This is a genomic window from Pseudomonas kilonensis (assembly GCF_001269885.1).
GTDB lineage: Bacteria > Pseudomonadota > Gammaproteobacteria > Pseudomonadales > Pseudomonadaceae > Aquipseudomonas > Aquipseudomonas kilonensis.
In genome coordinates this window covers 624,202-709,160 of record NZ_LHVH01000024.1, presented here as the reverse complement: position 1 = coordinate 709,160, position 84,959 = coordinate 624,202, and the positions used below count along the sequence as shown (strand labels likewise).

Sequence of the window (84,959 nt, the reverse complement as noted above, 5' to 3'; positions counted from 1 at the left end):
CTCGGTCCCCCTGAAACCGCGTCGCCTGCATCGCGGGCAAGCCTTGCTCCCACAGGAGATAACCCTGGCCACATTGTATTACTTGGTTTTGAAGGTGTGTTTGAGGCTTACATCACCCGCCAACCCCCACCCAACGCCCTGTACAGCGCCACACTCGCCTGCACCCGCGCCAATCGCAGTTGCACGTTCATGTCCTGTGCGGCGTACAGCGTGCGTTGGGTTTCCAGCACGGTGAGCAGGTCTTCGGCGCCGGCCTGGTAGCGGCGTTGGGCGATGTCGAAGGCGGTCTGGGCCTGGTGCAGTTCTTCGCTTTGCCATTGCCGTTGGCGGTCCAGGCCGTTGATGCCGTTCAGGGCTTTTTCGACGTCGGCGAAGCCGTTGATGATGGCTGCGCGGTAGAGCTCCAGCAGTTCCTCCTGGCGCGCGGTGGCTCGGTCGCGTTCGGCGCTCAGGCGGCCGTTGTTGAAGATCGGCGCGGCCAGGCCGGCGGTGAGGTTGTAGACGTTGTTGCGCAGCAACTGGTTGGCGATGTCGGCGCCGCTGGCGAGGCTCAGGCCCAGGGTCACGCTGGGCAGCATGGCGGCGCGGGCCACGGTGATGTCGGCCTGGGCGGCGGCGAGGCGGGCTTCGGCGGCGGCGATGTCCGGGCGGCGGCTCAGCAATTGGCTGGGCACGCCAGCGTCGATGGCGGGCCAGTGCAGGCGGTCGAAACTGTCGTCGTCGAGCCTGACCGACTGCACCGGTTGCCCCAGCAGCGTCGCCAGGGTAATCAAGGCTTCGCGGGCCTGTTGCTGCACTTGGGGCAGCCGGCGTTGCTGGGCTGCCACCAGGCTTTTTTGCTGGGACAGTTCCAGGGCTGTGGCACTGCCGGCGTCGTAGCGGGTCTGCACCAGGTCGAGCACGCGTTGGGCGTTGCCCAGGTTCTGTTCGGCGATGCGCTGTTGCTCGCGCAGGGACAAGGCCTGGGTGTAGCTGTTGGCGACGCCGCTGAGCAGGGTCAACTCCACCGTCGCGCGGTCGAACTGGCTGGCCGACAACGTCTTCAACGCACTGTCCCGGGCCGCCCGTTTGCCGCCCCAGAAATCCAGCTCATAAGTGGCACTGAGGTTGGCGTCGTAGTAATCGATGGTGCGGTTGTTCCGATCCACATCCAGCTGGCTGTAGCCCTTGCCCCGTAGCAATTCCTGGCGATTGCCGTTGAGCCCGGCCGTGACCGCTGGCAGCAACGGCGCGCCGGCGATCACGGCGCTGGCCTCGGCCTGGCGCACCCGGGCCATGGCGGCGGCCAGGTCGTGGCTGTCCAGGCGCGCTTGCTCGATCAAGCGGTTCAATTGCGGGCTGCCAAAGTGTGTCCACCACTGCTGGTTATCCGCCCGGGCGTTGGGTGTATCGAGGTTCTGCCAGGCCGGTGGCGGTTGGAGGCCGCTGTCCGGGGCCGACGCAGGGGTGGCGCAGGCCGCCAGCAACAGGCTGGCGGCCAGGAGGGTCAGGTGGACTTTCATAGCGTGGGGTTCATTCACTGGTAAGGGCCGCGACCGGGTCGAGGCGGGCGGCCTTGCGGGCCGGCATGAAACCGAAGACAACGCCGGTGACCAGCGCGCAGCCGAAGGCACCGAACACCGCCAGCCATTCGAAGGCCACGGCGATCTTGCCCAGCAGCAAGGCACCGCCCACCAGCAGGGCCAGGCCGATACCGGTGACCCCACCGACCACCGAGAGCATCACCGCTTCGGTGAGGAATTGGCGCAGGATGTCGCGCTGGCGGGCGCCGGTGGCCATGCGGATACCGATCTCGCGGGTCCGTTCACGCACGGTCATGAGCATGATGTTCATCACGCCGATGCCGCCCACCAACAGCGAAATCGCCGCAATGGCCCCGAGCATCAGCGACAGCGTGCCCTGGGTGCGGGCCTCGGCCTGGATCATCGCGGCGTTGTTGGTCAGCTCGAAATCCTGCTTGCCGTCGTGCAGGCGCAACAGCGTCCGCGAGACGGCTTGCTCGGCCTGCTGGACTTTGCCTGCGTCCTTGGCGGCAATCACCACGTACTCGGGATGACGCGTGCCGAACAGCCGCACACTGGCGGCGGAGTAGGGCACCGCGACACGGTTGTCGGCGTCGGAGTCCCCGGAGCTGGCGCCTTTTTCGGCCAGTACGCCGACCACTTGGAACGGCACGTTCTCGATCAGGATGTAGCGACCGATGGGGTCGGCGACATCCTTGAGCAGTTTCTGTCGGACCCTGTGGCCGATCACCGCCACCGCCGCCGCGCTGCGCTCGTCGGCCTCGCTGAAGTAGCTGCCCTGGGCCACCGGCCAATTGAAGATGATCGGGAAATTAGTGTCGTTGCCGCCGACGTAGCTGGTGTGGTCGAGGTTGCCGAAACGCACGCTGGCCTCGGCACCGTTGACCGGCATGATCCGCTGCACCTCGGGCAACGCGGCGAGGGCGGCCAGGTCGTACTCGCTGATGATGCCCTTGGTGGCGCGCGGGGTGGGCGCGATGCCGTTGAGGTAAATGATGTTCGAGCCGAAGGCGCCCATCTGGGCCATGACCTGGCGCTTGCTGCCTTCGCCCACGGCCAGCATGACCACCACCGAGGCCACGCCGATGACGATGCCCAGTAGCGTCAGTGCCGTGCGGAAACGGTTGATCCACATCACCCGCCACGCCGCCTGTACCGCGTCCACCAGCTCACCTTTCCAGGCGCCGTTGTGTTCGCTGCCGGCACTCAGGCGCTGGCGCAGATCCACGGCTTGCAGTGCCTTTGGATTGGCTTGCACGTCAGTTGGCAAAGAAGTGGCGCTGTCGCTGATGATCAGCCCGTCGCGGATCTCGATGATGCGCTTGGCCCGGGCCGCCACTTCGCGGTCGTGGGTGATCAGGATCACCACGTGGCCCTGGCTCGCCAGTTCGTCGAGCAAGGCCATGACCTCGATGCCGCTCTGGCTGTCGAGGGCGCCGGTGGGCTCGTCGGCGAGGATGATGTGGCCGCCGTTCATCAAGGCCCGGGCTATCGACACTCGTTGCTGCTGGCCGCCGGACAATTGATGGGGGCGGTTGCCGGTGCGGCTGGCCAGGCCCAGGCGGTCGAGCAGGGCGCTGGCCCGGGCGTGGCGTTCGGCGGCCGAGGTGCCGGCGTAGATGGCTGGCATCTCGACGTTTTCCTGGGCGGTGCCGGAGGGGATCAGGTGATAGCCCTGGAACACGAAGCCGAACGCTTCGCGCCGCAGCCAGGCCAATTCATCGCTGCCCAGATTGGCGACGTCTTCGCCGGCGAAACGGTACTCGCCGCTGGTGGGGCGGTCGAGGCAGCCGAGGATGTTCATCAAGGTGGATTTGCCGGAGCCGGACGCGCCGACAATCGCCAGGAATTCCCCGGCGTGAATGGCCAAGTCGATGCCGCGCAGCACCTCCACCCGAGGACTGTCGCCACCGCCGTAGGCCTTGCGAATGTCCCGCAGTTCGATCAGGGGCGTGTTCATTCAGCCTCCGCTGCCGGTGGCCGGGCCGATCAGCACCCGGTCGCCTTCGCTCAGGCCGTCGACAATCTCGGTGCGCAGCCGATCGCTGACGCCGGTGCGAACGCTGCGCGGCTGGACATCGCCATTGTCGGCCAGCACCCGCACCTGGCTGGCGTCCTGCAAGGCGGCGATGGGCACGGTCAACACGTTCTTGGCCTGGGCGGCGACGAAAAACACCTGGGCGGTCATGTCGGTCATCAGCGCGCGGTCGGCGTTGTCGACGTCGAGTAATACGGTGTAGAGCACCACCCGCTCGCTGCCGCTGCGACCGCCCGTGGGGCTGCCGCCCTGGCTGGCTTCCAGCGGGCGTGGCGGCACCGGGAGGATCTGGCGAACGGTGCTGCTCCAGCGCCGGTTGCCGCCGGCCAGGGTGGTGAAGTAAGCGGTCATGCCCGGTTTGACGTGGCCGATGTCGGCTTCCGAGACTTCGGCCCAGACGGTCATTGGCGACAGGCGCGCGATGCGCAGGATCAACGGGGTTTGCTGCTGGGCGTTGAGGGTCTGGCCTTCCCGCGCACCGACGGCGACCACGGTGCCGCTCATCGGCGCATAGATGCGCGTGTAGCCCAGCTCGGCCTCGTCGCTGCGCAGGCTGGCCTGGGCCTGGCGGATCTGGGCCTGGAACATGTCGATGCGCGCCTGGGTCGCCCGCACTTCGGCCTGGGCAGTCTGCACGTCTTCCTCGCGGGTGGCACCGCCGGCCTTGAGTTGCTGCTGGCGGCGGGATTTCTGCTGCGCCAGGTCATGCTGGGCGCGCTGTTCCTGGAGCTGGGCCTTGAGGTTTTCGATGGAAAAGCGTCCGGCGTCGAGCTTGGCTTTTTGCGTGGACGGGTCGATTTCCACCAGCAACTGGCCTTCACGCACCTCGTCGCCGGCTTCCACATGAATCTTCTGGATCTGCCCGGACGCCTGGGCGCCGACGTCGACATAACGCCGCGGTTGCAGGGTGCCCAGGGCGGTGACGCTGTTTTCGATATCGCCCCGGATGACGGGTGCGGTGACCAGGGGCGCACGGCTTGGCGCCACCGCTTGCCACGCGGCGAAGGCCACGGCCGGAAGCAGGGCGAAGGTGAGAAGCCAGGCGCGTCGGGTAGGGCGGGGACGTTTCATGCAGGGTTCCGGCCGGTGATATCGGGCCCGTCCGAGGAAGGGCAGGGATGGGAGGCTGTTCTGGTAAACGAGCGTTCCGGGCGGGAATTTACTGGTGTGAAACACTTGGTAGCAGTTGGCGGAAGGGCAACGCAATAACCAAGTCAGGTGATGTGGTGGCGAGGGGATTTATCTGTGGCGAGGGGATTTATCCCCGCTGGGCTGCGCAGCAGCCCCCCATCGCCAAGCACTCGGTGTGCCAGATGGTTCGAGTAACAGGTTTTGGGGCCGCTTCGCAGCCCAGCGGGGATAAATCCCCTCGCCACAACAGCGGTTCTCGGCACCACTGGAAATGAACGAATCAGCCCGGATACAAACCAAAGCTTTAAATCTATATGAGAATTACTATAAATTACGCGATTGAATCTGCCACTATCGTGCCATTGCCTGTCCCGGGCATGCCGAGTGGGCACAGGGATAGCGGTCGCAGTCATTGCGCACGGGAGTCATGTTGGAAAACTACTATCGCGAGCTGGTGTGTTTCCTGAACGCCAGGCTAGGCAACCGCCAGGCGGCCGAGGATGTGGTGCATGACGCCTATGTGCGGGTGCTGGAGCGTGCCAGCGACGTCCCCATCGAGCAACCGCGGGCGTTTCTCTACCGCACGGCGCTGAACCTGGTGATCGACGGGCATCGGCGCAATACCCTGCGCCAGGTTGAATCCCTGGAGGTGCTGGACAACGAAGAACGCTTCTTCACGCCGTCGCCCCACACCAGTCTCGACCATGGCCAGCGCCTGGACATGCTCCAGCGCGCCCTGGCCGAGCTGCCGCCGCTGTGCCGCGAGAGTTTCCTGCTGCGCAAGCTCGAAGGCCTGTCCCATCCGCAAATCGCCGAGCGCCTGGGCATTTCCCGGGCGCTGGTGGAAAAACACATCGTCAACGCCATGAAGCACTGCCGCGTTCGCGTGCGACAGTGGGACGCGCCCTGATTCGGTCGTCACCGGTCACCCGGCGGTAAATTTTTTTTCATTGTCCTCGTTCCTCTCAACAGACGACTTGCCGGCGCCTCGAACGCCGGTCAGGTTCCCCAGGCTTTTCGTGCCCTGTTGAGGGGCTTTTCCAGAGGACACTGGACATGACACAGGCAATTGCATCGCCCATCGTTCACGACTTGATCGGCATTGGCTTCGGCCCTTCGAACCTGGCGTTGGCCATCGCGCTGCAGGAGCGGGGGCCGGTCCAGGGTGAACTGGACGTGCTGTTCCTCGACAAGCAGGCCGACTACCGCTGGCACGGCAACACCCTGGTGACCCAGAGCGAATTGCAGATTTCCTTCCTCAAGGACCTGGTGACCCTGCGCAACCCCACCAGCCCGTATTCGTTCGTCAATTACCTCAAGCACCACGGTCGCCTGGTGGATTTCATCAACCTCGGCACCTTCTACCCGTGCCGCATGGAGTACAACGACTACCTGCGCTGGGTGGCCGCACAGTTCGCCGAACAGAGTCGCTACGGTGAAGAAGTGCTGCGCATCGAGCCGGTGCTGCACAACCAGCAGGTCGAAGCGCTGCGGGTGATTTCCCGTGATGCCCAGGGCGAAGAGTTCGTCCGCACCACCCGTGCGCTGGTGGTCAGTGCTGGCGGTACGGCGCGCATCCCCGAGGCGTTCAAGGCGTTCAAGGATGACGCGCGGGTATTCCACCATTCCCAGTACCTGGAACGCATGGCCGGCCAACCATGCGTGAAGGGCCAACCGATGAACATCGCCATCATCGGCGGTGGGCAGAGCGCGGCGGAGGCCTTCATCGACCTCAACGACAGCTTCCCTTCGGTACAGGTCGACATGATCCTGCGCGGCTCGGCCCTCAAGCCGGCGGATGACAGCCCGTTCGTCAACGAAGTGTTCTCGCCGGAATTCACCGACCTGGTGTTCCAGCAACCCCACAGCGAGCGCGAGCGCCTGGTCAACGAATACCACAACACCAACTATTCGGTGGTGGACATCGACCTGATCGAACGCATCTACGGGATTTTCTATCGCCAGAAAGTCTCTGGCGTCGCCCGCCATGCGTTCCGCACCCTCACGACGGTGGAGAAAGCCACGGCCAGCGACGCCGGCGTGGAGTTGGCAGTGCGCAACAACGCCACGGGAGAGCTGACCGTGCGCCGTTATGACGCCGTGGTGCTGGCCACCGGTTATGAGCGGCAGATGCACCGCACTTTGCTGGAACCCCTGGCGCAATACCTGGGGGATTTCGAGGTGGATCGCAACTACAAGCTGATCACCGACGAGCGCTGCAAGGCGGCGATCTACATGCAGGGCTTCTGCCAGGCCAGCCATGGCCTGAGCGACACCCTGCTGTCGATCCTGCCGGTGCGCGCCGATGAAATCGCCGGCTCGCTGTATGAACACGGGAACCATCGCGGGCAGGCGCGTCCGGTGCCTGATTTGCGGTTGGCCGCTGTGTAGGAGCTGTGTAGGAGCTGTCGAGCGAAGCGAGGCTGCGATCTTTCCCCAAACACTTGAGTCCCAAGTGAAAGATCAAAAGATCAAAAGATCGCAGCCTCGCTTCGCTCGACAGCTCCTACAAAACAACCGCAAGCCAATCAGGAAATTCTTCAGAAATTTCCTACACTCACTTCACAGCCTCCTGCTGTTTGAAAGGCTTGGTTCGCTGTTCCCTCGTATTGGCAGTCTGAACCCCTCAGCCGGTCCACCCTGACTGAACGTGCAGTCGACGGTGCGCCGGGCCGACTACGCCAAACGAAACACCCTGATCAGATGATGCTGCTTCTACGCACAGGCCTGGTGGCGCTGTTGTTGGGCTCATTGAGTGTGGCGCCACCGGTGGGCGCGGCGCCCGAGGCGCTGCAGGTGCTCGGGCGCTCCAATGTGAGCGATTATTCGGTGTCCCTGGACGATGCCGACTGGACCTGGCTGCGCCAAAAGGGCACGTTGCAGCTGGGCGCCTCGGCGCCGGACTACGCGCCGTTCAGCATCACCGGCAATGGTCGCGACTATGAAGGCCTGACCGCCGACTACGCACAATTGCTCGGGCAACTCTTGCACATCCAGGTGCAGGTCCAGCGCTATCCGTCCCGTGCCGAATCGCTCCAGGCCCTGCGTGGCGGCGAGATCGATATGCTCGGCACCGCCAACGGCTTCGAAGCCGCCGATCCGGACCTGGCGATGTCCCAGGCCTATGCCGATGACCTGCCCACCCTCGTGGCCCGCATCGACGACAGCCAGGATTTGCCCAGCGACCTGGCGGGCAAGCGCGTGGCGATGCTGTATCACTACTTGCCGCCGGAGACGGTCGAGGCGTTTTATCCCGAAGCCTCCTTGCAGCTGTTCCCCTCGACCTTGAGCGCCATCGGCGCCGTGGCATTTGGTCAGGCCGACGTTTATCTGGGGGATTCGATCAGTTCCAACTACCTGATCAGCAAGAATTACCTGAACAATATTCAACTGGCCGATTTCTCGCGCATGGAAGTGCAGCCGTTCGCCTTTGCGGTCAGCCGCGATAACGCGCGGCTGTTGCGCATCGTCAATGCCGCGCTGCAAGCCATTCCCGCCAGCGAACACATGAGCATCCTGAGGCGCTGGAGTGCCGGCGGCGCGAGCATGCCGGGTCAGCAGGCGCTGCATTTCAGCGTCAAGGAGCAGCGCTGGCTGGATGCCCACCCACGGATCAAAGTCGCCGCCAACGAAAACTTCCTGCCGCTGACGTTCTTCGATGAACAAGGCCATTTGCGCGGCATCGGCGCCGATGTGCTGGCGAGGATCAGTTTGCGCACCGGTTTGAAATTCGATGTGCAGCGTGGCGGTTCGGTTGACGATTTGATCGGGCAGATCAAGAGCGGCAAGGCCGATGTCCTGGCGACCGCCATACCCAGCACCGAACTTGAAGACGAGTTGCGCTTTACCCGACCGTACCTGACGAACCCGTTCGTGCTGGTGGTGCCCGCTCGGGCCAAGGGCCCGCTAACCCTGGACCAGATGGCCGGCAAGCGCCTGGCGCTGGTGCGCGGCAACGTGTTGCGCGAGTTCCTGCTGGAGCAATTCCCCCGCGTGCAGTTGGTGACGGCACAAACCACCGCCGACGCCATGGCCATGGTCGCCGCCGGCACGGCGGACGCTGCGATCAATCCGCTGATCAGCGCCCGCTACATGATCTCCCGCCAGTACCGCGACACGTTGCAGGTCACCAGTACCGTCGGCACCTTGCCCGCGCGCGTTGCGTTGGCGACGAACCGGGGCGCATTGGAGCTTTATTCGATTCTCGACAAGGCGCTGTTGAGCATTTCTCCCGAAGAGATGGACGAGCTGACCAACCGCTGGCGCAGTGAGGTGGTGATCGACGACAGTTATTGGCTGCGCAACCGCACCACGATTCTGCAAGGGTTCACCGTCGCTGCGCTGCTGTTGCTGGTGACCTTGGGCTGGGTCATTTACTTGCGGCGCCTGCTGGAGCAATTGCGCGTCGCCAAGGAAAGCGCCGACGACGCCAATCGGGCCAAGACCACTTTCGTGGCGACCATGAGCCATGAGATCCGTACGCCGATGAATGCGGTGATCGGCCTGCTGGAACTGGCCCTGAAAAAAGCCGACCAAGGCATCGTGGACCGCTTCGCCATCGAGGTCGCGTCGGGGGCCGCCCATGGCATGCTGGACTTGATCGGCGACATCCTCGACATCGCCCGCATCGAGTCGGGCAAGTTGTCGCTGGCGCCGCAGCGGGCCAATCTGCACGAATTGACCGAGTCGGTGGTGCGGATTTTCGAGGGCCTGGCCCGGCAGAAACACCTGCGCCTGCAACGGGTATTGGATGCCGGGGTCAACCGTGACGTGTTGATCGACCCGTTGCGCTTCAAGCAGATCGTCTCGAACCTGTTGAGCAACGCCATCAAGTTCACCGAACAGGGTGAGGTGCGCCTGAGTGTGCGCGGCGAGCTGGACGTTGAACACGGACGCCTGGGCGTTTGCCTGCGCGTCGAGGACACCGGCTGCGGTATTTCGCCTGAGGACCAACGCCGCCTGTTCAGCCCCTTTACCCAGGCCAGCCACACGACCCAGTCGGCCCGCAGCGGTTCCGGGCTGGGGCTGGTCATCAGCCGCACCTTGTGCGAAATGATGGGCGGCACCCTGACGTTGCGCAGCGTGGCGGGGGCGGGCACGCAGGTCGAGATCCTGCTGGACCTGCCCCTGCTCGACGCTTTGCCGACCGCGCCACCTGTCGAGGCCGAGGCGCCGGTGCCGGACCGGGCGCTGAGTATCCTGGTGGTCGACGACTACCCGGCCAACCGCTTGCTGCTGTCCCAGCAACTGGGCTACCTGGGCCATCGTGTCCAGGAGGCGCAGAACGGTGTCGAGGGTCTGCAGGCCTGGCGCAGCGAATACTTCGATGTGGTCATCACCGACTGCAACATGCCCTTGATGAGCGGCTACGAACTCGCACGGGCCATTCGCGACGAAGAGCGTGCGCAAAACCTGTCGCCCGGGGTGATCCTGGGCTTCACGGCCAACGCCCAGCCTGAGGAAAAGGACCGCTGCGCCGAGGCCGGGATGGACGATTGCCTGTTCAAACCCATCGGCCTTCGGGAGCTCAATGCGTGCCTGGCTTCGGTCACGCCGCACGCGGCGGCGCCTCAGCCCAGCGATGGCTTTGATTTGACCAGCCTGGAACAACTGACCGGCGGCGACACGACCGCCATCAGGGCGCTGCTGGAGGAACTGGTCAGCAGCAATGCCGACGATCTAGCGCGACTGTTGCACCTGTCCGGCCGACACGACTTGCCGGGCTTGGCGGACCTGGCGCACCGGATCAAGGGTGGGGCGCGGATCGTCCAGGCGCAACGCCTGATCGCCGCCTGCGAGGCGCTGGAAAGCGCTTGTCGGGGCGGCGACACGTTGCTGCTCGCCCAAACCGTGGAAGATATTCGCCAAGCCATCGAGCACCTGGCGGAGCAACTGAAGACCTAACAAGGGCTTCGTCTGGCTTCATTTTAGGAATAGTCCTACATCGTCTTTCAAACGCTTCCTCTAGCCTGACGGCCCTTAATGTTCTGAGCCGGTTTCTACCTGGCGCGTTGCTATTGGAAAGCTTGCCATGCCGAACAAAGCACTCCGTATCCTGATTGCCGACCCACACCACGCTCATCGAATCGTGCTGGAGCGCCTGTTCAATCAACAGGGCTATTTCCGGATTGTCCCCGTGAGCCATGTGCAAGAGTTGCTGACGCTGGTGGAGTACGGCAGCGAGCCCTTCGACCTGATTGTCGTCAATGCCGGGCTGGCAAGCGGGGCGTTGGACTTGCACGATTTTGTTATCTATAACCCACAGGTTCGTCACGGAATGATTTACAACGCGCCACCGGCCAGTCGGTCGCCGGTGCCCGTTGCGCGTCGATCGAGCCTGCACCTGAGCCAGGCGCCACTGCCTGACCTTGCCTCCCTGCGACGCCTGATGGAGCGGGTCGACCCTCATGCCAGTGAGTCGCTGCAACCGTGGACCCACCCTCTCAGGCAGGGCCATGGACGCTGAGGAAGACCGCTGGTCTGCACTGTCGGATCTGACAGGTGGCAGGGCTTGGGGCTTGTGCAAGAGTCCGGTGCAGTCATGGCGCCGGTGCCGTTTGTAATGACCTGGGGAATTGCCTTGAAAGACGTGTTGATCGTGGATGACCACCCTGTCATACGAGGGGCGCTGCGGCTTATTTGCCAGAATGAGGCATTCACCCATATCCGGGACGCCAGCGGTGTGGCCGATGCCAGGGCCCTCATCAAGGAGTGTGCGCCAGACCTGGTGATCCTGGACCTGGTGATGAACGGTTTCGATGGCCTGGACCTGCTGGTCTGGATCATGGCCCAGTTCCCTGAGTGCAGCGTGCTGGTGTTCACGGCCCAGGATGCGCAGCATTTCTGCAACCGCTGCATCTCGGCCGGTGCGCGGGGCTTTGTGACCAAGAAAAGCGACCTCAAGGAGCTGACCAAGGCCATCCAGGCCTTGAAGTCCGGTTATGCCTATTTTCCGCAGATGTCCGTCAGGCTGGATTTTCAGCAGCGCAGCGAACAACAGGCGCTGGAAAGCCTCTCCACCCGCGAGTTGTCCATCCTGCGCATGCTGGCCATGGGCATGCGCGGCAAGGACATCGCCGAAAGCCTGTTCCTGAGTCCAAAAACCGTCAGCACCTACAAGACTCGGCTGCTGGAAAAGCTTGGCCTGCAATCCTTGGTGGGGCTGTCGGAATTTGCCAAGCGCAATCATATTTGAATGAGTTACACCCAAACCTGTGGGAGCGGGCTTGCTCGCGAATGCGGTGTGTCAGCCAGCATTTACTTCACTGACACTCCGCATTCGCGAGCAAGCCCGCTCCCACAGGGGAACTGTGGTGACATTGAAGTTTTTCTAAATGCTCAATCGTTCTCTGGATAGAACGCTAAAGCCGATTTTTGCAGTCTAGTGCTGCAAAGGTGTCGGTTCTAAGCTGTCTCCATTAAATCGCAGCACCTGATTTTTGGAGACGCAGCATGAAAAACATCATCGGCCTCTACACCAGTCCACGGCCCCATTGGGTCGGCGATGGCTTCCAGGTTCGCACGCTGTTTTCCTATGACAACCTGGGCAAGCACGTCAGCCCGTTCCTGCTGCTGGACCACGCCGCCCCGACTGAATTTACGCCCACCACCGAACGTCGTGGTGTCGGCCAGCACCCGCATCGCGGTTTCGAAACCGTGACCATCGTCTACCAGGGCGAACTGGAGCACCGTGACTCCACCGGCAGCGGCGGCAAGATCGGTCCCGGCGACGTGCAATGGATGACCGCTGCTTCCGGCATCATCCATGAAGAATTCCACTCCGAAGCTTTCGCCCGGCAGGGCGGGTTCATGGAGATGGTCCAGTTGTGGGTCAACCTGCCCGCCAAGGACAAGATGGCCCCGGCCGGCTACCAGACGATCCTCAAGGGCGACATTCCGAACATCGCCTTGAAGGACAACGCCGGCAGCCTGCGCCTGATTGCCGGGCGCTTCGAAGGGCAGCAAGGCCCCGCCAGGACCTTCACGCCCATCGACGTCTGGGACATCCGCTTGAATGCCGGGAAAAACCTCATCCTTGACCTGCACGAGGGCCACAACACCGCATTGGTGGTGCTGCGAGGCTCGGTCCAGGCCAATGGCCGCGAACGGGTCGAGGCCGGGCAAATGGCCCTGTTCGACCGGGCTGGCGACCAATTGAGCCTGCAAGCCAATAACGATGCCGTGGTGCTGCTGCTCAGTGGCGAGCCGATCGACGAACCCATCGTCGGCCATGGTCCGTTCGTGATGAACAGCGAGCAGGAAATCCACCAGGCCTTCGAAGACTTCCACTCCGGGCGCTTTGGCCGGATGGACGACTGAACGCGAAAACAACAGCCACTCCGATCCAAATGTGGGAGCGGGCTTGCTCGCGAAGGCGTTGTGTCAGCAGACATTTACTTCACTGACACTCCGCCTTCGCGAGCAAGCCCGCTCCCACAGGAGTTTTGTGGGGATCTCTACAGCCTGGTCAATCTGTGCCAATCTTCGCCAATCGCCTTCCTGGAGCTGTCCCGATGCTGTCTCTGATCTCCGAGCACCCGCTGCTCTGTGCCCTGGCGCTGCTGGTGCTCGACCTACTGATGTGGCATTTGGTCAGTGCGGCTCGGATCTATTGGAAAGTCGGCGCAAGGCTGGTGATTTTTTCGTTGTTCAGCGTGCTGCTGTTCAACGAGGGTCTCAACCCCATGGTCCCGGCGCAGTGGGTTGACGATGTGCCGCGGCACCTGGCGGCTACCGGTTTGCAGATCACCTGGTGGCTGTTTGCCGCGCGAACCCTGACGGTGCTGATCGGCGCGGCGATGATGCAACGGGTCGGCCATACCGGGCGGTTGCTGCAGGATTTGCTCGGCGCGGTGATTTTCCTGATCGCCGTCATCGCCGCAATGGCCTACGTGCTGGATTTGCCGGTCAAAGGCGTGCTGGCGACGTCCGGCGCGATGGCGATCATCGTCGGCCTGGCCTTGCAGAGCACCCTCAGCGACGTGTTCTCCGGGATCGTGCTCAACACCACCAAGCCTTATCAGCTCGATGACTGGATTTCCATCGACGGCACCGAAGGCCGGGTCACTGACATCGATTGGCGGGCCACGCGCTTGCAGACCGCCCAGGGCAGCATGGCGGTGATTCCCAACTCGTTGGCGGCGAAGGCCAAGGTCATCAACTTCAGTCGACCCAGCGATGTCCATGGCTTGTCCATCAGCATCCAGGTCAGCCCTCATGCGCGGCCACAAACCGTGATCGACGCGTTGGAGCGGGCGATGATCGGCTGTCGTTCCTTGCTCGCCAGCCCGGCCCCCTGCGTGACGCTCAAAAGCAGCGGCAGTGGCGGCGCGGAGTACGAGATCAGCGGGTTCGTTGCCTCCATGGCCCAGAAACGCACGGTGCGCAACCAGCTGTTCGACCTGGCGTTCCGGCATTTGCAGGCGTCGGGCGTGAGCCTGTTGTCCACCAGTGAAAGCGCGGCTCCCCAGGCGGTGTCGCGGCCCCGGGCGTTGCTGGAAAGCTCGAACATTTTCTCTACCCTGCGCCAGGACGAGAAAGACACCTTCAGCCAGAACATGACCCTGCAGACCTTCCGTGCGGGTGACGTGATCCTGGCGGCCGGGGAGGTCAGCGATCATCTGTTCATCATCGAGTCCGGGGTGGTCAGCGTGACCCTCATGCGCAACGGCCAGCCACTCGAGGGCGGGCGCATGGGGCCGGGGGAGGTGATCGGCGAAGCCGGGATCGTCGCCGAGCAGGCGGCGCTGGCGAATTTTTCCGCCAAGACTTTCTGCACCCTGTACCGCATCGAGAACAGCTACCTCAAGCCATGCCTCGAGGCCCGTCGCGACATCAACGACGCGATGAAAAACCTGCTGGACGTACGCATGCACCTGGCCCAGAACCTGACCCGCGAAGCCCCCAAGCCCATCGCCAAGAAACGCTTTTTGCAATGGTTGCGCAGCCGGGCTTGAACCGCGCTCCCTCGCTGTGTGGGAGCAAAGCTTGCTCGCGAAACAGGCGCCTCGATCTCTGAAGGACTGCATCGCACCCATCGCGGGCAAGCCTTGCTCCCACAATTCCCTCGCCACGATAGATTCGTGTTCTTCCCAAAGGATTAGCATCGGTCTGCCATTGGCCACCCGAACTTCCCAACAATTGGCTATTTGTACCGCGCCACCGCACGGCTAACGTAGCGCTACACCCAATTGTCCTGGAGTTCACCATGCAACCGCGTATCGATTTCTACACCGCTTCCCCTGACGCTTTCAAAGCCATGCTGGCCCTGGAAACCGCCGTCTCGAAGCTGGGCCTGGAGAAGTCCCTGCTGGAGCTGGTCAAGCTGCGCTCCTCGCAAATCAATGGCTGCGCTTTCTGCATCGACATGCACACCGCCGATGCCCGCAAGGACGGCGAGACCGAACGTCGGCTGTACGCCGTGACCGCTTGGCGCGAAGCACCGTTCTTCACCGGTCGTGAGCGCGCGGCACTGGCCTGGACCGAAGCCCTGACCCGTCTGAGCGACACCCACGCGCCGGACGCCGACTATGCCTTGCTGAGCGAGCATTTCAGCCCCAAGGAAATGGTCGACCTGACCGTGGCGATCAACGCCATCAACGGCTGGAACCGCTTGGCAGTGGGCTTTCGCAAGATGCCTGAAGCGTAGTCAGCAGAAAAATACCTGTGGGGGTGAGCCTGTGGGAGCACACCTGTGGGAGCAAAGCTTGCTCGCGATAGCGGTCCAATAGTCCATGCCCCATTGACTGACACACCGCCATCGCGAGCAAGCTTTGCTCCCACACGGATTTAATCGGTTTGCTTCACATTAATAGGAAGCATTACTATTCGCGCCTCGTTCCCACAGCGCGCCGTGATGACCCCAAAGCTGCCCCGCAGACCCGGCTTTTTCGAGCATTACGAAGAGTTGATCGGCACCTGGACCCGTCGCCTGCGCAATCGCCAGCAGGCCGAGGACCTGGCCCACGACACCTTCGTGCGGGTGCTTGAGTCCGATTCGAGCGCGGTCGAGCAGCCGCGGGCCTACCTGCATCAGACGGCGCGCAACATTGCAGTGGATGGCTATCGGCGCGAAGATCGACGGGGGGCCATGGAAGAGGCTGTCATCGACCCTGGTCAGTCGTTTTCGGGCGACCCGGAGCACTTCATGCACGCGATCCAACTGGCCGACGCCATCGAGCAGGCGCTTGCCGAGCTGCCGGCCAACTGCCGCACGGTGTTCGTCTGGCAGAAGATCGAAGGCCTGACCCAGGCGGAAATCGCCGAGCGCCTGGGCCTGTCAAAGAACATGGTGGAAAAGTATATGATCCGCACCCTGCGGCATCTGCGCGATCGTCTGGACGGGCCTGGCCAATGATCCGTCGCCTTCTTTCACCTGAACCACAGGACCTTCCATGATGGATAGCCGTGAATGCCCGTGCGGGCAGGACAAGGTTCGCGACGCGGCGGCGCAATGGTTCGTGCGTTTGCAAGCGCACGCCATGAGTATCGAGGAGCGCCGGCGTTTCGAAGCCTGGCTGGACGAACATCCCAATCACCGCGACGAAGTCCAATTGCTGCAGGGCATCTGGAGCGCCACCGACCTGTTGCCCAAGGAACGCCTGCAAGCGCTGTGCGAACCGCCAGCCGAACGTCCCAAGCACCGACCGCTGTTGCGCTATGCCGTCGCCGCGGGGCTGTTCGCGGTGGCACTGGGATTGGGGCTGTTCAGCGGTTTGAGTTCTTCCACCGACTACCGCGGCGAATACGCCACCGCCCTCGGTGAGCGTCGGCATATCGCCTTGCCGGACGGCTCGGTGATCGACCTCAACAGCCGCAGCCGCCTGCGTATTGAGTTCGCACACCATCAACGCCGGGTGGAACTGGCCGAAGGCGAGGCCTTGTTCACGGTCGAGCATGATGCCGGTCGGCCATTCACCGTCGATGCGGGCAACGGCCAGGTGACGGTGACCGGGACGCGCTTCGACGTGCGTCGCGATGCCGACCAGACCCGGGTGGTGGTGGAGCAGGGCAGCGTCAAGGTCCAGGGCCGCGCCGCGCCCTTGGCTCAATTCGTCAGCCTGACGGCGGGCCTCGGCACCCAGATCGATGCCCAGGGCAAAGTTGCCACACCTTACGCGGTCAACGCCGAGGCGCTCACCGCCTGGCGCAACGGCAAACTGGTGTTCGACAACGCACCGCTCAAGGAAGTGGCTGAAGAAGTCTCCCGCTATCGCGCCCATCCCCTGCGGGTCGGCAGCGCGGCGGTGGGCAACCTGCGCCTGACCAGTGTGTTCCGCGCCGATGATCCGGAGGCATTGCTCAAGGCGCTGCCGAACATTCTTCCGGTGGCAGTGCGGAACCTGGATGACGGCAGCCAGGAAATAATCGCACGATAGATTCAGGTTTTTTCCGAGCTCATCGTCTTCTTGTCCAACTGCAACTGGTTTGCATTAACAGACGCGTATTCTTGCGATCAACAGGACAAGGTTCGACGTGAAAACCCTCGCCAAAAACAACAACCGTACCCCGGCACGCTGGCTGCCACTGGCGCTGACCCTGGCGCTCAGCACCGCACTGCCCCAGGCGTTCGCCGACCAGGCCGCCACCGCTATTCACATCCAGGCGCAGCCGTTGGGCCAAGCCTTGAGCCAGCTCGGTCAGCAGACCGCGTTGCAGGTGTTCTTCAGCCCCGAGCTGGTGGCCGGCAAGCAAGCGCCGGCGGTGGACGGCAACCTCTCCCCGGAAGCGGCCTTGCGCCAATTGCTGCAGGGCAGCGGCCTGCAATACCAGATCGATGACGGTTCAGCGACCGTGTTGCCGGCGCCCTCGGCCCCCAACGCCGGCCCGCTGGAGCTGGGCGCCACTGAAATCCAGGTGGTTGGCGACTGGCTCGGCGATGCCAACGCCGAGGTGGTGCAGAACCACCCCGGCGCGCGTACGGTGATCCGTCGCGAAGCCATGGTGGAGCAAGGCGCGATGAACGTCGGCGACGTGCTGCGGCGCGTGCCAGGTGTGCAAGTGCAAGAGGCCAACGGCACCGGCGGCAGCGACATTTCCCTGAACGTCGGCGTGCGCGGCCTCACCTCGCGCTTGTCGCCACGCTCCACGGTGTTGATCGACGGCGTGCCGGCAGCGTTCGCGCCCTACGGCCAGCCGCAACTGTCCATGGCACCGATTTCCTCGGGCAACCTGGACAGCATCGACGTGGTGCGCGGTGCCGGGTCCGTACGCTATGGGCCGCAGAACGTCGGCGGGGTGATCAACTTCGTGACCCGCGCGATCCCGGAAAAAGCCACCGGTGAAATCGGCAGCACCCTGGAAACTTCCCAGCGCGGCGGTTGGAAGCACATCGACACGGCGTTCCTTGGCGGCACCGCCGACAACGGCCTGGGCGTGGCGCTGCTGTATTCGGGTGTCAACGGCGACGGGTATCGCCGGAGCAACCAGGGCAACGACATCGACGACGTGATTCTCAAGACCCATTGGGCGCCGACCGATGTCGATGACTTCTCGCTGAATTTCCACTACTACGACGCCAAGGCCGACATGCCCGGCGGCCTGACCCAGGCCCAATACGACGCGGACCCTTACCAGTCCGACCGCGACTGGGACAACTTCAGCGGCCGGCGCAAGGACGTGTCGTTCAAGTGGATCCGTGAAATCAACGAGCGCACCCAGGCCGAGGTGCTGACTTATTACTCCGACAGCTACCGTGGCAGCACCATCGCTTCCCGGGACCAGCGCAACCTGGTGTCCTACCCGCGCACCTATTACACCTTCGGCATCGAGCCTCGGGTGTCTCACGTGTTCGACCTGGGCGCCACCACCCAGGAGGCCAGCGTCGGTTATCGCTACCTCAAGGAAGGCATGCACGAAGAGGCCAGCCGCCTGGCGTTGCGTAATAACGAGCCGGTGGTGCGTCCGGGTTCCGACGGTCACGTCTACCAGGATCGCACCGGTGGCACTGAAGCCCACGCGGTGTATATCGATGACAAGATCGATGTCGGCCAGTGGACCATCACCCCGGGCATCCGCTTCGAAAGCATCAGCACCGAATGGCACGACCGCCCGGTGCTCGATACCGCCGGCCGCCCGGTGCAGGAAAAACGCCGCAGCATCGACAGCAACGAACCGCTGCCGGCCCTGAGCGTGATGTATCACCTGTCCGATGCCTGGAAGTTGTTCGCCAACTACGAGACCTCGTTCGGTAGCCTGCAGTATTTCCAGCTCGGCCAGGGCGGCGACGGCAACAACACCGCCAACGGCCTGAGCCCGGAAAAGGCCAAGACCTATGAGATCGGCACGCGCTACAACGATGACGTGTGGGGCGGGGAAGTGACGCTGTTCTACATCGACTTCGACGACGAGTTGCAGTACATCAGCAATGACGTGGGCTGGACCAACATGGGCGCGACCAAGCATCAGGGGCTGGAGGCTTCGGTGCATTACGACATGGCCGCGCTCGACCCACGCCTCGAAGGCCTCACCGCCAACGCCGGTTTCACCTACACCCGGGCGACTTACGAAGGCCAGATCCCGAGCTTCAAGGGCCGTGACCTGCCGTTCTATTCCCGCCAGGTGGCCAACGTGGGACTGCGTTATGACGTCAACCGCTGGACCTACAACCTCGACGCCTTCGCCCAGTCCAAGCAGCGCTCACCGGGCAACAGCGTGAACGCCGATGGCAGCTTCAGCGGCGACTACATCACCGATGGCACCGCCGATGGGCAGTACGGCGACATGCCGGGCTACGTGCTCTGGAACGTGCGCGCCGGCTATGACTTCGGTGCGCAGCTGTCGAACCTGAAAGTCGGTGCCGGGGTGAAGAACCTGTTCGATCATCAGTACTACACCCGCTCGAGCGACAACAACTCAGGCATTTATGTCGGCGCACCGCGCACGTTCTTTGTGCAGGCGAGTGTGGGGTTCTGATCGGGTCAAGGGTTGAGTGAGCTTTACGCTGTGGGAGCAAAGCTTGCTCGCGATGCAGACGCCTCGGTCTCAAAAAGGACCGCGTCATCTTCATCGCGGGCAAGCCTTGCTCCCACAAGGTCTGTAGAGAACTCAGACCTTCAACACCTTGCCACTGGCCGCCACCGCCACCAGCGATAGCGCAATCAGCCCGAAGGCAATGCTCAAGCTGCTGCCATGGGCGACGAAGCCGATCAGCGCCGGGCCGGCAAGGATGCCGGCATAGCCGATGGTGGTGATGGCCGGTACGGCGATCGCTTCCGGCATCAGGGTCTGTTTGCCGACGGCGGTGTACAGCACCGGCACGATGTTCGAACACCCGGCGCCCACCAACGCATAACCCAGTAGTGCGGCTTGCCACATCGGTGCGAGGGTTGCCAACAGGAACCCGGCGGCCGCGATCGATCCGCCATAGATGATCACGCGTTTGGCCCCCAGGCGATGCACCACTGAATCGCCGGTCAGCCGGCCGACGGTCATGGTCAGCGCGAAGGCGGCATAACCCAGCCCGGCATAGGCGGTATCCACCGCGCGCTCGGTGGTCAGGAACACCGCGCTCCAGTCCAGCACCGCGCCCTCGGCCAGGAACACGATGAAACACAGGATGCCGATAAACAGCACCACGCCGTGGGGAATGGCGAACGCCGGTCCCGAGCTTTCGCTGCCGTAGGGCAGCAGGTGCGGCGCAGCCTTGAACAGCGCCACCAGCAGCACCCCATTGACCACCAGCGTCGCTCCCAGCGGCGAAAGCCCCAGGCCAAGCAGGGCGCTCACACCCGCCGCGCCAATGATCCCGCCGAGACTGAACATGCCGTGGAAACCCGACATCATGGTCTTGCCACTGGCCCGCTCGACGATCACCGCTTGCAGGTTCACGGTCGAGTCCACGGTGCCGAGCCCGGCGCCAAACAGGAACAAGGCGGCCACCAGCCAGGGCAGGGAGGTCATCGTCGCCAGCAACGGCAACGCCAGGCAGATCAGAATCGTGCCACCGCTGAGCACCCGTCGGCAGCCGAACCGCGCCGCCAGCGCACCGGAAATCGGCATCGCCAGGATCGACCCGACGCCAAGGCATAACAGCAGCAAGCCGAGGGTGCCTTCATCCAGGTTCGCCCGCGCCTTGGCATACGGCACCAGCGGCGCCCAGGCGGCGATGCCGATGCCGGCGATGAGGTAGGCGATGCGGGTGGACATCTGTTCCAGGCGTCCGGGGATAAAGGTGGGCGGGGGCGTAATGGCAGTCATGAAACGTCCTTGGCTGTCGTGCGGTGCGGTGCGGCGGGTAGGGGCCTATGCTTGCATATCCACTGACCGCACCGCGACCCCAAGGTGCTGGCTAAAGCGTGGGCTTTGCTCCCTCAGCCTTCGCCAGCATAAAGTACCGGCCCTAGCTGGCTGATTTCGGGTCTGGTCCATGACGCAGTTTTATGATGCACGCGGCAATATCTATGGCGTCGTTTCGCCGAAACAGGTGCGTGACTACGGCATTGATTTGCCGCCGTCAGCCGCCCTGGCTGCACAGCGGCGCGAGTCCTGGGCCTCGGCTGCCGTGCTTGCTTTCTGCAGTTGGGCGCCGGGCGAAGCAGCACCGGACGCCAAGGCTCATCGCAGTGACGGTCTGTTGATTGGCCCGTTCCAGAGCGAACCGCCCTTTGATCTGTTGATCGTCAACACCGACGGGACACTGGCCGAGCGCAGCGGCAATGGCCTGACGATTTTCTCCCAGGCGTTGCAAGCTCAGGGCTTGATGGCGGGGGCTGGTGATTGCGTGCTGCAGGTCCATCACGATAGACCCGACGGCTTGTCACCGCTGCAAACCTCGGTTCGCGCCGCTGGATTCGAAGGGGTGCAAGGCTTCTGGCTGGACCTGGGCAAACCGCTGTTCGGGCCCCAGGTTGTTGGCGCCCAGGAGGTCGAGAGTGTGCTGTTCAACCAGTGCGACGTTAGCCGTGTGGCGGCGCTTGAACGGTTGAACCCGGCATGGGGCAACAGCCAGTTCGTGAACATTGGCAATCCTCATTGCGTGACGCTGGTGGCCGGTGCCGAAGGGTTGCCGAGCAATTCGCAGATGCGTGCTACGGCGCTGTCGCAAAGCTTGACTCGCATCGCTTATGCGACGCCCGTTGGGGCCGGTGTTCCGTGCCCGAGGGGGGTGAATCTGCAATGGGCCAGTCTGGAAGCCGAAGGGCGAATCGCGGCGCGGGTGTTTGAGCGGGGCGAGGGGCCCACCGCGTCCTCGGGCACCAGCGCCAGCGCGGTGGCCAGTGCTGCGTGGCGGGTAGGTTGGGTGAAGGCGGGGGCGGTGAGTGTGGTGATGCCGGGGGGGACTGCGCCGATTTTGCTGGAAGAGGAGGCGGGTGAGTTGCTGCGGGTCAGGTTGTTTGGGACGGCGCGGTCTGTGCCCTAGAGCTTTCTGGAAGTTTTGCGGTGTGGCCGATGCCGTCTTCGCGAGCAAGCCCGCTCCCACAGTGGATCGGTGTTGGACACAACATTCATGTCCACTGAGGATCCCCTTGTGGGAGCGGGCTTGCTCGCGAAGGCGGTAGCACATCCAACATCAATGCAACTGACCCGCCGCCATCGCGAGCAAGGGGTTGTGGAAATCAGCCTGGCTGCTGCGCAAACTCCACCACCGGCATCTGCCGTTTCATCAGCACTTCGCCGTTGCGAATCGAGTAGAGCGGCAAGCCCTGGCTGCGGATCACTTCGTAGTCACTGTCCGCCGACAGGATCAGCAGGTTTGCCGGGCGCCCGGGTTCCAGGCCGTAGCGCTCGCCCAGGGCCATGGCCTTGGCGCTGTTGTCGGTGACCAGGTCCAGGGCGCTTTGCAGGTTGCGGTAGCCGAGCATGTGGCAGATATGCAGCCCGGCTTCCAGCACCCGCAGGATATTGCCGTTGCCCAGCGGGTACCACGGGTCGACGATGGAGTCCTGGCCGAAGCACACGTTCATCCCGGCCTCGAGCAGTTCATTGACCCGGGTGACGCCGCGGCGTTTGGGGAAGTTATCGAAGCGCCCTTGCAGGTGAATGCTTTCGGTGGGGCAAGAGACAAAGCTGATGCCCGAGTGCCCGAGCAGGCGGAACAGCTTGGCGCAGTAGGCGTTGTCGTAGGAGCCCATGGCCGTGGTGTGGCTGGCCGTGACGCGCGCGCCCATGTCGCGGCTGCGGGCTTCTTCGGCGAGCACTTCGAGGAACCGTGAGTGCGGGTCATCGGTTTCGTCGCAATGCACATCCACCAGGCAGCCGGTGCGTTCGGCCAGGTCCATGAGGAACTTCACCGAGCTGACGCCCTGGTCGCGGGTGTACTCGAAGTGGGGAATGCCGCCCACCACGTCGGCGCCCATGCGGATGGCTTCTTCCATCAGCTCGCGGCCGTTGCGGTAGGACTCGATGCCTTCTTGGGGGAACGCGACGATTTGCATGTCGATCAGGTGGCGACTTTCCTCGCGTATCTCCAGTAGCGCCTTGAGCGCCGTGAGCTCGGGGTCGGTCACGTCGACGTGGGTACGCACATGCTGGATGCCATGGGCGGCGAGGGTCTGGATGGTTTTCTTGGCGCGGGTCTTGGTGTCTTCTTCGGTGATGGTGGCCTTGCGTTCGCCCCAGCACTCGATGCCTTCGAACAGCGTGCCGCTCATGTTCCAGCGCGGTTCGCCGGCGGTGAGGGTGGCGTCCAGGTGGATGTGCGGTTCGACGAAGGGTGGGACCACCAGGTTACCGCCGGCATCGAGGTCTTCCGGGCCGAGGCTGGGGGCTTCGGTCTGGCGGGCGATGTTGGTGATCAGGCCGTTTTCCAGGTGCAGTTCATGCAAGCCTTCGCGGTTGCGCAGGCGGGCGTTGATGATGTGCATCGGGCGAATCCTTTAGAGGTCTTGTAGGGGCGCGTCAGCGGTGCGAGCACCCATTACGCCGATCAATAGCACATACGTTAGCGCGCCGGCAGCGATTCCTACCAGTGGCGCGACCCATGGCGAATTGAACGCCGCGACGGTGCCAACCCCATAGGCCAACAGCCCGGGCCAGTTGAACGCCGGCAGTTGCGCCTCGGCCAGGCGCGGGTAACGACCACGCCAGCGGAAGAAGAAATCGGCCATGATCACCCCACCAATGGGTGGGATCACCGTGCCCAGCAGGATCAGGTACGGCACCAGCAAATCGTACATGCCCAGCAGCGCCAGCAGCGTGCCGATCACCGCGCCGCCCAGGGTCACGGTTTTGCGCCGACGGGTGCGCAGCAGGTTGCAACCGGCCACGGCGAAATTGTAGATGGTGTTGTCCTGGGTGCTCCAGATGTTGAGCAGCAACATGGCCATCGCCGCCATGGCGAAGCCCTGCAGCAGCAACACTTCGACCACGTCCGGCTGTTGATAGACGATGGCTCCGTAGGCGCCGATCAGCACCATCAGGCCGTTGCCGAGGAAGAAGCCGATCAGGCTCGCCAGCACCGCGACCTTCGCCGAGCGGGAGAACCGCGTCCAGTTGGTCGCCTGTGTCGCGCCGCTGACGAAGGTGCCGAACACCAGCGTGATGGCGGTGGACCAGTCGAGGCTGCCCGTCGGCACGATCGCCAGCAAGCCATCGAGACCGCCGACCTTCACCGTCGCGACCCACATCGACAACATCAGCAGCAGCATCATCGCCGGCACGGCGATGTAGGAGAGAATTTCCAAGCCGCGATAGCCGATGTAGGCCGTGGCGCAGAATCCCAGGCCGAACAGCACCATCAACCCCAGCACGGTGCCTTCGCTCAATTCGAAATATTTGCCCAGCACCACCGCGGCCGTCGCCGTGCCCCAGGCGTACCAGCCGATCTGGGTGAACCCGAGGATCAAGTCACTGAGCTTGCTGCCCACCTCGCCGAAACAGAAACGGCCCATGAGCACCGAATTGAGCCCGCTCTTGAAGGCGATGTAACCCAAGCCAGCGGCATACAGGCCCAGCAGCAGATTACCGATGATGATGACCGTGAGCATCTCGGCAAAACCGAACGCCACCCCCAGCTTGCCGCCGGCAAACATCGTGGCGGTGAAAAAGGTGAAACCCAGCAGCACCATGGCTGTGGAGGCCAGGCCTTTGCGAGCGTGCATCGGGACTTCGCTCAAGGGGTAGTCATTGCCCGGATCGTTCTGAGTCATGTGGCGGTCCTTGCGGATGAGGGATGTCGCAAGCGTGCAGCGGCCGTGCCAAGCGAGTGATCGCGAGGTTATTTATAGACAATCCTGGGGATTGGGTGGGTGCAGGGATCGAAAGCGGTGCGGCGGTGATTCAAGTTGGAACACAGATCCCACTGCCCTATGCGGTTTCCTTGTGGGAGCGGGCTTGCTCGCGAAGGCGGAGTGTCAGCCAATGTATTCATAACTGATACACCGCCTTCGCGAGCAAGCCCGCTCCCACAGGGGGATGCGGTTTCTTCAGGAGGAGGGGGGCAACGCCAGGAATCGCAACACCGCCGCGACGACGGCTTCCGGCGCATCTTCCTGGACCAGGTGTCCGGCGTTCGGAACGGGGTGAAATTGCGCCCCCGGGATCAGCTTATGCAGGGCCCGCCCGCGCTCGATGGGGATCCACTGGTCATCCTCGCCCCAGAGGATCTGGGTTGGGCAACGCACGCTCGGGTACAAGCCCTCGACCTCGCGGGTGTAGCGTTCGTCCATCTGCGCAATCTGCCGGTAGAACGCCGCCTGGCCCGGTTCGCCAAGCCACGGCTGCACGTAGGGCGCCAGTTCGGCGTCCGGGATGTCCCGTTTGATCGCGCCGCGGATATAGGTCGGCACGATGGCTCGCTGAATGTAGTCGGGCAGGCCGCTGAAGGCGGCTTCATGCTGGCGTACATGCTGCACAAAGGATGAACCCCAAGGCGACAGCGCCACGGGGTCGATCAGGGTCAGGCTGCGGTAGTCCTTGCCATTGAGCAGGTGCGTGCGCAGGGCCGTGGCGCCGCCAAAGTCATGGGCCACCACGTCCGGGCAGTCCAGGTGCCAATGCTCCAGCAGTTGCGCGAGTAGCTGGTTTTGCACGCCCAGGGACACATCGGCATCGGGTTGCGCGGACTGGCCATACCCCAGCAGGTCGAAGTAATGCACTGTGTGGGTGGCGAAGAACAGCGGGGCGATGCGGTGCCACACGTAGGAAGAGAAGGGTGTGCCATGGACAAACACCAGCGGCGGGCCATCGCCGTGGATGGCGTAGCGGATGGAGTGTCCGTTGAAGTCGTATGTTTGATCCAGCGGCCAGTGGGTCATGCTCGATACTCCCCTGAAAATGGCTCAGGGGACCAAGCATAGGCCAATGCTGACGGGGTAGGGTAACCCCAATGGTGGTGCTAGATTTTGTGGGAGCAAGGCTTGCCCGCGATGCAGGCGCCGCGGTTCCAGAGAGACTGTGTCAACTTCATCGCGAGCAAGCTTTGCTCCCACAGGCAAACCCCACAGGTGGGACCCTACAGGCGGATCCCACAGGTTTTATTCGCCGTGGTAGATGCAACCGCTGGTGCAGGTCTCGTGGATGCGGATGGCGCTGAGTTCCGGCAGCAACGGCTTCAATTCATTCCAGATCCACTTGGCCAACACTTCGCTGGTGGGGTTTTCCAGGCCAGGAATGTCGTTGAGGTAGTTGTGGTCCAGGCGCTCGTAGAGCGGCTTGAAGATCGCCTTGATCTCCGAGAAGTCGCGAATCCAGCCGGTGTGCGGATCGATATCGCCGCTCAGGTGGATCGCCACCTTGAACGAGTGGCCGTGAAGGCGGCCGCACTTGTGGCCGTCTGGCACGTGGGGCAGGCGGTGGGCGGATTCGAAGGTAAACTCTTTGAAAATTTCCACAGGTTCGGGCTCTTTAGATAGCGGTCGCGAGGCAGGCGGCGCAGTTTATCAGTTTGATAACGGCGGTGCGCGACCGTGCTGACTAAAGGGTCAGCAAACGCTCGCCCAAGCCGCCGTTGGCCGTCAGCTCCAGGAACTCATCACCGAGCCGGCGGCTCTCGTCCATCGCCGTGCGCCAATACTGGCGGCGGCTCGGGTCATCGCCCATGAAACGCTTGAAGTCGTTGCGGTCCGGCAGTTTGCCGTAGGGCAGGCGCGCCAGGTATTCGCGGGACGGTGCCAGCAGCAACACGTCCTGCAGGCGGTCGACGTTGCCTCGGCGCCACGGCAGGCCCTTGTCGAACCAGCCGGGAATGACCCGGTCGGTGAAGTGCGGATAGAGTACGATGTCCTCGCCGCTGTAGGGCAGGTCGAGGTGATAGTCCAGCAAGCCGCCGTCGCGGTAGGTGCCAGCCCCGGCGCCCGGCAGGTCGCGCACGCCTTCCATGACCATCGGGATCGAGCCCGAGGCCAGCAGGGCCTGGCGCAGGTTGCCGGCCGCCAAGGGAACGAAGCGCGACGGAAAGTCATTCAACGGATGCAGCGGCGGGGCCAGGCGCGGGTCATGGATGATCAACCGTTCGAAATGCCGCGACAGCCGCGCGCGGCCTCGCAGGTTGTCGGCGATCACCGACGACAACCCCAGCCCCAGCCGGCCGCGATGATCCTGGGCCAGCAGGCCGTGGCTCTTGACCACCATGATGTTGAGCCGGTATCGCGGGTTATCGAGGATCGAAGCGTCGCGGCCGTCGAGCAAGTCTTCGAGCATGCGTTGCGAGCTCTGGCTGACCCCGGCCATGGTCACGCCTTTGGCGAAGCTTTGTTCGTTGTACAAACTGCCCAGGCGCCGGATGCCCTCGGCGGCGTCCGGCAGGCAGGCGCTGGCGAAGCGCCAGGCACCCACCGAGGCCCCGATCAGCGAGCGTTCCCGGGGCGCGGCGGGCAGCCACTCGCCGAACAGCGCCAGGTCCAGCCCCTGGATGCCCAAGGCCTTGGGGCCACCGGCGGCACCCGGCAGGATGCCGACGTCGGCGGCGTTCAAGCCGGCTTGGCGAATCCTCTCGAATGCACGCGGGCCGGCCTTGAGGGTGAGGGCGGGAAACTTGATGTGGATGGCGGTCATACCGGCCTCGAATACGGCTAAGCGGCTGATTATAGCGACACAAAACCCTGTGGGAGCGAGCTTGCTCGCGATGGCGTCAGTTCTGTCACATCGATATCAACGGATAGACCGCTATCGCGAGCAAGCTCGCTCCCACATTGATGTAGCTTCCATGATGGCCATTCAGTTTCAGTTAAGTTCACCCCGATACAGTCCCCCCCCCGATGAAGATTATAAAAAGGAGATAACCCATGAACCGCCTGACTGCCTTTATCATCGCGACCCTCATGGTACTCGGTACGAGCCTGGCTCATGCACGAGACCTGAACGCGGACGAAGCCCGCAAACTGCAAGACGCTGGTACCATCCTGTCCTTCGAAAAACTCAACGCCGCCGCCCTGGCCGAGCACCCTGGTGCCACCTTGACCGATACCGAGCTGGACGAAGAGTACGGCAAGTACATTTACCAGGTGGATCTGCGCGATACGAAGGGCATTGAGTGGGATCTGGAATTGGACGCCACCAACGGTAAGGTGCTCAAGAATCATCAGGATACGTAATGAAGCTTAATCTACGCGCCCATAGTCGATGGACGCTGGCGCTGCTGGCGTTTTGTTCGCTGGCCGTGGCCCGGGACCTGGATCAGGACGAGGCCCTGCAACTGCGCCAGCAGGGTGTGATCCTGCCGCTCGAACAACTGCTGCAACAGGCGCTGGACCTGCACCCCGGCGCCAAACTGCTGGAAGCCGAGTTGGAGGAGAAACACGGCGTCTATATTTATGAGGTCGAGCTGCTGGACACCGACGGCGTCGTGCGCGAATTGGACCTGGAGGCCGCGACCGGCCGCCTACTCAAAGATAAGGAAGACTGATGCGCCTGCTTCTGGTGGAAGATCACGTGCCCCTGGCCGACGAACTGATGGCCGGGCTTGCGCGCCAAGGTTACGCCGTCGACTGGCTCGCCGACGGTCGCGACGCGGTGTATCAGGGCAGCAGTGAACCCTACGACCTGATCATCCTCGATCTCGGCCTGCCGGGTGTGCCGGGGCTCGAGGTGCTGGCCCAATGGCGTGCCGGTGGCCTGAGCACGCCGGTGCTGATCCTTACCGCACGCGGGTCTTGGGCCGAGCGCATCGAAGGCCTCAAGGCCGGGGCCGACGATTACCTGACCAAGCCTTTTCATCCTGAAGAGCTGCAGTTGCGGATCCAGGCGTTGCTGCGCCGCTCCCACGGCCAGGTCAACCAGCCGACGCTGAAATCGGCCGGGTTGCACCTGGATGAAGGGCGGCAATGCGTGGTTCGCGACGGCACCGACATCCAGCTCACGGCGGCTGAATTTCGCCTGTTGCGCTATTTCATGCTGCATCCCGAGCAGATCCTCTCCAAAAGTCATCTCGCCGAACACCTGTACGACGGTGAAACCGAGCGCGATTCCAACGTGCTGGAAGTCCACGTCAATCACCTGCGGCGCAAGCTGGGACGCAGCGTGATCGAAACCCGTCGCGGCCAGGGTTACCTGTTCGGCGGGCAGGCGCAGTGAGATCCATCCAGCGGCGCCTGAGCCTGGGCCTGATCGGTGTGATGGTGGTGGTCGGCCTGGTCCTGGCACAGACCAGCCTGTGGTTGTTCGAGCTGGGCTTGCAGCGTTACCTGGAAGCCGGGCTGCGTAACGACAGCGAGAACCTGCTGGTGGCCCTGGTGCGCGGTCCACAGGGCTTGCAACTGGATGAGCGACGCCTGTCGCCGGCCTATCAGCGACCGTTTTCCGGGCATTATTTCCGCATCGATTTTGCCGACGTGCACTGGCGCTCCCGTTCCCTGTGGGACCAGGAATTGCCCCGGCTCGACCACCCGGGCCTGCACAGCAACCTGCAACTGGGGCCCGAAGGTCAGAAGCTGCTGGTGCTGCGTACCGACTATCGGCGGTTGGGTCAGGCGATTTCCATCAGCGTGGCCCAGGACTACACGCCGGTGCGCGACAGCTTTCGCCGAATGCAGCAGATCGGCCTCGGGCTGGGGGTGGCGGGGCTGCTGCTGATTCTGTTGCTGCAACGCATCACCGTGCGCCGTGCCTTGCGTCCGCTGGACCGGGCGCGGGAGCAGATTGCCCAGCTGCAGCGCGGGCAACGTTCGCAACTCGACGAACAGGTGCCACGGGAGCTGGAACCGCTGGTGACGCAAATCAACCATCTGCTGGCCCACACCGAAGACAGCCTCAAGCGTTCACGCAACGCCCTGGGCAACCTTGGCCATGCCTTGAAAACCCCCCTGGCGGTGCTGCAAAGCCTGGCGTCGAACGAGAAGCTCGCCCCGTATCCCGAGCTGCGCAAACTGTTGCTCGATCAACTGGAGCAGGTCCGCCAGCGCCTGAACCGCGAACTCAACCGCGCCCGCTTGTCCGGCGATGCCTTGCCTGGCGCGCACCTGGACTGCGACGCCGAGCTGCCGGGGTTGCTGGCCACGCTGAACATGATTCACGGCGAACACCTGCACCTGAGCTACGTCGCCCCGCCAGGCCTGCACCTGCCCTGGGATCGTGAAGACCTGCTGGAACTGTTGGGCAACCTGCTGGACAACGCCTGCAAATGGGCCGACGCCGAGGTCCGCCTGACCATGACCGAGACGGCCGAAGGGTTCAGCCTGGTTGTGGAGGACGACGGCCCGGGCATCCCCAAGGATCGCCGCGACCAGGTGTTCAGCCGCGGCACGCGACTGGATGAACAGACCGATGGACACGGTCTGGGCCTGGGCATCGTGCGGGACATCGTCGACACCTGGGGTGGCCTGCTGGCGTTGGACGACAGTGAGTGGGGTGGGTTGAAGGTGGTGATCGAACTGCCCAAACGCTGAAATCTATTTCATGGCACCCCTCTCTGTAGGGCGAGCCTCTGTGGGTGGGGCGGGCCTGTGGGAGCAAAGCTTGCTCGCGATAGCATTTTTAAAGCCGGCACAGATGTTGTAGGTGACGATGTCATCGCGAGCAAGCTTTGCTCCCACAGGCTCGCTCCCACAGGGGGAGTGATGGCTGCAAATATTACGAGACTTGAAAACCCGCCCCACGGCCCTTGCAGCTTGCCGCCGCTTGCTGCAAAGTCGCGACCTTTTTGTCCGGTGGCTTTCCATCGCTGTGCTTTGAGGTAATGATGATAAATGCAGTAATTGCCGCGGTTGGCGTCATGCTGGTGCTCAGCCTGGCCCGCGTGCATGTGGTGATCGCGCTGATTATCGGCGCGTTGGTGGGTGGCCTCACGGGCGGCCTGGGGATCGAAGCGACGCTCAAGGCGTTCAACGCCGGCCTGGGTGGCGGTGCGACGGTGGCGTTGTCCTACGCCTTGCTCGGTGCCTTTGCCGTGGCGATTGCCAAGTCTGGCATGGCCCACGCGCTGGCGGATAAAGCCCTGGCCCTGGTGGATCGCCAGGATGCCGCGGGTGGTTCGGGCGTCAAATGGGTGCTGATCGGTTTGCTGGGGACGGTCGCGGTCGCTTCCCAGAACATTCTTCCGATCCACATCGCCTTCATTCCGTTGCTGGTGCCACCGCTTTTGTATGTGCTGACCAAGTTGCAGTTGGATCGCCGGTTGATCGCCTGCGTCATGACCTTCGGCCTGATCACGCCCTACATGTTCCTGCCAGTGGGTTTCGGCAATATCTTCCTCAACGAAATCCTCCTGGCCAACATCGCCCGCAGCGGTGTGGACGTCAGCGGCATCAACGTCACCCACGCCATGGGCATTCCGGCGTTGGGCATGGTGTTTGGTCTGCTGTTGTCGTTGTTCTCCTACCGCAAGAAGCGCGTCTACGACCTGAAGAAAATTGCCCGGGTCGAGCAAGTGGCCGTGCGCTACAACCCGCTGAGCCTGATGGTGGCCGGGTTTGCGGTGGCGGCGGCGTTTGCGGTGCAACTGTTGGTGGACTCGATGATCATCGGCGCTCTGGTCGGGTTCCTGATTTTCTCGCTGTCGGGGGTGGTGCGCTGGCGCGAGACTGACGACCTGTTCACCGAAGGCATGAAGATGATGGCGATGATCGGCTTCATCATGATCGCTGCCTCAGGGTTCGCCGAAGTGATGAAGGCCACCGGTGAAGTCCAGAGCCTGGTGGAGTCTTCGGCGGCCTGGATTGGCCACAACAAGGGCATTGGCGCGCTGATGATGTTGCTGGTGGGGCTGCTGGTGACCATGGGCATCGGCTCGTCGTTTTCCACGGTGCCGATCCTGGCGACGATTTTCGTGCCGCTGTGCTTGCAACTGGGCTTCAGCCCGCTGGCGATCGTCTGCATTGTCGGCACCGCCGGCGCCTTGGGCGATGCCGGTTCACCTGCCTCGGACTCGACACTGGGCCCGACCTCCGGCCTGAACATCGACGGCCAGCACCATCACATCTGGGACACCGTGGTCCCGACCTTCATCCACTACAACCTGCCGCTGCTGGCGTTTGGTTGGGTGGCGGCGATGGTGTTGTAAGGCTGATTCAACAAGGCTCAAGGACCGAGTCGCACCCTTCGCGAGCAAGCCCGCTCCCACACTGGATCTGCTGTGAACACAGAATATGTGTACACCAGCGATCCCTTGTGGGAGCGGGCTTGCTCGCGAAGAGGCCTTTGAATCCAGCGAAGAAGTTGCTGATCGTTCGCGATAGCCGGTTAAACCTGTCCTACAGTTTTGCCGTGCGGTGCCGTTAATACAGCTAACCACGCCAATAACACCTACAAGAGTGAACAGCATGCGCCTGAGCCTGAAGGCTAAAGTCCTGTCCCTTGCGATACTGCCGGTATTGCTGTCCGCCGTGATCATCAGCCTGACCACGGCTTTCATCTTGAAGGAGCAAGCGAGTAAAGAGGTCCAGCAGACCCGCGAACGCTTGCTCAGCGAGGCCAAGGCCACGCTGCAGAACTATGTGGCGGTGGGCCTGACCGCCATCAAGCCGCTCTACGATGCCGCCGCGCCTGGCGATAACGAAGCGCGCGCCCAGGCGATCAAGCTGTTGTCGAATATCAGCTACGGCAAGGACGGCTATTTCTTCGGCTACGACTCCGAGACCATTCGTCTGTTCAAGGCCAACAGTCCCGATGGCGTGGGCAAGAGTTTCAAGGACAACCGCGACCCGAACGGGGTCTACGTCAACCGCGACCTGGTGAAAGTCGCCAAGGACGGGACTCACTACCTCGAATACAGCTCGCCACTGCCCAACAGCAAAGACCTGGTGCCCAAGCTCGGCTACACCGAATACTTGTCCAAGTGGGACCTGGCAGTCGGCAGCTCGGTCAACCTGGACGGCATCGAAGGCCAGGTGGCGTTGGTGGAAGCCAAGGTTCATGAACGTCTGCAAGGCGTGATCTTGAGCATCGTCGGGATCGCCGCGGTGGTGTTGCTGGTGATCGCGGTGGTGGGCCTGGTGCTCGCCAACACGATCCTGCGTCCCTTGAACCTGATGAAGGACAACCTCGATGACATCGCCGCGGGTGAGGGCGACCTGACCCGTCGCCTGGCCATCACCAGCCAGGACGAGCTTGGCCAGTTGGCCGGTTCGTTCAACCGCTTCGTCGACAAGATCCACGGCCTGGTGCGGCAGATCACCGACATGACCTCGCAACTGACCGGCCTGGTGACGCAAGTTTCCGAGCAGGCCCAGCGCTCCGAGCAGGCCATGGAGCGCCAGCGCCACGAAACCGATCAGGTCGCCACGGCGATCAACGAGATGTCCTCGGCGGCCCAGGAAGTCGCCCGCAGCGCCCAGGGCGCCGCCGTCGCGGCCCAGCAGACCGACGAGGAAGGGCAATCGGCCAAGCGCGTGGTGGCCGGCAGCATCCAGCAGATTCATGCGTTGGTGAACGATATTCGCAGCAGTGGTGTGTCCCTGGACAGCCTGCAGCAGGACGTGGCTTCGATTGTCAGTGTGCTCGGGGTGATTCGTTCGATTGCCGAGCAGACCAACCTGCTGGCCCTCAACGCCGCTATCGAGGCTGCGCGTGCCGGCGAGGCGGGGCGTGGGTTTGCGGTGGTGGCCGATGAAGTGCGGGCCCTGGCCAGCCGGACCCAGCAGAGCACCCAGGAAATCCAGGGCATGATCGACCGCCTGCAATCAGGCACCCACGCGGCGGTGGAGGCGATGCGCCGTTCCAGTGAGGCCGGTGACGGCACCTCGGAACGGGCCAATGAGGCGGGTGCCTCCCTGGACACCATGGCGCAACTGATCGGCACCATCAACTCGATGAACGCCCAGATCGCCAGCGCTGCCGAAGAACAGACCGCAGTGGCCGAGGAAATCAACCGCAGCGTGCATCAGATCGCCGTGGCCGTGGACAGCGTCGCCGACGAAACCCAACTCGGCGCCCAGACCTCCCGCAGCCTGGCCGACCTGGGCCAGCGCCTGGGCAAGCTGGTGGGGCAGTTCCGGATCTGATCCCACCGCGGCAGGAGCTGCCGAAGGCTGCGATCTTTCGCTCTCGATCCAGATGTTTTTACCTGGGCAACCGGGTCTTATCGAGAAAGAAGGATCGCAGCCTTCGGCAGTTCCTGCCGGGAGCTAAAGATTTTTGGCATGCTGTATCTTGTGTCCACCACAAGTCCCCTGTGGGAGCGGGCTTGCTCGCGAATGCAGTGTGTCAGCCAATATATTCACTTCTGACACACCGCCTTCGCGAGCAAGCCCGCTCCCACATTTGTTCGGTGGCGACTATGGCTCGCGCACATCGCGCATCAACAACCCAAACCGCAGATCCACCGCATCCGGGATCGGCACGTACACCACATGTCCATCCCCCGGTGCCACCTCGATGCCCTGGCCTTTGACGTTCTGCAACTGATGCAGGTCGAAGTGGAAGTTGCCTTTTGGGGTCATCAGTTCCATATGGTCCCCCAGGTCAAAGCGGTTTTTCACCCGCACTTCGGCCAGGCGTTCGCGCCGTTCGCCGGTCAGTTCGCCGACGAACTGCTGGCGCTCTGATACCGAACTGCCGTTCTGGTAGTTCTGATACTCATCATGCACGTGGCGCCTTAGAAAACCTTCGGTGTAGCCGCGCTGGGCCAGGGACTCCAGGTCGGTCATCAGGCCACGATCAAATTCCCGGCCGGCCACCGCGTCATCGATGGCCTGGCGATACACCTGGGTGGTGCGCGCGCAATAGAAGTGCGACTTGGTCCGGCCTTCGATCTTCAACGAATGCACACCCATGCGCGCCAGGCGCTCGACGTGCTGCACGGCCCGCAGGTCCTTGGCATTCATGATGTAGGTGCCGTGCTCGTCCTCGAAGGTCGGCATGGATTCTTCCGGGCGGTTGGCTTCCTGGAGCAAAAACACCTGGTCGGTGGGCGCGCCGAGGCCCAGGGTCGGCCCGGGCTGATAGCTCTGCACAATGTCGCCCACGACGTTTTCCACCGCCGGCTGCGCCGAGTACTTCCAGCGGCAGGCATTGGTGCAACTGCCCTGGTTGGCGTCGCGCTTGTTCAAATAGCCGGACAACAGGCAGCGCCCGGAATAGGCCATGCACAGCGCGCCGTGGACGAACACTTCCAGCTCCATGGCCGGCACCTGCTCGCGGATCTCGGCGATTTCCTCCAGGGACAGTTCCCGGGACAGGATGATCCGGCTCAAGCCCTGCTGCTGCCAGAACTCGACGCTCGCCCAGTTCACCGTGTTGGCCTGCACCGACAGGTGAATCGGCATCTGGGGGAAATGCCGGCGCACCAGCATGATCAGCCCCGGGTCGGACATGATCAGCGCGTCTGGCGCCATGGCGATCACCGGCTCGAGGTCCTTGAGGAAGGTGCGCAGCTTGGCGTTGTGCGGGGCAATGTTGACCACCACGTAGAAGCGCTTGCCCATGGCCTGGGCCTCGGCAATGCCCAAGGCCAGGTTCGCATGGTCGAATTCGTTGTTGCGCACCCGCAGGCTGTAGCGCGGCTGGCCGGCATACACCGCATCGGCACCGTAGGCGAAGGCATAGCGCATGTTTTTCAGGGTGCCGGCGGGCGCCAGCAGTTCGGGGGCGGCGAGGGTCATGATGGCGTCGGATCGCAAAAGGCGGCGAGGGTAGCCTATGGTCGGCCAGGCCTCATTGATCTGAATCAATGCACGGCGCAAACGAGAAGGCACTCCCACGAGTCCTGGCTGACTAATGTTTATCCCGCCTTTGGACATGGAAAGCTGATGAATCGAAAGATGCTGCAAAACAAAGCCCAGATGTTGCTCCTGGTGCTGGTCACCATCGCGTTCATCTGGATTCTGCTGCCGTTCTACGGTGCGGTGTTCTGGGCGGTGATCCTGGGCATCGTCTTTGCACCGATGCAGCGGCGCCTGCAATTGAAGTTCGGTTGGCACCGCAACGTCACCTCGCTGGTCACGTTGAGCATCTGCGTGGTCAGTGCGATTTTACCGGTGATCATCATCAGCACCTTGCTGGTCCAGGAAGGTGCTGCGTTGTACAAGAGCCTGGAAAGCGGCGAACTGGACATTGCCGATTACCTGGCCCGCTTCAAGGATGCCTTGCCACTGTACTTCCAGAATCTGCTCGACCGCTTTGGCCTGGGCAACCTGAACGGCTTGCGCGACACGATCGTCAAGAGCGCGATGCAGGGCAGTGAGTTTTTCGCCACCCAGGCCTTCAGTTTCGGCCAGGGTACCTTTCAGTTCCTGGTCAGCTTCTTTGTGATGATCTATCTGCTGTTCTTCTTTCTGCGCGACGGTGCGGAACTGGTGCGCAAAGTGCGCACGGCCATTCCCTTGGCGGAACACCAAAAGCGTCGGTTGCAGTTGAAGTTCAATCGGGTGGTGCGCGCCACGGTAAAAGGCAACCTGCTGGTCGCCATCAGCCAAGGTGCGCTGGGTGGGTTGATCTTCTGGATCCTGGGGATTCCGACGGTGTTGCCCTGGGCGGTGCTGATGGCGTTCCTGTCGTTGCTGCCAGCGGTGGGGGCGGGCCTCGTCTGGGCACCGGTGGCGGTGTATTTCCTGCTCTCGGGGGCGATCTGGCAAGGCGTGGTGCTGACGCTGTTCGGGGTGTTCGTGATCGGCCTGGTGGATAATTTCCTGCGGCCGATCCTGGTCGGCAAGGACACCAAGATGCCCGACTACATGGTGCTGGTCTCGACACTGGGCGGGCTGGCGGTATTCGGGCTGAACGGTTTCGTGATCGGGCCGCTGATCGCCGCGCTGTTCATGTCATGTTGGGCCTTGTTTGTCGAAAGCACACCGCGGGTGCAGCTGCCTTAGGCGCTCAGCAGATAGGGGCCGATACGTTGCGACAGGGCCTGGGCGGCGGGCAATGAAGTCAGCGGGCCGCTGATGGTCACGCCGTCCTGCACCAGATACCAGCAGGCCAGCAACCCGAGCTCCCGGAGTGGGGCGGGGACGGCGCTGCCAATGACAGACATGATTTGAACCTTGGGCATGGGACACCTCCATCAATCGATGGGGTTACCTTACGACTCAGTGGGGGTAACGAAAAATCAACCGGCTCAATAGTAGGAATCGATGTCGCTCAATCGACGACCAGATCGAGCATGTGCACCACTTCCTGTTCACTGAGCAGGCCCTTGCGCACCAGGTTTTCCGCCAGCAGGGAAAGGAACTTGGCGTTGCGGTGGCCTTCCAGTTGCTTGAGTTCGGTCAGCACGTTGTACACCTTGCTGGAGGTGCACAGGCCGACGATGCGATGGGGATTTTGCGTGGGCATACCTTCGTCCTTGTTTTTATGAAGCTGTTGTTGGCGGACAGAGCCAGTTTGCGGCCCGGTCATGACGCTGACGTGACAGCTTGGGTTGTTGGAAAAAAGAAAGCAGGATCCGGACCATAATGCCTTTTTGGCGCCGGATTATTGTTCCGGCAGCGACCTCGGGCAGGCTTATACGGCCATCCAACGGTTTAGTTACCCACAAAAGAAGGCATGCGTTTGAGCGTCGAGCTTCATGTGTTGCCCTATTTTTTGCTCAGCACATTGGCCAGCCGCCCCATGGCCGCTTCGATTTCATGGGCGGTCAAGGACGAGTACCCCAATAGCCAGCCTTGTTTCTTTTCTTCGCCGGCGTACAGCCGGCTGAGGCCGGGCAGCTGCACCCCCGCGCTGGCCGCTTGGCGGAGGGTCTTCTCTTCCGACCAACCATCGCTCAGCAGGCAGGGAATCTGTAGCCCACCTTGGGGACGCAAGGCGGTAACGATTCCGTCCAGGTGCCTGCCAATGGCATCGAGCAGGGTGGTACGGCGTCCGGCGTAGAGTTTGCGCATGGCCCGGACATGAGCGTTGTAGTGACCGTCTTCCATGAAGCGTGCCAGGGTCAACTGGAGGATCTGCGGTGTGTGGCCGTCCATGATGCTGCGCGCGTAGGTGAAGGCTTTGACCAGTTCGAAAGGCAGCACCATGTAACCCATCCGCAACCCCGGATAGAGCGTTTTGCTGAAGGTGCCGAGGTAGATCGTGCGCTGGTATTTGTCCAGGCCTTGCACGCATGCGGTCGGCAGCCCGTCGTAGTGGAACTCGCTGTCGTAGTCGTCCTCGATGATCCACTTGCCATGCTCGGTCGCCCAGTTGATCAGTTCGAGTCGGCGTTCCAACGGTAAGGTTGCCCCGGTGGGGTATTGATGCGAAGGCGTCACATAGACGCAAGGGGCGCCGCTGCGGTCTGCCCGCAGCAGGTCCGTGCGTATGCCCAGTGCATCGACGTCAATGGGCACGACCTTGGTCTCTGCCGTTTCAAAGGCCTTCCTGGCACCGTAGTAGCCCGGGTTTTCCAGCAGGATCGGTTTGCCGGCATCCACGAGCAACTGCGCGCACAGAAACAGCGATTGGCGAGTGCTGCTCAACACCAGGATCTGCTCGGGGGAGCATTTGGCCCCGCGTTCGAGGTTCAAGTAGGTGGCGATCGCCTTGCGCAGAGGCTCGGCGCCTTGCGGGTCGCCGTGCAGCAGGATGGTGCCCCGGTAGTCCTTCATGACCTGGCGTTGCAGGCGTTCCCACAGATCGGTGGGGAAGGTGCGGGTTTCCGGCAGCCCTGTGGCGAAGGCCTTGATGACCTGTTGATCGGCCACGCCACCACTGTCGAAAATCATCCGGCCGCGCTGGCTCAAGCCCGATCCTGGCGTCGCCTCGCTGCGCTGGGTGTCTTGCGATTTCATGCGCCGACGCGCAGCCCCGCGCAATTGGGTGCCAACCGTCTCGGATACATAGCTGCCCGAGCCTTCGCGCCGCACGATGAAGCCATCCCGGTGCAATTGCACATAGGCGTTCTCCACCGTGTCACGGGCAACGCCCAGCGTCTTGGCCAGGACCCTGGTTGCCGGCAGCTTCAGGCCAGCGTCAAGGGCGCCATCGAGGATCAGTGCGCGCAGGGCGCGCTGAATCCGCTGATGCAGATCCAGCATCTGAAATTCGGCATCGTTGAGTCGCATCTTCAGCGTTTCGAGCTCGAAGGTTTTTGCCATGCGGTCTGCTCTATATGAAAAAACTGGCCTTATTTGGCAGGCCAGTTTATCCGTAGACTTTGTCCGTCGCTATTACCCGCGAAGGAGCCGCCAACTGATGCAAGTCTCTATTGAAGAGGTCACCTATTACTGGCCTACGGCTGATGCCCGGCCGGGCAGTCACGACCAGTCCGAGCCGAAAGAGCCGCTCGGGGCCGACTGCTGCCGTCGCTGATCGTCAGGCAGTGCGGCCGTCTCATTTTCCCAATCCACAGGACCCCATCATCATGTACGACTCATCCCTGACCCTTGAAGCGTTCGACGCCGAGCTATGTGAGGCGATTCACAACGAAGAATGCCGCCAGGAAGACCACGTCGAGCTGATCGCTTCCGAGAACTACGCCAGCCCATTGGTGATGGCGATACAGAACTCGGTATTCACCAACAAGTACGCCGAAGGTTACCCGGGCAAGCGCTACTACAGCGGTTGCGAGTATGTCGATGTGGCTGAGCGCCTGGCCATCGAGCGGGTCAAGGCGCTGTTCGATTGCGATTACGCCAACGTCCAGCCTCATGCTGGTGCCCAGGCCAACGCCGCCGTGTTCCTGGCACTGCTCAATCCTGGCGACACCGTGATGGGCATGAACCTGGCCCAGGGTGGTCACCTGACCCACGGCAACCCATCCAATTTCTCCGGCCGCCATTACAAGATCGTTCCCTACGGTCTCGACCCGCAGACGGGGTTGATCGACTATGACGAGATGGAGCGCATCGCCCTTCAAGCCAGACCGAAGATGCTGATCGGTGGTTTTTCCGCTTACTCGCGTTACAAGGACTGGGCGCGGATGCGGGTCATTGCCGACAAGGTCGGGGCGATTTTCTGGGTCGACATGGCCCACGTCGCCGGTCTGGTGGCAGCGGGCGAGTATCCGAACCCGTTGCCCCACGCCCATGTGGTCACCAGTACGACCCACAAGACCCTGCGTGGCCCACGGGGCGGGGTGATCCTGTCCAAGGGGCAGGACGATACGTTTTACAAGAAGCTCGACTCGGCGGTATTTCCTGGTGTCCAGGGCGGTCCGTTGATGCACCAGATCGCCGCCAAGGCCGTTGCCTTCAAGGAAGCGCTGGCGCCCGGGTTCAAGACCTATCAGCAGCAGATCGTCATCAATGCCCGGGCCATGGCTGCCGTGCTGCAGCAGCGTGGTTACAGGATTGTCTCCGGGGGGACCGATAACCACATGATGTTGATCGACCTGTCCGACAAGCCTTACACCGGCAAGGACGCCGATGCCGCCCTGAGTAATGCCTACATCACGGCCAACAAAAACTCGGTACCCAACGATCCTCGTTCGCCGTTCGTGACCTCAGGGCTGCGCATCGGCACGCCGGCCGTGACCACTCGCGGGTTTGGAGTGCCAGAGTGCGAGCAACTGGCAGGTTGGCTGTGTGACGTGCTGGACGCGCTGGAATCCGGCGGCAGCGAGCAGGTTGCGCATCATGTACGCGAACAGTTGGTGGCGCTGTGTCGTCGCCATCCTGTATATCGGCAGCGCTAAAACGAAAAAACCCGCCTGGAGGCGGGTTTTTCGGGGGGGGCAGAGATTTTGAAAGCTTTCTCTGGACCCTTTGTCTGGCTCCACGACCTGGACTCGAACCAGGGACCCAGTGATTAACAGTCACTTGCTCTACCAACTGAGCTATCGCGGAATGGCGCGTATGTTACTGATTGGAAAAGAGAAGTCAAGCGTCCATTGCCGGACGGCGCATTCCTGGTGCCCTTTGACGGTCAATCAACGATTGGCAGTTACCGCCAGGGCAGGAGAGGACTACCATGGTCATCCGGAAGTGGCAGGACGCGCTGCCGGCCATTCGCCGACATTAAGGTACGCGCCATGAACCACCTGTTACCCCTTCACACAGCCCGCCGCGCCGAGGTGCTCTTGTGAGTACCGCCCAGATCAGCTTGCCCAAGGGCGTGGGGCCTCATGCCGAGAAACTGTACGACGCCATCACCCAGGCCAGCACCGCCGAAGCGTTGAACCGTGCCGGCGGCAAGGCCGAGGGCTTTGTCCTGGGGCTGGAAAGCACCAAGGCGATCAAGAGCCAGGTGGCCGAGTCGTTGTATGTCATTTATGACGATGCGGCTAGCCAGCGGGCGACGGAGTTGTAGCCTCGACGAAAAGTGTTGTGTCTGGTGCTTTTGTGGCCTTGCTTTTGTGGCGAGGGGATTTATCCCCGTTGGGCTGCGTAGCAGCCCCAAGTGGTCGAAGTTAATGAGCCTGTCAAACCGGGTTGCTGATTTCAGGGCTGCTTCGCAGCCCAGCGGGGATAAATCCCCTCGCCACAGGTTGGGGGTCTACCCGACCTGATCGACACACTCAAAAAAAACGGGAAGCCAATGGCTTCCCGTTTTTCATCCGGCGCCGAGGCGTCAGATCACCTGAACGATGGCCTTGGTCACCGCATCGATGTTGTTCTGGTTCAGCGCGGCCACGCAGATGCGGCCGGTGTCCAGGGCATAGATGCCGAACTCGGTGCGCAGGCGCGTCACTTGTTCAACGGTCAGGCCGGAGTAGGAGAACATCCCGCTCTGGCGTGCAACGAAGCTGAAGTCGTGGTGCGGGGCGGCCTTGGCCAGCATGTCCACCATCTGGACGCGCATGCCGCGAATGCGCAGGCGCATTTCGGCCAGTTCGGCTTCCCACTGGGCCCGCAGCTCCGTGCTGTTGAGCACGGCGGCGACGATGCTGGCGCCGTGGGTCGGCGGGTTGGAGTAGTTGGTGCGGATCACGCGCTTGACCTGGGACAGCACGCGGGCACTTTCTTCTTTCGATTCGCTGACGATCGACAGGGCGCCGACGCGCTCGCCGTACAGCGAGAACGACTTGGAGAACGAGCTGGAGGCAAAGAAGGTCAAGCCCGACTCGGCGAACAGGCGCACGGCCGCCGCGTCTTCGTCGATACCGGTGCCGAAGCCCTGGTAAGCCATGTCCAGGAACGGAACGTGGTTCTTGGCCTTGACCACGGCCAGCACGTTTTTCCAATCTTCCGGGCTCAGGTCCACGCCGGTCGGGTTGTGGCAGCAGGCGTGCAGCACAACGATCGAGCGGTCGGGCAGGGCGTTGAGGTCTTCCAGCAGGCCGCTGCGGTTCACGTCGTGGGTGGCGGCGTCGTAGTAGCGGTAGTTCTGCACCGGGAAGCCGGCGGTTTCGAACAGGGCGCGGTGGTTTTCCCAGCTTGGGTCGCTGATGGCGACGACGGCGTCAGGCAGCAGTTGCTTGAGGAAGTCGGCACCGATCTTCAGTGCACCGGTGCCGCCCACGGCCTGGGTGGTGATGACGCGACCGGAAGCGATCAGCGGTGAATCCTTGCCGAACAGCAAGGTCTGCACGGCCTGGTCGTAGGCGGCAATGCCGTCGATTGGCAGGTAACCACGGGAAACGTGCTGAGCCACGCGAGCCGTCTCGGCCTCGACAACGGCACGCAGGAGTGGAATACGCCCCTCTTCATTGCAGTAAACACCTACACCCAGGTTGACCTTATTGGTACGGGTGTCGGCGTTGAAAGCTTCGTTGAGGCCCAGGATGGGGTCGCGGGGTGCCAATTCGACAGCGGAAAACAGGCTCATTAGTGCGCGGCTCTGAATGGAGAATGAGGGGACGTGTGGCGCTCCAGCCGAATGCACTAGAGCGGTGCACAAACGGGGAGCTAGTATAGAGGCCATCACCCGGCACGGCGACAGGCGATTCGGTTTTTACGCTAAGTTTTTACGATTTTTTTCGACCGTTAGTCCTCTCGGCGCGTCAAAGTCTTCAAGGCGTGTAGGACGTTCGTCTTGAAAGCGAAGGCATTCACCTCCACATTGTGTGCATTCCAGTTTTTTCCTCGGGCGACATCAGTCGTTTCGGTCTTTCTCGTTCCTGTCGGCTGGCCGACAGGGGTGAATCCAGAGGTTATGTCATGTCTGAATTCCAGCTAGTCACCCGCTTCCAGCCCGCCGGCGATCAGCCGGAAGCCATCCGCCTGATGGTCGAGGGTATCGAGGCCGGGCTGGCGCACCAGACGCTGCTCGGTGTGACCGGCTCGGGCAAGACCTTCAGCATTGCCAACGTGATCGCCCAGATTCAGCGCCCGACCCTGGTACTGGCGCCGAACAAGACCCTGGCGGCGCAGCTGTACGGTGAGTTCAAGGCGTTTTTCCCGAATAACGCCGTGGAGTACTTCGTTTCCTACTACGACTACTACCAGCCCGAGGCCTACGTGCCGTCGTCGGACACCTTCATCGAGAAGGATGCCTCGATCAACGACCACATCGAACAGATGCGACTGTCGGCGACCAAGGCCTTGCTCGAGCGCAAGGACGCGATCATCGTCACCACGGTGTCGTGCATCTACGGCCTGGGCAGCCCGGAAACCTACCTGAAGATGGTGTTGCACGTGGACCGCGGCGACAAACTCGACCAGCGCGCCTTGCTGCGGCGCCTGGCGGACTTGCAGTACACCCGCAACGACATGGATTTCGCCCGGTCGACGTTCCGGGTGCGTGGCGATGTGATCGACATCTACCCGGCGGAATCGGACCTGGAAGCGATCCGCATCGAGCTGTTCGACGATGAAGTGGAGAGTCTCTCGGCGTTCGACCCGCTGACCGGTGAAGTGATCCGCAAGTTGCCACGCTTCACGTTCTATCCCAAGAGCCACTATGTGACGCCCCGGGAAACCCTGCTGGACGCCATGGAGGGGATCAAGGTCGAGTTGCAGGAGCGCCTGGAATACCTGCGTTCGAACAACAAACTGGTGGAAGCCCAGCGCCTGGAGCAGCGGACCCGGTTCGACCTGGAGATGATCCTGGAGCTGGGCTACTGCAACGGCATCGAAAACTACTCCCGCTACCTGTCGGGCCGTCCGGCGGGTGCGCCGCCGCCCACGTTGTATGACTACCTGCCGGCCGATGCCTTGCTGGTCATCGACGAATCCCACGTCAGCGTGCCCCAGGTCGGCGCCATGTACAAAGGCGACCGTTCGCGCAAGGAAACCCTGGTGGAGTACGGCTTCCGCCTGCCCTCGGCGCTGGACAACCGACCGATGCGCTTCGACGAATGGGAAAGCGTGAGCCCGCAGACGATTTTTGTCTCGGCCACCCCTGGTAACTACGAGGCCGAGCATGCCGGGCGGGTCATCGAGCAATTGGTGCGGCCGACCGGGCTGGTCGACCCGCAGATTGAAGTGCGTCCGGCGCTGACCCAGGTGGATGACTTGCTCTCGGAAATCACCAAGCGTGTGGCACTGGAAGAGCGGGTGCTGGTCACCACGCTGACCAAGCGCATGGCCGAAGACCTTACCGACTACCTGGCCGACCATGGCGTGCGGGTGCGTTACCTGCACTCGGACATCGACACGGTGGAGCGGGTCGAGATCATCCGCGACCTGCGCCTGGGTACCTTCGACGTGCTGGTGGGCATCAACCTGCTGCGCGAAGGCCTGGACATGCCGGAAGTGTCGCTGGTGGCGATTCTCGACGCCGACAAGGAAGGCTTCCTGCGTTCCGAGCGTTCGTTGATCCAGACCATCGGCCGCGCGGCGCGTAACCTCAATGGCCGGGCGATTCTGTATGCCGACCGCATCACCGGCTCCATGGAGCGGGCCATCGGCGAGACCGAGCGCCGTCGCGACAAGCAGATTGCCTTCAACCTGGCCAACGGCATTACCCCCAAGGGCGTGTTCAAGGACGTCGCCGACATCATGGAAGGCGCCACCGTGCCCGGCTCGCGCAGCAAGAAGCGCAAGGGCATGGCCAAGGCGGCCGAAGAGAGCGCCCGTTACGAGGCCGAACTGCGCTCGCCGAGCGAAATCACCAAGCGCATCCGGCAGTTGGAAGAAAAAATGTACCAGCTGGCCCGGGACCTGGAGTTCGAGGCGGCGGCGCAGTTGCGTGATGAGATTGGCAAGTTGCGTGAGCGGTTGCTGGCTGTCTGAGTATTGCTGTGGCTTCGATGGCCTCTTCGCGAGCAAGCCCGCTCCCACAGTTGACCGCGTCGTCCAGGCTGGATGCGTTCCACTGTGGGAGCGGGCTTGCTCGCGAATGAGGCGACTCGGTCTGACGTCTGGCGACACAAATCCCGCTCTCACTGGAGCCCGCCCGCCATCGCCTGTTACCATTCGCCCCCTGTTCGATCTTCGCTTTTATATTCTTTCCGAGACATGCCATGACCACCGTCCGCACCCGCATCGCGCCTTCGCCCACTGGCGATCCCCATGTCGGCACCGCCTACATCGCTTTGTTCAACTATTGCTTTGCCAAGCAGCATGGCGGCGAGTTCATCCTGCGGATCGAGGACACCGACCAGTTGCGTTCGACCCGCGAGTCCGAACAGCAGATCTTCGACGCCCTGCGCTGGTTGGGGATCGACTGGAGCGAAGGCCCGGACGTCGGCGGCCCGCACGGTCCGTACCGCCAGAGCGAGCGTGGTGACATCTACCAGCAGTATTGCCAGCAACTGGTGGACATGGGCCATGCGTTCCCGTGTTTCTGCACCGCCGAAGAGCTGGACCAGATGCGCGCCGAGCAAATGGCCCGTGGCGAAACCCCGCGCTACGACGGCCGGGCGCTGCTGCTGTCCAAGGAAGAAGTCGCCCGTCGCCTGGCGGCCGGCGAGCCCCATGTGATCCGCATGAAGGTGCCGACCGAAGGCGTCTGCGTGGTACCGGACATGCTGCGTGGCGATGTCGAGATCCCGTGGGATCGCATGGACATGCAAGTGCTGATGAAGACCGACGGCCTGCCGACGTACTTCCTGGCGAACGTGGTGGACGATCACCTGATGGGCATCACTCACGTGCTGCGCGGTGAAGAATGGCTGCCATCGGCGCCAAAACTGATCCTGCTCTACGAATACTTCGGCTGGGAACAACCACAGTTGTGCTACATGCCGCTGCTGCGTAACCCGGACAAGAGCAAGCTGTCCAAGCGCAAGAACCCGACCTCGGTGACGTTCTACGAGCGCATGGGCTTCATGCCCGAGGCCATGCTCAACTACCTGGGACGCATGGGTTGGTCGATGCCGGACGAGCGCGAGAAGTTCTCGCTGCAGGAAATGGTCGAGCATTTCGATTTGTCGCGGGTGTCCCTGGGTGGGCCGATCTTCGACGTCGAGAAGCTGTCGTGGCTCAACGGCCAGTGGCTGCGGGACCTGCCGGTGGAAGAATTCGCCGCACGTGTGCAGAAGTGGGCATTGAACCCTGAGTACATGATGAAGATCGCTCCCCATGTGCAGGGCAGGGTAGAGACCTTCAGCCAGATCGCCCCGCTGGCCGGCTTCTTCTTCGCCGGTGGCGTGACGCCGGATGCGAAGTTGTTCGAATCCAAGAAGCTTTCGGGCGACCAGGTGCGCCAGTTGATGCAACTGATTCTGTGGAAGCTCGAAAGCCTGCGCCAGTGGGAGAAGGACAGCATCACCGCGACCATCCAGGCCGTGGTCGAGTCGCTGGAGTTGAAACTGCGCGATGCCATGCCGCTGATGTTCGCCGCCATTACCGGCCAGGCCAGCTCGGTGTCGGTGCTCGATGCGATGGAAATCCTCGGGCCGGACCTGACCCGTTTCCGCCTGCGCCAGGCCATCGATCTGCTCGGTGGTGTGTCGAAGAAGGAAAACAAGGAGTGGGAAAAACTGCTGGGCGCGATCGCGTAAGCGTTCAATGAGGCAGGACATACCCCGGTTTTCCGGGGTTTGTCGGTAAGTGATTGTTATCCCGGCAAAAAATTTTCAAATTTGTTGAAAATAAATTTGACAGCCCTCCGATACGCCCTTAAGATTCGCCCCGTCCTCAGCGATGAGGGGCTATAGCTCAGCTGGGAGAGCGCTTGCATGGCATGCAAGAGGTCGACGGTTCGATCCCGTCTAGCTCCACCAATTTACACTTCAAGGCCTGGCCACACCGGTCTTGAAGCGATCAACACTCAGCGTTGATCAGTTGTACAGAAGGGTTTGCGTCCCCTTCGTCTAGTGGCCTAGGACACCGCCCTTTCACGGCGGTAACAGGGGTTCGAGTCCCCTAGGGGACGCCAGTTTTACAGAAGCGATGTTGCAAGATGTCGCTCCGCCGCGAGGCGAAAAACCTGGGGCTATAGCTCAGCTGGGAGAGCGCTTGCATGGCATGCAAGAGGTCGACGGTTCGATCCCGTCTAGCTCCACCAATTACAGGTTCAAGGTCTGGCCACACCGTCCTTGAATCGATCAGTTCTCAGCGCTGATCAAGTCAGAAGGTTTGTGTCCCCTTCGTCTAGTGGCCTAGGACACCGCCCTTTCACGGCGGTAACAGGGGTTCGAGTCCCCTAGGGGACGCCACGATTACCCGCTCTGCGGGATTTTATAAGGGTCATTCAATTCTTGAATGACCCTTTTGTTTGTCTGGCGTTCGGCCAATTCCCTATCCTTGAAAAAGTCTTCTGACCAGCGGTCAAAATTTCCGCTTGCGGAAAATTATTATAGGAATAATATTTCAATCGTAATATTCGGAGGCGACGATGAGCGATAAAAAGGCACAAACCCGTGAACGCATTCTCAAGGCCGCCAGCGATGCGCTGATCCAGCGTGGGCCGGCTGAGCCGAGCGTGGGCGAGGTGATGGGCGCGGCCGGGCTGACGGTGGGCGGTTTTTATGCCCATTTCGAAAGCAAGGATGCCTTGATGCTGGAGGCATTCAAGCAATTGCTCAATCGGCGCCGCGGCCTGATCGCCGACATGGATGGCGAGCTGACAGGCGAAGAGCGGCGCGCTCTGGTGGCGGCGTTCTATCTGTCCCGCAAGCACCGTGACTCCACCGAACACGCCTGCCCGATCCCTGCGTCGGTCGGCGAGCTCGGCCGGCTGCCGGATGCGTTTCGTGAAGTGCTCAATGAGCATATCGAGTTGATGGTCGCGCAATTGGCGGCCAGCCCGGAGGACGCCGACAAGGCCCTGGCCGATATCGCCTTGATGGTGGGCGGCTTGGCCCTGGCACGAGCCTTGGGCCCTGGAGAGTTATCGGATCGTTTGCTGCGCGCCGCCAAGTCGGCGGTGCGATGAGCTAAGGCGCAAGCCCTGGAGATGAGCGATGAACAGGTTGAGCTGGATTCGTAGCGTCAATGGCACGCTGGGTTGGGTGGCTCCGCGCCTGGTGGCCAAACAGATGCGTTCGCTGTTCATGCGCCCGCGCAACTTGCCACCGCGGGATTGGGAACTGCCGCTGCTGGCCTCGTCCGAACGTATCACCTTGCGCTTCGGTCTCTCGGCCTTGCGCTGGGGCAAAGGCCCGGCAGTCTTGCTGATGCATGGCTGGGAAGGGCGGCCGACGCAGTTCGCGGCGCTGATCACGGCCCTGGTGGACGCCGGTTACACGGTGGTGGCGCTGGACGGTCCAGCCCATGGTCGCTCACCGGGTCGCGAGGCGAATGTCCTGTTGTTTGCCAGGGCCATGCTCGAAGCCGCCGCTGAGCTGCCGCCGTTGCAGGCCGTGATCGGGCATTCCATGGGCGGCGCCAGTGCCCTGTTGGCCGTCCAGTTGGGGTTGCGTACCGAGACGCTGGTCAGCATCGCCGCACCCGCCCGCATTCTGGGGGTGCTGCGCGGTTTCTCCCGGATGATGGGCCTGCCGCCCAAGGCGCGTTCGGCGTTCATTCGCCAGGTGGAAAGCGATGTGGGCATGCCCGCTTCGAAGATGGACGTCGCGCATTACCAACTGGACGTGCCGGGGTTGATCGTCCATGCCGAGGACGACGCGTCGGTTTCAGTCAAGGAGTCGCAGTTGATCCATGAAGCCTGGTTCGACAGTCGTTTGCTGCGACTGCCACAGGGCGGGCATCAGCGGGTGCTGGCCGATCCTCGTGTCATTGATGGGGTGTTATCACTGCTGGCCGGTCGCAGCCTGCAGGCGCGGCAATCGGCTTGAACTGTGGGAGCAAGGCTTGCCCGCGATGGCGGTCGAGCTAGGATCCGTTACACTGCCCCGATCCAAATTCGACCAGGAGAGGGGCATGGGCTGGGATCGCGCAACACCGTTCATTATTGATCTTCAGGTCAATGCCGAAGACATCGACGGGCTGGGGCACGCCAACAACGCGGTGTACGTTACCTGGCTCGAGCGCTGCGCCTGGCGCCATTCCCAGCGCCTGGGCCTGGATCTGGTGGAATACCGGCGCCTCGACCGGGCCATGGCAGTGGTACGGCATGAAATCGATTACCTGGCGGCCGCCTATGAAGGCGATGAGCTGCAATTGGCGACCTGGATCGTCGACTGGGACCAGCGCCTGAAAATGACCCGGCATTTCCAACTGGTCCGTCCCAGCGACAACACCACGCTGCTGCGGGCCCAGACCACCTTCGTCTGCATCGAATTGTCCACCGGCAGGCCCAAGCGCATGCCGCCGGAATTCATCGAAGGTTATGGTCCCGCGCTGAAGCCATCCGGCATCCTCATCGACTGATCCACCGTAATCGCGAGCAAGCTCGCTCCCACAGGGATTGCTGGTGAATTCCGATGTTGTGGGCAAAATCCGGTAAACTGCCGCACGTTTTTTCGTTTGAGTGTGTGTTTCCATGCAAATTGCCCTGGCGCCCATGGAGGGGTTGGTCGACAACATCCTGCGGGATGTCCTGACCCGTGTTGGCGGGATCGACTGGTGTGTCACCGAGTTCATCCGTGTCAACGACCGTCTGCTCACGCCGGCCTATTTCCATAAGCTCGCCCCTGAACTGCTGACCGGTGCCCAGACGGCTGCCGGTGTGCCGTTGCGGGTGCAGTTGCTCGGTTCCGATCCGGTGTGCCTGGCGGAAAACGCGGCGTTGGCGTGCGAGTTGGGCTCGGAGGTTGTCGACTTGAACTTCGGTTGCCCGGCCAAGACCGTGAACAAATCCCGGGGCGGGGCGGTGTTGCTCAAGGAGCCGGAACTGCTCAACGAAATCGTCGAGCACGTGCGTCGTGCGGTGCCAAAGCACATTCCGGTCACCGCCAAGATGCGCCTGGGTTTCGATAGCCCGGACGGTGCGCTGGTGTGTGCCACGGCACTGGCCGAAGGCGGTGCGGCGCACATCGTGGTGCATGCGCGGACCAAGGTCGATGGCTACAAGCCTCCTGCCCACTGGGAGTGGATTCCCCGGGTGCAGGAAGTGGTCAAGGTGCCGGTGTTCGCCAATGGCGATATCTGGAGCGTTGAGGATTGGCGCCGTTGCCGCGAAATCAGCGGTGTCGAAGACATCATGCTCGGTCGCGGTCTCGTTTCCCGCCCTGATCTGGCCCGGCAGATCGCCGCCGCCCGGGCCGGTGAGGAGGTGGTCGAGATGTCCTGGGCCGAGCTGCAGCCGATGCTCCAGGACTTCTGGGTGCAGGTGGTCGAGCAACTGACACCACGCCAGGCTCCAGGCCGGTTGAAGCAATGGCTGGCGATGCTGACCCGCAATTACCCCGAAGCGGTGGCGCTGTTTACCGCTTTGCGCCGGGAAACCGACCTGGACGCGGTGGGCCATTTGCTGGGTGTGCAGCGCACCGAAGCGGCCTGAAAAAATTTCAGAAAAAGCTCTTGAAAAGTTTTTGGCGGTCCCTAGATAGGGATTACGCGATGCCGAATTCGGGTCGCGGAGACAAAAAAACTTGCTGATTTTTTCAGGAGATTTGAATCATGAGTACTGCATTTTCGCTGGCCCCGCTGTTCCGTTCCTCGGTAGGTTTCGATCGTTTCAACGACTTGTTCGAAACCGCCCTGCGCAACGAACCGGGTAGCAGCTATCCACCCTACAACGTGGAAAAACATGGTGATGACGAGTACCGCATTGTGGTCGCCACCGCCGGGTTCCAGGAAGAAGACCTGGACCTGCAAGTGGAAAAAGGTGTGCTGACCATCAGTGGCGGCAAACGTGAAGCCAGTAACGACAGCGTCACTTACCTGCACCAGGGCATCGCCCAGCGTGCGTTCAAGCTGTCCTTCCGGTTGGCCGATCATATCGAGATCAAATCCGCCGGCCTGAGCAACGGTCTGTTGAGCATCGACCTGCTGCGGGTGATCCCGGAAGAGGCCAAGGCCAAGCGCATCCCGATCAACGGAGCGCAGCAACAACCCGCGCTGCAAAACTGATGCAGCGCAAATGAAGAAGGGCGCCAAATGGCGCCCTTTTTCATTTTTTGGATATCAGTGGAAGATTTATGTGGCGAGGGGACTGTGGGAGCAAGGCTTGCCCGCGATAAAAGCGATGCGGTCCTTCAGAAACCGAGTCACCTGCAGTCGCGAGCAAGCTTTGCTCCCACATAAACCCCCCTCGCCACAAAAGCCTCGTGCCTAGCTGCACAGGCTAGGGCAACAACCGCTCAAACGCCTCCAGCGGCAACGGCCGGCTATGCAAATAACCCTGGTACAGATGGCAATCAAGCCCTTGCAGGAACTGCAATTGCTCCAGGGTCTCCACGCCTTCGGCAATCATGATCAGGTTGAGGCTACGAGCCATGGCGACGATGGCGCGGATGATTTCGGCGTCGTTGGGGTCGCTGGTGGCGTCGCGCACGAATGACTGGTCGATTTTCAGCGTGTCCACCGGCAGGCGCTTGAGGTAGGTCAGCGACGAATAACCGGTGCCGAAATCATCCATGGCAAAGCTCACCCCCAGCTTCTTGAGCCGGCGCATCTTGGCGATGGTGTCGTCCAGGTTCTGGATCACGATGCCTTCGGTGATCTCCAGTTTCAGCAGGGAGAAGGGCAGGCCGTGAGAGAGGAGACTGTTTTCGATGCGTTCGACAAAGTCGCTCTGGCGAAATTGCCGTGGGCTGATGTTCACGCACAGGCTGAATCGCTGGGGGTCGATCTTGCCCTTGGCGATCAGTTGCTTGAAGCCGTCGCAAGCTTCATCGAGGATCCAGGTCCCGACTTCCAGGATCAGGCCACTGTCCTCCAGCACTTTGATGAATTCGTTGGGCGATTGGGCGCCCAGGTCCGGGTGATGCCAGCGCACCAGGGCTTCGGCGCCGATGATGCGGTTGTCCCGGGCATCGACCTGAGGCTGGAAATGCACGCTGAACTCGCCACGGGCCAGGGCCAGGCGCAGGTCGGTCTCCATGCGCAGCCGTTCGCTGGCGGCTTTTTGCATGGTGGTGTGAAACATCTGCGAGGTGTTGCGCCCTGAGTCCTTGGCGCGGTACAGCGCAATGTCGGCGCGCTTGAGCAAATCGGTGGGCGTGGAACCGTGGTCGGGAATCAGCGCGATACCGATGCTCGGCGTGACCTGCAGGCGCTGGCCATCGAGAAACATCGGCTCCGAAAGCAGTTCGCGCAGGGTGTCGGCCAGGGTCCGCACTTGCTCGCTGACTTCGTTGCGCGAGCCTTCCAGGCCGCTGAGCAGCACCACGAATTCGTCGCCACCCAGCCGCGCTACGGTGTCTTCCAGGCGCACGCTGGCTTCGAGGCGCGCGGTGATGATCTTCAGCACGGTGTCGCCCACCGGGTGACCGAGGGAGTCGTTGATGTGCTTGAAGTGGTCCAGGTCGAGAAACAGCAGGGCGCCGCGCAAGTTGTGGCGCTTGAGCAGGGCGATCTGCTGGCTCAGCCGGTCCATCAGCAAGGCGCGGTTGGGCAGGTTGGTCAGCGAGTCGTGGTAGGCCAGGTGGCGGATCTGGGCTTCGGCATTGCGCAACAGGCTTACGTCCCGGGCGGTCAGCAGCAGGCACGCCGTTTCATTGAGGGTGATGGGCTCGACCGAGACCTCCACCGTCAGGATTTCCCCCTGTTTATTGCGCCCGAGCATCTCCTGGTGGACTACGCGGCCCTTGAGTTTCAGCTCGGCCAGCAAGGCGGCTCGCTGTTTTTCTTCGGCCCAGATCCCCACTTCGTAGACCGTGTGCCCGATCACTTCGTCGGCGCGGTAGCCGGTCAGCCGGCAGAAGCCGTCGTTGACCTCAAGGTAGCGACCGCTTTCGAGTTCGGTGATGGTGATGGCGTCGGGGCTGGAATGAAACGCCTTGGCGAATTTCTCTTCGCTGGCCTTGAGGGCGGCTTCGGAGCGTTGTTGCTGGGTGATGTCGCGCAAGGTCGTGACGATGCAGGGCTGGTTGCCGACGTTGATTTGCCGGCTGGAAATCACACAGGTCAGCGGCTGGCCGTTCTTATGGTGAACGACGATGGCGACATTGTTCAGTGATTGTTCGCGGATCACCCGTTCGATGCGTTGCAGGCTGCTGCCCGAGGCGTCCCAGAGGCCGATTTCGTCAGCGTCGAGGCCGATTACGTCGCTGGTGGTCCAGCCGAAGGTCTGAGTGAAACTGGAGTTGATCTCCAGGAACCGGCCGCTGTCCAGGTGGGTGACGCAGATCGGGTCGGGGCTGACCTGGAACAGCGTGGCGAATTTTTCTTCCGAGGCGGCCAGGCTCTGTTCGCGCTCCACTTGGTCGGTGATGTCGAGCAAGGTGCCGGCCATGCGCAAGGGGCTGCCGTCGTCGTTGCGGTAGAGGCGGGCGCGGCTTTCCAGGTAGCGCGAGCTGCCGTCCGGCAGTTGCACGCGGTAGGTCAACTGATAATTACCCGCCGGACCTTCGCGCAGGCTGCGATAGGCGTTGCGCATGTTGTTGCGCTCTTCCATGGGGACGCCTTCGAAAAACGCATCGAACGATTCGTGGAACGGCTTGGGCTCCAGGCCATGGAGCTGCGCGGCCCGGGCCGAGCCGTAGAGCATGCCGCTGGGAATGTGCCAGTCCCAGGTGCCCAGTTGCGCCGAGTCGAGGGCCAGGTCCAGGCGTTCCTGGCTGTCCTTGAGGGCCTGTTCGGCGAGTTTGCGCTCGGTGGTGTCGAGAAAGGCGCTCAACAGGTAGGGTTGGCCCTCCAGCTCGACTTTCTGCGCGCTGAGTAGGCCGGTGTGGATCTGGCCATTGCTCGCCCGCAGTTCCACCTCCATGCTCGCCAGTTCGCCCTTGGCCTTGATGGCTTCCAGCAGTTTTGCCCGTTGTCCGGGGTCAACCCACAAGCCCAGTTCCAGGGTGGTGCGGCCGATCACATCGTGCAGCGGCCAGCCGAACAGGCTTCCGAAATACTGGTTGGCCTCGCTGATCAGCCCGTCCTCCTGGCGGGTCAGCAAAACCATGTTCGGGCACAGGTGAAAGAGCGTGGCGAAGCGTTTTTCCGAGCTGCGCAGCGCCTGTTCCCGCTCGCGCTGATGGGTGATCTCGCGGATCACCCCGATCATGCGTGGGCGACCGTGCTTGTCGGGTAGCACGCTGCCGCTGATCTCCAGCCAATGCAGGCTGCCATCGGGCCAGACGATGCGGTGGTGCATGGCCTGTTCCAGCGGCGCCCCGGCCACTGCCGCGTGAAAGGCGCGCATGGCCCGGTCCCGGTCTTCGGGCAGCAACAGGTCCAGATAATCCACATCCGCAGGCAATGGCTGGCGCGGATCGAAGCCGAACAGTGCCTGGGTGCCCCGGGACCAACTGATCTTCCCAGTCTCGATGTCCCACGACCAGGCCCCCAGTCGCGCACCGTTCAGGGCGGCCAACAACTGCGGCGCGCTGTCCCAGCTTTGCTCGGACCGTTTCGGGTCGAGCGCCTGGATGCGTGGCAAGGGCGGGAGGTGGTCAGCGGGTTTGGGCATTATCTAGCGAGCCTTGAGCGGGTTAGGGCATAAAGCACAGGCGTCAGGCCCTACAGGCGCGGCACAACCTATGCCCTTGTCCCTGGCAAATCGATTTGTGCGTCCAGTAAGGCCATGAAAGCCCGTGCGGCGTTCGACAGCGTCCGTTCGGTGTGCAAGATATAGCCTAGCTGGCGACTGAGTTGTATGCCCGGCAAAGGAATGCGCGCCACCTGTTCGTCGAGCATGGTGCGCGGCAAAACGCTCCAGGCCAGGCCGATGGAGACCATCATTTTTATGGTTTCCAGGTAATTCGTGCTCATGGCGATGTTCGGCGTCAGGCCCTGGGCTTCGAACAGCCGTCGCACGATGTGATGGGTAAACGTGTTGCCCCCCGGGAAAACCGCCGGATGCAAGGCAATGTCCGCCAGGCTGACCGCGCCGTTTTCCAGCAGCGCATGCTCCGGGGCGACCACGAAATCCAGGGGGTCGTCCCACACCGGCGTGGCCCGTACCAACGTGTGGGGTTCGGGGGCGAGGGTGATGACGGCCAGTTCCGCCCGGCCATGGAGGATTTCTTCGTAGGCCACTTCCGAATCCAGGAACTGGATATCCAGCGCCACCTGGGGGTAGCGTCGGGTGAACTCCCGTAATAACGGTGGCAGGCGGTGCAGGCCGATGTGGTGGCTGGTGGCGAGCGTCAGGCGCCCGGTCACTTCGCCGCTCAGGTTGGTCAGGGCGCGACGGGTGTCGTCCAGCACGTTGAGGATCTGATAGGCCCGTGGCAACAGGGCTCGACCGGCCTCGGTCAGGCCCACTTCACGGCCCAGGCGATCGAACAGGCGCACCTTGAGCTGTTGCTCGAGGCCGGCAATGCGCTTGCTGATGGCTGGCTGGGTCAGGTGCAGGCGTTCGCCGGCGCCGGAGAAACTGCCCGTCTCGGCGATGGCTATAAAGGCATTGAGGTTGGCGAGGTCCATGGCGGTTCCGGTCGAATTCCAATTGGTTATGCAAAGTATGAAAAATATGAATTTGAGTTATTTAATGTAACCCCATAGGATCAGCCTCACAAGCCAAGGGGTTATTGATTCGGTCAAGGCCCGGGGCATAGAAACAAGCTGATGAGGAACCGTCTGATGGCCGGCAAAACGCTCTACGACAAGCTCTGGGATTCGCATTTGGTCAAGCAGCGCGACGATGGCTCGGCGCTGATCTACATCGATCGTCACATCATCCACGAAGTGACTTCGCCGCAAGCCTTCGAAGGCCTGCGCCTGGCCGGGCGCAAGCCGTGGCGTATCGATGCCAACATCGCGACCCCGGACCACAACGTACCGACCACCCCGGAGCGCAAGGGCGGCATCGAAGCCATTGCCGACCAGGTCTCGCGCTTGCAGGTCCAGACCCTCGACGATAACTGTGACGAATACGGCATCGTCGAATTCAAGATGAACGATGTGCGCCAAGGCATCGTCCACGTCATCGGCCCGGAGCAGGGCGCGACCTTGCCGGGCATGACCGTGGTCTGCGGCGACTCGCACACCTCGACCCACGGTGCTTTCGGGGCCCTGGCCCATGGCATCGGCACCTCCGAGGTGGAGCATGTGCTCGCCACCCAGTGCCTGGTCGCCAAGAAAATGAAAAACATGCTGGTGCGCGTCGAGGGCAAGTTGCCGTTCGGCGTGACGGCCAAGGACATCGTCCTGGCGGTGATCGGCAAGATCGGCACCGCCGGCGGTAACGGCCATGCCATCGAGTTCGCCGGCAGCGCGATCCGCGACTTGTCCGTCGAAGGCCGCATGACCATCTGCAACATGTCCATCGAGGCCGGTGCCCGCGTTGGCCTGGTGGCCGCCGATGAAAAAACCGTGGAATACGTCAAGGGCCGTCCGTTCTCGCCAAAAGGCGTGGAATGGGACATGGCGGTCGAGGCCTGGAAAGACCTGGTCTCCGATGCCGATGCCAAGTTCGACACCGTGGTCGAGCTCGACGCAACGCAGATCAAGCCGCAAGTCAGCTGGGGCACTTCGCCTGAGATGGTGTTGGCGGTGGACCAGAACGTACCGGATCCGGCCAAGGAAATGGACCTGGTCAAGCGCGACTCCATCGTCCGCGCCTTGAAGTACATGGGCTTGAGCGCCAACCAGGCGATCACTGACATTCAGCTTGACCGTGTGTTCATCGGCTCTTGCACCAACTCGCGGATCGAAGACCTGCGCGCCGCGGCGGTGATCGCCAAGGGTCGCAAGGTTGCTTCGACCATCAAACAGGCCATCGTGGTGCCGGGCTCGGGCCTGGTGAAGGCCCAGGCGGAAGCGGAAGGGCTGGACAAGATTTTCCTCGAGGCCGGTTTCGAATGGCGTGAGCCGGGGTGCTCGATGTGCCTGGCGATGAACCCGGACCGTTTGGAGTCGGGCGAGCATTGCGCCTCCACCTCCAACCGTAACTTCGAAGGCCGTCAGGGCGCCGGTGGCCGTACGCACCTGGTGAGCCCAGCCATGGCCGCGGCGGCGGCTGTCAACGGCCGTTTCGTCGATGTCCGCGAATTGATCTGAAGGAGCGCAGCATGAAAGCTTTTACCCAGCACACCGGTCTTGTCGCGCCTTTGGATCGTGCCAACGTCGACACCGACCAGATCATTCCCAAGCAGTTCTTGAAGTCCATCAAGCGCACCGGTTTCGGCCCGAACCTGTTTGACGAATGGCGTTACCTGGATGTCGGCCAGCCGTACCAGGACAACTCCAAGCGGCCGTTGAACAAGGACTTCGTGCTCAACGCCGAGCGTTACCAAGGCGCCAGCGTGTTGCTGGCCCGTGAGAACTTCGGCTGCGGCTCGAGCCGCGAGCACGCGCCATGGGCCCTGGAAGAGTACGGTTTCCGCAGCATCATTGCGCCGAGCTATGCCGACATCTTCTTCAACAACAGCTTCAAGAACGGCTTGCTGCCGATCATCCTCAGCGATGCTGACGTGGATGAGCTGTTCCAGCAGGTCGAGGCCAACCCCGGCTATCAACTGCAGGTCGACCTGGCCGCCCAGACCGTGACCCGTCCCGACGGCAAGGTGCTGGGTTTCGAGATCGACGCGTTCCGCAAGCATTGCCTGCTCAATGGCCTGGATGACATCGGCCTGACCTTGCAGGACGGCGAGGCGATTGCCGCGTTCGAGGCCAAGCACCGGGCGAGCCAGCCTTGGTTGTTTCGCGATGCTTGATTGATCTGAAATTGATGTAGTCAGTGCTGGCCCCTTCGCGAGCAAGCCCGCTCCCACACTGGATTTGCGGCGTTCACAAAACCCCTTGTGGGAGCGGGCTTGCTCGCGAAGACGGCGGCACTGGCAATACAAAGCGAGACCTAAAAAGGAAGTCCCCATGACCAGCACCGCCCACAGTCAGGTTGTACAAAAGCAATTCGGTGAACAGGCCTCGGCCTATCTGAGCAGTGCCGTGCACGCCCAGGGCGCTGAATTCGCGCTGCTACAGGCTGCATTGGCCGGTCGTGGCGATGCCCGGGTGCTGGACCTGGGGTGTGGCGCCGGCCATGTGAGTTTCCACGTGGCGCCGCTGGCCGGTGAAGTGGTGGCCTATGATTTGTCCCAGCAAATGCTCGACGTGGTCGCCACGGCGGCTGCCGAGCGTGGCCTGGGCAATATCAGCACGGTATGCGGCGCCGCTGAGCGCTTGCCGTTCGCCGACGCTGAGTTCGACTTCGTGTTCAGCCGCTATTCGGCGCATCATTGGAGCGACCTGGGCCTGGCGTTGCGGGAAGTGCGCCGGGTGCTCAAGCCGGGCGGGGTGATGGCGTTCATCGATATCCTGTCGCCAGGCACGCCATTGCTGGACACCTACCTGCAAAGCATCGAAGTGCTGCGCGACACCAGCCACGTGCGCGATTATTCTGCCGGCGAGTGGTTGCGCCAGGTCAGCGAAGCGGGGTTGCACACCCGCAGCACCTCGCGCCAGCGCCTGCGCCTGGAATATCGCTCCTGGGTCGAGCGCATGCGCACCCCCGAGGTGATGCGGGCGGCGATTCTCCAGCTGCAGCGTTCGATGGGCGATGAAGTGCGTGAATATTTTGAGATTGAGGCCGATGGTTCGTTCAGTACAGATGTACTGGTGCTGTGGGCCGAGCGATAGCATTTTTCCCGGCCAGGCGTTGGGTACGAAGCCCAGGCATGTGCCGACAGAGCAAACGAGGAAAGCATGAGCAAGCAGATTCTGATTCTCCCAGGTGATGGCATTGGCCCGGAAATCATGGCCGAAGCGGTCAAGGTCCTGGAGCTGGCGAACGACAAGTACGGCCTGGGCTTCGAACTCAGCCACGACGTGATCGGCGGCGCGGCCATCGACAAGCACGGCGTGCCCCTGGCCGATGAAACCCTGGACCGTGCCCGTGCAGCCGATGCCGTGCTGCTGGGCGCCGTGGGCGGCCCGAAATGGGACAAGATCGAACGCGACATCCGTCCTGAGCGCGGCCTGCTGAAGATTCGTGCGCAACTGGGCCTGTTCGGCAACCTGCGTCCGGCGATTCTCTACCCGCAATTGGCCGATGCATCGAGCCTGAAGCCGGAAATCGTCGCGGGCCTGGACATCCTCATCGTCCGCGAGCTGACCGGCGGCATCTACTTCGGCGCCCCGCGTGGCACCCGTGAGCTGGATAATGGCGAACGCCAGGCCTACGACACCCTGCCGTACAGCGAAAGCGAAATCCGCCGTATCGCCCGGGTTGGCTTCGACATGGCCCGCGTGCGTGGCAAGAAGCTGTGCTCGGTGGACAAGGCCAACGTACTGGCTTCCAGTCAACTGTGGCGTGAAGTGGTCGAGCAGGTGGCCAAGGATTACCCGGACATCGAGCTGAGCCACATGTACGTCGACAACGCCGCCATGCAACTGGTGCGTGCGCCGAAGCAGTTCGACGTGATCGTCACCGACAACCTGTTCGGCGACATCCTGTCCGACGAAGCGTCGATGCTCACCGGTTCCATCGGCATGCTGCCGTCGGCCTCCCTGGACGCCAACAACAAGGGCATGTACGAGCCGTGCCACGGTTCGGCGCCGGACATCGCCGGGCAGGGCATTGCCAACCCGTTGGCGACCATCCTGTCGGTGTCGATGATGCTGCGTTACAGCTTCAACTTGAACGATGCCGCCGACGCGATCGAAAAAGCCGTCAGTGTGGTCTTGGACCAAGGCTTGCGCACCGGTGATATCTGGTCGCAAGGTTGTACCAAAGTCGGTACGCAGCAAATGGGCGATGCAGTAGTCGCCGCGCTGCGGAATCTGTAATCTTTCGGGCCCACCGCTCCGACGGTGGCCCACTTTTGTATAGGTGTAGTTGCGATGAAACGTGTAGGTCTGATCGGTTGGCGCGGCATGGTCGGTTCCGTGCTCATGCAGCGAATGCTGGAAGAGCAGGATTTCGATCTCATTGAGCCGGTGTTTTTCACCACTTCCAATGTCGGTGGCCAGGGCCCGTCCGTGGGCAAGGACACCGGTGCGCTCAAGGATGCCTACAGCATCGAAGAGCTCAAGACCCTCGACGTGATCCTGACCTGCCAGGGTGGCGACTACACCAGCGAAGTCTTCCCCAAGCTGCGTGAAGCCGGCTGGCAGGGTTACTGGATCGACGCCGCTTCCAGCCTGCGCATGCAGGACGACGCGGTGATCGTCCTCGACCCGGTGAACCGCAAGGTCATCGACCAGCAGCTGGACGCGGGCACCAAGAACTACATCGGCGGCAACTGCACCGTCAGCCTGATGCTGATGGGCCTGGGCGGCCTGTTCGAAGCCGGTCTGGTGGAGTGGATGAGCGCCATGACCTACCAGGCGGCGTCCGGTGCCGGCGCGCAGAACATGCGTGAGCTGATCAAGCAGATGGGCGCCACCCACGCCGCCGTCGCCGATGACCTGGCCAACCCGGCCAGCGCCATCCTCGACATCGACCGCAAGGTCGCCGAGGCGATGCGCAGCGATGCCTACCCGACCGAGAACTTCGGCGTACCACTGGCCGGCAGCCTGATCCCCTGGATCGACAAGGAACTGCCCAACGGCCAGAGCCGCGAAGAGTGGAAGGCCCAGGCCGAAACCAACAAGATCCTGGGTCGCTTCAAGAGCCCGATCCCGGTGGACGGCATCTGCGTGCGCATCGGCGCCATGCGCTGCCACAGCCAGGCGCTGACCATCAAGCTGAACAAAGACGTGCCGATCGCCGACATCGAAGGGTTGATCAGTCAGCACAACCCTTGGGTCAAGCTGGTGCCGAACAACCGCGAAATCAGCATGCAGGAGCTGAGCCCGACCAAGGTCACCGGCACCCTGAACGTACCGGTGGGCCGTCTGCGCAAACTGAACATGGGGTCGCAATTCGTCGGTGCCTTCACCGTCGGCGACCAACTGCTGTGGGGCGCGGCTGAACCGCTGCGTCGCATGCTGCGGATCCTGCTCGAGCGTTGATCGATTGCTGCGGTGAAAGAACCCGTGCCTTGTGAGAGGTGCGGGTTTTTTTATGGAGCTGGATGCATGGGATCAATTGTGGGAGCGGGCTTGCTCGCGAAAGCAGAGTGTCAGTCACTAGTTTTTAGCTGGCACACCGCATTCGCGAGCAAGCCCGCTCCCACATTGGATGTTCAGTGGTCACAAAACCTGTGGGAGCGAGCTTGCTCGCGATGAGGTCGGCCCAGGCACTGCAAACCCTCCGGCCAATTGCCTGCATACCCACCACCCGGTAAAGTGCCGCTCCCCACGTTTTACCTGAGGTAGACCCATGAGCCAGTCCTTTGATATTGCCGTGATCGGCGCCACCGGTACTGTCGGCGAAACCCTCGTCCAGATTCTCGAAGAACGGGACTTCCCGGTCGGTAACCTGCACCTGCTGGCCAGCAGCGAATCGGCAGGCAGCTCGGTGATGTTCCGCGGCAAAAACGTGCGGGTGCGCGAAGTCGACGAATTCGATTTCAGCAAAGTCCAACTGGTGTTCTTCGCCGCCGGCCCGGCGGTGACCCTGAGTTTCGCCCCGCGGGCCACGGCGGCTGGCTGTGCGTTGATTGACCTGTCCGGCGCCTTGCCGCCCGAACAGGCGCCGCAGATCGTGCCGGAAGCCAATGCCCAGGTGCTCGCCGGTTTGAGCAAGCCGTTGCAGGTCAGCAGCCCCAGCGCGTCGGCCACGGCCTTGGCGGTCGTGCTGGCGCCGCTGCGCGAATGCCTGGACTTGCAGCGCATCAGCCTGACCGCCAGCCTCGCCGTGTCGGCCCAGGGCCGCGTGGCCGTGAGCGAATTGGCGCGCCAGACCGCCGAGCTGCTCAACGCCCGTCCGCTGGAGCCGAAATTCTTTGATCGGCAGATGGCGTTCAACCTGCTGGCCCAGGTCGGCACCCCGGACGAGCAGGGTCATACGCAGCTGGAAAAGCGCCTGGTCCGCGAGTTGCGCCAGGTGCTGAATCAACCTTTGTTAAAGATTTCCGTAACTTGCATTCAAGCCCCGGTGTTTTTTGGCGATAGCTTTAGCGTGACTGTGCAGTCTGCGAGCCCCATCGACCTGGCCAAGGTCAACGCGGCGTTGGAAGCGGCACCCGGTATCGAGCTGGTGGACGCGGGTGATTACCCGACGGCGGTGGGCGATGCGGTGGGGCAGGATGTGGTCTACGTTGGTCGTGTGCGCGGTGGGATCGACGATCCGGCGGAACTAAATATGTGGCTGACGTCAGATAACGTGCGCAAGGGCGCGGCCCTCAATGCCGTGCAGGTGGCTGAGTTGTTGATAAAAGACTTGCTGTAAAAGATACTTGGCATCAATTTGTCGAATGATTCTAGCTGGGCGCTATGCTTGGCCGGAGTGCTGAAGGCGAACATCCCTCTGGGGGACTTTCCCGGGGCATGAGTGAAATGATCGCGCGCACCGTCACATCGGGGCTGCGCGCAATGCCTTACGGCAGCGGCATCAATACCTTCTCGCTGGCCGAGGAATGTTCAAACAAAGGAAGAGGCTATGGTTCAAGTTCGCAAACTGGTGTTAGCAATAGCGGCCGCCTCGGCGCTGTCCTCCGGTATGGCGCAAGCGCTCGGGCTCGGGGAATTGACCCTGAAGTCGACGCCGAACCAGCCTCTGGTCGCCGAGATCGAGTTGCTCGACGTCCAGCAGCTGACCGCCGCCGAAGTCGTGCCGAGCCTGGCCTCGCCCGATGACTTCGCCAAGGCCGGTGTCGACCGCCAGGCCTTTCTCAATGACCTGAGCTTCACCCCGGTGATCAACGCCAATGGCAAGAGCGTCCTGCGGGTAACGTCCAGCCGGCCGCTGTCCGAGCCGATGGTCAAGTTCCTGGTGCAGGTGATGTGGCCCAACGGCCGTCTGCTGCGCGACTACAGCGTATTGCTCGATCCCTCCAAATTCTCGCCACAGGCCGCCGACGCCGCCCGGGCGAAACCGCCTCAGGTCGTGTCCACGCCGGTCACCGGTGCCACCAAGCCTTCGCAATACACCACCACGCCGCGCGATACCCTGTGGGAAATCGCCGCCAAGGCGCGCAACGGTGGGTCGGTCCAGCAAACCATGCTGGCGATCCAGGCGTTGAACCCTGACGCGTTCATCAACGGCAACATCAACCTGCTCAAGACCGGTCAGGTGTTGCGCCTGCCGGACCCGGTGCAAAGCACTGCATTGCCGCAACCCCAGGCCATCGCTGAAGTGGCCGCGCAGAACGCCGCCTGGCGCTCGGGTCGTCGTGGCGTGGCGGGTGCTGGCAAGCAGCAGTTGGATGCCACCAAGCGTGGCCGTGGTGAAGGTGTGCCGGCACAGGCTGCCGGTCGCGACAACTTGAGCCTGGTGTCGGCTGACTCGGCGAAGGCGGGCGGCAAGGGCAAGGGGGCTGCTGGCGATGCCCAGGCGCTCTCCAACAAGCTTGCGGTCACCCAGGAAAGCCTCGATTCGGCTCGCCGGGATAACGAAGAACTGAAAAGCCGCATGGCGGATCTGCAGAGCCAGTTGGACAAACTGCAGCGCCTGATCGAGCTGAAGAACAATCAACTGGCCAAGATGCAGGCCGAAGGTGTCGCCGTTCCGCCTGCTGGCGAGGCGCCTCCTGCAATGTCCGCCGAGCTGACCCCTGCGCCAGCGGCTCAAGCTCCGACGGCTGCACCTGCGCCAGAAGCGACCCCAGAGGCGACGCCGCCTGCCACTGCGGTCGAGCCGGCGCCTGCCGCGTCCAACGCGCAAAAATACAACGACCTGCTGACCAATCCGATCCTGCTGGGGTTGGTGGGTGGCGGCGCGCTGCTCCTGCTGTTGCTGCTGTTGTTGCTTGCCCGTCGCCGCAAGGCCCAACAGGAAGCGGAAAAGCACTTGCGCATGGCGCGGGCCCTCGAGGAGGAGGCTGACTTCTCCCCGGAGCTCGATCTGCCCCCGAGCAGCTTCGAGGGCATTGACGTTCCATCGCCTAGTGTAAAACTCGAGCCAAAACCTGCACCAGCTCCTGCGCCAGTACCCAAGCCGGCTCCGGTGGTCGCGCCTGTGGTGGTCACACCGCCTATCGCGGCGCCATTGGTGGCTCCGGCTGCCGAGCGCTCCGACGACGTGCTGCCCCAGGCCCAGTCCCATATCGATCGCGGCCGCTTGAACCAGGCCGCCGACCTGCTCGAACAAGGCATCAAGGCCGAGCCCCAGCGCAGCGACCTGCGCCTGAAGCTGATGGAAGTCTACGGTCAGCAGGGCGACCGCGACGCCTTTGTCGCCCAGGAACGCCAATTGGTGGCCAATGGCGACAACTTCGCCCAGGTCGAACAGCTGAAAAGCCGTTTCCCGGCCATGGTGGTCGCCACCGCCGCAGGCTTGGCCGCCGCGACAGTGGCAGCAGAGCTGGACGCGCAGTACGTCAAGGACCTGCTGGAAGACAAGTCGCCGACCGACGAGGAGCTGGACAGCGCCTTTGACTTGAGCCTGGATGACCTGGAGGCGGCCCCGGTCGCGCCGACGCCAGAGCCTGTCGCGGAGTTGGATGCGTTCCCGGAAGACGACGACCTGAGTTTCGAGTCGGTGCTCAAACAACAGACTGAAGCCAACGAAAGCCTGGACGACCTGTCGGAATTCGACCTGGACCTGGGCGCCGATGCGCCGACCCCGATCCCGGCGCTCGACGATGAAGACTTCCTGCTGGACCTCGATGACGACCTCAAGGGCCTGGACTTGCCTGCGGCTGAAACGCCAGCCGTGGCCGACATCCCGGCCGACGATCTTGAGCTGCCGGCGGATTTCGATCTGTCCCTGTCTGACGAAATGGACGCGCACGATGCGCCCAAGGATGCCTTCGAGTCCGAGCTGGACGATGTAAACGCCGAGCTGGATCGCCTGTCCGACACGCTGGGCCAGCCGACGTTTACTGCCGAAGATGCCTTGGTTGGTGCTGAAGACGAGCCGGACTTCGACTTCCTTAGCGGTACCGACGAAGTGGCGACCAAGCTCGATCTGGCCCAGGCCTACATCGACATGGGTGACAACGACGGCGCCCGCGACATCCTCGGTGAAGTCCTCAGCGAAGGCGACGCCACCCAGAAGAGCGAAGCGCAGGAGATGTTGTCGCGCCTGGCGTGAGTCAGCGATTAAACAAAAACGGCAGCCGGTGAGGCTGCCGTTTTTTTTTGCGGCGGGATTTGCGGGTGTTTGGGCTGGAGAATCCCTGTGGGAGCAAAGCTTGCTCGCGATGACCGAGGTACATTCAACATCAATGCAAGCTGACCCACCGCTATCGCGAGCAAGCTCGGCTCCCACAGGGGATTTGCGGTAGGCGTGGAACTCGTGAGCACTGGAGAATCGCTGTGGGAGCAAAGCTTGCTCGCGATGACCGAGGTACATTCAACATCAATGCAAGCTGACCCACCGCTATCGCGAGCAAGCTCGGCTCCCACAGGGGATTTGCGGTAGGCGTGGAACTCGTGAGCACTGGAGAATCGCTGTGGGAGCAAAGCTTGCTCGCGATGACCGAGGTACATTCAACATCAATGCAAGCTGACCCACCGCTATCGCGAGCAAGCTCGGCTCCCACAGAGGATTTGCGGTAGGCGTGGAACTCGTGAGCACTGGAGAATCGCTGTGGGAGCAAAGCTTGCTCGCGATGACCGAGGTGCATTCAACATCAATGCAAGCTGACCCACCGCTATCGCGAGCAAGCTCGGCTCCCACAGAGGATTTGCGGTGGGCGTGGAACTCGTGAGCACTGGAGAATCGCTGTGGGAGCAAAGCTTGCTCGCGATGGCGCCAGCCCATTCAACACAGGATCACCCGTCGGACTGGCATCCCAAGCCATCGGCCTTATAATGCCCGCCTTTGCGTACCTCAGCAGGCTGTAATTCCTTGGCAAACATAGACAACCCGGCCGCCGAAATGGCGGCCGACGGCTTTTTCCGGATCGCCTTGGGCGTTGAATACAAAGGCTCGCGCTACCGTGGCTGGCAGCGCCAGGCGTCCGGCGTATTGACGGTGCAGGAAACCCTTGAAAACGCCCTGTCCAAAGTCGCCGACTCACCGGTGTCGCTGCATTGCGCCGGTCGTACCGATGCCGGCGTGCATGCCTGCGGCCAGGTGGTGCATTTCGACACCCAGGTCGAGCGTTCGATGAAGGCCTGGGTGATGGGTGCCAACATCAACTTGCCCCACGACGTCAGCGTCAGTTGGGCCAAGGTGATGCCGGCGCATTTTCACGCGCGCTTCAAGGCCATTGCCCGGCGTTATCGCTACGTGATCTACAACGATCAGATCCGTCCGGCGCACCTGAACGAAGAGATCACCTGGAATCACCGCCCGCTGGATGTCGAGCGCATGGCCGAGGCCGCGCAATACCTGGTTGGCGTCCATGATTTCAGCGCCTTCCGTGCCGGCCAGTGCCAGGCCAAGTCGCCGATCAAAGAGTTGCATCACCTGCGCGTGACTCGTCACGGCAAGATGATCGTGCTCGACATCCGCGCCAGCGCGTTCCTGCATCACATGGTGCGCAACATTGCCGGCGTGCTGATGACCATTGGTGCTGGCGAACGGCCGGTGGAGTGGATCAAGGAAGTGCTCGACAGTCGTGTCCGCCGCTCCGGTGGCGTCACGGCGCACCCGTTTGGCTTGTACCTGGTGCAGGTCGAGTATCGGGATGAGTTCGAACTGCCGGAGCGTTACATCGGGCCACATTTCCTCACCGGCTTCTCGGAACTCGACGGCTGACGCCCTCCGCAGCATTTGCTACCATCCGGGACTTTCACGGATTTGCCTGAGGTTTTACCCATCATGCCGGTCGTTCGCAGCAAGATTTGCGGGATCACCCGCGTCGAGGACGCGTTGGCGGCGGTCGAGGCCGGGGCCGATGCCATCGGGCTGGTGTTCTACGCCAAGAGCCCGCGCGCGGTGACGGTGCAGCAGGCGAGGGCGATCGTCCAGGCCTTGCCGCCGTTCGTGACGTCCGTGGGCCTGTTCGTCAATGCCAGTCGTTGCGAGCTGGGCGAAATACTCGATGCGGTGCCGCTGGGCTTGTTGCAGTTCCATGGCGACGAGACCCCAGCCGATTGCGAAGGCTGGCATCGTCCGTACATCAAGGCGTTGCGGGTCAAGGCCGGGGATGACATTGCCGCCAGTTGCGCAGCGTTCGCCAGTGCCAGCGGCATTTTGCTGGACACCTATGTGGAAGGCGTTCCCGGAGGGACCGGCGAAGCGTTCGATTGGTCGCTGGTGCCTCAGGGCTTGGACAAACCGATTATCCTGGCCGGTGGCCTGACCGTGGACAACGTGGCTCAGGCCATTCGCCAGGTTCGCCCTTACGCGGTGGACGTGAGCGGCGGGGTGGAGCAGAGCAAGGGCATCAAGGACCCGGCAAAGATTCGTGCATTCATGGCCGCTGTGCGCAGTAGCCAGTCGTCAATGTGACGGCTGGCAGACTGCCGCCGTCCATACCAGCACTGTACAAAACAGGCAGGCGCCGCCTCCGGGTGGGCCGATAGCGAAGTGGTAGCCGCCGTGCGGTTGCCGGGATGGCTGAGGAAGGTTGGGTTGCACGCAGGTCATGTCTTGCACTGACCGTGGCGGCCCCTCGACTCGCCGCACAATGAATTTAGCTCAAGGGCATACGCGGGGCCGCGAACCAGAGCGTTCGGGCCGCCGGTACTGGAGAAAGAAAGCATGAGCAACTGGTTAGTAGACAAACTGATCCCTTCGATCATGCGTTCCGAGGTGAAGAAAAGCTCGGTGCCTGAAGGTCTGTGGCACAAGTGTCCGTCCTGCGAGGCGGTGCTGTACCGTCCCGAGCTGGAAAAGACCCTGGACGTTTGCCCCAAGTGCAACCACCACATGCGCATCGGCGCGCGTGCCCGTATCGATATTTTCCTGGACGCTGAAGGCCGTGTGGAGCTGGGTGCCGACCTGGAACCAGTGGACCGCCTGAAATTCCGTGACGGCAAGAAATACAAGGATCGCCTCACCGCTGCCCAGAAGCAGACCGGCGAAAAAGACGCGCTGATATCCATGACTGGCACCCTGCTGGGCATGCCGGTGGTGGTCTCGGCCTTTGAGTTCTCCTTCATGGGTGGCTCCATGGGCGCCATCGTCGGTGAGCGCTTCGTTCGTGCTGCCAACTACGCTTTGGAAAACCGTTGCCCGATGATCTGCTTTGCCGCTTCCGGCGGTGCGCGGATGCAGGAAGCGCTGATCTCCCTGATGCAAATGGCCAAGACCTCCGCGGTGCTGGCGCGTCTGCGCGAAGAAGGCATTCCGTTCATTTCGGTGCTGACCGACCCGGTCTACGGCGGTGTTTCCGCCAGTCTGGCGATGCTGGGCGACGTGATCGTCGGCGAGCCAAAAGCCCTGATCGGTTTTGCCGGCCCGCGCGTGATCGAGCAGACCGTGCGTGAGAAACTGCCGGAAGGCTTCCAGCGCAGTGAGTTCCTGCTGGAGCACGGCGCCATCGACATGATCATTCATCGCCAGGAGCTGCGTCCGCGCCTGGGCAACCTGCTGGCGCAACTGATGGGTCTGCCGACGCCGAAATTCGTCGCCGCACCGATCGAGCCGATCGTGGTTCCGCCAGTGCCTGCCGGGCTATGACCCAACGCACCCTGGGCGACTGGCTTGCCTACCTCGAGCAGTTGCATCCATCGGCCATCGACATGGGGTTGGAGCGCTCGCAAACGGTAGCGTCCCGCATGGGACTGGCCAAGCCGGCGCCCCGGGTCATCACCGTCACCGGCACCAACGGCAAGGGTTCGACCTGCGCCTTCGTGGCTTCGCTGCTGCGGGCCCAGGGGCTGAGTGTCGGTGTCTACAGCTCGCCGCACCTGCTGCGCTACAACGAGCGGGTGCAAGTGAACGGCGTCGAAGCCACTGACGCCCAGCTGTGCGAAGCCTTTGCCGCGGTGGAAGCCGGGCGAGGCGATACAACCCTCACTTATTTCGAGATGGGCACCCTGGCGGCGTTCTGGTTGTTTGCCCGTGCCGGTCTCGATGCGGTCGTGCTGGAAGTTGGCCTGGGCGGACGGCTGGATACGGTCAACCTGGTGGACGCAGACATTGCACTGGTCACCAGCATTGGCGTGGACCATGCCGATTACCTGGGTGATACCCGCGAATCCGTGGCCTTCGAGAAGGCCGGCATCTTTCGCCAGGGCGCGCCTGCGCTTTGCGGCGATCTCAATCCTCCCCAGCCGTTGCTGGACAAAGTTCGCGAATTGAACTGCCCGTTCTTTCTGCGCGGGCGGGATTTCGACCTGGCGATGACCGAGCAGCACTGGCAATGGCGCGGCAGCGACCTGCAGGGCAATCCGCTGGAGTTGCACGATCTGCCCTTGCTGGACCTGCCGATGGAAAACGCCGCGCTGGCGCTTCAGGCCTACCTGTTGCTGGGTTTGCCATGGGATGCCGGGCAAATCGTCCAGGCGCTGCAGGCGACCCGCGTGGTCGGGCGCCTCGATCGTCGTCAGTTCGATTGGCAAGGCAAGCGCCTGAACCTGTTGCTGGATGTCGGCCATAACCCCCACGCGGCGCAGTACCTGGCCGAGCGTCTGGCACGGCGGCCGGTGGTGGGGCGGCGCCTGGCGGTATTCGGGCTACTGTCCGACAAGGATCTGGATGGCGTTGTCGAGGCGTTGGGTGCTAGTGTCCAGCATTGGGCGGTGACGCCACTGGATTCGCCGCGCTCGCGTACCGCGGCGCAGTTGCAGGAAGCCTTGCAGCGCCGCGGTGCTTCCGTGCAAGCCTACGCTAGCGTGGCTGACGCGCTGGAAGGGCAGTGCGCCCTGGCGACGGCCGATGATGAAATCCTGCTGTTCGGATCATTTTTTTGTGTTGCCGAGGCCCTTCAATGGTTGGCCCGGCGCTCCACGGAGGAGGCTGCAGATGGCATTGCTGGATAAGGCGTACAAGCAGCGCATGGTCGGGGCCCTGGTGTTGGTGGCCCTGGCGGTGATTTTCCTGCCGATGCTGTTTTCCCGTCAGGACGAGCAGCGTCAGGTCACGGTCGACGTGCCGGCCGCGCCCCAGGCGCCTTCGGTGCCGCCTGTGCAGGTTGAGCCAGTGGTCGTGCCCGAGCCCCAGGCGTTGCCTCAGGAACCTGTGCCAAGCGACGAGGAATTGGCTGAGCAACCTGCGGTGCCTTCTACGCCGATTGCACCTGCACCTGCCACGCCTGCCCCCGCCGCGCCAAGCAAACCGACTGTCGCGCCGGTGCCTGTTCCAGCAACACCGGCTATCAAGCCGGCCCCGAGCCAGCCGATCACTGCGGCGCCCACCAGGCCGGACACGACCCAGAGTCGTGTGGATGCCAATGGCCTGTCCGTCAGTTGGTCGGTGCAATTGGCCAGCCTGACCAGTCGCGAAAGTGCCGAGAACTTGCAGAAAACCCTGCGTAGCCAGGGCTACAACGCCTACATTCGTTCCGCCGATGGCAAGAATCGAGTGTTTGTCGGGCCGCTGATCGAGCGTGCCGAGGCTGACCGCCTGCGTGACCTGCTCAGCCGCCAGCAGAACCTCAAGGGTTTCGTGGTGCGCTTCCAGCCAGAGCGCGGCTGACAGCGATTTAGCTGATTTGAATCACGCAGCTTACCGACAGCCCTGCGCTCTGCTAAAATGCGCCGCCTTATCCGTCTGTAGGCTGCACCGTGCCATTTACCTGGGTTGACTGGGCGATCGTTGCGATCGTCGCCATCTCCGCATTGATCAGTCTGAGCCGCGGCTTCGTCAAGGAAGCCCTCTCGCTGCTGACCTGGATCATCGCGGGAGTCGTAGCCTGGATGTTTGGTGGTTCGCTGTCCCAGTACCTCGCCGGATACATCGAAACTCCGTCGGCTCGCGTGATCGCGGGCTGTGCCATCTTGTTTATCGCCACCTTGCTGGTTGGCGCAATGATCAATTATCTGATCGGCGAACTGATTCGCGTCACCGGGCTTTCCGGGACGGACCGGTTCCTGGGCATGGCCTTTGGCGCGGCGCGTGGCGCGTTGCTGGTGGTCGTGGCCGTCGGGCTCTTGAGCCTGGGGCCGGTACAGCAGGATACGTGGTGGCAGGAGTCCCGGCTCGTGCCACAATTTCTATTGGTCGCAGACTGGTCCAAAAACCTGATCCTGGGTTGGAGTAGTCAGTGGCTTGCCAGCGGTATCAGCGTACCCGCTGAAATACCGTTCAAGGAACACCTCTTGCCGATGGCCAAAACGCCGCAGTAAGTGTTGTTCAGTTCAGATCCATTAAGTAGGGGTTGCGTCGCATGTGTGGCATCGTCGGTATCGTCGGTAAGTCGAACGTCAATCAGGCGCTGTATGACGCGCTAACCGTGCTCCAGCACCGCGGCCAGGACGCTGCCGGTATCGTGACCAGCCATGACGGCCGGTTATTCCTGCGCAAGGACAACGGCCTGGTGCGTGATGTGTTCCACCAGCGCCATATGCAGCGCCTGGTCGGTCACATGGGTATCGGCCACGTGCGCTACCCGACCGCGGGCAGCTCGACGTCGGCTGAAGCCCAGCCGTTCTACGTCAACTCGCCGTACGGCATCACCTTGGCGCACAACGGCAACCTGACCAACGTCGAACAACTGGCCAAGGAGATCTACGAATCTGACTTGCGCCACGTCAACACCAATTCCGATTCGGAAGTGATGCTCAACGTCTTCGCTCATGAGCTGGCCCAGCGCGGCAAGCTGCAGCCTACCGAAGAAGACGTGTTCGCCGCCGTGACCGACGTGCACAACCGTTGCGTCGGCGGTTATGCGGTGGTGGCGATGATCACCGGCTACGGCATCGTCGGTTTCCGCGATCCCCACGGTATCCGCCCGATCGTGTTCGGCCAGCGCCACACCGACGAAGGCGTCGAATACATGATCGCCTCCGAAAGCGTGTCCCTGGACGTGCTGGGCTTCACCCTGATTCGCGACCTGGCCCCGGGCGAAGCGGTCTACATCACTGAAGACGGCAAGCTGCACACCCGTCAGTGCGCGACCAACCCGTCCTTGACCCCATGCATCTTCGAACACGTCTACCTGGCGCGTCCGGACTCGATCATCGACGGCGTCTCGGTCTACAAGGCCCGCCTGCGCATGGGTGAAAAACTGGCCGACAAGATCCTGCGCGAGCGTCCGGACCATGACATCGACGTGGTCATCCCGATCCCGGACACCAGCCGCACCGCGGCCCTGGAGCTGGCGAACCACCTGGGCGTCAAGTTTCGCGAAGGCTTCGTGAAGAACCGCTACATTGGCCGGACCTTCATCATGCCGGGCCAGGCTGCACGGAAAAAATCCGTACGCCAGAAGCTCAACGCCATCGAACTGGAGTTCCGCGGCAAGAACGTGATGCTGGTGGACGACTCCATCGTGCGTGGCACCACGTGCAAGCAGATCATCCAGATGGCCCGTGAAGCCGGCGCCAAGAACGTGTATTTCTGCTCTGCGGCCCCGGCCGTGCGCTACCCTAACGTCTACGGCATCGACATGCCGAGTGCCCATGAGCTGATCGCTCATAACCGTACCACCCAGGATGTGGCCGACCTGATCGGCGCCGACTGGTTGATCTACCAGGACCTGCCGGACTTGATCGAAGCGGTCGGGGGCGGCAAGATCAAGATCGAGCACTTCGATTGCGCGGTATTCGACGGCAAGTACGTCACCGGCGACATCGACGAGGCCTACCTGAACAAGATCGAGAACGCACGTAACGATGCGTCCAAGGCCAAGACTCAGGCGGTCAGCGCGATCATCGATCTGTACAACAATTGATTAACCAACCGGCCCTGAGGGGCCGGTTTGCGTTTTAACCGATTTCAGGAGTGACAGCATGAGTCAGGATTGGGATGCCGGTCGGCTGGACAGCGACCTTGAAGGCGTAGCGTTCGATACCCTGGCGGTTCGCGCGGGTCAGCACCGTACACCGGAAGCCGAACATGGCGAGCCGATGTTTTTCACCTCCAGCTATGTGTTCCGCACCGCTGCCGATGCAGCCGCACGGTTTGCCGGCGAGGTGCCGGGCAACGTTTACTCGCGCTACACCAACCCGACCGTGCGGGCCTTCGAGGAGCGCATCGCCGCCCTGGAAGGCGCCGAGCAAGCCGTGGCCACTGCCACCGGCATGGCCGCGATCATGGCCGTGGTGATGAGCCTGTGCAGCGCTGGCGACCACGTGCTGGTGTCGCGCAGCGTCTTCGGCTCGACCATCAGCCTGTTCGAAAAGTACTTCAAGCGCTTTGGCGTCGAAGTCGATTACGTGCCCCTGGCGGACCTGTCCGCTTGGGATGCGGCAATCAAGGCCAATACCAAGCTGCTGTTCGTCGAATCGCCTTCCAACCCCCTGGCCGAACTGGTGGACATCGCCGCGCTGGCGGAAATCGCCCACGCCAAGGGCGCCATGCTGGTGGTCGATAACTGCTTCTGTACCCCGGCGCTGCAACAACCGCTGAAGCTGGGTGCGGACGTGGTGGTGCATTCGGCGACCAAGTTCATCGATGGCCAGGGCCGTTGCATGGGTGGCGTGGTGGCCGGTCGTAGCGAGCAGATGAAGGAAGTGGTGGGCTTTTTGCGCACCGCAGGCCCCACCCTCAGCCCGTTCAACGCCTGGATCTTCCTCAAGGGCCTGGAAACCCTCGGCCTGCGCATGAAGGCCCATTGCGCCAATGCCCAGGCCTTGGCCGAGTGGCTGGAGCAACAGGACGGCATCGAGAAAGTGCATTACGCCGGCCTCAAGAGCCATCCGCAACATGATCTGGCCTTGCGTCAGCAACGCGGTTTCGGCGCGGTGGTGAGCTTTGAGGTCAAGGGGGGCAAGGAGGGCGCCTGGCGCTTCATCGACGCGACCCGGTTGATTTCCATCACCGCCAACCTGGGTGACAGCAAGACCACCATCACCCACCCGAGCACCACGTCCCACGGTCGCCTGTCGCCCCAGGAACGTGAATCGGCGGGTATTCGTGACAGCCTGATCCGCGTTGCGGTCGGGCTGGAAGACGTGGCCGATCTGCAAGCCGACCTGGCCCGCGGGTTGGCGGCCTTGTGATCGAGCTGGCTACGCCGCCGAGCGGCACTCATGGCCGGGTTGCACTGGTTACGGGTGCCGCACGGGGCATCGGCCTGGGCATCGCTGCCTGGTTGATCTGTGAAGGCTGGCAGGTGGTGCTGACCGACCTGGACCGCGAACGCGGTTCCAAGGTGGCGAAGACCCTGGGCGACAATGCCTGGTTCATCGCCATGGACGTGGCGGACGAGGCGCAGGTTGCCACCGGTATCGCCGAGGTGCTCGGGCAGTTCGGGCGGCTCGACGCGCTGGTGTGCAACGCAGCCATCGCCGATCCGCACAACATCACCCTGGAAAGCCTGGACCTGGCTTACTGGAATCGGGTCCTGGCGGTGAACCTGGGTGGGCCGATGCTGCTGGCCAAGCACTGCGCGCCGTATCTGCGCGCTCACAACGGCGCCATCGTCAACCTGGCCTCGACCCGCGCTGCGCAATCGGAACCCGACACCGAAGCCTATGCGGCGAGCAAGGGCGGCTTGCTGGCCCTGACCCATGCCCTGGCCATCAGCCTCGGGCCGGAGATCCGGGTCAACGCCGTCAGCCCTGGCTGGATCGACGCGCGCGATCCCTCCCAGCGTCGTGCACAGCCGCTGACCGACGCCGATCACGCCCAGCATCCAGCGGGCAGGGTAGGCACGGTAGAGGACGTGGCGGCGATGGTGGCGTGGCTGTTGTCGCGCAATGCCGGTTTTGTCACGGGGCAGGAGTTCGTCGTGGACGGCGGCATGACCAAGAAAATGATTTATACGTAAGTGCGGTTGCGGGTGCCGTTTGAAACTGTTTTGAAAAAACTTCAACCCTGCTATTGACTTAGCTTCGGTACCTGCGTAAATTTCGCGGCCTCAACGAAGCAAAGGGTGATTAGCTCAGCTGGGAGAGCGTCTGCCTTACAAGCAGAATGTCGGCGGTTCGATCCCGTCATCACCCACCATGTTTTACGAGAGTTTTGCGAAAGCAAGACGGAAGCTGTCAAAAGCCTCCACCGACGCGCAGCGGTAGTTCAGTCGGTTAGAATACCGGCCTGTCACGCCGGGGGTCGCGGGTTCGAGTCCCGTCCGCTGCGCCATATTTTCCGAAGCAGGTTCGCCTGGTTCGAGATTCAAGCCCAAGGGTTTGGATCAGACGAGTTAACTGGACGCAAGTCCATAGCGATACGCAGCGGTAGTTCAGTCGGTTAGAATACCGGCCTGTCACGCCGGGGGTCGCGGGTTCGAGTCCCGTCCGCTGCGCCATATCTGCTTCGAGGCCCACTGAACGCCTTGAAGCTAAGAAGCAAGCTGCAAAGCTACTTCTAGTCGATAGCAAAGACCCTGGTCGAAAGACCGGGGTTTTTTGTTTTTGTGGTTTGGGTTTTTCTATCCCCTCTCACGCGCCCTTTGCCAATCTGACGGCACGTTTGACGATGCATTCTTATTCAGTATGATTGACTTTAAATCGAATCGCCGAGAGCTGCGTAGAATCAGGCGACCTGAACTCAAAAAGCAGTAACGATTTGGAGCAATCCCGACATGGCTACCACCACGAAAACCCGATCTGTCACCGCTCACGTTCCTGAACAGTTGGCCCAAAAAGTCGATTTGATGGCGGAGCGTCTGGAGCGCTCCAAAAATTGGATCGTTAAACAGGCGCTGTCGGCTTGGATTGATCAGGAAGAAGAGCGTAGTCGCTTGACTCATGAGGCCCTGGCTGATGTTGACGCCGGTCGGGTGATTGACCACCAAGCTGTCCAAGCCTGGGCTGATAGCCTTAGTACTGACACTCCGTTGCCGGTGCCGCGCTGATGGAGTTGAAGTGGACGAGCAAGGCGCTCTCTGATATCTCCCGGCTTTACGAGTTTCTGGCGGCAGTGAATCAGCCTGCTGCAGCACGAACGGTGCAGCAGCTCACCGCGGCACCGATCACGTTGCTGACTAACCCGCGTATAGGCGAACGCCTTGAAGAGTTCGAGCCACGGGATGTGCGCCGAATTCAGATCGGCCATTATGAGATGCGTTACGAAATAATAGATTCCACCGTTTACCTGCTGCGCCTGTGGCATACCCGCAAGGATCGATAACAGGGTTAACCGGCAGCGGGTGACGAATCGCGAATCTCAGAACCCAAGCTTATCCCGCAACCCGTAATACCAAGCCCCCATCGCCGCAAACGGCGTACGCATCAACTGACCGCCTGGGAAAGGGTAGTGGGGCAGGTCCGCAAACGCATCAAAACGCTCAGCCTGACCCCGCAGCGCCTCAGCCAGGACCTTGCCCGCCAGGTGCGTATACGTCACGCCATGGCCGCTGCAGCCCTGGGAATAATAAATGTTATCCCCCAGCCGCCCGACCTGCGGAAGACGCGACAGCGTCAGCAGGAAATTTCCGGTCCAGGCGTAATCGATCTTCACATCCTTGAGCTGCGGGAATGCCTTGAGCATCTTCGGACGAATGATCGCCTCAATGTTCGCCGGATCCCTCGCGCCATACACCACGCCGCCGCCGAAGATCAGCCGCTTGTCGCCCGTCAGTCGGTAGTAATCGAGCAGGTAGTTGCAGTCTTCGACGCAATAATCCTGAGGCAGCAGGCTATGCGCCAACTCATCACTCAACGGCTCGGTGGCGATCACTTGTGTACCGCAAGGCATCGACTTGGCCGCCAGCTCCGGCACCAGATTGCCCAGGTAAGCATTGCCCGCCACGATAATGAACTTGGCCCTGACCTTACCCTGTGGCGTATGCACAACCGGGCTGGCACCACGCTCGATGCGCACCGCTGGCGATTGCTCATAAATCACCCCGCCCAGCGACTCCACAGCCGCCGCTTCGCCCAAGGCCAGGTTGAGCGGATGAATATGCCCGCCGCTCATGTCCAGCATGCCGCCCACATACTCATCGCAAGCCACCACCTCGCGAATACGCCGCTGGTCCAGCAACTCCAACTGGGTATGCCCGAAACGCTCCCATAAACGCTTCTGCGACTCCAGGTGGCCCATCTGTTTAGCGGTGAGGGCGGCGAATACACCACCGTCCTTCAAATCACACTGAATCTGATACTTCGCCACTCGCTCACGAATGATCCGCCCGCCCTCGAACGCCATGTTGCCCAGCAATTGCGCCTGCTGAGGACCGACGCTGCGTTCGATCACATCAATATCGCGGCTATAACTGTTAACGATCTGCCCGCCGTTGCGACCCGAAGCCCCAAAGCCGACCTTTGCCGCCTCAAGCACGGTGACCTTGAAACCGTTCTCCAGCAAAAACAGCGCAGAGGACAGGCCGGTGTAACCTGCGCCGATCACGCACACATCCGTCTCGACGTCATCCTGCAGGGCAGGGCGCGGAGGAACCGGGTTGGCCGACGCGGCGTAATAGGACGCTGGATAGGATGTGTTCGCCATTCTGCAACCTCTGTTTTATATTTTTTACGAATGCAGCGATCCTACCCGAGATAAAAATCGGCCGCCAGCCACCGCAAAATCTTCGTTGCCTTGGCGAAATTAAATATTTTGCATATTCATAGGGTTAGGTGAAAAAAAGGTGTTGACACCCCTCCGGAATTCCGTAGAATGCCGCCTCACAGCAGGCACGTAGCTCAGTTGGTTAGAGCACCACCTTGACATGGTGGGGGTCGTTGGTTCGAGTCCAATCGCGCCTACCAAACAAAATCCGCTCTGCTGGGCGGTCTAGAAGGGCTCACCGAAAGGTGGGCCCTTTTTTGTTGGCGTACACATAAGGACATGGTCATGCGGGTTGTCACTTCCCTAACTTTTCTTGCTTTAGCACTTGCTGGTTGCTCTGGAATACCTTCAGTTCCATACGAAGAGCCTGCTCAATCAGAGGGAATGGCGCGTGTTCGCGTTATCACGAACGCTGACGTGTATGGCGATAGCATCGTCGGCAGTTGTGCTCCTGCTACCCGGCATAAAATGGCTGAAGCCGGACGTTTCGGGCAGGACGGTACGGCGAGCATCAACTATCCGCAGTATCCCCTGAAGTCGGCGAGCGTTGGCGTACCGAAAAGAGTTTGGCCCAGCCTTATCCAGTACATCCCTGCAATTCGGATGGGGGAAGGGGCTTACAAAGAGGTCGTAACCGAGTATCGCGTCAGGGCGGATCTGCCATTCCAAATTGCAACCCGGGGCGCGACCATTGCGGGCAACGGCAGCTCTTACCGGACCTGTGGTGGCCAGGCGCTCGTTTACAAGCTGGAACCAGGGAAAGACTACGAAGCGGTGGTAGGGGTGGATGGCAGACCAAGCAAAGATGGCGAGCCAGCGCTAATTTGCATGTTGGCGGTTCTCGAACTTACCACTTTGCCTGGCACTTCGATTGTGATTCCCCAAAAGCTGACGCATGCTGCGGCTCCGCAGGTGGTCTGCAAAAACTGATAAGCGCAGCCCGCCGTCGAGCGGGTTTTGCGAGAAAATAAATCCGTCCCCTTTTCCGCTTTTCCACTTTTCCATCCGACGTCAGTTCAGGATCGAAAACTGCTTACCCCGCTATTGCAGCGGAACATACACATCAGTTTGCCACTGATCCTGCGGTGTCTCGGGATAGATGCTCAGGTAATGGAAGAACAGCGGCTGGTCACGAAGTTCCTCTCCACTGGCTGGAAGCCAATCGCGGTAAATCGGATAGATCGTTTCGCCGATGTGATCCGGTGACCCCACATGTCGTACCACGACGCAGCGACCGCCGGGAATGACGATTTCGCGCACGCCGAACTCATTCGGCGCCACGGCCTCGTGAATCTCGCCGCAGATTGCGAAGCGGAATGCTTGCGCAGGTGTCGTATCGGGGTTGCCATAGGGAATGCCGAAGCTGCGACTCGACGCCACCGGCGACTGTCCGCTCTGCTTACGCCACTCGATGAACTTGCGCACGCTCTCATTGACGAGCCCGGCAGGCCCGCAGTGTTCAAATGCTGCGACCCTGACTTCAGGGAATTGCACGATTCGTATTTGCATGATGATAGTCCTGGAAAAATGAGGGATTGCGAACACCGCATTCCAGACCTGCCAGTTCGGCTCTTTCCTGAACGCACTCGGCGTCATACCGAACGCCCGCCTGAACGCCCTGCAAAATGCCTCCGGGCTTTCGAAGCCGGCACCAAGTGCTGCTTCCAGTACCGAGTGATCAGCGACGGCGGCTAGGCGATGCGCCGCGCGTCGTAATCGCATCAGTTGCACATAACGTGAAACAGGCACGCCTACGAACGCGGTGAATTGTCGATGGAAGTGAAATGCCGAAAAGTTCGCCACATGGCTCAACGTATTCACCGACAGATCACCTTCGAGATTCTCATCAATGTAGGCGAGGACGGCGTTGAAGCGTTTTGTGTAAGCGAAGTTGGTCGACATGTCAGACACTGGGAAAAGGCTCCTGGAAGTACGGTCGGCAATAGAGTCGACTATAGCGACGTGAACGCGCCTAGCCGCGTTTGCTGATTCCATTACGCCCTCCTGAAAACAGATCAGGAGGTGTAAACCTTATTCAGGACGGGACACCTACGAGATCGTTTTTAGCAACGCTGATGGCGCTGGCTCCTGATGGGCTGACAGCTGACGTCACCAAAGAGCAGCTTCAGGCCGATTCTGTTGAAAAACTCGGTCATCAAAAACTACCTGATCATCGCCCCGTGAAATCTGCCTCTGGACACCTCAGCCGAAAGTAGAGATTTCAATGTCGGACGCGTACTTTTCAGCTGCGCAAACCATGGCCGACTTTTTCAACAGAGTCGGCCAAAAACGGCTCTTCAGGAACGGTAGCTTTCGCCAAGGACAATCATTACGAATGTGAGCTTAGTACTGACACAGGTAATGAACTGTAGACTAGCTTTTCGTTTTTATGGCGCGATGATTGGTCCTGATAAACGGCGTATTAGCTAGCTTAGTGAAGTATACGAGGTATCGAGGCTGGCTACGGTCAATCTGGAATCATTTGTCATGCTACTAAGATTGTCCCATAAAATCTCAGCATTCGCGCCTAGCTTTTCTTTGCGACGATAAATATTAATTTCTAAGGCTATATCAAATTCTGTATTGCCTGCACGAACCAAATCTTTCCTTTCCAGATCGTTCCGAACGATCTCCAAAGGAAGCCATGCAACGCCTAGCCCAGCTATCGCCATAGAGCGAAGGCCGTCGGCCAGAGAGCTATCATGAATTTTACGAAGTGCTGGCAAACTTGGATTGACCTTTAGAAATTTTTCAAGCGCCCAACCTAAAGAACAATCCTGGCGGTAATGAAGGTACGATATTTCACCTCTAGGTGAACCAATGCTATTTAAAGGTTCTCCCAGCAAATTAGGTGCGCTCACAGGAACTAGCCACTCGCGGCCAATTTTCAAACACTCAAGTTCCCCTGGGGAAAATATTTTATTAAGATGTTCATTAATACCATTATGGTTGTCTTCAAAAGCGATAACAAAATCCACTGAGCGATTAGTTAGATGCTTGAAACATTCAGGAAGATTAGCGAAGTCTATGGAGAAGCGAGTTGCCTCTAATTGCTTACTCGCCCTCGGTAACCAAGCCGGAAAAAACGCTCTCGACATGATATGTGGCGCAACAATAGAAATTTGCCGCCTGAATTTCTCTTGGGTACGGATAACCGAGTTTCTCGTCTTTTCTAAAAGCTCTACGATTTCGACAGCAGCAACATGGAACTCGGCACCCGCATCGGTAAGCTCTAGCTGGTGGCGTGCACGATCAAACAACGAAGCACCTAACCATTCCTCTAAAGCGGTGATCCTACGGCTCAAGCCAGAGGTTGTCACATTGCAATGTATCGAGGCTTGGGAAAAGCTTCGAACGCGGGCCAGCACGATAAAATCCTTTAAGGTTCGAAAATCCGTCATCTTGCTGATCTCGCAATTTTGTGGTGGTCGTATCATGACATGCGCAACCAAGGGTCTGAAAGTCAAAAAAACCGCTATGACATGAGGTTTTGTCAAAAAAACTTGCTTAATCCGCAACGTGCGAAATTGGCAAACTGATAAAACGTCAAAGCCCAGCCGACACCGATATTGACAAGGTACTAGTCAGCGTACCGGCACAGTCGATTAAAGGGTATTTAACCATTTGACAGGGAAGTAATATGAGTAATCCACAGAACACTCTTATCTTAGGGTGCGCGTCCACGGGTGCAAAATTTACCCCCCGCAACCATTATCTCACTGGGGATAAGCTTCTCGATTCGATTTGTACAGGCGCGACTATTAAGGGAGACCAAGACGCCATCGTTAAAGAAGCAATCGAACTTTACGATCTCGGATGCCGTTACTATCACTATCATGCGCGAAATCCGATAACGCAGGAACAAACAACCGACAATGACATCTACCAAGCGGTGAGCCGAAATATACAGCGCTCCTGCAAAGACGTTTTATTGAGTTTCGGGGCTAGTCGCAACGGTAAAGAGGTTCAAGAAAACATTAAGGCGTTTGGTGAATGGGAGCGGGTTAGCCAATGCGCTTTACCTTTACATTTCGGCGGAGCTCACTTTGTCACCATTCAAGCCGCGATAGAGCTACAGATCATATGCGAGTTGGAAAAAAAAACGCAAAAACTCGATTTTGAGTATATGCACAGCTCTGCTTTTCTCGAAGACATAAACAAATACGTGCCGTCTGCACGTGTTGCGCAGGCCACCATGGAAACAAATTCCACGAGTAAAGGCGCCGACTATGGTAGTACTTCACCGTCGATACAGTTCCAGGTATACAGGAGTGCGATTTCAGCTCGCAGACAACTAGGGCTGTTTCATGAGGTAGAATGGGTTCAACTTGCTCGAAGCTACGGCATGACGCGGTTCGCCGTTGAGCATCCATCTTTGCAGCTGGGCAGCTCCGGCCAGCTAAATATCATCCTATTATTCGGGTTCTCCAGTCGTCTTCCGTTTCCGTCATCATATGACGAGTTTTGCAACATAATTAACGTGGCCAAGAGCTTGGAATCTGATATTTCCAATCCGGATTATAAGAAGCGTAAGATAACCATCACTGTCGGTGCCGCGATTATTCCCCAGCAAGCACATCTGCATTACCAGGCGGTGGACGTTGGTCCACGGAAAGGAACAGAAATGTGTGCTTTAAGGAGACTTGCTACATACGCCTGCCAGCCGGGAAGCGGCGTAGATATTCTACGTGTAGGCATGGAAGATACACCCTACGGTGTGGGCGAGGGGGGAGAAGTGCATATGTGTGACAACCGACAACTCATGGAGTATGTGCTTGAAGAAATTAGCTATAATAATGTAGCGCCTGAGCTTAATCCAGAAGCTATCATTAACCGTATGGGGCTCGATATTGTCAGGGATGAACATCTCATCGCACAACGTCAAAGACCTCTTGGCATATCAGAAAATGCTGGAGCTTTTCAATGACTGATGTAAGCAGTTTGCGCCAAGAATCCAATTATCGCTGGATTATTCTTTTAATCGCCACGGTGGCCCAAGCGAGCGCCTGTTTCTTTGTACAAGGTATCGGTGCTATTGCTATTTTCATCCAACAGGATTGGAACCTGTCCACGATGCAAATAGGATTATTGGTCTCAGCTGCCCAATTAGTCCCTATCCTCGGCTTGCTAGTTGCTGGCGAGTTACTAGATCGATTTGAAGAGCGCATAGTTGTTGGTATGGGGACGCTAATCGTTGCGGTCGCACTTTGCGCTTCAACGCTTGCTAACAGTTACCTATCATTGCTTATGTTTTTGATCGTGGTCGGTGCTGGCTACAGCACTGCGCAACCTGGCGGCAGCAAATCTGTTTCTAGCTGGTTTCCAAAAAAACAGTTAGGATTTGCAATGGGTATCCGCCAGGCGGGCTTGCCTTTGGGAGGTGCGCTCTCAGCGGCGATACTCCCCTACATTGCCACCCGTTGGGGGTGGCAGTACTCCTTTTTAGCGGGCGGACTTGTCGCATTGTTTGGGGCTCTAACTTTTTTAAGTTTTTATCGCTCTGCCAATCCTAACAAGCCCCCTCCGGTGAAATCTGATAAAAAGCAACTAAAAGCCGTTTTGGCTTCAAGATTATCCATGCTCAGCGACCCCGCGATGAAGAATATTATATTCTCGGGTGTTAGCCTTGTTTCGGTCCAGTATGGGATTTTGATATTCACAGCACTTTATCTTTATGATCTGCTCGATTTGAGCATCACTGCCGCTGCCACATTACTGTTGATTGCCCAGGGAGCGGGCATAGCCGGGCGAATCATCTTGGCCGCTTGGAGTGATCGCTGTAAATCGGGTCGGTATTTCCCTGTGTTGATCTGTATGCTCGCCGTTATTTTCGGCTTAATCATTCTCGCTTGGTCTCCTTTGCGTTCTTTCTGGATGTTGAGCATATTAGTTGGCTGGCTCGGATTCTTCGGTTTTGGCTGGTATGGTCCATGGGTAGCCTACGTTGCTGATTCCGCGCCACCGGATAAGACTGGATTCGCACTAGGTTTAGCCATGGCAATTAATCAAGTTGCGATTGTCATAATGCCACCCGCATTGGGTTTCCTGAAGGACTGGTCTCATAGTTATTTGCCAGGATGGAGCGTGTTGATAATCATGACTCTAACTGCGCTGGTTTGCACAGCCTGGAGCACACTGAGTATCTCAAAATCACCGTCGCTGAGTAATAAGTAGCCGTTGGCTTTTTGAACCATTGCTAGGAAAGGGTCGACCTTGAATACTCTCAAATATCTAAGTCATTCAGAGCTTTATGCGTTAGCAGAACGCTCCCATTCCGTTCGTGATGTTTGCATTTGCACGAAAAAGATACTGGTAGGGTGGGAAAGTCCTCTGATCTCCCTGCCAGAGACCCTGTTAGTCGATATTGGCACGCTCATGTATGACGTCGAGGAAGTGATGACACTCACCGAGTATCATCCGAGTGATACTAATTACTGGTCGTTGGATGCTCCGATTGCACCGCTCTACTTTCCCTACAATCTATGCAAGATTTCTGAGTGCTCTATTTGCGGTCGCTGTTTCTTACGCTACACCGAGAGCGGTGCCTACCATATGGAGAATAGGATTCGTAGCCTGGACCCCTCCTTAATCATTAGTGCTCCTCTACCTCAGATAGTTGAAGCGTCCTCATCAACTGTGACATGACCCTTGATGGCGCGAATGGCTGCCATGTAAGCGCTGGTTCCGATGCCGACCTGACCCCAGACTTCGCGGCGTTCTCCTCCTTGGCGGTCATATTGTTCATCCGCATCCCATAGCGTCAGGATTTGGTTTGGAAACATAAGAAAAAGGGGATTTATTTTTGCTTCGCTGTGCTGCGAACTTCCATCGAATGGATTCGCTTGGATCAACTGGCAACCGGCTCGAAAATAAATCCCCTTTTTTCCATAAATGGGCAGAGAATCAGATCCGGCTGTGGGCTCTTGAACGCAAGAACTGCCTCTTCGCTGGGTCGCTACGCAGCGGACAACGGGCCGCGGCGATCATGAACTTAATCCAGTCTGCGCGGCTCAACGGGCATGAACCGTCTGCTTATTTGAATGACGTCCTTACGCGTCTGCCGACGCAGCGAGCAAGTGAGATTACGCAACCGCCGCCATAGCTGGAGTCCCCCCGAATAACGTAAGCTGGGATGTACGGATACTCACGTTGAAACTCCACATGGAAGACTTGGAATGACTCGAATTATTGAAATCTTGATGTACACCTTAAAGCCAGGATCGGGATTGGGCTTTCATCAAATAATGCAGACTGTAAGTGTTCCGCTTCACCTAGAAGCTGGCATAGATGTCGTTTCTTATGGCAACTCATTACATGATTGTGACAGCTATCACCTGATTCGTTCCTATGAAAGCGAGAGCCATCGCCAAGTATCTCAAGATGCTTTTTACGCAAGTGCTGCCTGGAAGCAAGGCCCGAGAGAAGACATTATCAGTCGGATTGAA

Annotated in this window: 70 protein-coding genes, 9 tRNA genes and 1 pseudogene (1 of these 80 running past the window's edge); 59 read left to right on the top strand and 21 right to left on the bottom strand. The window is 61.2% G+C overall.

The window, feature by feature from the left end; genetic code table 11:
* Nucleotides 1–107: 107 nt before the first annotated feature.
* The 3 genes from AD662_RS19555 to AD662_RS19545 are packed head-to-tail and all read right to left on the bottom strand — an operon-like array spanning nucleotide 108 to nucleotide 4,632.
* Nucleotides 108–1,502 (bottom strand): efflux transporter outer membrane subunit, encoded by a 1,395-nt coding sequence (locus AD662_RS19555; RefSeq protein WP_053189486.1) that lies wholly within the window; start codon nucleotides 1,500–1,502, stop codon nucleotides 108–110.
* Between the two features lie 10 nt (nucleotides 1,503–1,512).
* Complete coding sequence (locus AD662_RS19550; protein WP_053189484.1) at nucleotides 1,513–3,483, bottom strand: MacB family efflux pump subunit; 1,971 nt, start codon at nucleotides 3,481–3,483, stop codon at nucleotides 1,513–1,515.
* Complete coding sequence (locus tag AD662_RS19545) at nucleotides 3,484–4,632, bottom strand: efflux RND transporter periplasmic adaptor subunit (RefSeq protein ID WP_053189478.1); 1,149 nt, start codon at nucleotides 4,630–4,632, stop codon at nucleotides 3,484–3,486.
* A gap of 487 nt (nucleotides 4,633–5,119) precedes the next feature.
* Between AD662_RS19545 and AD662_RS19540 the strand changes: the two genes are divergently transcribed.
* The 11 genes from AD662_RS19540 (at nucleotide 5,120) to AD662_RS19490 (ending at nucleotide 19,605) form a co-directional block, all read left to right on the top strand.
* Nucleotides 5,120–5,602, top strand: a complete 483-nt coding sequence (locus AD662_RS19540; protein WP_033062455.1) for a sigma-70 family RNA polymerase sigma factor — start codon at nucleotides 5,120–5,122, stop codon at nucleotides 5,600–5,602.
* 146 nt (nucleotides 5,603–5,748) lie between these two features.
* Entirely contained in the window at nucleotides 5,749–7,083 is a 1,335-nt protein-coding gene (locus tag AD662_RS19535; RefSeq protein ID WP_053180708.1) for a lysine N(6)-hydroxylase/L-ornithine N(5)-oxygenase family protein, read from the top strand.
* A 312-nt stretch (nucleotides 7,084–7,395) separates the two neighbouring features.
* On the top strand, nucleotides 7,396–10,596 hold the full coding sequence (locus AD662_RS19530) for a transporter substrate-binding domain-containing protein (protein WP_053189477.1): 3,201 nt from the start codon (nucleotides 7,396–7,398) through the stop codon (nucleotides 10,594–10,596).
* 127 nt (nucleotides 10,597–10,723) lie between these two features.
* Complete coding sequence (locus AD662_RS19525; RefSeq protein ID WP_018602864.1) at nucleotides 10,724–11,158, top strand: response regulator; 435 nt, start codon at nucleotides 10,724–10,726, stop codon at nucleotides 11,156–11,158.
* Nucleotides 11,159–11,272: 114 nt separating this feature from the next.
* Nucleotides 11,273–11,887, top strand: a complete 615-nt coding sequence (locus AD662_RS19520) for a response regulator transcription factor (protein ID WP_033062458.1) — start codon at nucleotides 11,273–11,275, stop codon at nucleotides 11,885–11,887.
* A gap of 257 nt (nucleotides 11,888–12,144) precedes the next feature.
* Entirely contained in the window at nucleotides 12,145–13,011 is an 867-nt protein-coding gene (locus AD662_RS19515) for a pirin family protein (protein WP_053189476.1), read from the top strand.
* Nucleotides 13,012–13,205: 194 nt separating this feature from the next.
* Nucleotides 13,206–14,648: a mechanosensitive ion channel family protein gene (locus AD662_RS19510; protein ID WP_018602871.1), complete on the top strand. Its 1,443-nt coding sequence runs from the start codon at nucleotides 13,206–13,208 to the stop codon at nucleotides 14,646–14,648.
* 251 nt (nucleotides 14,649–14,899) lie between these two features.
* Complete coding sequence (locus AD662_RS19505) at nucleotides 14,900–15,340, top strand: carboxymuconolactone decarboxylase family protein (RefSeq protein WP_003203930.1); 441 nt, start codon at nucleotides 14,900–14,902, stop codon at nucleotides 15,338–15,340.
* A 207-nt stretch (nucleotides 15,341–15,547) separates the two neighbouring features.
* Nucleotides 15,548–16,048, top strand: a complete 501-nt coding sequence (locus AD662_RS19500; protein WP_018602875.1) for a sigma-70 family RNA polymerase sigma factor — start codon at nucleotides 15,548–15,550, stop codon at nucleotides 16,046–16,048.
* Between the two features lie 37 nt (nucleotides 16,049–16,085).
* Nucleotides 16,086–17,069, top strand: a complete 984-nt coding sequence (locus AD662_RS19495) for a FecR family protein (RefSeq protein WP_053189475.1) — start codon at nucleotides 16,086–16,088, stop codon at nucleotides 17,067–17,069.
* Between the two features lie 97 nt (nucleotides 17,070–17,166).
* A complete protein-coding gene (locus AD662_RS19490) occupies nucleotides 17,167–19,605 on the top strand; it encodes a TonB-dependent siderophore receptor (RefSeq protein WP_053189474.1) in 2,439 nt (812 codons plus the stop codon).
* A gap of 132 nt (nucleotides 19,606–19,737) precedes the next feature.
* Here AD662_RS19490 and AD662_RS19485 read toward each other — a convergent pair whose 3' ends face one another.
* Complete coding sequence (locus AD662_RS19485; protein ID WP_018602881.1) at nucleotides 19,738–20,889, bottom strand: MFS transporter; 1,152 nt, start codon at nucleotides 20,887–20,889, stop codon at nucleotides 19,738–19,740.
* Between the two features lie 169 nt (nucleotides 20,890–21,058).
* On the opposite strand from AD662_RS19485, the gene AD662_RS19480 reads away from it, so the two are divergent.
* A complete protein-coding gene (locus tag AD662_RS19480; RefSeq protein ID WP_018602883.1) occupies nucleotides 21,059–22,051 on the top strand; it encodes a diaminopimelate epimerase in 993 nt (330 codons plus the stop codon).
* A 196-nt stretch (nucleotides 22,052–22,247) separates the two neighbouring features.
* Here the strand turns inward: AD662_RS19480 and codA are convergent, their stop codons facing one another.
* The 5 genes from codA to AD662_RS19455 form a co-directional block, all read right to left on the bottom strand.
* Nucleotides 22,248–23,495 (bottom strand): cytosine deaminase, encoded by a 1,248-nt coding sequence (gene codA, locus AD662_RS19475; RefSeq protein ID WP_053189473.1) that lies wholly within the window; start codon nucleotides 23,493–23,495, stop codon nucleotides 22,248–22,250.
* Nucleotides 23,496–23,507: 12 nt separating this feature from the next.
* Entirely contained in the window at nucleotides 23,508–24,779 is a 1,272-nt protein-coding gene (gene codB, locus AD662_RS19470) for a cytosine permease (protein WP_053189472.1), read from the bottom strand.
* A gap of 276 nt (nucleotides 24,780–25,055) precedes the next feature.
* The gene (locus tag AD662_RS19465) at nucleotides 25,056–25,886 is read right to left on the bottom strand and encodes an alpha/beta fold hydrolase (protein WP_053189471.1); all 831 of its coding nucleotides are present in this window, start codon (nucleotides 25,884–25,886) and stop codon (nucleotides 25,056–25,058) included.
* Nucleotides 25,887–26,105: 219 nt separating this feature from the next.
* Entirely contained in the window at nucleotides 26,106–26,462 is a 357-nt protein-coding gene (gene queD / locus AD662_RS19460) for a 6-carboxytetrahydropterin synthase QueD (protein WP_003203918.1), read from the bottom strand.
* Between the two features lie 82 nt (nucleotides 26,463–26,544).
* On the bottom strand, nucleotides 26,545–27,624 hold the full coding sequence (locus tag AD662_RS19455; protein WP_024619822.1) for a hypothetical protein: 1,080 nt from the start codon (nucleotides 27,622–27,624) through the stop codon (nucleotides 26,545–26,547).
* A gap of 230 nt (nucleotides 27,625–27,854) precedes the next feature.
* On the opposite strand from AD662_RS19455, the gene AD662_RS19450 reads away from it, so the two are divergent.
* The 6 genes from AD662_RS19450 (at nucleotide 27,855) to AD662_RS19425 (ending at nucleotide 34,004) form a co-directional block, all read left to right on the top strand.
* Entirely contained in the window at nucleotides 27,855–28,163 is a 309-nt protein-coding gene (locus tag AD662_RS19450) for a PepSY domain-containing protein (RefSeq protein WP_053189470.1), read from the top strand.
* Nucleotides 28,163–28,474, top strand: a complete 312-nt coding sequence (locus tag AD662_RS19445) for a PepSY domain-containing protein (protein WP_053180689.1) — start codon at nucleotides 28,163–28,165, stop codon at nucleotides 28,472–28,474. The genes AD662_RS19450 and AD662_RS19445 overlap by 1 nt, the downstream gene beginning before the upstream one ends.
* Entirely contained in the window at nucleotides 28,474–29,142 is a 669-nt protein-coding gene (locus tag AD662_RS19440) for a response regulator transcription factor (protein WP_014337435.1), read from the top strand. The genes AD662_RS19445 and AD662_RS19440 overlap by 1 nt, the downstream gene beginning before the upstream one ends.
* Entirely contained in the window at nucleotides 29,139–30,452 is a 1,314-nt protein-coding gene (locus tag AD662_RS19435; RefSeq protein ID WP_053189468.1) for a sensor histidine kinase, read from the top strand. Before AD662_RS19440 ends, AD662_RS19435 begins: the two co-directional genes overlap by 4 nt.
* Before the next feature lie 296 nt (nucleotides 30,453–30,748).
* Nucleotides 30,749–32,065, top strand: coding sequence for a Na+/H+ antiporter family protein (locus AD662_RS19430; protein WP_162493999.1), 1,317 nt, complete (start codon nucleotides 30,749–30,751; stop codon nucleotides 32,063–32,065).
* 259 nt (nucleotides 32,066–32,324) lie between these two features.
* On the top strand, nucleotides 32,325–34,004 hold the full coding sequence (locus tag AD662_RS19425; RefSeq protein ID WP_053180683.1) for a methyl-accepting chemotaxis protein: 1,680 nt from the start codon (nucleotides 32,325–32,327) through the stop codon (nucleotides 34,002–34,004).
* Nucleotides 34,005–34,277: 273 nt separating this feature from the next.
* On the opposite strand, the gene trhP is transcribed toward AD662_RS19425, so the two are convergent.
* Nucleotides 34,278–35,603, bottom strand: coding sequence for a prephenate-dependent tRNA uridine(34) hydroxylase TrhP (gene trhP / locus AD662_RS19420; RefSeq protein WP_053189515.1), 1,326 nt, complete (start codon nucleotides 35,601–35,603; stop codon nucleotides 34,278–34,280).
* A gap of 147 nt (nucleotides 35,604–35,750) precedes the next feature.
* On the opposite strand from trhP, the gene AD662_RS19415 reads away from it, so the two are divergent.
* Entirely contained in the window at nucleotides 35,751–36,812 is a 1,062-nt protein-coding gene (locus AD662_RS19415) for an AI-2E family transporter (protein WP_046063463.1), read from the top strand.
* On the opposite strand, the gene AD662_RS19410 is transcribed toward AD662_RS19415, so the two are convergent.
* From AD662_RS19410 to pdxR, 3 genes are all read right to left on the bottom strand, one after another.
* Nucleotides 36,809–36,991 carry a hypothetical protein gene (locus AD662_RS19410; protein WP_003203898.1) on the bottom strand — a complete coding sequence of 61 codons (183 nt, stop codon included), beginning with the start codon at nucleotides 36,989–36,991 and terminating at the stop codon, nucleotides 36,809–36,811. The genes AD662_RS19415 and AD662_RS19410 overlap by 4 nt on opposite strands.
* 89 nt (nucleotides 36,992–37,080) lie before the next feature.
* Nucleotides 37,081–37,275 carry a hypothetical protein gene (locus AD662_RS19405; protein ID WP_014337442.1) on the bottom strand — a complete coding sequence of 65 codons (195 nt, stop codon included), beginning with the start codon at nucleotides 37,273–37,275 and terminating at the stop codon, nucleotides 37,081–37,083.
* Between the two features lie 242 nt (nucleotides 37,276–37,517).
* Nucleotides 37,518–39,017, bottom strand: a complete 1,500-nt coding sequence (gene pdxR / locus AD662_RS19400; RefSeq protein WP_053189466.1) for a MocR-like pyridoxine biosynthesis transcription factor PdxR — start codon at nucleotides 39,015–39,017, stop codon at nucleotides 37,518–37,520.
* A 266-nt stretch (nucleotides 39,018–39,283) separates the two neighbouring features.
* On the opposite strand from pdxR, the gene glyA reads away from it, so the two are divergent.
* Nucleotides 39,284–40,555, top strand: coding sequence for a serine hydroxymethyltransferase (gene glyA, locus AD662_RS19395; RefSeq protein ID WP_053189464.1), 1,272 nt, complete (start codon nucleotides 39,284–39,286; stop codon nucleotides 40,553–40,555).
* Between the two features lie 75 nt (nucleotides 40,556–40,630).
* On the opposite strand, the gene AD662_RS19390 is transcribed toward glyA, so the two are convergent.
* A tRNA-Asn gene (locus tag AD662_RS19390) sits at nucleotides 40,631–40,706 on the bottom strand.
* A 235-nt stretch (nucleotides 40,707–40,941) separates the two neighbouring features.
* On the opposite strand from AD662_RS19390, the gene AD662_RS19385 reads away from it, so the two are divergent.
* The gene (locus tag AD662_RS19385; RefSeq protein ID WP_014337443.1) at nucleotides 40,942–41,169 is read left to right on the top strand and encodes a hypothetical protein; all 228 of its coding nucleotides are present in this window, start codon (nucleotides 40,942–40,944) and stop codon (nucleotides 41,167–41,169) included.
* A 261-nt stretch (nucleotides 41,170–41,430) separates the two neighbouring features.
* Here the strand turns inward: AD662_RS19385 and AD662_RS19380 are convergent, their stop codons facing one another.
* Nucleotides 41,431–42,627 (bottom strand): amino acid aminotransferase, encoded by a 1,197-nt coding sequence (locus tag AD662_RS19380; RefSeq protein WP_053189462.1) that lies wholly within the window; start codon nucleotides 42,625–42,627, stop codon nucleotides 41,431–41,433.
* 332 nt (nucleotides 42,628–42,959) lie between these two features.
* Here AD662_RS19380 and uvrB point away from each other — a divergent pair, with 332 nt between their 5' ends.
* From uvrB to AD662_RS19325, 11 genes are all read left to right on the top strand, one after another.
* Nucleotides 42,960–44,975, top strand: a complete 2,016-nt coding sequence (uvrB, locus tag AD662_RS19375) for an excinuclease ABC subunit UvrB (RefSeq protein WP_018612408.1) — start codon at nucleotides 42,960–42,962, stop codon at nucleotides 44,973–44,975.
* A gap of 230 nt (nucleotides 44,976–45,205) precedes the next feature.
* Entirely contained in the window at nucleotides 45,206–46,687 is a 1,482-nt protein-coding gene (gene gltX, locus AD662_RS19370; protein WP_014337445.1) for a glutamate--tRNA ligase, read from the top strand.
* A 146-nt stretch (nucleotides 46,688–46,833) separates the two neighbouring features.
* Nucleotides 46,834–46,909 (top strand) — tRNA-Ala (locus tag AD662_RS19365).
* 79 nt (nucleotides 46,910–46,988) lie between these two features.
* A tRNA-Glu gene (locus tag AD662_RS19360) sits at nucleotides 46,989–47,064 on the top strand.
* Between the two features lie 53 nt (nucleotides 47,065–47,117).
* Nucleotides 47,118–47,193, top strand: a tRNA-Ala gene (locus tag AD662_RS19355).
* Between the two features lie 75 nt (nucleotides 47,194–47,268).
* Nucleotides 47,269–47,344 (top strand) — tRNA-Glu (locus AD662_RS19350).
* Between the two features lie 179 nt (nucleotides 47,345–47,523).
* On the top strand, nucleotides 47,524–48,063 hold the full coding sequence (locus AD662_RS19345) for a TetR/AcrR family transcriptional regulator (protein WP_003203880.1): 540 nt from the start codon (nucleotides 47,524–47,526) through the stop codon (nucleotides 48,061–48,063).
* A 28-nt stretch (nucleotides 48,064–48,091) separates the two neighbouring features.
* Complete coding sequence (locus tag AD662_RS19340) at nucleotides 48,092–48,925, top strand: alpha/beta fold hydrolase (RefSeq protein ID WP_053189461.1); 834 nt, start codon at nucleotides 48,092–48,094, stop codon at nucleotides 48,923–48,925.
* Between the two features lie 85 nt (nucleotides 48,926–49,010).
* Nucleotides 49,011–49,460, top strand: a complete 450-nt coding sequence (locus AD662_RS19335; protein ID WP_018612412.1) for an acyl-CoA thioesterase — start codon at nucleotides 49,011–49,013, stop codon at nucleotides 49,458–49,460.
* Between the two features lie 112 nt (nucleotides 49,461–49,572).
* The gene (locus AD662_RS19330; protein ID WP_018612414.1) at nucleotides 49,573–50,532 is read left to right on the top strand and encodes a tRNA dihydrouridine synthase; all 960 of its coding nucleotides are present in this window, start codon (nucleotides 49,573–49,575) and stop codon (nucleotides 50,530–50,532) included.
* A gap of 119 nt (nucleotides 50,533–50,651) precedes the next feature.
* Entirely contained in the window at nucleotides 50,652–51,104 is a 453-nt protein-coding gene (locus tag AD662_RS19325) for an Hsp20 family protein (RefSeq protein ID WP_018612416.1), read from the top strand.
* Between the two features lie 214 nt (nucleotides 51,105–51,318).
* On the opposite strand, the gene AD662_RS19320 is transcribed toward AD662_RS19325, so the two are convergent.
* Nucleotides 51,319–54,597: a sensor domain-containing protein gene (locus AD662_RS19320; protein ID WP_018612418.1), complete on the bottom strand. Its 3,279-nt coding sequence runs from the start codon at nucleotides 54,595–54,597 to the stop codon at nucleotides 51,319–51,321.
* 68 nt (nucleotides 54,598–54,665) lie between these two features.
* Nucleotides 54,666–55,556 carry a LysR family transcriptional regulator gene (locus AD662_RS19315; protein WP_003203868.1) on the bottom strand — a complete coding sequence of 297 codons (891 nt, stop codon included), beginning with the start codon at nucleotides 55,554–55,556 and terminating at the stop codon, nucleotides 54,666–54,668.
* Nucleotides 55,557–55,712: 156 nt separating this feature from the next.
* Here AD662_RS19315 and leuC point away from each other — a divergent pair, with 156 nt between their 5' ends.
* The 21 genes from leuC to AD662_RS19210 all read left to right on the top strand — a co-directional run bounded on the left by leuC (nucleotide 55,713) and on the right by AD662_RS19210 (nucleotide 76,134).
* The gene (gene leuC, locus AD662_RS19310; protein WP_018612421.1) at nucleotides 55,713–57,131 is read left to right on the top strand and encodes a 3-isopropylmalate dehydratase large subunit; all 1,419 of its coding nucleotides are present in this window, start codon (nucleotides 55,713–55,715) and stop codon (nucleotides 57,129–57,131) included.
* An 11-nt stretch (nucleotides 57,132–57,142) separates the two neighbouring features.
* Entirely contained in the window at nucleotides 57,143–57,787 is a 645-nt protein-coding gene (leuD, locus tag AD662_RS19305; RefSeq protein WP_018612423.1) for a 3-isopropylmalate dehydratase small subunit, read from the top strand.
* Between the two features lie 157 nt (nucleotides 57,788–57,944).
* Entirely contained in the window at nucleotides 57,945–58,709 is a 765-nt protein-coding gene (locus AD662_RS19300) for a class I SAM-dependent methyltransferase (protein WP_018612425.1), read from the top strand.
* 66 nt (nucleotides 58,710–58,775) lie between these two features.
* Nucleotides 58,776–59,858: a 3-isopropylmalate dehydrogenase gene (gene leuB / locus AD662_RS19295; protein ID WP_018612426.1), complete on the top strand. Its 1,083-nt coding sequence runs from the start codon at nucleotides 58,776–58,778 to the stop codon at nucleotides 59,856–59,858.
* A gap of 54 nt (nucleotides 59,859–59,912) precedes the next feature.
* Nucleotides 59,913–61,025 (top strand): aspartate-semialdehyde dehydrogenase, encoded by a 1,113-nt coding sequence (gene asd / locus AD662_RS19290; RefSeq protein ID WP_003203857.1) that lies wholly within the window; start codon nucleotides 59,913–59,915, stop codon nucleotides 61,023–61,025.
* Between the two features lie 310 nt (nucleotides 61,026–61,335).
* Nucleotides 61,336–62,346, top strand: a complete 1,011-nt coding sequence (locus tag AD662_RS19285; protein WP_053189459.1) for an aspartate-semialdehyde dehydrogenase — start codon at nucleotides 61,336–61,338, stop codon at nucleotides 62,344–62,346.
* Nucleotides 62,347–62,556: 210 nt separating this feature from the next.
* Entirely contained in the window at nucleotides 62,557–65,151 is a 2,595-nt protein-coding gene (locus AD662_RS19280; RefSeq protein ID WP_053189457.1) for a FimV/HubP family polar landmark protein, read from the top strand.
* Nucleotides 65,152–65,940: 789 nt separating this feature from the next.
* Nucleotides 65,941–66,765: a tRNA pseudouridine(38-40) synthase TruA gene (truA, locus tag AD662_RS19275; protein ID WP_018610821.1), complete on the top strand. Its 825-nt coding sequence runs from the start codon at nucleotides 65,941–65,943 to the stop codon at nucleotides 66,763–66,765.
* A gap of 63 nt (nucleotides 66,766–66,828) precedes the next feature.
* Nucleotides 66,829–67,461, top strand: a complete 633-nt coding sequence (locus tag AD662_RS19270) for a phosphoribosylanthranilate isomerase (RefSeq protein ID WP_018610822.1) — start codon at nucleotides 66,829–66,831, stop codon at nucleotides 67,459–67,461.
* Nucleotides 67,462–67,713: 252 nt separating this feature from the next.
* Nucleotides 67,714–68,634 carry an acetyl-CoA carboxylase, carboxyltransferase subunit beta gene (accD, locus tag AD662_RS19265; protein WP_018610823.1) on the top strand — a complete coding sequence of 307 codons (921 nt, stop codon included), beginning with the start codon at nucleotides 67,714–67,716 and terminating at the stop codon, nucleotides 68,632–68,634.
* Entirely contained in the window at nucleotides 68,631–69,938 is a 1,308-nt protein-coding gene (gene folC, locus AD662_RS19260) for a bifunctional tetrahydrofolate synthase/dihydrofolate synthase (RefSeq protein ID WP_053189455.1), read from the top strand. The genes accD and folC overlap by 4 nt, the downstream gene beginning before the upstream one ends.
* A complete protein-coding gene (locus AD662_RS19255; RefSeq protein ID WP_053189453.1) occupies nucleotides 69,922–70,593 on the top strand; it encodes an SPOR domain-containing protein in 672 nt (223 codons plus the stop codon). Before folC ends, AD662_RS19255 begins: the two co-directional genes overlap by 17 nt.
* Nucleotides 70,594–70,682: 89 nt before the next feature.
* Nucleotides 70,683–71,243: a CvpA family protein gene (locus tag AD662_RS19250; protein WP_003179770.1), complete on the top strand. Its 561-nt coding sequence runs from the start codon at nucleotides 70,683–70,685 to the stop codon at nucleotides 71,241–71,243.
* A 41-nt stretch (nucleotides 71,244–71,284) separates the two neighbouring features.
* Entirely contained in the window at nucleotides 71,285–72,790 is a 1,506-nt protein-coding gene (gene purF, locus AD662_RS19245; RefSeq protein WP_003203840.1) for an amidophosphoribosyltransferase, read from the top strand.
* Between the two features lie 58 nt (nucleotides 72,791–72,848).
* The gene (locus tag AD662_RS19240; protein ID WP_018610828.1) at nucleotides 72,849–74,060 is read left to right on the top strand and encodes an O-succinylhomoserine sulfhydrylase; all 1,212 of its coding nucleotides are present in this window, start codon (nucleotides 72,849–72,851) and stop codon (nucleotides 74,058–74,060) included.
* Nucleotides 74,057–74,830 carry an SDR family oxidoreductase gene (locus AD662_RS19235; protein WP_003203835.1) on the top strand — a complete coding sequence of 258 codons (774 nt, stop codon included), beginning with the start codon at nucleotides 74,057–74,059 and terminating at the stop codon, nucleotides 74,828–74,830. The genes AD662_RS19240 and AD662_RS19235 overlap by 4 nt, the downstream gene beginning before the upstream one ends.
* Before the next feature lie 103 nt (nucleotides 74,831–74,933).
* A tRNA-Val gene (locus tag AD662_RS19230) sits at nucleotides 74,934–75,009 on the top strand.
* A 58-nt stretch (nucleotides 75,010–75,067) separates the two neighbouring features.
* Nucleotides 75,068–75,144 (top strand) — tRNA-Asp (locus AD662_RS19225).
* 89 nt (nucleotides 75,145–75,233) lie between these two features.
* Nucleotides 75,234–75,310 (top strand) — tRNA-Asp (locus AD662_RS19220).
* 276 nt (nucleotides 75,311–75,586) lie between these two features.
* Complete coding sequence (locus AD662_RS19215; RefSeq protein WP_018610829.1) at nucleotides 75,587–75,859, top strand: CopG family ribbon-helix-helix protein; 273 nt, start codon at nucleotides 75,587–75,589, stop codon at nucleotides 75,857–75,859.
* Nucleotides 75,859–76,134 carry a type II toxin-antitoxin system RelE/ParE family toxin gene (locus AD662_RS19210; RefSeq protein WP_053180662.1) on the top strand — a complete coding sequence of 92 codons (276 nt, stop codon included), beginning with the start codon at nucleotides 75,859–75,861 and terminating at the stop codon, nucleotides 76,132–76,134. Before AD662_RS19215 ends, AD662_RS19210 begins: the two co-directional genes overlap by 1 nt.
* A gap of 36 nt (nucleotides 76,135–76,170) precedes the next feature.
* On the opposite strand, the gene AD662_RS19205 is transcribed toward AD662_RS19210, so the two are convergent.
* Nucleotides 76,171–77,454 carry an NAD(P)/FAD-dependent oxidoreductase gene (locus tag AD662_RS19205; protein ID WP_053180660.1) on the bottom strand — a complete coding sequence of 428 codons (1,284 nt, stop codon included), beginning with the start codon at nucleotides 77,452–77,454 and terminating at the stop codon, nucleotides 76,171–76,173.
* 183 nt (nucleotides 77,455–77,637) lie between these two features.
* Between AD662_RS19205 and AD662_RS19200 the strand changes: the two genes are divergently transcribed.
* Both AD662_RS19200 and AD662_RS19195 read left to right on the top strand, forming a co-directional pair.
* Nucleotides 77,638–77,714: transfer RNA gene (locus AD662_RS19200), tRNA-Val, on the top strand.
* A gap of 85 nt (nucleotides 77,715–77,799) precedes the next feature.
* Nucleotides 77,800–78,444: a hypothetical protein gene (locus tag AD662_RS19195; RefSeq protein WP_053189513.1), complete on the top strand. Its 645-nt coding sequence runs from the start codon at nucleotides 77,800–77,802 to the stop codon at nucleotides 78,442–78,444.
* Nucleotides 78,445–78,555: 111 nt separating this feature from the next.
* Here the strand turns inward: AD662_RS19195 and AD662_RS19190 are convergent, their stop codons facing one another.
* Both AD662_RS19190 and AD662_RS28760 read right to left on the bottom strand, forming a co-directional pair.
* Nucleotides 78,556–79,425: an AraC family transcriptional regulator gene (locus tag AD662_RS19190; RefSeq protein WP_053189511.1), complete on the bottom strand. Its 870-nt coding sequence runs from the start codon at nucleotides 79,423–79,425 to the stop codon at nucleotides 78,556–78,558.
* 515 nt (nucleotides 79,426–79,940) lie between these two features.
* Nucleotides 79,941–80,915 carry a LysR family transcriptional regulator gene (locus AD662_RS28760; RefSeq protein WP_018610839.1) on the bottom strand — a complete coding sequence of 325 codons (975 nt, stop codon included), beginning with the start codon at nucleotides 80,913–80,915 and terminating at the stop codon, nucleotides 79,941–79,943.
* Nucleotides 80,916–81,154: 239 nt separating this feature from the next.
* Here AD662_RS28760 and AD662_RS19185 point away from each other — a divergent pair, with 239 nt between their 5' ends.
* Complete coding sequence (locus AD662_RS19185) at nucleotides 81,155–82,441, top strand: 3-keto-5-aminohexanoate cleavage protein (protein ID WP_053189451.1); 1,287 nt, start codon at nucleotides 81,155–81,157, stop codon at nucleotides 82,439–82,441.
* Nucleotides 82,438–83,688, top strand: a complete 1,251-nt coding sequence (locus AD662_RS19180; protein WP_053189449.1) for an MFS transporter — start codon at nucleotides 82,438–82,440, stop codon at nucleotides 83,686–83,688. The genes AD662_RS19185 and AD662_RS19180 overlap by 4 nt, the downstream gene beginning before the upstream one ends.
* A gap of 434 nt (nucleotides 83,689–84,122) precedes the next feature.
* On the opposite strand, the gene AD662_RS29360 is transcribed toward AD662_RS19180, so the two are convergent.
* Nucleotides 84,123–84,365, bottom strand: a complete 243-nt coding sequence (locus AD662_RS29360) for a hypothetical protein (protein ID WP_139213161.1) — start codon at nucleotides 84,363–84,365, stop codon at nucleotides 84,123–84,125.
* A 44-nt stretch (nucleotides 84,366–84,409) separates the two neighbouring features.
* Here AD662_RS29360 and AD662_RS28750 point away from each other — a divergent pair.
* Nucleotides 84,410–84,616, top strand: a pseudogene (locus tag AD662_RS28750) (transposase domain-containing protein); the annotation flags it as partial.
* Nucleotides 84,617–84,689: 73 nt separating this feature from the next.
* Nucleotides 84,690–84,959, top strand: the 5' portion of a protein-coding gene (locus tag AD662_RS28745; protein ID WP_074849742.1) for an NIPSNAP family protein. It continues 96 nt past the right edge of the window; only the first 270 of its 366 coding nucleotides appear in the window; the start codon lies at nucleotides 84,690–84,692; the stop codon falls past the right edge of the window.

What these genes read in the sequence shown, in the direction of transcription:
- AD662_RS19555 (WP_053189486.1), bottom strand. Translation starts at nt 1,502, where the DNA reads ATGAAAGTCCACCTGACCCTCCTGGCCGCCAGCCTGTTGCTGGCGGCC.
- AD662_RS19550 (WP_053189484.1), bottom strand. Translation starts at nt 3,483, where the DNA reads ATGAACACGCCCCTGATCGAACTGCGGGACATTCGCAAGGCCTACGGC.
- AD662_RS19545 (WP_053189478.1), bottom strand. Translation starts at nt 4,632, where the DNA reads ATGAAACGTCCCCGCCCTACCCGACGCGCCTGGCTTCTCACCTTCGCC.
- AD662_RS19540 (WP_033062455.1), top strand. Translation starts at nt 5,120, where the DNA reads ATGTTGGAAAACTACTATCGCGAGCTGGTGTGTTTCCTGAACGCCAGG.
- AD662_RS19535 (WP_053180708.1), top strand. Translation starts at nt 5,749, where the DNA reads ATGACACAGGCAATTGCATCGCCCATCGTTCACGACTTGATCGGCATT.
- AD662_RS19530 (WP_053189477.1), top strand. Translation starts at nt 7,396, where the DNA reads ATGATGCTGCTTCTACGCACAGGCCTGGTGGCGCTGTTGTTGGGCTCA.
- AD662_RS19525 (WP_018602864.1), top strand. Translation starts at nt 10,724, where the DNA reads ATGCCGAACAAAGCACTCCGTATCCTGATTGCCGACCCACACCACGCT.
- AD662_RS19515 (WP_053189476.1), top strand. Translation starts at nt 12,145, where the DNA reads ATGAAAAACATCATCGGCCTCTACACCAGTCCACGGCCCCATTGGGTC.
- AD662_RS19510 (WP_018602871.1), top strand. Translation starts at nt 13,206, where the DNA reads ATGCTGTCTCTGATCTCCGAGCACCCGCTGCTCTGTGCCCTGGCGCTG.
- AD662_RS19505 (WP_003203930.1), top strand. Translation starts at nt 14,900, where the DNA reads ATGCAACCGCGTATCGATTTCTACACCGCTTCCCCTGACGCTTTCAAA.
- AD662_RS19500 (WP_018602875.1), top strand. Translation starts at nt 15,548, where the DNA reads ATGACCCCAAAGCTGCCCCGCAGACCCGGCTTTTTCGAGCATTACGAA.
- AD662_RS19495 (WP_053189475.1), top strand. Translation starts at nt 16,086, where the DNA reads ATGATGGATAGCCGTGAATGCCCGTGCGGGCAGGACAAGGTTCGCGAC.
- AD662_RS19485 (WP_018602881.1), bottom strand. Translation starts at nt 20,889, where the DNA reads ATGACTGCCATTACGCCCCCGCCCACCTTTATCCCCGGACGCCTGGAA.
- AD662_RS19480 (WP_018602883.1), top strand. Translation starts at nt 21,059, where the DNA reads ATGACGCAGTTTTATGATGCACGCGGCAATATCTATGGCGTCGTTTCG.
- codA (WP_053189473.1), bottom strand. Translation starts at nt 23,495, where the DNA reads ATGCACATCATCAACGCCCGCCTGCGCAACCGCGAAGGCTTGCATGAA.
- codB (WP_053189472.1), bottom strand. Translation starts at nt 24,779, where the DNA reads ATGACTCAGAACGATCCGGGCAATGACTACCCCTTGAGCGAAGTCCCG.
- AD662_RS19465 (WP_053189471.1), bottom strand. Translation starts at nt 25,886, where the DNA reads ATGACCCACTGGCCGCTGGATCAAACATACGACTTCAACGGACACTCC.
- AD662_RS19455 (WP_024619822.1), bottom strand. Translation starts at nt 27,624, where the DNA reads ATGACCGCCATCCACATCAAGTTTCCCGCCCTCACCCTCAAGGCCGGC.
- AD662_RS19450 (WP_053189470.1), top strand. Translation starts at nt 27,855, where the DNA reads ATGAACCGCCTGACTGCCTTTATCATCGCGACCCTCATGGTACTCGGT.
- AD662_RS19445 (WP_053180689.1), top strand. Translation starts at nt 28,163, where the DNA reads ATGAAGCTTAATCTACGCGCCCATAGTCGATGGACGCTGGCGCTGCTG.
- AD662_RS19440 (WP_014337435.1), top strand. Translation starts at nt 28,474, where the DNA reads ATGCGCCTGCTTCTGGTGGAAGATCACGTGCCCCTGGCCGACGAACTG.
- AD662_RS19425 (WP_053180683.1), top strand. Translation starts at nt 32,325, where the DNA reads ATGCGCCTGAGCCTGAAGGCTAAAGTCCTGTCCCTTGCGATACTGCCG.
- trhP (WP_053189515.1), bottom strand. Translation starts at nt 35,603, where the DNA reads ATGACCCTCGCCGCCCCCGAACTGCTGGCGCCCGCCGGCACCCTGAAA.
- AD662_RS19415 (WP_046063463.1), top strand. Translation starts at nt 35,751, where the DNA reads ATGAATCGAAAGATGCTGCAAAACAAAGCCCAGATGTTGCTCCTGGTG.
- AD662_RS19410 (WP_003203898.1), bottom strand. Translation starts at nt 36,991, where the DNA reads ATGCCCAAGGTTCAAATCATGTCTGTCATTGGCAGCGCCGTCCCCGCC.
- AD662_RS19405 (WP_014337442.1), bottom strand. Translation starts at nt 37,275, where the DNA reads ATGCCCACGCAAAATCCCCATCGCATCGTCGGCCTGTGCACCTCCAGC.
- pdxR (WP_053189466.1), bottom strand. Translation starts at nt 39,017, where the DNA reads ATGGCAAAAACCTTCGAGCTCGAAACGCTGAAGATGCGACTCAACGAT.
- glyA (WP_053189464.1), top strand. Translation starts at nt 39,284, where the DNA reads ATGTACGACTCATCCCTGACCCTTGAAGCGTTCGACGCCGAGCTATGT.
- AD662_RS19380 (WP_053189462.1), bottom strand. Translation starts at nt 42,627, where the DNA reads ATGAGCCTGTTTTCCGCTGTCGAATTGGCACCCCGCGACCCCATCCTG.
- uvrB (WP_018612408.1), top strand. Translation starts at nt 42,960, where the DNA reads ATGTCTGAATTCCAGCTAGTCACCCGCTTCCAGCCCGCCGGCGATCAG.
- gltX (WP_014337445.1), top strand. Translation starts at nt 45,206, where the DNA reads ATGACCACCGTCCGCACCCGCATCGCGCCTTCGCCCACTGGCGATCCC.
- AD662_RS19345 (WP_003203880.1), top strand. Translation starts at nt 47,524, where the DNA reads ATGAGCGATAAAAAGGCACAAACCCGTGAACGCATTCTCAAGGCCGCC.
- AD662_RS19340 (WP_053189461.1), top strand. Translation starts at nt 48,092, where the DNA reads ATGAACAGGTTGAGCTGGATTCGTAGCGTCAATGGCACGCTGGGTTGG.
- AD662_RS19335 (WP_018612412.1), top strand. Translation starts at nt 49,011, where the DNA reads ATGGGCTGGGATCGCGCAACACCGTTCATTATTGATCTTCAGGTCAAT.
- AD662_RS19330 (WP_018612414.1), top strand. Translation starts at nt 49,573, where the DNA reads ATGCAAATTGCCCTGGCGCCCATGGAGGGGTTGGTCGACAACATCCTG.
- AD662_RS19325 (WP_018612416.1), top strand. Translation starts at nt 50,652, where the DNA reads ATGAGTACTGCATTTTCGCTGGCCCCGCTGTTCCGTTCCTCGGTAGGT.
- AD662_RS19320 (WP_018612418.1), bottom strand. Translation starts at nt 54,597, where the DNA reads ATGCCCAAACCCGCTGACCACCTCCCGCCCTTGCCACGCATCCAGGCG.
- AD662_RS19315 (WP_003203868.1), bottom strand. Translation starts at nt 55,556, where the DNA reads ATGGACCTCGCCAACCTCAATGCCTTTATAGCCATCGCCGAGACGGGC.
- leuC (WP_018612421.1), top strand. Translation starts at nt 55,713, where the DNA reads ATGGCCGGCAAAACGCTCTACGACAAGCTCTGGGATTCGCATTTGGTC.
- leuD (WP_018612423.1), top strand. Translation starts at nt 57,143, where the DNA reads ATGAAAGCTTTTACCCAGCACACCGGTCTTGTCGCGCCTTTGGATCGT.
- AD662_RS19300 (WP_018612425.1), top strand. Translation starts at nt 57,945, where the DNA reads ATGACCAGCACCGCCCACAGTCAGGTTGTACAAAAGCAATTCGGTGAA.
- leuB (WP_018612426.1), top strand. Translation starts at nt 58,776, where the DNA reads ATGAGCAAGCAGATTCTGATTCTCCCAGGTGATGGCATTGGCCCGGAA.
- asd (WP_003203857.1), top strand. Translation starts at nt 59,913, where the DNA reads ATGAAACGTGTAGGTCTGATCGGTTGGCGCGGCATGGTCGGTTCCGTG.
- AD662_RS19285 (WP_053189459.1), top strand. Translation starts at nt 61,336, where the DNA reads ATGAGCCAGTCCTTTGATATTGCCGTGATCGGCGCCACCGGTACTGTC.
- AD662_RS19280 (WP_053189457.1), top strand. Translation starts at nt 62,557, where the DNA reads ATGGTTCAAGTTCGCAAACTGGTGTTAGCAATAGCGGCCGCCTCGGCG.
- truA (WP_018610821.1), top strand. Translation starts at nt 65,941, where the DNA reads ATGGCGGCCGACGGCTTTTTCCGGATCGCCTTGGGCGTTGAATACAAA.
- AD662_RS19270 (WP_018610822.1), top strand. Translation starts at nt 66,829, where the DNA reads ATGCCGGTCGTTCGCAGCAAGATTTGCGGGATCACCCGCGTCGAGGAC.
- accD (WP_018610823.1), top strand. Translation starts at nt 67,714, where the DNA reads ATGAGCAACTGGTTAGTAGACAAACTGATCCCTTCGATCATGCGTTCC.
- folC (WP_053189455.1), top strand. Translation starts at nt 68,631, where the DNA reads ATGACCCAACGCACCCTGGGCGACTGGCTTGCCTACCTCGAGCAGTTG.
- AD662_RS19255 (WP_053189453.1), top strand. Translation starts at nt 69,922, where the DNA reads ATGGCATTGCTGGATAAGGCGTACAAGCAGCGCATGGTCGGGGCCCTG.
- purF (WP_003203840.1), top strand. Translation starts at nt 71,285, where the DNA reads ATGTGTGGCATCGTCGGTATCGTCGGTAAGTCGAACGTCAATCAGGCG.
- AD662_RS19240 (WP_018610828.1), top strand. Translation starts at nt 72,849, where the DNA reads ATGAGTCAGGATTGGGATGCCGGTCGGCTGGACAGCGACCTTGAAGGC.
- AD662_RS19215 (WP_018610829.1), top strand. Translation starts at nt 75,587, where the DNA reads ATGGCTACCACCACGAAAACCCGATCTGTCACCGCTCACGTTCCTGAA.
- AD662_RS19210 (WP_053180662.1), top strand. Translation starts at nt 75,859, where the DNA reads ATGGAGTTGAAGTGGACGAGCAAGGCGCTCTCTGATATCTCCCGGCTT.
- AD662_RS19205 (WP_053180660.1), bottom strand. Translation starts at nt 77,454, where the DNA reads ATGGCGAACACATCCTATCCAGCGTCCTATTACGCCGCGTCGGCCAAC.
- AD662_RS19195 (WP_053189513.1), top strand. Translation starts at nt 77,800, where the DNA reads ATGCGGGTTGTCACTTCCCTAACTTTTCTTGCTTTAGCACTTGCTGGT.
- AD662_RS28760 (WP_018610839.1), bottom strand. Translation starts at nt 80,915, where the DNA reads ATGACGGATTTTCGAACCTTAAAGGATTTTATCGTGCTGGCCCGCGTT.
- AD662_RS19185 (WP_053189451.1), top strand. Translation starts at nt 81,155, where the DNA reads ATGAGTAATCCACAGAACACTCTTATCTTAGGGTGCGCGTCCACGGGT.
- AD662_RS19180 (WP_053189449.1), top strand. Translation starts at nt 82,438, where the DNA reads ATGACTGATGTAAGCAGTTTGCGCCAAGAATCCAATTATCGCTGGATT.